The sequence below is a fragment of the Cytobacillus oceanisediminis genome, assembly GCF_022811925.1.
Lineage (GTDB): Bacteria > Bacillota > Bacilli > Bacillales > Cytobacillaceae > Cytobacillus > Cytobacillus oceanisediminis_D.
The window spans coordinates 576,714-692,056 of sequence record NZ_CP065511.1; the positions used below are offsets into that span (position 1 = coordinate 576,714).

Here is a 115,343-nt window from a genome sequence, read left to right on the forward strand (position 1 = left end):
CCCTGAAGTCAGCGGCGGACGGGTGAGTAACACGTGGGCAACCTGCCTGTAAGACTGGGATAACTCCGGGAAACCGGGGCTAATACCGGATAATTCTTTCCCTCACATGAGGGAAAGCTGAAAGATGGTTTCGGCTATCACTTACAGATGGGCCCGCGGCGCATTAGCTAGTTGGTGAGGTAACGGCTCACCAAGGCGACGATGCGTAGCCGACCTGAGAGGGTGATCGGCCACACTGGGACTGAGACACGGCCCAGACTCCTACGGGAGGCCGCAGTAGGGAATCTTCCGCAATGGACGAAAGTCTGACGGAGCAACGCGTGAGTGATGAAGGTTTTCGGATCGTAAAACTCTGTTGTTAGGGAAGAACAAGTACCGGGTAACTGCCGGTACCTTGACGGTACCTAACCAGAAAGCCACGGCTAACTACGTGCCAGCGCGGTAATACGTAGGTGGCAAGCGTTGTCCGGAATTATTGGGCGTAAAGCGCGCGCAGGCGGTTCCTTAAGTCTGATGTGAAAGCCCCGGCTCAACCGGGAGGGTCATTGGAAACTGGGAACTTGAGTGCAGAAGAGAAGAGTGGAATTCCACGTGTAGCGGTGAAATGCGTAGAGATGTGGAGGAACACCAGTGGCGAAGGCGACTCTTTGGTCTGTAACTGACGCTGAGGCGCGAAAGCGTGGGGAGCAAACAGGATTAGATACCCTGGTAGTCCACGCCGTAAACGATGAGTGCTAAGTGTTAGAGGGTTTCCGCCCTTTAGTCGCGACATTAAGCACTCCGCCTGGGAGTACGTAAGGCTGAAACTCAAAGGAATTGACGGGGCCCGCACAAGCGGTGGAGCATGTGGTTTAATTCGAAGCAACGCGAAGAACCTTACCAGGTCTTGACATCTCCTGACAACCCTAGAGATAGGGCGTTCTTCGGGGACAGGATGACAGGTGGTGCATGGTTGTCGTCAGCTCGTGTCGTGAGATGTTGGGTTAAGTCCCGCAACGAGCGCAACCCTTGATCTTAGTTGCCAGCATTCAGTTGGGCACTCTAAGGTGACTGCCGGTGACAAACCGGAGGAAGGTGGGGATGACGTCAAATCATCATGCCCCTTATGACCTGGGCTACACACGTGCTACAATGGATGGTACAAAGGGCTGCGAGACCGCGAGGTTAAGCGAATCCCATAAAACCATTCTCAGTTCGGATTGCAGGCTGCAACTCGCCTGCATGAAGCCGGAATCGCTAGTAATCGCGGATCAGCATGCCGCGGTGAATACGTTCCGGGCCTTGTACACACCGCCCGTCACACCACGAGAGTTTGTAACACCCGAAGTCGGTGGGGTAACCTTTGGAGCCAGCCTAAGGTGGGACAGATGATTGGGGTGAAGTCGTAACAAGGTAGCCGTATCGGAAGGTGCGGCTGGATCACCTCCTTTCTAAGGATATTTACATGAAACGTGACGTTCTTTGTTCGTTCAGTTTTGAGAGTTCAATCTCTCAATGAAAGATTCGTTCTTTGAAAACTAGATAATGTTAATGAAGAAGCAATAACCGAGTAATCGCCATCTTAGTTTTTTTCTCTTATTTTTGTTTTAAAACGAAGTAAGAGCACAAACCATGAGGACGATGAGCGGCAAGGAGATCAAGGAAGCGACCGAGTGAGCACCGGAGCGTACTTCAGTACGTGAGGAGCGGAGCGAGAGAGCTGACGCAGAGATCCGCAGTCGATCAGCGGCCGAAGTAGGTTAAGTTAGAAAGGGCGCACGGTGAATGCCTTGGCACTAGGAGCCGATGAAGGACGGTACTAACACCGATATGCTTCGGGGAGCTGTAAGTAAGCTTTGATCCGGAGATTTCCGAATGGGGAAACCCCCTATCCGTAATGGGATAGGATCTTTACCTGAATACATAGGGTATTGAAGGCAGACCCGGGGAACTGAAACATCTAAGTACCCGGAGGAAGAGAAAGCAAACGCGATTCCCTGAGTAGCGGCGAGCGAAACGGGATTAGCCCAAACCAGGAGGCTTGCCTCCTGGGGTTGTAGGACACTCTACACGGAGTTACAAAGGAACGAGGTAAATGAACAGGTCTGGAAAGGCCGGCCAGAGAAGGTAAAAGCCCTGTAGTTGAAACTTCGTTCCTCCAGAGTGGATCCTGAGTACGGCGGGACACGAGAAATCCTGTCGGAAGCAGGAGGACCATATCCCAAGGCTAAATACTCCCTAGTGACCGATAGTGAACCAGTACCGTGAGGGAAAGGTGAAAAGCACCCCGGAAGGGGAGTGAAAGAGATCCTGAAACCGTGTGCCTACAAGTAGTTAGAGCCCGTTAATGGGTGATAGCGTGCCTTTTGTAGAATGAACCGGCGAGTTACGATTACATGCGAGGTTAAGTTGAAGAGACGGAGCGCGCGAAAGCGAGTCTGAATAGGGCGAATGAGTATGTGGTCGTAGACCCGAAACCAGGTGATCTACCCATGTCCAGGGTGAAGTCCAGGTAACACTGGATGGAGGCCGAACCCACGCACGTTGAAAAGTGCGGGGATGAGGTGTGGGTAGCGGAGAAATTCCAATCGAACTTGGAGATAGCTGGTTCTCTCCGAAATAGCTTTAGGGCTAGCCTCATGTAGTAAGAGTCTTGGAGGTAGAGCACTGTTTGGACTAGGGGCCCCCATCGGGTTACCGAATTCAGACAAACTCCGAATGCCAAAGACTTATCCATGGGAGTCAGACTGCGAGTGATAAGATCCGTAGTCAAGAGGGAAACAGCCCAGACCACCAGCTAAGGTCCCAAAGTATACGTTAAGTGGAAAAGGATGTGGAGTTGCTTAGACAACCAGGATGTTGGCTTAGAAGCAGCCACCATTTAAAGAGTGCGTAATAGCTCACTGGTCGAGTGACTCCGCGCCGAAAATGTACCGGGGCTAAACGTATCACCGAAGCTGTGGATTGACATCTTACGATGTCAGTGGTAGGAGAGCGTTCTAAGGGCGTTGAAGCCAGACCGCAAGGACTGGTGGAGCGCTTAGAAGTGAGAATGCCGGTATGAGTAGCGAAAGATGGGTGAGAATCCCATCCACCGAATGCCTAAGGTTTCCTGAGGAAGGCTCGTCCGCTCAGGGTTAGTCGGGACCTAAGCCGAGGCTGAAAAGCGTAGGCGATGGACAACAGGTTGATATTCCTGTACCACCTCTTTACCGTTTGAGCAATGGGGGGACGCAGGAGGATAGGGTAAGCGCGCTGCTGGATTAGCGCGTCCAAGCAGTTAGGCCGGTAACGAGGCAAATCCCGTTACCACACAGGCTGAGCTGTGACGGCGAGGGAAATTTAGTACCGAAGTTCCTGATTCCACACTGCCAAGAAAAGCCTCTAGCGAGGGAAAAGGTGCCCGTACCGCAAACCGACACAGGTAGGCGAGGAGAGAATCCTAAGGTGAGCGAGAGAACTCTCGTTAAGGAACTCGGCAAAATGACCCCGTAACTTCGGGAGAAGGGGTGCTCATTAGGTGCATAGCCCTGATGAGCAGTGAATAGGCCCAGGCGACTGTTTAGCAAAACACAGGTCTCTGCGAAGCCGCAAGGCGAAGTATAGGGCTGACGCCTGCCCGGTGCTGGAAGGTTAAGAGGAGAGGTTAGCGCAAGCGAAGCTTTGAATCGAAGCCCCAGTAAACGGCCGTAACTATAACGGTCCTAAGGTAGCGAAATTCCTTGTCGGGTAAGTTCCGACCCGCACGAAAGGCGTAACGATCTGGGCACTGTCTCAACGAGAGACTCGGTGAAATTATAGTACCTGTGAAGATGCAGGTTACCCGCGACAGGACGGAAAGACCCCGTGGAGCTTTACTGTAGCCTGATATTGAATTTTGGTACAGCTTGTACAGGATAGGTAGGAGCCTGAGAAGCCGGAGCGCCAGCTTCGGTGGAGGCGTCGGTGGGATACTACCCTGGCTGTATTGAAATTCTAACCCGCGCCCCTTATCGGGGCGGGAGACAGTGTCAGGTGGGCAGTTTGACTGGGGCGGTCGCCTCCTAAAAAGTAACGGAGGCGCCCAAAGGTTCCCTCAGAATGGTTGGAAATCATTCGCAGAGTGTAAAGGCACAAGGGAGCTTGACTGCGAGACCTACAAGTCGAGCAGGGACGAAAGTCGGGCTTAGTGATCCGGTGGTTCCGCATGGAAGGGCCATCGCTCAACGGATAAAAGCTACCCCGGGGATAACAGGCTTATCTCCCCCAAGAGTCCACATCGACGGGGAGGTTTGGCACCTCGATGTCGGCTCATCGCATCCTGGGGCTGTAGTCGGTCCCAAGGGTTGGGCTGTTCGCCCATTAAAGCGGTACGCGAGCTGGGTTCAGAACGTCGTGAGACAGTTCGGTCCCTATCCGTCGTGGGCGCAGGAAATTTGAGAGGAGCTGTCCTTAGTACGAGAGGACCGGGATGGACGCACCGCTGGTGTACCAGTTGTCTTGCCAAAGGCATCGCTGGGTAGCTATGTGCGGAAGGGATAAGTGCTGAAAGCATCTAAGCATGAAGCCCCCCTCGAGATGAGATTTCCCATAGCGTCAAGCTAGTAAGATCCCTGAAAGATGATCAGGTTGATAGGTCAGAGGTGGAAGCATGGCGACATGTGGAGCTGACTGATACTAATCGATCGAGGACTTAACCAAAACAAAAAGCGGAGGCGACTGTTCAACTTCGAGAGACGTTGGAGAGCCGGCCATTCAAATCCTGGTTTTGAATTTGGAGGGGCGGATCGAAACGGCCGAGAAGTTAGGAGCCGAAGCTAGACAAGTCATTGGTGAATACGCGGTAATTCTTCTTCATGCATTATCTAGTTTTGAGGGAACGAAGTTTCTTCAACCAAATAGTCCGGTGGCGATAGCGAGAAGGTCACACCCGTTCCCATACCGAACACGGAAGTTAAGCTTCTCAGCGCCGATGGTAGTTGGGGGCTGTCCCCCTGTGAGAGTAGGACGCTGCCGGGCAAATGAAAGAGCACCTGATGGGTGCTCTTTTTTTGTATGTTTGGGTTACTTGCTCCAAAATCTTATTTGGACTCTCCTTTTTAAGGAATTATACTTATATGTGCCACTTCGGCCCACATATGCGTCACTATTTCATTTTATGCTTTACTTAGGCCCATATATACGCCACTTTCACTCATATATGTGTCAGAATTGAGTTATATGCGCCACTCCTTCGCCGTCTGTTTTAAAAGTCAAATCTGTGGATCTTCAAAACCTGCTAGATAAAAACCTTTAGAACCTCTCTCCTTCATTTAGCCTCAGCGAATTCAGGCATAATTCAGCCGTTTCATCCCATTCAAAAAAGGATAACCTATTCATAAAGAATCAATTTTTGAAAAAAGGTTATCAAACGCCAATTTCTTTTGTACAATAGGGACTTAATGGGGAGAGGGCACCCATATGCCTTTAAATTCCCCATAAAGGAGGACGCTTGCATTGCTGGAAAACAGTTTTATTATGGTCGCTATTATTTTGATCATTAATATTGTATATGTATCATTTTTTACCATCAGGATGATTCTGACGCTTAAGGGACAGAGGTACCTTGCAGCTTTTATAAGTACAATTGAAGTTGTCATTTATGTAATTGGACTGGGGCTTGTTCTGGATAACCTAAATGAAATACAAAATCTGATAGCCTATGCAGTTGGTTATGGAATCGGCGTTATTGTCGGCATGAAAATTGAAGAGAAGCTTGCTCTTGGCTATATTACGGTAAATGTAATTACAAAGGAATATGACCGGGACCTGCCTAAAGCTTTAAGGGAGAAAGGGTATGGTGTCACCAACTGGGCTGCCAACGGACTGGAAGGTGATCGGATGGCCCTGCAGATCCTGACACCGAGAAAATATGAATTAAAGCTTTATCAGACGATTAAAGAGCTGGATCCTAAGGCCTTCATCATCGCTTATGAGCCAAAAACGATTCATGGCGGCTTCTGGGTGAAATCTGTTAAGAGAGGAAAGTTATCTCAATGAGCAAAGGCAAGAACAAAATGGTGTTTGAGGTCCAGGAAAACGAAACGATTGACCAGTGCCTGGACCGGATACAAAAGGCAGGATATATACCTGTTAGAAGGACTGAGAAGCCTATTTTTAAAGAAGTTAAGACGGGTGGCAAGGTCGATTATGAACCGGCTGGCCGGCAGATTGTTTTTGAAGCTAAACTAATCGAGAATTAAAACACGAACATTAATTGTCTGACTTTTAGTATTGTTCGATTTTTCGATTGACAGAGTATCAGGTATGTTGTTAATATGGTGGTAGTTAATAAAACGTGAATAAACCCCTCGTATAATAATGGGAATAGGGCCCATAAGTTTCTACCCGGCAACCGTAAATTGCTGGACTATGAGGGAAAGCTGATATGCCCGGCATGTAGAAGGAATGGTTCCTGCCGTTTGCAGGTGTCTTCCTTACGGTTCTTTTTAGCCCGGACAGATTACTTTCTCTCATATAAGAGAAGGGTCTGTGCGGGTTTTTTATATTGGAAGATTTGGAGGAGAAGGAATGAGCGCACAAGCAGCAGTCATAATGGGAAGCAAATCTGATTGGGAGACAATGAAGCACGCTTGCGGAATTCTGGAAGAGCTTGAAATCCCTTTTGAAAAAAAGGTTGTTTCAGCTCATCGGACTCCAGATCTTATGTTTGAATATGCTGAGCAGGCAAGAGACAGAGGAATCAAGGTAATTATTGCCGGTGCAGGAGGAGCGGCACACCTGCCAGGAATGGTAGCAGCGAAAACGACACTTCCTGTCATTGGAGTACCAGTGCAATCAAAAGCTTTAAACGGCCTGGATTCATTGCTGTCCATCGTTCAGATGCCCGGCGGCGTCCCAGTTGCAACCGTTGCGATTGGAAAAGCAGGAGCCACTAACGCCGGATTGCTGGCAGCACAAATCCTTGGCGCTTTTGATACAGCCATTGCAGAACGTCTTCAGTCAAAAAGAGATAAAACAAAACAGGAAGTACTAGAAAGCAGTGATGAACTTGTCTAATAAAACAATTTTACCTGGGCAAACGGTTGGAATTATTGGCGGGGGACAGCTCGGGAGAATGATGGCCCTGGCAGCAAAGGCAAATGGCTTCAGGATTGCCGTTTTGGATCCAGCGGAAGACTCTCCTTGCGGGCAGGTTGCGGATATTAAGATCGTTGGCGAATACGGTCATTTAGATTCTATAAAAAAGTTAGCTGACGTCAGTGACGTTGTGACTTATGAATTTGAAAATATCAGTACAGAAGCTCTTGAGTGGCTATGCGCAAATGCTTTTGTTCCACAGGGGAGCGAGGTGCTGGAGATCACCCAGGACCGGACAAAGGAAAAAGCAGCCATCCAAAAAGCTGGCTGCGAGGTAGCGCCATATGAGGTCATTACTACTGAAAAAGATATTTATGATAATATAGAAAAGCTTGGCTATCCAGCAGTATTAAAGACATCCAGAGGCGGATATGACGGAAAAGGGCAAGTTGTGATAAAGAGCGGGCAGGATATTAAGAAAGCTGCACAGCTTCTTGAGAATGGCGTGTGTGTTCTTGAAAAATGGATAGCTTTCGAAAAGGAAATATCGGTTATTATCTGCCGGACTATTTCGGGAGAAAAAGCGGTATTTCCAGTCGGGGAAAATGTTCATAAAGAAAACATTCTGCACCAGACAATTGTGCCGGCCATGATCACAGCTGATGCTGAGGAAAGAGCAGTAAATGCAGCAAACCAGCTGGCAGAAGCTTTAAGCCTTGTTGGTACACTGGCAGTCGAAATGTTTCTGACAAAAGACGGACAGATTTACATTAACGAACTTGCGCCTCGTCCGCATAACTCAGGCCATTATTCGATTGAAGCTTGCGAAACCTCCCAGTTTGAACAGCACATCCGTGCGGTTTGCAATTGGCCGCTTGGCAGCACGGAGCTATTAAAACCGGCTGTTATGGTAAACATACTAGGAGAGCACCAGGAGCCTTTAATTAAGAAAATACCTGAATTGGATGACTGGAAGATTCACTTGTACGGAAAAAAGGATGCCAAATATAAACGCAAGATGGGCCATGTCACGCTTTTGCGGAACTCAGCCGAAGAGGCACTTGAAGAAGCAGAAAAAAGCGGCATTTGGACCCCTGTGAAGGAAAAGATCGGAGGATAAAACATGATTGAACGCTATACGAGACCGGAAATGGGAGCTATCTGGACAGAAGAGAACCGCTTTCAGGCTTGGCTTGAGGTAGAAATTCTTGCCTGTGAAGCTTGGGCTGAATTAGGAGATATTCCGAAAGAAGATGTTCAGAAAATCCGTGAGAATGCTTCTTTTAATATTGACCGCATTAAAGAAATCGAAGAGGAAACGCGACATGATGTTGTCGCTTTTACTCGGGCGGTATCTGAAACGCTTGGCGAGGAGCGCAAATGGGTTCATTACGGGCTTACTTCCACAGATGTGGTTGATACAGCGCTTTCATATTTAATCAAGCAGGCGAATGATATTCTTCTAAAAGATATCGAACGCTTTGTGGAAATCCTGAAAAACAAAGCACAGGAACACAAGCATACAGTGATGATGGGCCGTACGCACGGAGTGCATGCTGAGCCAACTACTTTCGGTTTAAAGCTTGCATTATGGTATGAAGAAATGAAGCGTAATCTTGACCGCTTTAAAGAAGCAGCTGCTGGTGTGGAATTCGGTAAAATCTCTGGTGCAGTTGGAACATATGCAAACATCGATCCGTTCGTTGAAAAATATGTGTGTGAAAAGCTGGGCATCCAGCCAGCGCCAATTTCAACGCAAACACTTCAGCGTGACCGTCATGCACATTATATGGGTGCGCTTGCGCTGGTAGCCACTTCAATTGAAAAATTTGCGACGGAGATCCGCGGTCTGCAAAAAAGCGAAACGCGTGAAGTGGAAGAGTTTTTCGCGAAAGGCCAAAAGGGATCTTCAGCGATGCCGCATAAACGCAATCCAATTGGTTCAGAAAATATGACGGGGATGGCAAGAGTGATCCGCGGCTATATGATGACTGCGTATGAAAATGTGGCATTATGGCATGAGCGGGATATTTCCCACTCATCAGCTGAAAGAATCATCCTGCCTGACGCAACAATTGCGTTGAACTATATGCTGAACCGCTTTGGAAATATCGTGAAGAACTTAACAGTTTTCCCTGAAAACATGAAACGCAATATGGACCGTACTTTAGGGCTGATTTACTCTCAGCGTGTTCTTCTGGCCTTGATTGACAAGGGCATGACTCGTGAAGAGGCATATGACACTGTCCAGCCGCGTGCCATGGAAGCATGGGAAAAGCAGGTGCAATTCCGCAGCCTGATTGAGCAGGACGAAACTATTTCATCAAAGCTATCCGTAGCAGAAATAGATGACTGCTTTGACTATAATTACCACATCAAGCATGTGGATACCATTTTCGACCGATTAGGTTTGTAAAAAAATAAAGAGGTAAAGAGCAGTCTTTACCTCTTTATTATCGGGAAATTTCCCAATCTTCTTAATAATGATGTCTAGCAGCTAAGTGCTATTCGAATAAGGGAGGCTCTCCGCTATGGAAAAAGGAGAATTGTTATACGAAGGCAAAGCCAAAAAGGTATATCAAACAAACGATGAAAATATTGTCTGGATTGAATATAAAGATTCTGCAACAGCCTTTAATGGTGAGAAGAAGGCAAGCATCAGCGGCAAGGGCCGTTTGAATAACGAGATTACGAGTTTGCTTTTTTCAAAGCTTCATGACCTGGGAATAGAATCTCACTTTATTGAAAAACTGTCAGAGACAGAGCAGCTTGTGAAAAAGGTGGATATCATTCCGCTCGAAACAGTGGTCCGCAATGTTGCGGCGGGGAGCTTTTCTAAGAGATTGGGAGTTGAAGAAGGGAAAGAATTATCGAGGCCGATTGTTGAGTTCTACTACAAAGATGATGAGCTCGGTGATCCGCTGCTGACAGAAGATCATATTGAAGTGCTTCAGCTGGCTGATAAGCAGGAAGTAGAGCTTTTACAGGAAAAGGCACTTCAGGTCAATGCCATTTTAAGAGATTTTTTCAAAGACCTCGGCATTAAATTAGTAGATTTCAAGCTGGAGTTTGGTAAAGATGAATCAGGACAAATTCTGCTGGCTGACGAGATTTCTCCAGATACTTGCAGGCTTTGGGATATTGAAACAAATGAAAAGCTGGATAAAGATGTTTTCCGCAGAGACCTTGGAAATTTAACAGATGCTTATGAAAATATTTTAGCGAGACTGGGAGGCCAAACAGTATGTACAAAGTAAAAGTTTTCGTCACATTAAGAGAAAGTGTTCTAGATCCTCAAGGAACAGTTGTAAAAAACTCTCTGCATTCCATGAACTACAGCGAAGTGTCTGATGTGCGCATTGGAAAATACATGGAGCTGACAGTAGAAAAAAGCGACCGTCCTGTTGAAGAAGCTGTGAAGGAAATGTGTGAGCGCTTATTGGCTAATGTAGTGATTGAAGATTACCGCTTTGAAATTGAGGAGGCTGTTGCCCAGTGAAGTTTGCTGTGATCGTATTTCCAGGGTCCAATTGTGACATCGATATGTACCATGCAGTAAAGGATGAGCTCGGAGCGGAAGCCGAATATGTCTGGCATGACGCGGAAAGCTTAGACGAATATGACGGAATTCTTCTTCCCGGCGGTTTCTCTTACGGAGATTATCTCCGTTCGGGTGCTGTTGCACGCTTCAGCAATGTCATGAGAGAAGTAGTGAAGGCGGCAGAAGCAGGCAAGCCGGTATTGGGCGTCTGCAATGGATTTCAAATCCTGCTTGAAGCTGGCCTTTTGCCTGGGGCAATGAGAAGAAATGATAGCCTGAAATTCATCTGCCGCACCGTGGAGTTAAAGGTTGAAAACAATGAAACCATGTTTTCATCTGCATATGAAAAGGATGAAGTAATCAATATTCCGATCGCCCATGGTGAAGGAAACTATTATTGTGATGAAGCTGTTTTAGCTGAATTGAAGAAAAATAACCAAATCGTTTTTACTTATAATGGAACAAATCCAAATGGCAGTCTGGAAAACATCGCAGGCATTGTCAATGAAAAAGGGAATGTACTTGGCATGATGCCGCACCCTGAAAGAGCCGTTGATGAGCTTTTAGGGGGAGCAGATGGCCTGAAACTTTTTCAATCAATCGTAAAACAATGGAGGGAAGCACATGTCGTTAATGCTTGAGCCAAGTCCGGAACAGTTAAAGGCACAGAAGGTATACAAAGAAATGGGTTTGTCTGATGACGAATTTGCGATGATTGAAAAGATTATCGGGCGTTTGCCAAATTACACAGAAATCGGTTTGTTTTCGGTTATGTGGTCAGAGCATTGCAGCTATAAAAACTCAAAGCCAGTTTTAAGCAAGTTCCCGACAACAGGAGAGAAAGTACTTCAGGGACCAGGGGAAGGAGCTGGAATTGTTGATATCGGCGACGGGCAAGCAGTTGTTTTTAAAATTGAAAGCCATAACCATCCGTCTGCAATCGAGCCTTACCAGGGGGCAGCAACAGGTGTCGGCGGGATTATCCGCGATGTATTTTCAATGGGCGCAAGACCGGTCGCACTCCTCAACTCTTTACGCTTTGGAGAATTGGATTCTCCTCGTGTACGGTACCTTTTTAAAGAAGTAGTCGCAGGCATTGCGGGCTACGGAAACTGCATCGGCATTCCAACAGTTGGGGGAGAAGTGCAGTTTGATTCTTCCTATGAAGGAAATCCGCTTGTAAACGCTATGTGTGTCGGCTTAATCGACCATAAGGATATCAAAAAAGGCCAGGCCCACGGAGTAGGCAACACAGTCATGTATGTTGGTGCAAAAACTGGCCGTGATGGTATCCATGGTGCTACTTTTGCATCTGAAGAATTAACAGACCAATCAGAATCAAAACGCCCAGCTGTCCAGGTTGGCGATCCATTCATGGAAAAGCTTCTGCTTGAAGCATGTCTTGAACTGGTCCAGTCTGACGCACTTGTAGGCATTCAGGATATGGGAGCTGCCGGTCTTACAAGCTCTTCTGCTGAAATGGCCAGCAAAGCGGGATCCGGAATTGAAATGAATCTTGACCTTGTTCCTCAAAGGGAAACAGGTATGACTGCATATGAAATGATGCTTTCCGAATCACAGGAAAGAATGCTGATTGTCGTGAAAAAAGGACGCGAGCAGGAGATCGAAGATTTATTTTCCAAATATGGCCTTGAAGCAGTTTCTATCGGAAAGGTAACCGATGATAAAATGCTACGCCTTACCCATCAAGGGGAAGTGGTGGCAGAGCTGCCGGTTGATGCGCTTGCAGAGGATGCGCCAGTTTATCAGAAGCCATCAAGCGAGCCGGAATACTTCCGCGAATTTCAGGCAATGGAAAATGAAGTTCCTGCAGTTGAAGATTATAAAGAAACATTGGTAAAGCTTCTCCAGCAGCCGACAATTGCCAGCAAAGAATGGGTTTATGACCAGTACGACTACATGGTGCGTACCAATACAGTAGTGGCACCTGGATCAGATGCCGCAGTCATCCGCATCCGCGGCACCCGCAAAGGATTGGCCATGACGACAGACTGCAATTCACGATACATGTATCTTGATCCTGAAACAGGCGGCAAAATTGCTGTGGCCGAAGCGGCAAGAAATATCATTTGCTCCGGCGGTCAGCCATTGGCGATAACAGATAATCTGAACTTCGGAAACCCGGAGAAGCCTGAAATCTTCTGGCAAATCGAAAAAGCGGCAGATGGAATCAGCGAAGCATGCCGCACATTGAATACACCAGTAATCGGCGGAAACGTCTCTTTGTATAACGAAACAAATGGAACAGCTATCTACCCAACGCCTGTCATTGGAATGGTCGGGCTTGTAGATGACATTGACCATGTGACAACACAATCATTTAAAGCAGCTGGTGATCTTATTTATCTGGTTGGCGAAACAAAGAATGAGTTCGGCGGCAGTGAGCTGCAGAAGGTAACATACGGCAAGATTTTCGGAAAAGCGCCTGAACTTGACCTCGACAAAGAAGAAAAGGCACAGGAACAAATTTTAAAAGCCATTCGTTCGGGACTTGTAGCATCTGCCCATGATGTGGCAGAAGGCGGGCTGGCTGTAGCTGCTGCGGAAAGCCTGATCGGTTCAAAAGGTCTGGGAGCGGATATCAAGGTAACAGGAAATGCGACTTCAGCTTTATTCAGTGAATCACAATCCCGTTTCTTGCTATCTGTAAAAAAAGAAAACCAGGAAGCGTTTGAAAGTTTAGTAGATGCGACACTAATCGGTGAAGTAACAGAAGCACCTATACTTTATATCTCCAATGAAGAGGGCCTATTGCTTGCCGAACAAGTTGACGTTCTAAAGCAGGCCTGGAAAGGAGCCATCCCATGCTTGCTGAAATAAGAGGACTGAATGAAGAGTGCGGTGTTTTTGGAATCTGGGGGCATCAGGATGCTTCCCAGATCACGTATTACGGACTTCATAGTCTGCAGCACCGCGGCCAGGAAGGCACAGGAATGGTTGTTACAGATGGCAAAAAGCTAAAAGGCATTAAAGGTGAAGGCCTTGTAACTGAAATTTTTACAGCAGATGCCATGAAGGAACTGGAAGGAAAAGCAGCAATCGGACATGTACGCTATGCGACTGCCGGCGGGGGCGGATATGAAAATGTCCAGCCTCTGCTATTCAACTCACAAAGCGGAAGTCTTGCGCTTTGCCATAACGGAAACCTGGTGAATGCGACTGCATTGAAGCATCAGCTTGAAGGACAGGGAAGCATTTTTCAAACGAGCTCGGATACAGAGGTGCTGGCTCACTTAATTAAGCGTGCAGGCTTCTCTTCCCTAAAGGACCGTGTCAAAAATGCTTTATCCATGATTAAAGGAGCTTATGCTTTTCTGATCATGACCGAAACAGAGCTGATGGTCGCGCTGGATCCGAACGGCATGAGGCCGCTCTCACTTGGCAAAATTGGCGATGCTTATGTGGTTGCATCTGAAACATGTGCTTTTGATGTTGTCGGTGCAGAGTATATCCGCGATATTCTGCCAGGAGAACTGCTGATTATTGACGACAATGGATTCCGTTCTGAAATGTTTGCAATGGCCTCTAATATTGCAATGTGCACAATGGAATATGTTTATTTTTCCCGTCCGGACAGTAATATCAACGGGATCAACGTTCATACAGCCCGGAAAAATCTTGGAAAGCAGCTTGCCTTTGAGGCGCCAGTTGAAGGGGACGTCGTGACGGGCGTACCTGACTCAAGTATCTCTGTCGCGATTGGCTATGCTGAGGCTACAGGCATTCCTTATGAGATGGGCTTGATAAAAAACCGCTATGTGGGCCGGACTTTTATCCAGCCATCCCAGTCGCTGCGAGAACAGGGCGTAAAAATGAAGCTGTCTCCGGTACGCGGAGTTGTAGAAGGCAAGAGAGTCATTATGGTGGATGACTCGATCGTCCGCGGAACAACAAGCAGACGGATCGTCACAATGCTGAAAGAAGCAGGAGCTACAGAAGTGCATGTGCTGATCAGTTCACCGCCGATTAAAAATCCATGCTTCTATGGAATCGATACATCGACAAAGGAAGAACTGATTGCCGGCAATCATTCTGTTGAGGAAATAAGAGAAATCATTGGTGCGGACACACTTACCTTTTTAAGTACAGAGGGTATGGTCAAAGCAATCGGCCGAAAAGACGGACAATGCCTGGCATGCTTCACAGGCCAGTACCCGACGGAGATTTATCCGAGCACTTTGCATCCTTATGAAAAGGTATAACACTAAGTTGGCCGATAAACTGCTATGTTTGGCCGATAAATATGGGGAATTGGCCGTTAAAACGTGATTTTTGGCCGTTAAAAGTACTAATTTGGCCGATAAGTTGAAGAATCGGCCTTTATATGATTAAGAAAGTACCTTTGAAATACGATAACTGTCTAGCTCCAGCGCCTACCCCCTCGAGGTCATAAGCCAATCCTCCCAGAAAGGCAAAGAACGCCTTCCCGAGAGGCTCGTCTTATGCTTGTCAGGGGTGAACAAGGCGCTTGCGCTTTTCTAATATGGGGTGAAAAAACAGATGGCAAATGCATATAAACAGGCCGGAGTAGATATTGAAGCTGGCTATGAAGCAGTTTCCCGCATGAAAAAGCATGTACAGAAGACGATTCGTCCTGGTGTGCTTGGAGGTTTGGGCGGATTTGGCGGCATGTTCGATCTATCTGAACTTAACCTGAAGGAACCGGTTTTGGTATCAGGTACAGATGGTGTCGGCACGAAGCTGATGCTCGCTTTTATGATGGATAAGCATGACACGATTGGGATTGATGCGGTCGCAATGTGTGTAAATGATATTGTCGTACAGGGAGCGGAACCTCTTTATTTCTTGGATTATATCGCCTGCGGAAAAGCGGCGCCAGAACGGATTGAGGCGATTGTTAAAGGTATTGCGGATGGATGCGAACAGGCTGGATGTGCACTCGTAGGCGGTGAAACAGCCGAAATGCCTGGCATGTACAGTGAAGAAGAATATGATCTTGCCGGATTTGCGGTCGGTGCCTGTGAAAAATCCAATCTGATTAATGGTGCGGACATCAATGCAGGAGATGTGCTGATCGGTCTTGCATCCAGCGGGATCCACAGCAATGGCTACTCACTTGTCCGAAAGCTGTTTTTCGAGAAAGCGAATTTGTCCTTAACAGATCATGTAGAAGAATTAGGCTGCACTTTAGGGGAAGAGCTGCTTCGCCCTACAAAAATTTATGTAAAGCCGCTTCTATCAGCTATGAAGCAATTCAAGCTGAAAGGCATGGCACATATTACCGGCGGCGGATTTATTGAAAATATCCCGCGCATGCTGCCTGAAGGTCTTGGCGCCCAGCTTAGTGAAAGCAATTGGGAAGTGCCGCCTGTGTTCACGGTTATGGAGAAGATCGGCGGACTGGAACGCAAAGAAATGTACAACATTTTTAATATGGGAACAGGCATGGTGATTGCAGCGGATAAAGCAAATGCTGATGAACTGATCGCCTATTTTAATGAAATTGGAGAAAAAGCCTATCTAATGGGGACAGTAACGGATCGGGAAGGAATTGAAATTCTGTAATTTGGAGGAAGTCATGAAAAAAATCGCAGTGTTTGCTTCCGGAAGCGGAACGAACTTTCAGGCCATTGCCGATGCTGTAAAAAAAGGTGATTTGCAGGCTGAGATCGTCTTGTTTGTCTGTGATCGGCCAGGTGCATACAGCACCCAGCGTGCACAAAACGAACAAGTTCCGCAGTTTGTTTTTTCAGCTAAAGACTATGCTGGCAAAGCAGAGTACGAAAGAGCGATTTTGCAAAGGCTGAAGGAGAGCGGCGCCGAGTATATTATTCTCGCAGGCTATATGAGACTGATTGGCCCGACGCTTTTGAAAGAGTTTGAAGGCAGGATTATAAATATCCATCCTTCTCTTCTTCCCGCTTTTCCAGGTAAGGATGCAATTGGCCAGGCGTTATCTGCCAATGTGAAGGTAAGCGGTGTGACGGTTCATTTTGTAGATGAAGGCATGGATACTGGGCCGATTATCGCTCAAGCGCCAGTTGATATAAATGCGGGTGAAACGCTGGAAAGCCTTCAGAAGAAGATACATGAAGTCGAGCACAAACTTTATCCGCAGGTTTTGCAAAATCTTTTCTATACTAAAATGGTAGAGAACTAAAGTTTATCATTCAACAGAGTCAGGGGGAGCGAACATGAAGAAACGTGCATTAATCAGTGTTTCCGACAAAAATGGCATAACAGAATTTGCCCAGCAGTTAAGCGAACTGGGGTTTGAAATTATCTCAACAGGCGGTACAAAAAAAGCGCTGGAAGAGAGTGGAGTTCCCGTTATCGGCGTAAGTGATGTGACAGGCTTTCCGGAAATTTTGGAAGGGCGTGTGAAAACATTAAATCCAATGATTCATGGCGGGCTGCTGGCAAAGCATGGAGAACCAGGCCACAAACAGCAGCTTGAGGAGCATGGGATTCAGCCTATCCAGGTTGTGTGCGTGAATTTGTATCCGTTCCAGCAAACTATCGCTAAGCCAGATGTGACAGTAGAGGATGCCATTGAGAATATTGATATCGGCGGTCCGGCCATGCTTCGTGCTTCCGCCAAGAATCATGACTATGTAACGGTTGTGGTGGATCCGGCCGATTATGAAACAGTTCTTTCACAGCTAAAGGAAACCGGAGAGGTTCAAAAGGAAACACGCCGCAGACTTGCTGCGAAAGTTTTCCGCCATACAGCTGCCTATGATGCGATGATCGCTGAATATATGACAGATTTGGCAAATGAAGAAACGCCTGAAAAATTAACGGTTACGTATGAACTGAAGCAAACATTGAGATACGGGGAGAATCCGCATCAAAAGGCTGCTTTTTACCGCAAGCCGCTTGGTTCTGAATTTTCGATTGCTAACGCTGAACAGCTTCACGGCAAGGAATTATCCTACAACAATATCAATGATGCGGATGCAGCTCTCCAAATCGTAAAAGAATTCTCAGAGCCTGCAGCAGTTGCTGTTAAGCATATGAATCCTTGCGGAGTGGGGACTGGGGAAAATGTATTCGAAGCTTTTTCAAAAGCTTTCGAGGCGGATCCTGTATCTATCTTTGGCGGCATTATTGCCCTGAACAGGGAAGTAGATGCTGAGTCAGCGAAAAAGCTATATGAAATTTTCCTTGAAATCATCATTGCACCTTCCTTCTCAAACGAAGCGCTTGAGATTTTAAAAGGGAAAAAGAATCTTCGTCTGCTGACAATTCCTTTTAATGGAAAAAAGAAAGCCGAGATGAGATTATCCGCAATTGAAGGCGGCTTGCTGACGCAGGAATATGATCTATTCACTCTTGAAGATGCAGAAGTAAAAGTTGCGACCAAGAGAGAGCCAACAGAAGAAGAGTGGAAAGCACTGAAGCTGGGCTGGAAAGTCGTAAAGCATGTGAAATCCAATGCGATTGTCGTAAATGATTCAAACATGACACTTGGAGTCGGTGCCGGGCAGATGAACCGTGTTGGCTCTGCCAAAATTGCACTTGAACAGGCTGGAGCAAAAGCGAACGGTGCGGTAATGGCATCCGATGCCTTTTTCCCAATGAACGATACGGTTGAAGCGGCAGCCAAAGCAGGCATCACAGCCATCATCCAGCCGGGAGGGTCCATCCGTGATGAGGATTCCATCAAAAAGGCTGATGAGTACGGCATTGCAATGGTCTTTACAGGCGTACGTCATTTTAAACATTAAACGAAAAGCGGAAGCGCCTCGATCAGGGGCCTTGCTATTATTGCTGACATTTTTACGGAGGTGGGCGTAATGAAGGTATTGGTTATAGGAAGAGGCGGCCGAGAGCATGCAATTTGCTGGAAGATGAATCAAAGCCCTTCAGTGAAACAGGTTTTTGCGGCTCCAGGAAATCCGGGAATGGAAGATTCAGCTCAGCTGGTTGCCATCCAGGAAAATGATCAGGAAAAACTTGTGCAGTTTGCTCAGGATAATCAAATCGAATTGACTGTAATCGGGCCGGAAGTGCCGCTGCTTGAGGGGCTGGCTGACCGATTTGAAGAAGCAGGGTTAAAGGTATTTGGACCAAAAAAAGCAGCAGCCGAAATTGAAGGCAGCAAGTCCTTTGCCAAAGAGCTTATGAAGAAATATGCTATCCCTACTGCCGAATATGGAGTATTCAGCAACTATGAAGACGCGAAAGCCTATATTGAAGCAAAAGGCGCCCCCATTGTGCTGAAAGCAGATGGACTTGCAGCCGGAAAAGGCGTAATAGTAGCCATGACTATGCAGGAAGCATTATCTGGGATTGAGGAATTATTATTAAATCAAAAGTTTGGCCAAGCTTCATCCACTGTTGTAATTGAAGAATTCCTAGAAGGAGAAGAATTTTCCTTAATGGCCTTTGTAAACGGAGAAACGGTAACTCCGCTTGAAATTGCCCAGGACCACAAACGGGCTTATGATGGAGACCAGGGACCGAATACAGGCGGAATGGGGGCATATTCACCGGTACCCCATATTGGAGATGAAACAGTTGCAGCTGCTGTGGAAAGAGTTTTGAAGCCGGCAGCAAAAGCAATGGTTCAGGAAGGCAGAAGTTTTACCGGAATCCTGTATGCAGGTCTGATAAAAACAACAGCAGGCCCGAAGGTAATTGAATTTAATGCCCGCTTTGGAGATCCAGAAACACAGGTGATTTTGCCCCGCATGAAGTCGGATCTGGCGGAGGTAATGCTGGCAGTCCTAAAAGGGGAACAGCCTGAAATCGAGTGGGATAAGGAAGCAATCGTCGGAGTGGTTGCTGCTTCTAAGGGCTACCCTGAAGCATATGAAAAAGGAGCTGTTCTGAATGGGCTGCAATCGCTTAAAAATGTCTCGGTCTTCCATGCCGGGACTGATAGAAACAGCGCAGGTGAGTATGTGACAAATGGAGGCCGCGTGCTGCTGGCAGGCGCTAAAGCTCCTACTCTGAAAGAAGCGCAGCAAAAGGTATATTCCGAACTTGAAAATCTTCAGTGTGAAGGTGTTTTCTACCGCAAAGATATTGCCGCTAAAGCTATCGCGCACGTCCTTTCTTAGTCTTCCGGATATACACAAACAGGAGTGCTACAATGCTTCCAATTATTGCAGCCAGGACGAATGTCATATCCATTACGTATTCCCAAAACATATTGTCAGCTCCTTTCAATTTTCCAGCCCCCATATAGGGAGCTGGATTTTTTAAAGAAATTTAAGATGGATTATACGGGAGAATTTCCTCAACAGCCTCATCATTATTGTGATTGCCTTCCTGCTTTCTCTTTTCCTGAACCATGTCCTGGCCACTTTCAAAAAGAGCTGTCAAAGGGCAAAAGCGGACAATTCCCTCTGCCACCTTCATGCCTCCCAGCATGGCCATCATGAGATAAGAGTCCCGCCAAGGCCTTTTCACAAGCTTTGAAGTGCTCCAGGCTAAGACAGTTAATCCGACTGTTATGCGTACTAAGGCATTTACAATGCCGATATTTGGTTTTACATTCATAGTTCTCACCACTTTCACAAAATTTTTACAATCTTTTACTGATTCTTTAATGCGTTAAACAGTGAAATATGTTACTATAGTAAAACAGGAGAAATGAAAGGGCTTTCTTTATTGATTTAAAGCCATTTCACTCATTGATTTTATTCTAAAATCAGAGTCTTTTATATATAGATATCAACAAGGGAGGGAGTATGGTGCTGGAACAGCGTTACCGTTGGAAAAACAGGCACTTGCGTGAACATGTTTCCGTATTGGACGGAAAACTGTCACCGACGATATTACTAAAGGACGCTCGTTATCTGAATCAGGCACTTCGCAAATGGATAACAGCAAATATATGGATTTATGGCGACCGTATTGTTTATGTGGGCGAAAAGCTGCCGGGAAAAATAGAACAGTGTGAGGTCGTTGATTGTACAGGGCTCACGCTGGTTCCTGGATATATTGAGCCGCATGCACATCCATTTCAATTATATAATCCCCATTCTCTGGCGAGCTATGCATCGCAGTTTGGTACAACAACCTTGATTAATGACAATATGGTGCTTGCTTTACAGCAGGATAAAAAGAAAGCGTTTTCTTTTTTGAAGGAAATGAGAAACATGCCTGCAACAACCTATTGGTGGTGCCGATTTGATGCCCAAACGGAAATCCAGCATGAAGAATCCGTTTTTTCGCACGGGAACGTTAAATCATGGCTTGAGCATGATGCTGTGCTTCAGGGAGGAGAGCTGACTGGCTGGCCGAAGCTATTGGATGGCGATGATATGATGCTTCATTGGATTCAGGAGACAAAGCGGATGAGGAAAAAGATTGAAGGCCATTTTCCGGGGGCATCCGAAAAAACGCTGGCAAAGCTTATGCTGCTTGGTGCTGATTGCGACCATGAGTCGATGACGGGAAAGGATGTTTATAATCGTCTTTTACAGGGATATACCGTATCTCTCAGATATTCTTCCATCCGTCCCGATCTGCCGGTTTTATTGGACGAGATGCATGAAATCGGCATTGATCAATATGATCGGATGATCTTCACAACAGATGGTTCCTTTTCCTCCTTCTATGAACAGGGAATCATTGATCATATGATTCGCATCGCCATAGATAAAGGAGTACCGGATATCGATGCTTATAATATGGCTACCATTAATGTGGCCCGTCATTATGGAATCGATTATTTGCATGGCTCCATTGCGACAGGAAGGGTGGCCAATATTAATTTCCTGTCAGATGAAAAAGAACCAACTCCATTATCTGTTATTGCAAAAGGGGAATGGGTGAAAAGAGACGGTGAAAACTTGCACGCCTATAAGCCTGTAGAATGGGAAGAATACGGCTTTGAACCGCTGGATATTGATTGGGATCTGACTGCTGATGATATGCAATTCTCGATGCCTTTCGGGATAAAACTGGAGAATGCGGTTATTACGAAGCCCTACTCCATCACGATTGACGTATCATCCGAAGAACTGGAGAAAGACCATGATGAATGTTTCTTCATGCTTGTTGACCGGAATGGACACTGGCGCATAAATACGGTACTAAAAGGTTTCTCGAAGAGCCTGGATGGAATGGCAAGTTCCTTTTCTAATACCGGTGACATTATCTTAATAGGAAAAAGCAAACAGGAAATGCTGAATGCTTTTAACCGGCTCAAAGAAATTGGCGGAGGCATTGTCATATCAGAAGGGGGAAGAATTGTCCAGGAAATGGAACTCCGCTTAAAGGGTGTGATGTCCCATAAAAATGTGGAGGAATTAATGGAGGAAGAAAAACAGCTGGTGCATTATTTGCGTGATCAAGGCTATAGACATGAAGATCCAATGTATACGCTGCTCTTTTTCTCTTCAACGCATCTGCCCTACATTAGGATTACCCAGCAGGGAATGTATGATGTAATGAATAAAACGGTACTCTTTCCAACGATAATGCGTTAAAATATAAAAGTAATGCAATATAATAGAGATAAAAACTGCTCAGTGGAGCTAACATAGAAACTGCATCATAGCAAAATACACAGGGGTGCTAAATGCTAAAAAGATGGATAGCTGTATCAGCGGCGGCAATGCTTTTAGTTTCTGGCTGCAGCAAAGAAAAAGCTGAAGAGCCTGAAAAGCAGGATACGGAAAAAGCGGAAGAAGCCACAAAAGGGGTCAGCTCTGATAAAGAACTTCCATTTCAATATCCGCTCACAGGCTTCGGATCGGAAACCGAGGTGGATGGAAGGGCTGTAGCGGTGATGATCAACAATCATCCAAAAGCCCGTCCGCAATCCGGGCTTAACCAGGCTGATGTCGTCTATGAAATGCTGGCAGAAGGGGATGTGACCCGTTTCCTTGCTATTTTTCAAAGCGAGCAGCCTGAAATGATAGGGCCGGTCAGAAGTTCAAGGGATTATTATATTGAGCTTGCTAAAGGCTATGACAGCCTCTACATTGCCCACGGCTATAGTCCGGAAGCCAAAGAATTGCTGGATCAGGGCTATATTGATAATCTGAATGGAATGCAGTATGACGGTACATTGTTTAAACGGGAAAGCTTCCGCCAGGCTCCGCATAACTCCTATATTTCATTCGAAAATGTGCTGAAGGGTGCAAAAGAAAGAAATTATGCGATGGAAGACGAACCTGAATCTCTAGATTTTCTGTCGAAAGAAGATGCAAAGGCTATTCAGGGCGAGGATGCTGACTCTGCCATGATCTCCTACTTGGACAATGAATTATTCAATGTCATCTATGAATATGATGCGGGACTGGAGAAATACAAAAGGTATTCCAATGGCGAACTTACAGCTGATTACAAATCCGGCGAACCTGTATTGCTTGATAACATCTTCATTGCAGAAGCAGAGCATAAAGTGGTTGACAGCTCGGGCCGCCGTGATATTAACTTAACTTCTGGGGGGAAAGGGTATCTCCTGCAAAAAGGGAAAGTGACAGAAGCAGAATGGAAAAATATTGACGGGCGAATTCTTCCTGTATTGAATGGAAAACAGGCTGGCCTGGTGCCAGGAAAGACCTGGATCAACATCGTTCCATCAAGCCCGGGCCTTGAGCAAACGGTTTCCTTTGAAGATAAACAATAATTATGTACAAAACTATTACAATAAAGGGGTATGCAAATATATGCAAATTGATAAGCTAAGAGGCAAAGAACTGGATCAGTTATTTAAGTCTGTTTTATCTTTAAAAGACCTGGAAGAGTGCTATCGCTTCTTTGATGACTTATGCACAGTAAATGAAATACAGTCCCTGGCTCAGCGTCTGGAAGTGGCACGCATGCTTCGTGAAGGCAAAACATATCATAAAATCGAAACAGAAACGGGCGCAAGCACGGCAACCATTTCCCGTGTGAAACGATGCCTCAACTATGGAAATGATGCTTATGAAATGGCGTTGGATAGAATAAAAGAAGAAGAAGCTGAAAAAGCGTAAATATTCCTTTTGCTTAAACCGATGGGGCTGTTCCCGCGGTTTTTTTCTTTGTCTTCCATATTAATTTTTTCCACCTCATAAAGACTTCCTGCTTTTCTTTTTTATCTAGCTTCAGCGCCTAGCCCCTCGAGGTCGCTTCTGGCCAGCTGATGAAGTCAAAAAAACGACTTCATCCACTGACCTTCCGACGTACAGGATATACTAGTGCCGACGTTGCCACAGGACGTGGCGGCATTTAGTTGACGTTCATCCCTTCCAATGGCGCTTCAGCTTTTATTTTTTATTCCCAATCTTAAATGATATAATGATGAAATGGAATGATAGAATGGAGGCAATTTTGCATGTATGATGTTCGCGAATGGAGCCACGTTTTTAAGCTCGATCCGGATAAAAATATATCAGATGAAAACCTGGAAATGATTTGTGAGTCAGGAACAGACGCGATTATTGTGGGTGGAACGGACGGAGTCACTCTGGAAAAGGTGCTGGATTTAATGGCCCGCATCCGCCGATATACAGTTCCTTGTGTGCTGGAAGTTTCAACCATTGATTCAGTTACTCCGGGCTTTGACTTATATTTTATCCCGACAGTCCTTAACAGCCGCGACGTAAAGTGGATTACAGGCCTTCATCAGGAAGCTGTAAAAGAATATGGGGATATTATGAATTGGGAAGAAATTTTGGTTCAGGGTTATTGCATCTTGAATGAAGAATGTAAAGCGGCACACGTTACCAATTCACGGACAGATCTATCATTGGATGAGGTAAGGGCATATGCCATGATGGCAGAGAAGATGTTCAGCCTTCCAATCTTCTATCTGGAATACAGTGGAAAGTACGGAGACGCTGATGTGGTCGCAGAGGTGAAAAATACGCTTGAAGAAACCGTATTATTTTACGGCGGCGGCATCGTGAATGCAGAGCAGGCAAGTGAAATGGCAGAGCATGCGGACGTAATTGTGGTCGGAAATATCATTTACGATGATCTGCAGGCTGCATTGTCCACTGTCGAAGCTGTTCGTGCTTAATTCAGTTGCTGATGATTGTAAAAAAAGATAAAATAGATTATAAGAACATATGTTTCTATGGTGGTGAAGAGAAGGAATGCAATTTTTAACAGATAAATTATTGAACGGACTAAATCCGCAGCAGCAAAATGCGGTAAAAAAAACAGACGGGCCACTTCTTATAATGGCAGGAGCGGGAAGCGGAAAGACAAGAGTGCTTACTCACAGGATTGCTTACTTAATGGTAGAAAAGGGTGTTAACCCCTACAATATTCTGGCAATCACCTTTACAAACAAAGCAGCCCGTGAAATGCGTGACCGTATTCATAACATGATGGGCGGAGCAGCAGATGAAATCTGGATTTCAACGTTCCACTCCATGTGCGTGCGGATCTTAAGAAGAGATATTGACCGTATTGGCTATAACCGCAATTTCACGATTCTGGATTCAACAGATCAGCAATCGGTGATTAAATCAATCCTAAAGGATAAAAACCTGGATCCAAAGAAATTTGATCCGCGTGCTATCCTGGGGTCCATCAGCTCGGCAAAAAATGAATTAATTACCCCTGAAGAGTATGCGAAAACAGCAGGAGATTATATTCAGCAGGTTGCAAGTGATGTATATACAGAGTACCAAAAGAGACTAAGACGCAACCAGGCGCTTGATTTTGATGATCTTATTATGATCACGATTCAGCTGTTCCAGAGAGTGCCGGAAGTGCTTGAGTATTATCAGCGCAAATTCCAGTACATTCATGTGGATGAGTACCAGGATACTAACAGAGCGCAGTACATGCTGGTAAAGCTTTTGGCAAGCCGTTTTAAGAATCTGTGTGTGGTCGGTGATTCTGATCAGTCCATCTATAAATGGCGCGGTGCGGACATAGCCAACATCCTTTCTTTTGAAAAGGATTATCCGAATGCACAGACTATTATGCTTGAACAAAATTACCGTTCAACAAAAAGGATTCTGCTGGCTGCAAACGAAGTCATCAGCAAGAACCTCAATAGAAAGCCAAAAAACCTCTGGACCGAAAACGCAGAAGGCAATAAGATTTTTTACTATCGTGCCGACAGCGAGCAGGGAGAAGCGCAGTTTGTTGCAGGCAAAATTAAAGAATACATCAGTAGCGGCAGGCGCACCTTGTCGGATATCGCAATCTTGTACCGCACAAACGCACAGTCCCGTGTAATGGAGGAAGTACTGCTTAAGTCGAACATTGAATATTCCATTGTCGGCGGCATCAAGTTCTACGACCGCAAAGAAATTAAGGATATCCTTGCTTACCTGCGTCTGATTGCAAATCCGGATGATGATATCAGCCTTCAGCGTGTTATCAATGTGCCAAAACGCGGAATCGGCTCCGGTTCGGTTGATAAAATCGCCAACTTTGCACAGCTTCACGAGATGAGCATGTTTGAAGCACTTGAGTCCATTGAACTGATTGGGCTGAGCCCGAAAATTACAAAAGGGGCCATTGAATTCAGGGATTTGGTTAAAAACTATACACAAATGCAGGAATACTTATCTGTGACAGAACTTGTAGAAGAGCTACTGGAGAAATCAGGCTACCGCGATATGCTTATTGCCGAGAAGTCCATTGAAGCACAGAGCCGTCTTGAAAACATTGATGAATTCCTGTCCGTTACGAAAAACTTTGAAGAAGCCAGCGAAGATAAATCGCTTATCGCATTTTTGACTGACCTGGCTCTTGTGGCTGACATTGATAAATTGGATGATGATGGCGAAAAAGCTGAATCAGTTGTTCTTATGACACTTCACTCAGCAAAAGGGCTTGAGTTCCCTGTTGTCTTTTTACTTGGACTTGAAGAAGGTGTATTCCCTCACAGCCGTTCTTTAATGGAAGAATCGGAAATGGAAGAGGAGCGCCGTCTTGCTTATGTGGGAATCACGCGGGCAGAAGAGGAGCTTTTCATTACGAACGCTCAAATGCGTACTTTATTTGGACGCACGAATATGAATCCGCCATCCCGATTCATCAAAGAAATTCCTGCTGATTTGCTGGATGGCCTTGAACCTGCTAAAAAGCCGTCTCCATTTGGATCATCACCGTTTGGATCTCCTTCTGCTTCAAGAGGAGCACAGCCTCAGCGGAAAGCAGTTGTGCGTCCATCTGCATCGAACACAGGCGGAGATGAAATTGACTGGAAAGTCGGCGACAAAGCACAGCACGGAAAATGGGGAACAGGTACAGTTGTCAGTGTAAAAGGCTCCGGCGAAGGAACAGAGCTGGATATTGCGTTTCCGAAACCAGTTGGCATTAAACGTCTGCTGGCCAAATTTGCACCGATTACAAAGGCGTAATCATAGAGTGCAGCCTGCCAGGCATCTTTTAAGGATTATAGAAAGGGTTGAATGTATGGACCTTCAATTGGCAGAAAAAAAGGTGAAAGATCTGCACAACCTTTTGAATCAGTATAATTATGAGTATCATGTTCTTGATCAGCCGTCTGTTCCAGATGCTGAATACGATAGGCTAATGAGGGACCTTATTGAACTTGAAGAGCAATTTCCCGAGCTGAAAACAGAAGATTCTCCAACACAGCGAGTTGGAGGGGAAATCCTTGATATGTTTGAGAAAGTGGAGCATCAGTCACAGATGCTCAGTTTGGGCAATGCCTTCAATGAACAGGACTTAAGAGATTTTGACCGCCGTGTCCGCCAGGGTGCAGGTGAAAATGTTTCTTATGTATGTGAATTAAAAATCGATGGACTGGCTGTCTCCCTGCGTTATGAGGATGGTTTATTTATTCTCGGTGCCACACGCGGTGACGGATCCATTGGTGAAAATATCACAGCAAACTTAAAAACCATCCGCTCCATTCCTCTTCGGCTGAAAGAGAACGTCAGAATGGAAGTGCGCGGTGAGGCCTTCATGCCGAGGCGTTCTTTTGAGAAATTGAATAAAGCGAAAGAAGAGAATGGGGAAGAACCTTTTGCAAATCCAAGGAATGCAGCAGCGGGTTCATTGAGACAGCTTGATCCGCGCCTGGCGGCGAAGCGTAATCTGGATATATTTGTATATGGCATTGCGAATGCAGGGGATACTGGAATCGTCTCTCATAGCGAAGGTCTGAATTATTTGGATAGCCTGGGATTCAAAACGAATAAAGAGCGCAAAAGATGTGAAAGCATCGAGGAAGTCATTGATTATGTGCAAGGATGGACTGACAAACGCCCGAATCTGTCTTATGATATTGACGGCATCGTTATTAAGGTCGATTCACTGGAATCACAGGAGCAGCTCGGTACTACGGCAAAAAGCCCACGCTGGGCCATCGCTTATAAATTCCCTGCAGAAGAGGTTGTTACCACATTAAGGGATATTGAATTAAGCGTGGGACGAACTGGCGTAGTTACGCCAACTGCGCTTCTGGAGCCTGTCCGTGTTGCCGGAACGACTGTCCAAAGGGCGTCCCTGCACAACGAAGATTTAATTCGCGAAAAAGATATTAAGATTGGCGATCAGGTCGTTGTGAAAAAAGCAGGAGATATTATCCCTGAGGTTGTAAATGTACTGGCTGACAGGAGAACGGGTGAGGAGCAGGATTTTAGCATGCCGACACATTGCCCTGAGTGCGAAAGTGAGCTGGTCCGCCTTGATGGTGAAGTGGCATTGCGATGCATTAATCCAAAGTGCCCGGCCCAGATCAGGGAAGGCCTAATTCACTTTGTTTCCCGCAACGCCATGAACATTGATGGCCTTGGTGAAAAGGTGATCAGCCAATTATTTGCCGAAAATCTGATTAAAGATGTGGCAGATATCTATAAATTAACGTATGAACAGCTCATCCAGCTTGAGAGGATGGGTGAAAAGTCAGTAAATAATCTCATTCAGGCAATTGAAAACTCCAAGGGCAACTCATTGGAAAAGCTTTTATTTGGTCTGGGAATCCGCCATGTTGGCGCAAAGGCAGCCAAAACGCTGGCCCAGGAGTTTGGCCATATGGAAGCACTTGAAAAAGCATCACGGGACGATTTAACAGCTATCAATGAAATAGGTGAAAAAATGGCTGATTCCATCGTTTCCTTCTTTGAACAGGAAGAAGCACATGAACTGATTGCCGAGCTGAAAGCAGCAGGAGTCAACATGGCTTACAATGGGCCAAAGCCTGTTTCGGTGGAAAACTCGGATAGCTTTTTTGCAGGGAAAACAGTGGTTCTGACAGGAAAGCTTGAATTGATGAGCCGGAATGAAGCAAAAGAAAAAATAGAGGCGCTTGGCGGCAAAGTTTCCGGAAGCGTCAGCAAGAAAACAGATGTTGTAATCGCCGGAGAAGACGCTGGATCCAAACTGACGAAGGCCCAGGAACTTGGAGTAGAGGTTTGGAACGAGGAGAGACTGGTTGAAGAATTAAATAAGTAAGAGGGTGTAAGCTCCGTGAAAAAACTGATGATGCTTGCTTTATCCCTAACCCTTCTGCTTGCAGGCTGTGCGCCTAATTTTAATAAGCAGGAGGAAGTTGTTCAGGAAGACAAGAACGAAAAGGATAAGGCAATCATTCCGAACTATAAAATTTCAGACAAGTATTATCGAACACTGCTGCCTTTTGAACCAAGTGAATCCAGAGGTCTTGTGGTCAATAATGTAAGCACCAAATATGATATCAATGAATTTGAGACAGGACTTATGCGAGTTGCGCAAAACACGTTTGATCCTGATAAATACTTATTCCAGGAAGGACAGTATCTAAAAAGAGGCACAGTCCAGGCCTGGCTAAACCGTAAATTCACTGACGCTCAGCTGAAGGAACGCGAGATGAAAGCAGAAGACAATATCGGCTTAAATCCAATGATCGCTGATGGCGGAGATATTGAAAAAAACAATGAAAAAAGCCCGATCTACCTTGCACATATTCTTGAACACAACTATTTGCTGAAAAATGATGATGGAAAAGTGGGGCTCGGGGGTGTTGTCATTGGCCTTGCCATGAACTCTGTCCATTATTATCAAAAGGAACAATATGGCGCCACTTTCGAAACAAAGATTGACCATGATGTCATTGAACGAGAAGGTAAAAAGCTAGCTGAAGAAGTACTGCAGAGAGTACGGCAAATCAAAGGCCTGAAAGATGTGCCGGTAACCATTGCTTTGTTTGAACAGCAAGCAAGAACTTCGGTTGTGCCAGGAAGCTTCTTTGCATACGCTACGGCAGACAAAGGAAGCACCAAGCTAGGCGGATGGGAAGACGTCAGCGAGAAATATGTCCTTTTCCCTTCAAACTCCGCTGAAAAAAACCATCGTGATGATTTAACGGCTTTTCTAAACTTTAAACAGGATGTAGAAACCTACTTCCCGAACTTCAATGGAGTTATCGGGAAAGCCTTCTACGCTCAGGACCAATTGCAGGAAGTCAATATTGATATCCCCATTCAATTCTATGGAAAAGCAGAAGCGATTGGATTTACGCAATATGTAACAGGGCTTGTTGTCAAACACTTCCCTGAATACATCTCAGTCCAGGTAAATATCTCATCCGTCAACGGCCCGGAAGCGCTAGTAGTTCGGAAAGCAGACCAAAGCGAACCTTTTGTCCATATCTATCAATAGAACCAGGGTACCCAGAAGTGCAGAGGATGCACCTTCTGGGTTTTTTAAATTTAAGGAGAGAGAATTGTGGGCATGGAGACGAAATTGGAAGCGGTTTGAGAAAAATGGTAGACATAGAGGGGGCTTAAAGACGAAAAAGGGTCTCCATAGTTCATAGCTGTAAAATGAAAAAGAAGTAAGTAAAACAGACACCATCTGCTAAGGAATAAGAATAACATTCAATACAGCACTAGAATTTTTTATATAACAGTTTTATCCAAAATCTGCTCTAAGAAGCTTCAACCCCTTATCCTTCTAAGTGAAACTGCAATTTCTCTCAATGGATGTTAATATATAACATCATCGGAGAATGTTTGAAGATAATGTTATTTTCATGTTAATATAGTGTTTGGATGAAAACGTTTTAAGAGAATAGCAGACCTTGTTCCAGCATGTTTATAGAACGGGACGGGGCGCTACGATCTGGCGTTTGATATTTGTACACACAGGAGGCGGTAAAAATGGTACAACCTTATAAGCATGAGCCATTCACGAATTTTAAAGAAGAAGAAAATCGTGAAGCATATTTAAAGGGTTTACAAACTGTAGAAAGCTATTTGGGCCAGGATTATGATCTTTTAATTGGCGGAGAGCGCATTTCTACTGAAGATAAAATTGTATCAATCAATCCTTCTAATAAAGAAGAAGTAGTTGGCCGTGTTTCAAAGGCAAACCGCGAGCTTGCGGAAAAAGCGATGCAGGCTGCTGTTGAAGCATTCAAAACATGGAGAAAAGTGAAGCCGGAAACACGCGCAGATGTTTTATTCAAAGCTGCTGCGATTATCCGCCGCCGCAAGCATGAGTTTTCTGCCCTTTTAACAAAGGAAGCAGGAAAGCCTTGGAACGAGGCAGATGCTGATACTGCGGAAGCCATTGACTTCCTTGAGTACTATGCACGCCAAATCTTAACAATCAAAGACGGTGTTCCAGTCAACAGCCGTCCGAACGAATATAACCGTTATGACTACATTCCATTGGGAGTGGGGATCATCATCTCTCCTTGGAACTTCCCGCTTGCGATCATGGCCGGCACAACTGTTGCAGCCATCGTAGCAGGAAACACCGTTCTATTAAAACCAGCTTCTACAACACCAGTTGTGGCTGCGAAATTTGTTGAAGTGATGGAAGAAGCAGGCCTTCCAAAGGGTGTACTAAACTTCGTGCCGGGCAGCGGTGCAGAAGTGGGCGACTATTTGGTTGACCATAAAGACACTCGTTTCATCTCCTTCACAGGTTCACGCGACGTTGGTCTTCGCATCAACGAGCGCGCTTCCAAGTTAAACGAAGGCCAAATCTGGCTGAAGCGTGTCATCGCTGAAATGGGCGGTAAGGACACAATCGTTGTGGACAAAGAAGCAGACCTTGAATTGGCAGCTACTTCAATCGTTGCTTCTGCTTTCGGATTCTCCGGCCAGAAGTGTTCAGCATGTTCACGTGCTGTTGTAGTAGAGGATGTATACGATCAGGTTCTTAACCGTGTGGTTGAACTGACTAACGAATTAACGCAGGGCAATCCTGAAGACCAAAGCAATTACATGGGTCCAGTGATTGACCAGGGCGCATTTGACAAGATCATGAGCTACATCGAAATCGGCAAAGAAGAAGGCAAGCTGATGACAGGCGGAGAGGGAGACAGCTCGAAAGGCTTCTTCATCAAGCCGACTGTATTCGCAGACCTTGCCCCGGATGCACGCTTAATGCAGGAAGAAATCTTTGGACCTGTCGTTGGCTTCACAAAGGCAAAGGATTTCGACCATGCCCTTGAAATCGCCAACAACACCGAGTACGGCTTAACAGGAGCTGTGATCACGCAGAACCGTGAGCACATCCAAAGAGCACGCGAAGATTTCCATGTTGGAAACTTATACTTCAACCGCGGCTGTACAGGTGCGATCGTTGGATACCAGCCATTCGGCGGATTCAACATGTCAGGAACTGACTCCAAAGCGGGCGGCCCTGACTACATTCTTCTGCACATGCAGGCGAAGACTACTTCTGAAATGTATTAATAAACCTCCGATTGGAGGCAGGAACAGCAACTTTGTTGCTGTTCCTTTTTTATTGGATATTCAGCACTTTGAAGTATATGATGAAAATAGACCTTTAGATTGGAGTGATGCAAAATGCCAAACAAAGCTTTGATTAATATCGATTACACAAATGATTTTGTAGCTGAGGACGGTACCCTGACATGCGGTAAGCCTGGACAGCTGCTGGAAAAGAAAATCTCAGAGCTCACACAAGAGTTTGTCGCAAATGGGCATTTCACTGTTTTTGCCATTGATGTTCATGATGAAGGAGACATCCATCACCCAGAAACGAATTTATTCCCGCCGCATAATATCAGGAACACGGAAGGAAGAAATCTTTATGGTTTACTGCAGCAGGTTTATGAAACGAACAAGGAAACTGAAAATGTTTATTTCATGGACAAAACAAGATATTCCGCATTTGCAGGAACCGATCTCGAGATAAAACTGAGGGAGCGCGGTATAGAGGAAGTGCACCTGGTCGGTGTATGTACGGACATTTGTGTACTTCATACGGCAGTCGATGCTTATAATAAAGGGTTTAAAATAGTGATTCATAAAGATGCTGTCGCATCATTTGACCAGGATGGCCATGAGTGGAGCTTAAGGCATTTTGCAAAGACGCTTGGAGCAGAAGTAATTTAATGATTGCCTGCTTTGTAATTAAGCAGGCAACACAAAATATTCATTGCCAGCTGAAGGCTGTAACTGTATTGGAGAAACGACTTACATACAAAAAACCCTCTCCACATAGGAAGAGGGTTTCTGCAATTAATTTTTAAGGACAGACTTATACTGATTGTACTGCTCCTGAACTTCTTTTGAAGGTGCCTTATCCAGAAGGCTGACGATGATGATCGCTAGACCTGCAAATAGAAAGCCGGGCGCCAATTCATACAAATCAAACAGTCCGCCGGTAAGCTGTGCCCAAACAATTACTGTTACGGCACCAACAATAATGCCGGCAAGGGCGCCATTCCGTGTCATGCGTTTCCAGAACAGGCTCAGGATGATAACTGGCCCGAAGGCTGCACCAAATCCGGCCCAAGCATAACTGACAAGTTCCAACACCTTGCTTTCTGGGTTATACCCTAAGAAGATGGCAATAATGGCAATACCCAGTACAGCAATTCTGCCAACAATCATTTCTTCCTTTTTGGAAGCATTTCTTCTGAAGATGGATTTATAGAAATCCTGTGCCAGTGCACTTGAAGAAACGAGCAATTGAGAGTCAACTGTGCTCATGATTGCTGAGAGAATGGCTGCTAATAAGAATCCAGCTACCCATGGATTAAATAGTACTTGTGAAAACATGATAAATACTGTTTCAGAATTGGCAAGCGGTGCATCTGCAAAATAGGCGATACCGGCAAAACCTACAAACAGAGCTCCAAATAACGAAAGAACCATCCACGTCATACCAATCAAGCGGGCTTTTGGGACGTCGTTTGTTGATTTTAATCCCATAAAGCGGACAAGGATATGCGGCTGTCCAAAGTAGCCAAGCCCCCATGCCAGCAGGGAAACAACGCCAACAAAAGTGGCTCCTGAAGCAACATCCAAATGTGTTGGATCGATTGCACTGATTTGATTTAGTGTTTCATTCCATCCGCCAAGCTCCTGAATCGCTGCAATCGGAATAATAATCAAGGCTAAGAACATTAAAATACCTTGAATAAAGTCTGTCCAGCTGGCTGCCAGGAATCCGCCAAATAATGTGTATGACAAAATGACAGCAGCTCCGACCCAAAGCGCGAGTGTATAATCCATCCCAAATGAATTTTCTAATAGAATGGCACCGCCGACTAGGCTGGAAGAAGTATAGAAAGTGAAAAAGATTAATATGACGATTGCAGAAACTACCCGAAGCAATTTAGAGGTGTCATGGAACCGGTTCTCAAAATACCCGGGAACTGTAATCGAATCGTTGGCTACTTCCGTGTAGACACGCAATGGCTTAGCTACAAACTGCCAATTCAGATAGGCGCCGACTGCCAAACCTATGGGCAGCCATATTTCACCCATACCGCCTAAGTAAACAGCGCCAGGCAGTCCCAGCATTAACCAGCCGCTCATATCAGAAGCTCCGGCACTCAAGGCTGCAACTCCAGCTCCAAGCCCTCGTCCGCCTAAAACATAATCAGATAAATCTTTAGTCATTCTGGCTGCAAGCACGCCAATCAGCAGCATGCCGACCAGATAAACAATAATGGCAATTAACGTTGGTATATTTATATCCATACTTATTTATCCTCTCCTTTCAACAAAATATGAGATGCCTGATAGTACGATCAATAATGGCATTGGAATAAGAAGCCAAAGCCACGTCGCCATAGTGAAATCCATATGTTCACCTCCATTACTCTATTAGTGTCCCCATTAATACATACGTGGAAAAAGTTCCTTTTATACAGTAACATACAGTTTTGTGTTTGTGGAAAAATCAGTTTGGGGAATGGTCCACTTTGAAAAGACGTTTATTATCATAACATAATAAAGGTTGATGGACAAAAATCTAAAAAACTATAAAGATGTAAATGTATAAAAATACGCTATTTCGCATTAATTTTCTGTTATATCACATATATCAACATATCTATTCATCCAAATTTATAAAATTAAGTTGACGAAAAGAGCAGTTTTATTCGCTGGATTAGAAAATTAGCGGTAAATTTTGAAAATTTTTTAAAAAAGGGTTCCCATTATGAATTTACTGTTATATAATACAAAACATAGATAATTAATTGTTTTATAACAACTTAGATTTATATTATAACAGTTTATATTTGTCTATCTGTTATGTTACAGAGGTGTATTACAACTGGGATTTTGCTCAATGATGATTTTCTAAATTAAAAGGAGGATTTAATCAAATGGCAGATGAAAGAGTGCGTCAGTTGCAGGAACGATGGGAAATGGATGAACGCTGGAATGGAGTGGAAAGACCGTACACGGCTGAGGAAGTCATCAAATTAAGAGGGTCAATTGATATTGAACATACATTAGCGCGCCGTGGTGCAGAGAAGCTGTGGAAGCTTGTGAATGAAGAAGCTTTCGTCAATGCATTAGGAGCGTTAACGGGAAACCAGGCTGTCCAGCAGGTTAAGGCTGGGCTGAAGGCCATATACTTAAGCGGCTGGCAGGTTGCTGCAGATGCGAACCTGTCCGGAAATATGTACCCGGACCAAAGCCTATATCCGGCCAACAGTGTTCCGAGTGTTGTAAAAAGAATTAATCAGGCTCTTCAGCGAGCTGACCAGATTCATCATATGGAAGGCGATCATTCCATTGACTGGTTCGCTCCGATTGTAGCAGATGCGGAAGCAGGATTCGGCGGCCAGCTTAATGTATTTGAACTTATGAAAGGCATGATTGAATCGGGTGCCGGCGGAGTACACTTTGAGGACCAGCTATCTTCTGAGAAGAAATGCGGACACCTTGGCGGAAAGGTTTTGCTGCCAACCCAGACTGCTGTTAAGAATTTAATTTCTGCAAGATTGGCAGCGGATGTTATGGGCGTGCCGACTGTAATTGTTGCACGGACTGATGCCAACGCTGCAGACTTAATTACCAGCGATGTGGACCCTTATGATGCACCTTTCATTACCGGAGAACGCACACCTGAAGGTTTCTTCCGTACAAAGGCTGGGCTCGACCAAGCGATCGCTCGGGGATTGGCGTATGCTCCTTATGCAGACCTGGTATGGTGTGAAACATCTGAACCGGACCTCGATGAAGCGAGACGCTTTGCTGAAGCAATCCATGAGAAATTCCCTGGCAAGCTGTTAGCGTATAATTGCTCTCCTTCATTCAATTGGAAGAAAAAGCTTGATGACGAAACGATTGCAAAATTCCAGGTTGAGCTCGGCAAAATGGGCTACAAGTTCCAGTTTGTTACTTTGGCAGGATTCCATGCGCTAAATCATAGCATGTTTGAATTGGCTCGCGGCTATAAAGACCGCGGAATGGCTGCGTACTCTGAACTTCAGCAGGCCGAGTTTGCCAGCGAAACACATGGCTATACGGCGACAAGACATCAGCGTGAAGTGGGTACCGGCTATTTTGACCAGGTTTCCATGGTCATTACTGGAGGTACTTCCTCGACAACTGCTTTGAAGGGATCCACTGAAGAAGAACAGTTCAGTGAAAAGCAGGAAGCTTAATTTTTACCGGTATGTAACTTGATTTTTTACCTGTATATTCTCCTATTTTGAACCTCTCTTCCATGGAAGGGAGGTATTTTTTTGCTTAAGAGACAAGCACAGTACCTGCTGCAAAAACATACATATTATATAGGCAAAATTTGAAATAGTGCATAATACTGAATACAATGAAAGCATTGAGGTCATATAAGGATGGAGGATGTACAATTGGCTGAAAATATAGATGATTATCTTCAACAGGGGATTCATGGACAGAAACAGACTAAGCCTGATGAGCGCCGCAAGTTTCTTGGCTCGCTTCGGGAGAGGGTGGTCATTGCCTTGAAGCAGCCGCAGATGAGGGAAGATGGAATCTATCCGCAGGTGGAAGAGGCCATTAAAGCCAACAGCAAAGCTCATCTTTATTTGAATGGAAATATGAGCTACTCCTATTTATCAAAATATATAAAACTGGCTTCCACCTATAAGGTCGAATATACAATCGTCACCAACAAAGAACATAATTCAGAGATCGGGCTGGTTCTAGCCTATGACTATGCGATTGATAAACCGGAAATCTTTGTGGAGAGGAAAACGGTCAAAGAAGAAGCAAAAAAAGAAAAAAAGGGCGGCCTATTTGCCAAACTATTCAAGCGGAAATGAGCAGCGTCTGCGGCGCTGCTCCATTTTTGGGGGAAAGCATCACAATACAGGCCGAAATGCGGAGTTTACCGGCCAAATTTAATAAAATACCGGCCGAAATGCGGGATTTACCGGCCAAATCTAAAAAATACCGGCCGATACTTCAGCATTTACCGGTCAATGCCAATTGTTCCGATTTCTATCCCAAAGGCTTCAGGTACTGATGCGGATCCAAATCAGGACCTTCAATCACAATTGCAGTCATGCCAAGGTAAGAACCTGATTCATGTTCCTCGCCTTCAGACCAATAAACAGCGGTTCCTTTTTGGACTGCAATTTGCTCACCGCCAGCAGTTTTAACCCATCCTTCGCCGTCAACGATGAGAAATAGCTGGGGACAAGCTGCCGGATGCATGCCTAAAACACTAATATCCTTAAGATGGATACACCCAACTGTAGCTGTTTTGTTCCTGATAATCGGACTGATGCTGGCATTGTGGCTGCTGAATTGAGCAATTTCCCTGCTGACATCCAAATCAAATCGGAAAAATTCCATAATCGCACCTCCTGTACTTATCATCGCATCCCCATTTATTCGGTTTCGCTTTTCATTTATCCTCTAAAAAGAGAAGCAAACACACAATTCACTCAACTCATGGTAAAATAAGCAGAAGATTGCTGAACCAGCTGGCGTGCGCGTATTGCTTTAACGCGTGAAAGTTTGGTATGATCATAATAATTGTGCATTGACAGTATTCAATTTTTGGAGGTGGCATTAATGTCGAGAATTTCAATAGATCAGGTTAAGCATGTTGCACACTTGGCGCGGCTTGCAATGACTGAGGAAGAAGCTGTAGCTTATACCGAACAGCTGGACAAGATGATTTCATTTGCCGAGCTGCTGAATGAGCTTGATACAGATAATGTTGAACCAACATCCCATGTTCTTGATATGAAGAATGTATTGAGAGAAGATAAGGCGAATAAAGGGCTTCCACAGGAAGAAGTTCTGAAAAATGCGCCGGAACATCAGGATGGCTATATAAAAGTGCCGTCTATTATTGAGTAGGGAGGGGAAAATGGTGAGTTTATTTGACCATAAGGTATCGGAACTTCATCAGCTTTTGCATAAGAAAGAAATCACGGTTACCGATCTTGTCAGCGAATCGTACAAGCGAATCGGTGAAGTGGAAGACAAAGTACAGGCTTTCTTGACACTTGATGAAGAAAGAGCCCGTGAAGTAGCTAAAAGAATGGATGGAAAAATTGGAACGGACGAAGCGAAAGGCCTATTGTTCGGTATGCCGATCGGCGTGAAGGATAACATCGTAACGAAGGGGCTGCGCACAACCAGTGCGAGTAAAATACTTGAAAACTTTGATCCGATTTATGATGCGACTGTTGCATCCAAATTACATAATGCTGAAACCATTACAATCGGTAAACTGAATATGGATGAATTTGCAATGGGATCTTCCAATGAAAACTCAGGCTTTCAAATAACCCGAAATCCCTGGAATCTTGAAAGAGTTCCCGGCGGATCTTCCGGCGGTTCTGCTGCTTCAGTTGCAGCCGGTGAAGTTTTATTTTCTCTTGGTTCCGACACAGGAGGGTCAATCAGACAGCCTGCATCATATTGCGGTGTTGTGGGGTTAAAGCCTACATATGGAAGAGTATCAAGATTCGGACTGATCGCATTTGCCTCATCTCTGGACCAAATCGGGCCGATTACACGAACGGTTGAAGATAACGCATACTTGCTTCAGGCAATTTCAGGTGTGGATCCTATGGATTCTACTTCAGCAAATGTTGAGGTCCCAAGCTATGCTGAAAGCTTGACTGGGGATGTAAAGGGGCTGAGAATTGCCGTACCGAAAGAGTATTTGGCCGAAGGTGTAAATGAAGAGGTGCGCCAGTCAGTACTGGACGCCCTGAAAGTGTTAGAAAAACTTGGGGCAACATGGGAGGAAGTTTCCCTGCCGCATTCGAAGTATGCACTCGCAACGTATTATCTGCTGTCCTCCTCTGAGGCATCGGCAAACCTGGCGCGCTTTGATGGTGTACGCTATGGCTATAGAACAGCAGATCCTGCGAGTTTAATCGATTTATACAAAAAGACCCGTGCAGAAGGCTTCGGGGATGAAGTAAAACGCCGTATTATGCTTGGAACATTTGCTTTAAGCTCTGGCTACTATGATGCTTACTACAAAAAGGCACAAAAGGTGCGCACACTGATTAAACAGGACTTTGAAAATGTTTTTGAAAAGTATGATGTCATTATTGGACCGACAGCACCAACACCAGCCTTTAAGATTGGTGAAAATACGTCTGATCCGCTGACTATGTATGCGAATGATATTCTGACCATTCCAGTAAACCTTGCCGGGGTGCCTGGAATCAGCGTTCCTTGCGGATTCGCGGATGGATTGCCGCTTGGCCTTCAGATTATCGGAAAGCATTTTGATGAAAGCACTGTTTACCGCGTAGCACATGCATTTGAACAGGCTACAGAATTCCATAAGCAAAAACCGGGACTGTAAGGGGGGAAATTCATGAAATACGAAACGGTTATCGGACTTGAAGTACATGTTGAGCTAAAAACAGATTCAAAAATATTCTCGGCAAGCCCAAACCATTTTGGGGCAGAGCCAAACTCCAACACAACAGTAGTCGATCTCGGCTACCCTGGAGTCTTGCCTGTCATTAATAAAAAAGCAGTTGAATTCGGAATGAAAGCTGCGATGGCGCTGAACTGTGAAATCGCACCTGTTACAAAATTTGACCGGAAGAATTATTTTTACCCGGATAATCCTAAAGCCTACCAGATTTCGCAATTCGACAAGCCCATTGGTGAACATGGCTGGATTGAGATCGAAGTCGACGGCTATAAGAAAAAAATCGGCATTACGCGGATTCATCTTGAAGAGGATGCAGGCAAGCTGTCTCACGCTAAAGGCTATTCCCTTGTAGACTATAACCGCCAGGGTACTCCTCTGGTCGAGATTGTATCTGAGCCGGATATCCGAACGCCGAATGAAGCATATGCATACCTGGAGAAGCTAAAGTCCATCATCCAGTATACTGGCGTTTCTGACTGTAAAATGGAGGAGGGTTCACTTCGCTGTGATGCGAATATTTCTCTTCGTCCTGTCGGCCAGGAGGAATTTGGCACAAAGACAGAGCTTAAGAACCTGAACTCGTTTAACTTTGTCCGCAAAGGACTGGAATACGAGGAGAAGAGACAGGAAGAGATTCTAAGTTCTGGCGGAACAATCCAGCAGGAAACATTGCGCTATGATGAAGCAACCAATAAGACCATTCTAATGAGGGTAAAAGAAGGTTCGGATGATTATCGTTATTTCCCGGAGCCTGATTTACTTGATATCCATATTGATGAAGAGTGGAAAGAGCGCATTCGTGCAGAGATTCCTGAGCTTCCAGACCAAAGAAAGAACCGCTATATTGAAGAACTTGGGCTGCCGGCCTATGATGCAGCAGTCCTGACAGTCACAAAAGAAACATCTGATTTCTTTGAAGCCGCTGTGAATAAAGGAGCAGACGCCAAACAGGCTTCCAACTGGGTAATGGGTGAATTGTCAGCTTACTTAAATGCTGAACAAAAAGAGCTGACCGATATTGCTTTGACACCTGAAGGACTTGCCGGCATGATTAAGCTGATTGAAAACGGCACCATCTCTTCCAAAATTGCCAAAACAGTCTTTAAAGAGCTGGTTGAAAATGGCGGAGATCCGAAAACAATCGTAAAAGAAAAGGGCCTTGTCCAAATTTCGGACGAAGGCGCACTTCTTAAGATTATCGGTGAAACGCTTGATGCGAACCCGCAATCCATCGAGGATTTCAAAAATGGAAAGCAAAAAGCAATCGGCTTCCTAGTCGGCCAGATTATGAAAGCCACAAAAGGACAGGCCAACCCGCCGCTTGTTAACAAATTATTGCAAGAAGAAATTAAAAAGAGATAAAAGGAAGCTGATGGGACCCCATCAGCTTTTTCTATATTCGACAAATTTACGGTCTATTTCCCAGGAAAAGATTTGGTTTTACAAAGTGTTACAGCAAATGCAGGAATGAAAGCTGATGACAAAGAATAAAAACTATACAGGAATCGAAAAAAGGAGTGGTTGCATGAAATTAATGGATTGGTTTGCGAAGGGACTAAGTCTACAAGATTACATAGAGGTGATGAAGGTAAATAAGGAAGAGATGAATGGTATATATAACCGTTTGTCATTATACGCTGAAGAAAAAGCAAGATTGGCAGATTTTAAGGATACAGGCATGAAAGTGATCGCACTCACTGAAGATTGGTGCGGAGATGCCATGCTGAATAACCCAATTCTACTGAAAATTGCAGAGGAAGCCGGTATGGAAGTCCGTTTTATTTTAAGGGATCAGAACCTTGAGCTGATGGATCAATATTTGACTAACGGAACATCCAGAGCAATACCCATTTATATTTTTATAGATAAAGCGGGGAAGGAAAAAGCTGTTTGGGGACCTCGTGCCAAACAGGTTCAGGAAATGGTGGATGTTGAAAGAAGCAAGCTCCCCGCACAGGATGCTGAAGACTTTAAGGACAAACAAATGAGCATGTACAGGAGATTAACTGCTTCCTATCAGGAGGATTCTAAGATCTGGCATTTTGTGGCTGATAGTATAATAGATGCTATTGTTTTGGGGAAATAAAGACGGAAGGATGTTTTATATGGGCTGGAGTCAGAATTTCATAACTGCGAAGCTGGGGATAAAATACCCTATTTTCCAGGCTCCTATGGCTGGAGGGATGACAACACCACAATTAATCAGCGAGGTATCCAATTGTGGGGGACTTGGAAATATGGGTGCAGGCTATATGAGTTCAGATGAGATAAGGAACGATATAGAACAGATTCGGAATCTGACAGATAAGCCATTTGGCGTCAATCTCTTTGTTCCGGATAGTGAGGCTTCGGCAGATGCAGAGGACATCAGCAGCATGGAGGATGTGCTCAGCGCTTACAGCAGTGAGCTTGGTATGAAGGAGAAACCTTCTCTGCCAGAAAAGGATTATGTTGTTTTATACAGAAATCAGCTTGATGTTTTGATGGAAGAAAGGGTGCCTGTTTGCAGCTTTACATTTGGCATACCTGATTCTGCCATTATTTCTGAATTAAAGAAACAGGGTACGATTATTATAGGAACCGCAACCAATGTAAATGAAGCAGTGGAATGGGAAGAGGCTGGCGCAGATGTGATTATTGCTCAGGGGGTTGAAGCCGGGGGGCACCGTGGAACTTTCCACAGCGAAGAAAGCGGGCTTATCGGTTCCATGGCTCTAATACCACAGGTAGCAGATGCGGTTAGCTGTCCTGTGGCTGCGGCAGGGGGAATAATGGATGCCCGCGGTATTGCTGCGGCTATGGTGCTTGGCGCAGCAGGTGCCCAGCTGGGAACAGCTTTTCTTACATGCAGGGAAAGCGGGGCTCACTCACTGTACAAGCATGCACTGTTAAATGCAAGGGAAGATCAAACAGCTGTGACGAAAGCATTTTCCGGAAAGCTTGCAAGAGGGATTCGCAACAGGTTCATGGTAGAGATGAAGGGTCTGCAGGCATTACCTTATCCATTGCAGAATGATATGACAGCTCCTATCCGAAAGCAGGCAGCCAAAATGGAGCGGCCGGAGTTTATGTCATTATGGGCCGGACAGGGATTGAGACTGGCTGAAGAGGTGACAGTGAAGGAGCTGATGATAAAGCTTGTTAAGGGGACAGAAGCTTTATTGGATAAGTAAAAAGCAGTGCCAAGTGCGGCACTGCTTCTGTCTTATTTGCCAGCCAATACGTTTGTAAGCGGTGGTACGATTTGCTTTTTGCGTGAAACAACGCCCTTTAATACGGCACTGTTGTTTTCAAGTGTTACATCATAAGCTTTTTCAACAGCTGCAGCTTCTTTGCCAAGAGAGATGGCAACTGAGTCGTTGTTAAGGATGTCAGTTAAAACAAAAACAAAAAGATCAAGCTCTTTGTTATTGATATTTTCAGTAATGACAGCTTCCAATTCGTCTTGGCGGCTTAATACGTCATTTAGGTCCACAGCATTAACCTGAGCGATTTCTGTTTTATAGCTTCCCATTTGGAATTCCTTTGCGTCAAGGGAGATCAACTCTTTCACGCTCTTCTTGCTTAAATCTGCTCCTGCTTTAAGCATTTCCAGCCCAAATTCTTCAGCGTTTACTCCCGCGATTTCAGCAAGCTCGCGTGCAGCTGCAACGTCCTGATCTGTGCATGTAGGAGATTTGAACAGCAAAGAATCGGAAATGATGGCCGAAAGCATTAAGCCAGCTGTTGCCTTGCTGATTTCCACTCCGTTTTCCTTGTACATTTTGTTCAGAATAGTTGCTGTGCAGCCAACCGGCTCTGCGCGGTAGTAAAGCGGATCGCTTGTTTCAAAGTTTGCGATGCGGTGGTGGTCAATAACCTCAAGGATTTTTACATCTCTGATATCATCAGCGCTTTGCTGGAATTCGTTATGGTCCACAAGAATCACTTCGCTTGCTTCTTTGGATACTGCCTCAACAAGACGGGGAGCTTCAGCCTTAAAATAATTTAGAGCATATTGTGTTTCTTCATTTACCTGGCCCAGGCGGATTGGCTCTGCATCAACGCCTAATTTGTTTTTTAATTCTGCATAAGCAAGTGCTGAGCAGATTGAGTCAGTGTCTGGGTTTTTGTGTCCGAATACAAATACTTTTGACATAAGTCCTACTCCTTCTATATGTAATGTTGGTTTTGGCATGCTGTTATTTTACCATATTTCTAATGTAATGGCGGTACAGGGAAAAATCAAATTTTGTTTTTTCCAATTGTTAGAGGAAGCTTGGATGTTTTGGAGAAATAAATTAAGGATAGTAAGGAGGAGAGACATACATGGGGAAAGTAGCTATAATTTCTGATATTCATGGAAATATCACAGCTCTGGAGGCGGTGCTGGACAATATCCGCGAACGAGGAATAGAGATTATTTTTTGCCTGGGTGATTTAATAGGAAAAGGTCCCAACTCCCGTAAAGCAGTTGAACGGATAAAAGAAACCTGTGAAGTGGTCCTCCTTGGAAATTGGGATGATTTCATGCAGAAGCCGCTGGACTTTGAAGAAGGTCAATGGCATCAGAGACAGCTGGGGGAAGAGGCGTTAGCCTATTTAGGAACACTGCCGTTCCATCACGATTTTTATATGAGCGGTAAATATGTAAGGCTCTACCATGCTTCCGCCAAAAGCATTTATCATCGGGTTGTGCCGATGCGGGATTCTTATGAAGAAAAGCTCGCTATGTTTGAGAATACAGAAAATATTAATGTCGGAGAGGAGGGACTAATTCCGGATGTTGTCGGTTACGGGGATATTCATGCTGCTTTGATTGAACCGGTTCATCCGCAAAGGACACTATTCAATACAGGAAGCGTTGGGAATTCCCTGGATATTCCTCAGGCAACCTATGCCATTTTGCATGGGGAATACGAGTCCAAAGAACCTGCACCGTTTTCTATCGAGATAGTCCGTGTCCCTTATGATATTGAAAAAGAAATCAGCATTGCCAAAGAAATGGGAATGCCGAATCTTGAGGCCTACGCGCTCGAGCTGCGTGAAGCGAGATATAGGGGGGCGCCTAAGAAAGTATAATCACGGATAAGAAAGAAATAGCCTGTACGCAAATAATTAAAATTATACGTTCATAAAACAAGGCTAAGCGCACACACATACTTATCCGCACATAAATTACTGATACAGACAGTTTTTTTACATTTAACTCAAAAAAGCTGACTTCCCGCCCAATGCGGAGTCAGCTATTTCCGTTATTAATAGATCTTCCTGCCTTTTTTGGACAGAGCATAATAAATGCCGTGCTGCAGATTGGTGAAGCAGTTAAATTTAGAAAGATTAAAATTAGTTTCCGTAATTTTTGTGCCGAGTTCCGGTGAAATGCCAACCAGGATGGTTTCTGTGCCAATCAAGTTGGCTGCTGCAGCCAGCTTACTTAAGAATTCGACTGTATAGGCACTGATGGACTGATTCAGCCCGGTCAAGTCCAGGATTAGGCAATCTGCCTGGTGCTTCGGCAGGCTGTGAAGAGTTTTATCCACGAGTTCTTCAGAGCGGAATTCATCGTATCTTCCCAAAAGCGGGACAACAACGATTCCATCCAGAACAGGAATAACCGGTGAAGAGATTTCTTTAACAAGCTGCTTTAATTCAATCGTCCGGTCTTCCACTAATTTTTCAAGCTCGCTGATCCTCTTTGATTCTTCACGTCTCGCCAAAGCGTGGATATTTTCCTCAACAGTAACGCTTGAAGGGAAATAATCAAGCTGGGTGTAATCATGGCCTGCTAACTGATCAGCCGATTTTTCATACCAAAGGCTTGTTCCGAACAAAGCAGAAAATATTCCTGCAAAGTGTCCTGGCAGAAATGTTCCAGACTCATTTTTTTCTTGTTCTTTGTTAATCTTGTATTCCCAGCTGTCCACGGTTTTGACCCTGGCTGATTTATTTTCTGGATCCAGGTCTGTGATTACGAATTTTCCCCAGCCGGCAGAAGCATATATTCTGGGGATAATAGTAGCCACTTCGACTATGGGCAAATTTAAGTCTTTGAAGAATTTCCCTACCACCATTCCCTGCCTGAAGCCGGTGGTCTCAAGTACAAGGCTGGAAGTTTCTTTTCCTGAAATCTCTTCAATCGTATCGAAGAAGCTTTTCATGGCGGATTTTATCCAAAATAGGACGGCATCATCACCTTCAAAATTAAACAGGCCTTTTTCCAGGTCCCAATTAAAATCAAAACCATCAATTTTTGTTTCAAGCACTAGGCTTTCTTCTGTCATACCATTACCCCCTGATATTGATATGTATATTTAAGCAACTTTATTTGTCTCGTAAGTAACCAATAATATATACCCTCAACTTCAAACCTTAAACCTATTCTAGAATATTATCTGCGTCTGTTTATATTCAATTTTTTCGACTTTTCATTTACATAAGCGTACATAATCTCCTTCTCATTCAAATTGTTTTGCCGCAGCTGCTCTAAAAGCCAATCTTTAGTCTGTCCCAGCAGCTGGAGATTTCGCGTCTGAATTCTGCCATCCACAATAACCGCAATAGGGAGACCCTCATCCTGTATGGAGATATTTAAATGTTCGACTGTTACGGGCGTATTGGCCACTTTAGGGATGATGCTCACTTCACCGATAGGCTCAAGAATGGCGTAATCCACATCCGCAATTTTGGGATAGCCTTTACTTCTTAAGATAGACAGCAGCTGAGTCATGGAGAGGTGGGCTTTTTCCAGATTGTCTTCTAGAATTTCCCCATTTTTAATCAGCATCGTCGGTTCCCCAAGAAAAAATCGGTTACCAATTTGGTTTAAAGTCAAATAGGAAAAGAGAATATGAAGGCCTACAAGAATGGTCAAGGCTGCTAGTGTCGGCCAGTATTCGGTGCTGATGAGAGGTTCAGAGGCAACTGTGCCAACGATTATGATGGCGACAAGATCATAAGGAGTCATCTGGATAATTGTCGATTTGCCCATCAGTCTCATAATCATGATTGTGATTAAGTAAAGACTTAATATTTTTAAGATCAAGAACATATGCAAGCTCCTTTGTCTGCACTTTTATTCAAAGGATTTGCTTAATGAACGGCTTTCATGTGAAAAACAATAAAAAAAGCCCGAATGCAGGATCCGGGCTTCGATTATGCTCGTTTTTTATGATCTCTTGGAGGGATGCGGTCATCTTTCAGGCGCTTATCATTGATTTTAGGCTCATTTTTATCAATGAAGTTATTAATGTTCGAACGGTGAAGGAAAATCAAAAATAATAGGAAAATAGAAAAGATAAGTTCATGTTCAGTGCCTTCGGTAAATAAGGAATAGAAAAGTAAAGATGCACCCACCGATAAAGAGCCAAAAAATACATACTTCGTTGCGTAAATGACTGCGACAAAAGAAATGTAGGCGATTAAAAACATCCAAATATTTGCTGCAAGCAATACACCTGCCGTGGTTGCGATGGCTTTTCCTCCGCGGAATCCTGCAAAGATCGGGAAGCAGTGGCCGGCTACTGCAACCATCCCGACCATTAACGGATCGGGCTCAGCGTTCAGGATGACAGGCAATGCTGCAGCAGCTGCTCCCTTGCCCACATCCACCAGCAGAACTGCGATAGCTGCTTTTTTGCCAAGTACCCTTAGTGTATTAGTCGCACCAGGATTATTGCTGCCATGATCACGGATGTCGATCCCAAAGGCATATTTGCCAATCAATAAGGCTGTAGGAATTGATCCTATCAGGTACGCTGCCAAGTAAATAAGAAATGTCATCGTATCCATCCTTTTTCATCAATATATTCAATAATAGTTTAGAGTTGTCCATTATTTAAAAATATTTTCACTGCCCTCCTCTATGTAGTCATCGCTTACAGTTTACCATATAATGGTTTTGTTCGAAGCGGGAAATTAATCATTATTTTATTATTAAGCGATGAAAAAATATGGAAATAAAAGCTTTTTGGTGAGATTTTTTATAAAAAAAAGTATTGAATTATTCGATTCTCTCGATTATGATTGTTTCGGCACTCAAAAAGAAAGAATGTTATCCGAATAGATATAAGGGAAGCTGATATATTCCAGGATTTATTTGATCAGCAAAATACCCAGCAGGATATTTTCATGTTCCAGATCACTCCGCTGTCAGGAACATTGGAAGGAGATGATTTTCATGGAGCACTTTTCATTGGAAGAATGGCGGAAATATGTGAAAAATGAGCTGTCAGAACCAGAGCGTGAACTCTATGAAGATCATCTCTATATATGTGATCAATGTCTGGAGGTATACCTCGAAGCAATGGACGAGGAGGAGGATTCCTTCCCGGAAATGCCGGGAGATGATGAGTTTACCAATCTTGTTATGGCTCAAATTTCAGGAGGAATTCCGGAAGAAGCTGACAAGGAACACAATGAACTTCCCAATAAAGAATCCTGGTTTGAGCGCTGCTTTCCCATTGCATTTGCCTGCTTTATGGTGATTGGGGGATTAGTAACTATGTACCGGGATAAAAACCAAATAGATCAGGATTAACTCTTAACGGACAGTTAGGAGTTTTTTTGTGTGCAAAAAGTTTGAAAATTCATTTAAAAATAATTACAATAAAAAGACTAATCAGTTTATTTTATAAGATAAGAATATGCCCTGGGGAGTGAGAAATATGGGAAGAAGGCAGGTTCCGCAGGAAATGCAAAAAAAGAGCAAGAGCATCCATCTTGAGCAATGGATCTGGGACTTGGCAGAGCAGATGCAGCCGTGCCGTTCAGCAGCTATCAGAGATTTATTTCTCGCTAAAGTAAAAGAAGACTTGGTAATGGCCGGATTGGCGGAGGAAAATACTGAAATCACAAGTGAACATGCCAGCCTATATATAGAAGAAATTCTGAAAAGAAGTGACATCAGCCAAAAGTGCTGCTGATAATATATGCGCGGGAATAACATGAAGAGAATAAACCAAATACAATGGAGGGACAGACTTGTCGCCTATCGTATCAGAGGAATATAAGCGGAAAAAAAAGAAAGAAATCCTGGCGGGCGCATTGGCCTGCTTTGCCAAAAAGGGATTTCAGGCAGCGACCATTGATGACATTGTCGCTTATTCAGGAATCAGCAAGGGAGCCATCTATAATTATTTTAAAAGCAAGGAAGAAATCTATCTGGAGCTTTTGAATGAGCAGACCGAATCAGCTAATGCAAGACTTGCAGAGAAAATTTCCATGTTCTCTTCAGCTGAAGAGAAACTGGAATATCTTTTTGATTTGTATAGGGATATGAGCCCATTCAGCCAGGAACGAAAAGATAGAATTACTGTACAGCTGGAATTTACGCTGCATTCCTCCAGAGATGAGAACTTGAATCGAATTCTGAACGAGCGGGGAAAGAAGTTCTTTTTGAAATTGATAACAGATATTATGGAAGAAGGACAGACTGCCGGGGAATTCCGTCCGGATGCAGATCCAAACCATGTAGCGGGGTTATTCTGGACTTTTATGGACGGTGCAATGCTTCATAGAGTAATTAATGAAGAATATCCATATAAAACCATTATAGATTATGTTAAGAGCCTTGTTTTGCAGAACCTAAAACAGGAATAATGCTCAACAGCATCCTGCTTAATGCTGATTTTAGATTACATGTCCAAGAAATATAACTTAATTACGATACTTTTTTGCATAATGAGGGTATAATTCATTTGTGCATCTGACCACTTGTGAAAATAGCTGGAAGTGAATAGAATAGAAACGGATGGCAGTGAATAATTGCTAAGCCGAGGACTATCCGCTATGATGTAAAAAGATGGAATAGTATATACGGATTAAGTTTAGATATTTCAATAATAGGATGATGGGCTATGAAAAGAGCAAGAATTATTTATAATCCGACTTCAGGCCGGGAAATTTTTAAAAGACATTTAGCAGAGGTTTTGCAAAAGCTGGAGAGCGCAGGATATGAAACCTCATGCCATGCCACCACAGGTGAAGGGGATGCGATTAAAGCTGCACGGGCAGCTGTTGAACGCCGCTTCGATTTAGTCATTGCAGCAGGCGGCGACGGTACAATTAACGAGGTGGTAAACGGACTCGCTGAACAGGATTACCGTCCGCGCCTCGGCATTATCCCAACGGGCACAACCAATGATTTTGCCCGTGCGCTCCATATTCCAAGAGATGTGGAAGCGGCTGCTGATATCATTGTAAAAGGAGATACCATACCTGTCGATATTGGCCGCATAAATGAAAAATATTTTATTAATATTGCTGGTGGCGGAAGGCTGACAGAGCTGACTTACGAGGTGCCAAGCAAGCTTAAAACAATGATTGGCCAGCTTGCCTATTACCTTAAGGGAATCGAAATGCTGCCTTCCTTCCGTTCAACCGAAGTAAGCATCGAGTTTGACGGGAAAATCTTTGAAGGTGAAGCCATGCTTTTCCTTGTCGGTCTGACAAATTCAGTAGGCGGGTTTGAAAAGCTAGCTCCGGATTCCTGTATAAATGACGGGCTATTTTCCTTGCTGATATTAAAGAAAACTAACCTTGCTGATTTTATCCGGATCGCGACAATGGCTGTCCGGGGCGAACATGTAAAAGATCCGAACGTCATCTATACGCAGGCAAACCGCATCAAAGTACAATCCAAAGAGAAAGTCCAGCTCAATCTTGACGGTGAATTTGGCGGGCTGCTTCCTGCTGAATTCGTAAACCTGTACAGGCATTTGGAAGTATTTGTCCCAATTGACCAGATTCGTGAAGAAGACCGCCCGACCGATTGGGAAAGTTCCCACGAATAATAGGAAGTCCGCTCTATAACAGAGCGGGCTTTTATTTTAAAATTCATGAAATTGTGAACGATGTAAATAGAATACTATTTACTGCAAATAGAAGGGTGATTCTGTAAATAGACTGGAAAATATGCTAATAAACGGTTAGATTTTGCAAATAGGTAAGCTAAAGGGTATGCAGGTTCAGAATCTGTACCATATCCATTTCGTATTTAGCCCTGTTTTGTGATACAATCTGTCTAGTCAAAATAGGTCACGGAATTAAGCTGAAAAGGAAGAAAATGATGAGCAGAACATTACCGGTGCAAAAAAATGATTATATAGATGTTACATTTGAGGATTTGACCCATGAAGGGGCAGGAGTTGCAAAGGTGGACGGTTACCCGCTATTTGTGCCGTATGGGCTTCCCGGTGAGAGAGCAAAGGTAAAAGTGATTAAGGTGAATAAGGGATATGGATTTGGGCGCCTGATCGAGACATATGAAAGCAGCCCATACCGAGTAGAAGCACCGTGCCCGATTTATAAGGAGTGCGGCGGATGTCAGCTGCAGCATCTGAGCTATGAAGGCCAGCTTCTCGCCAAGGAAAAACAGGTCAGAGATGTTCTGGAAAGAATCGGGAAGCTTGAGGGAGTCAAGGTGCATCCGGTTCTCGGCATGAAGGATCCGTGGCGCTACAGAAATAAAGCGCAGGTTCCGATTGGCGAGCAGGAAGGCGGACTGATCGGCGGATTTTACCAGCAGCGCACCCACCAGATCATTGATATGAAGGAATGCCTCATCCAGCAGGAAAAAAATGATGAGGTTGTACAAAAGGTAAAGGAAATTTGCGGCCGCTATGGTGTCCGCGCTTATGATGAAGGCAGGCATAAAGGCGAGCTCCGCCACGTGATGGCGCGCTATGGGCTTGCGACAGGCGAAGTAATGATTGTCCTTGTCACAAGGACGAACGAGCTTCCGCATAAGCAAAAGATTGTGGAAGAGATTGCATCAAGCATTGAAGGTGTTAAATCCATCGTCCATAATGTAAATTCCAGGAAGACGAATGTGATCATGGGAGATGTCACACGAGTCCTTTGGGGCGAAGAAGTGATCTATGATTTTATTGGCGATATTAAATTTGCGATTTCCGCCCGCTCCTTTTATCAGGTAAACCCGGAGCAAACGAAAGTTTTATATGATAAAGCTCTGGAATATGCGAATCTGAGCGGAGAAGAAAAGGTTATCGATGCGTACTGCGGAATTGGCACCATTTCGCTTTTCCTGGCACAGAAAGCAAAAGAGGTGTTCGGTGTTGAAATCGTGCCGGAAGCCATTGAGGATGCTAAAAGAAACGCTGACCTAAACGGTATGACAAATGCTTCATTTGCAGTGGGGAAAGCAGAAGAAGTAATTCCTGAATGGTATAAAAAGGGGAACACCGCAGATGTGCTAGTAGTTGACCCGCCGCGAAAAGGCTGTGATGAAGCTCTACTGAAAACCATTTTAAGCATGAAGCCAAAGAAAGTCGTCTATGTATCCTGCAATCCGGGAACATTGGCAAGGGATCTGCGTATTTTGGAGGACGGCGGGTACAGGACCATCGAAGTGCAGCCGGTGGATATGTTCCCTCAGACTATGCATTGTGAAGCAGTCGCGGGATTAGAATGGAGAGAGGGCAGCTGACTTATAGGGAAGCTGCTTTTTTAGGTTCTCTAAAGAATCCCCATGCTTTTTTTCTTATAATTCTGTAAAATATAGTTTATAGAGTTATTAAATGGGGTGAGCTAATTGGTCAATGATTTCCCGATACTTGGAAATGATGGTGAATCGATTTATTCCAATCCTGATGAATTGCTCGATTTGTTCCTGAACTGCACGGCAGATGGGGTTGCCATCATTGATATGGAGAACCGTTTTATAAGGGTAAATCATATGTATACGATGATTTTTGGCTATACCGAAGAGCAAGTTATTGGCAGGAAGTTTACCGATTTTCAGAACCCGGAAGATGTGAAGGATATTATAAAACTGGTCAAGCTGGGGAAAGTTTACAGCAATGTGATCACACAGCGCTATCATCAGGATGGTTCGGTTCTGGATATATCGGTTTCGTATTCTCCTTTCAGAAATTCCAAGGGTAAAATCATCGCCGTTCTGGCTATATTCCGGGATATGACAGAGTTTAAAAGCATGGAGAGGGAATTAAGAAAAACCAGGGAACTGTACGATTTGATTACTGAGAATACGACAGATATGATCAAAGTCTTCACAAAAGATCAAACGGTGATTTATGCATCTCCATCTCATGAAAAAGCTTTGGGATATTTGCCGGTGCAGCTTGTTGGGAAGACCTGCGGCACTGTCATATATTCCGAGGAGGAGAGAGAAAAGTTTAGCAAGGTATGTCAAAAGCTGCTGGAAACGGGAGAGCCTCAGATCCTTGAAATGAAGATGGATACGATTAATGGCGAAATCGTTTTCGTAGAGGCAAGCATTTCTCCAATTTTAAACGATAAAGGCGAGATTGAATTATTTGTGGCAGTAGGCAGAAACATAACAGACAGAGTAAATAATGATGCGGCTTTACGTAACTTGGACCGCCTATCCATTATCGGACAGCTCGCAGCAGGGGTTGCACATGAGATCAGGAATCCGCTGACTTCCTTAAAAGGTTTCTCAAAGCTGCTCCAATCCAGCGTTAATCAGGAAAAACAGGATGATTATTTATCCATTATTATGGAAGAGCTTGATCGAATTGATATCATTGTCAATGAGTTCATGTCCCTGGCAAAACCCCAGGCAATTGAGTTTGAGAAAGGGAGCTTAATGTCAATTCTTGAAAGTACGATTAACGTACTTCATCCGCAGGCACTGCTTCACAATGTTCAAATCCATCTCGATCATCGTGAGAATGATATCATGCTATTATGTTCACCTCCCCAGCTCAAGCAAGTGTTTGTGAACTTTTTAAAAAATGCGATTGAGGCTATGCCAAATGGCGGAAATGTATATATTAGTGCTGAAAGAATAGAGAGCAGGCGTGTAAGGATTACTTTTGCAGATGAAGGAGCAGGCATTGATGGTGAAATGCTGAAGTATCTTGGGACCCCATTTTATACGACAAAAGATAAAGGAATCGGTTTGGGGCTCACAGTCAGCAATAAGATAATTCAGGAGCATCAAGGTTTGATGGCCATCGAAAGTCTTATAGGTGAAGGCACTACGGTGATTGTGGAATTGGATTGTATATAGTGTGTACAGCTCATCTCTATAGGGGTGGGTTTTTTATTTTCAAAAATGAAACACTGCCTTGCAGCACATAGCAAGGCAGTGTTATAAATCTAAAGCATCTTTTAGAACTTCACCCTCCAAAAAGTCCGGAGCAGGTATGTCCAGCAGCTTATAGACAGTTGGGGCAATATCCAGTGTGGTAATCGAGCCAATCCAGCTGTCCTTTTTAAAAGAAGGACCGTGTGCAAAGAATACGGCCCTGAGTTCTTTCCGATCAGGATTGCCGCCGTGGCTGCCGAGTTCAATTGCCGGCATATGGGGACTTGTTAGGCTGCTTCCCATCATATAGCCCCTTGCACCAAGCAGCAAAATGTCTCCCTGGTTAGGGTGCTTATTCTCTTTATTATTTCCATAGGCAATCTGATAAGGTTTTTCTTCCTTTCTAAAAAGGTGATGGAAAAATTGCTTCGCTGTTTGATTAAAATGGCTGAATTGCCCTTGCACAATGGAATCACCTGCTGCACCAAAATAGCCTTTTAGGATTTTCGTTTGAAACTCCGGCTTGATTTTATACTCGCTAAAGAGTTTCTCTACTTGGTCTGCAGCCTTTTCCTTCTCATTTTTAGTGAGGTTTTCATTCAGATAAATTTGTGCAGCTGACCCGCTGGCTACAGCCATAGCTTTGGAGTTCTCCTCATCCACTTTTCCTTTTTTATCTGTCTTTAAAAGGCCTGCTTCTTTCAAAAGAGTGTTTGGAGCAAGGATGGTGTGGACTGGTTCCATGCCGTGGTCGGATACAACAAGAAGGTGGTCTTCTTCACTAAGGCTATCCAATGTCTGTCCAACGACTTCATCGGAAAGCTTGTATGCCCATTCAATGTATTTCTTATGTTTTTGAGAATTTTCCTCTGAATACCCAGGCTGCTGCGGATCTGTCAGCAGAAAGTGGTGTGATTCATGATCAATCTGCGGTGTATAAAACATCAGCAAATCCGGCTGGTATTCTTCTTTAATATAAAGAGACACATCAGTTGCCCAGCTGACAAAGCGTGAACTGATTTCTTCGTACTCTTCTCTAGTAATCCACTTTTTTTCAAAAGCCTTTGTATCATCCTGGACGGGGAAAAAGCCGAATTCTGAAAGCAGCTCCTCTTCAAATCCGTCGGGGCCTTCAATGAGGGCTGACGTAACGGCTGTCCGGTAAATGCTTGCTTTCTCAAGGCCAGGGTCAATTTTTAGCTTAAACCAGAATCCTGCAGATTCGCCATCAGCTTCAATAGGAATTGACCCCCATTCATTGGCATTGACAATGACATCTTTGGGGTCTGCCGAACGGTTTTCCGAAAAAATGAAGCGGTTATAGTTGGTCTTTCCATCATCTGAAGTGTCTAAAGCCAATATATAAAGTTCTTTATTCTTTGCTTTTTTTAATGGCAGCTTCAATATAGCTTCCTTTGTAGGGCTAAAGCTGCTTTCGGTGTGCTTCCAGCTCTCTGCTTTTTTGAACTGAAGCTTATCCAGAGAACTCTCTGCCCAGGTTTCGCCATAATAGACTGCGTAATCAGCCTGTGTTCCTGCATCAGGATTTGATCCGGGAAACAGCACTGTGGCAGTTGTTTTGCCGTTTTTTTTGGCTTCTGCCCAAAGCGGGCTTTTATCGAGCGGATGATGAAAGGCGCTTTCTCCATTTGCCAATTCCTTATGGGGATCCTGCCACTTATTGCTGACCATGCCGGTCTCCGACGGGGCTGCACCTGAAGCTATTGCCGCATGAGATGGGGCGGTCAGCGATGGGGTTACGGTTTCGGAATCCTTGGCGGCCACTCCATTCTTCATAAGTTTTTTAATGTGGGGAAGCTTGTCTTCCTTTACATACTCTTTTGTCAGGTCATTTCTCATTCCGTCAAAGGAAATCAGCACAACCTTGTTTTCCTGTCCAAACGGATCCTCTGTAAATCCTGAAGAAGGAAATACAATCGATCCTATTAATAAAATAACTATATAAAAATAGTGCTTATTCATTATGTTTCCTCCAAGGTGTAAGTAAATTGGTATAAGAGCTTATTCCCTGTATTTCTTATAAATAAACAAAAAATCGACTTTTTACTGGCTCTGGCCACTCAATTGCATGTATGAAGAAGGAAGATATGCAGATGCCAAATATACTGACTCCATCAGATAAGCTGATTCAATAGAATCAATAATATTTTTCCAGTCCCAAAAAGGTAGACTGGGAGTTTCTGAATCTATATTTTTAGAGTAGTCTGCAAAATTCGACAGAAATAAATTAGGGATATGGAGGAAAGTATATGGCAATTTTAAAAAGTTCATATGGAAACAGAGCTTTATTAAAAGGGACTGCTGCTGCTGCTATTTTTGCAGGAGGAATCATTTCACCATCAATTCCAGGCTTTTCAAACGAGGCAGTGGCAGAAGCGGCTTCCTATACTTACACAGTGGATGCGACCAGTCTGAATGTCCGTTCCGGTCCCGGAACAAATTATGATCGGATCGGCAGTCTGCCCCAAGGCAGCGGTGTACAGGCAATCGAACGCCTTGCCAGCGGCTGGTACAAAATTAACTATAATGGAAATACAGGCTATGTCAGCGGCCAATACGTCAAAACAAATGAAAAACTTTACCGGGTGGATGCTACATCATTAAATGTCCGAAAAGGTCCGGGATTAAATTACAGCAGTGTCGGCCTTTTAAAAAACGGATCAGTATTAAGTGTCATACATAAGGAAAGCAACGGCTGGTATAAAATTTCCTACAACGGAAGCACGGGGTATGTAAGCGGTGATTATGTGACAGCTGGTGATCCCCGTCAGGCAAGGATCAATGTACCGCTCATTGCCCAGCGGCCGGAGCTGCCAAGCGGATGTGAAGTGACTTCTCTTGCCATGGCACTGAAATTTTATGGAGTGAATGTCAGCAAAACAACACTTGCAAAAGAAATGCCATATGACTCAACCAAGCTGGTAAGAAATGCGGATGGTTCTATTAAAACCTGGGGGGATCCTGATGTCGGGTTTGTCGGGACACCTTTTGGCAACGGCCATACGATAAACCCGGGACCGCTGAAAAAGCTGCTTGATCAGTATCGTCCAGGCGGTGTAAATCTGACCGGAAAAGATTTTTCAGAAATAGAAAAGGCTGTTTCAGAGGGTAACCCTGTTTTGGCATGGTTTACAATCAGCCATGAAATGCCGAATAATAGAAGCTGGAAAACGCCTGCCGGCAAAACGATCAGCGCACCGACACCATTGCACTGCATTGTCGTAACCGGTGTGGATGCAGATTATGTTTACTTTAATGACAGTGAAGCAGTTAAGAAAGATGTGAAAATGCCAAAAGAGAAGTTCATTAAGATTTACAATGCAATGGGCAAGCGTGCATTGGCTGTAAAATAGCCAGAAAGCACCTGCGGAAATTTCCGCAGGTGCTTTTTTTGCAGATAAATATACGTCTCAGGTCTTAGCAAGGATTACTTTTGTGGTCTATGGCGGGCAATCGTGTTATTTTGTATCGTATAACTTGAGAAGTTTTTTAAAAGTGTTTTAATAGATTTAAGGATGTACGCCTTTTTTGCGGAAAGATGTCTGTGGATGAAACTTTAGGTTTATAAATAACGTATAAATAAGTAGGACTATGAGTAGGAGTCGATAAATATGAATTCCTTTTTAGCATTTGCTTTTCGTTTGCTGACGGCCGTTCCTTTGTCTGTCAGTGTTTGGCTGGCAAGTTACTTTGCTTTCGGGCAAACCTTCATTATGTCAGGGATATATGGTGCTGGAGCCGGGCTTCTTACTTATTGGGCCGGGGGAGTGATTCAGCGCCGCCGCTTTTTGAAAAAGCATGGTTTGACGAAAAGGGAATACCAATATATTAAGCGAAATCTTGATGAGGCGCGCCGCAAGATAACCCGTTTGCATAAAGCGATGTTCTCGATTCGTCACTTCCCGACGCTGAAGCAGCGCATGGAGTTCATGAGGGTGACGAGAAGGATTTACAGACTGACCAGAAGTGAGCCAAAACGCTTTTATCAGGCCGAGCAGTTTTATTTTTCCCATTTGGATTCCGCGGTGGAGCTGGCGGAAAAGTATGTCTTTCTGTCTTCCCAGCCGAGAAAATCGCGTGAACTGGATCAGTCCCTACAGGAGACCAGACGTACACTTGATGCACTTACCCATCATGTGGAGGAAGATCTTCACAGGGTTATAGCTGAAGATATTGATCAGCTTCATCTTGAAATTGATGTTGCCAAGAATTCGATTGAGAAGATAAAAGATTCAAGAATTCATGATGAAAGCAGGAGATTAAAATGACCGAAGAAAAACCGTCCCTGTTAAAAAACACTAATTTATTGGATGATCTGATGGCAGATCCTTTTGGGGAAAAGCAGGAGGAAGCTTCCTCACCCTTGCAATCGGAAAAGCGGACAAGACTGATCGATGTGATCCCGGAAGAAAACCGGGAAAAAGCCTATCAGCTTGCAAAGCAAATCGATCCTGCTAATCACCAGGCGATGATCTCATACGGAACACCGGCTCAATCAAAGCTGTTATCGTTTTCTCATACAATGCTCGAGCATGTTCAGAAAAAGGACGTTGGTGAAGTGGGAACAATCATCAATGATCTGATGAAGAAATTCAATGATGTGAATCCGGATGAGCTGAGGCCGGAGAAATCATCCTTTTTTGCGCGTATGTTTGGAAAGATATCCGGTTCTGTTCAGGAAGTCCTATCCAAATACCAAAAAACGGGTGCTCAAATCGACCGCATCAGCGTCAAACTGGAAAGGAGCAAGAATGCACTTCTTTCCGACATTGTCATGTTAGATAAGCTTTACGAAAATAATAAAGAGTATTTTCATGCTTTAAATGTATATATTGCAGCAGGTGAACTGAAGCTTGAAGAGCTTCATGAAAAGAAGATTCCCGAGCTGAAGAAGAAGGCAGAAGAGTCGAATGACCAGATGAAGTTCCAGGAAGTGAACGATATGATGCAGTTTGCCGACCGCCTGGATAAACGCCTTTATGACTTGAAGCTGAGCCGTGAAATAACGATTCAAAGCGCACCGCAGATTCGTCTGATTCAGAATACCAATCAGGCATTGGTTGAAAAAATCCAGTCTTCCATCATGACGGCCATCCCGCTTTGGAAAAACCAGGTGGCCATCGCATTGACATTGCTTCGCCAGCGCCATGCCGTCGAAGCCCAGAAGAAGGTCTCAAAAACAACTAATGATCTTCTTTTGAAAAATGCAGAAATGCTGAAAATGAATACAATTGAAACGGCACGTGAGAATGAGCGGGGCCTTGTCGACATCGAAACGTTAAAGAAAACACAGGAGAACCTGATTTCCACTCTTGAAGAAACCCTGAGAATCCAGGAGGAGGGCCGCCATAAACGCCGGCAGGCAGAACACGACCTGGCCAATATGGAAAATGATTTGAGACAGAAGCTGCTGGAGATTAAGGGAAATTAGAGGGATAAAAAAAGAGCGATGTTCAATCAAACGTTTGATTGAAATCGCTCTTTGCTTTTTAAACTGTTAATCCTGCTTCAGGGGCAGGTGTTTGTTTTTTTATAGGCAGCTTGATGACAGCTTCTGTTCCTTTCCCTTTTTCACTATTGAAATAAATGGATCCATTATGAGATTGGACAATTTTGAAGCTGACTGTAAGTCCGAGGCCGGTGCCTTTCTCCTTCGAAGAATAGAAAGGTTCACCGATCCTGTTAAGGCGTTCTTCCGACATGCCGCAGCCATCATCCTTAACCAGGATAGTCATCTGCTGGTCTTCCGCCTGCAGTGTAACCGTTACTTTACCGCCATCTCTTGATGCTTCAATGGCATTTTTTATTATATTAATAAAAAGCTGCTTTAGCTGATTCGGTTCACATTCAATCATATACACATCCGATTTTAATAGAAATTCTATCTGGACATTGTGCATGCTGGCTTCTGTTTTCAAAAGCGAAATGACATTAAAAAGGATTTTTTGAACATCCGCTTTTGTAAAACAAATATCCTGAGGCTTGGCAAGGAGCAGCAGCTCTCCAACAATATGGTTGATCCGGTCCAGCTCCTCCTGCATGATCTGATAATAGAATTGATGCTTTTCATCTTCCAGCTGCATGAGCTGCACGAAGCCTTTTAAAGATGTCAGCGGATTTCTGATTTCGTGCGCAACACTGGCAGACAGCTCGCCAACCACAGAAAGCTTTTCGGTGCGGCGCAATCTTTCTTCAGCTTGCCGAAGCTTTGTCACATCTTTTCCATAGCCGATGATTCCGGCAATTTGACCGTTCACAATGAGCGGAAGCGCGGTGCATTGAATAGTGAGCTGGCTGCCATTTTTATGATTGAATTCAAATTCACAGGTTTTCGGCTGTTTATCTTCAAGGATGCCTGTAAAGTCTTCAATGGCCTTCATTTTATAAGGAGCTGGTATGATTTCATTGATGCTTTTACCCAATGTCTCATCAGGACTGTAGCCTGTCACCGCTTTGAATTGGGGATTTACTTTAGTGATGGTGCCATGAAGGTCAGTCATAAAGACAATTTCAGTATTATATTCAAACAAGGATTTATATTGCTGCTGGCTTTCGGCAAGAAGCTTCTCCACATGCTTTCTTTCTGTAATATCCCGGCCGATAATGACCAGTCCTTTTCGGCTTCCATCGTCATGAAAGAGCGGCACTTTAATCGTATCAAAAGTTTTTTCTGTTCCGTCAGGCAAAGGAATGACTTCTTCGATGCGGGTAATTTTACCGTTTATCCAGGTTTCTTCATCTGAAGTTTCACAGTAGCGAAGTGCGTCTGCATAAAAATCAGTGTACTCGGCCAGTTCAGAGTCCTTCTTGCCTTTATAATCGGCATTTTCAAGATTGAACAACTTAAGTCCAAATTCATTAGACTCAATCCAGCGGCCCTGTCCGTCTTTAAAATTTACAAAGTCAACCATGGAATTGATTAAAGTGGAAAGGCGCTTTTCATCTTCCCTCGAGGCACTGAGCTCATCTCTTTTGCCAATAAAATAATAGAGCAGCCAGCCTGTAACGATAATGTACAGAAACTCTTTTGCTCTAAAAAGAAAACTGACAAGAGAAGAGGGCTCAAGCATATGCAAAAGGTAGTTCGTTCCGAATACCCAAATAAGGCTGATAATTACATATAAGCCCAATACCTTTTTTTTATTCATTAGCTTATATTTCTCCTGTTCTCTATCTGGCTGAAAAAAAGAGCTGGAATTCAGTCAAATAAGTATTTTTTCGCTGTATAATAAAAGAATATAAGTTGCATATACAAATTATTTACAGTTTCTATTCTATATGATTTTAGTAGAGTCTTCTAGTGCCTAGAAATTAGTAAAGCCATATTATAAGGAATTAGAAAGGGAAGAACAAGCATGTATCTTACCATTAAAGAAACCGCAGAATATTTATCTTACCCTGAGTCATATGTAGAAAGCTTGATTCAGCAAAAGAAAATACGCGCCATTTATGATGGAGAACAGTATTTAATATATAAGGAACAGTTTGATGCCCATATAAAGCAGGTGGAAAAATACAGGGAGCTGGTGGAAGAAATACTAAATGAGCCGATACCTGAGGATCGGGATATCAAAGATGAAGATTAAATAGGACAATTTTCCTTGAATCACATTATTTTACAATGATTATTAGTTTGGATAAACTATAAGTAAATAATGTGTTAAAGGAGGAAGTATGGATGTTTGATATCTTAATTGTGGGTGCAGGCCCTGCTGGTGCAAGTGCTGCGCTATTTGCTGCAAAAGCGGGCAAGAAGGTAGTGGTTGTGGATAATGATAAAAGCATGACTAAACGGGCGTGGGTTGAAAATCATTATGGCGTTATGGAAATCACTGGACCAGAACTGATCGAAACAGGCAAAAAGCAAGCTGCTAAGTTTGGGGCAGAGATCGCAGAAGGAACTGTTGATAACATTGAAAAAGCTGAAGGAAGTCTTACTGTAACAGCAGGAGAAAAATCATATTCAGCTAAGCATATAATTATAGCTGCGGGTCTTTCAACTGATTTAGCAGAAAAAGCTGGTTTAAAGACTAAAGCAGGCACCGAGCCGCGCATTAAAACGATTCTGGATGTTGATGCTGACGGCAAGACGAATGTCGATGGCATTTGGGCAGCCGGAACCGTTGCAGGAGTCAGCGTCCATACAATCATTACAGCTGGAGACGGTGCAAAAGTTGCGATTAACGTAATTAGTGAATTGAACGGCGAGCGTTATGTGGACCACGATATAATGAAATAGAAGGGAAAGAAGGCTTACCTGGGGCAGCCTTCTTTTTTTGTCTATTTTTCCTATTAGGTATTTACTAAAATTAACAATAAAACCAAAATATAGATTTTTATACCTACTGCACTCTAGTATCTTGTACCCTTATGATAGTTTTCGAAACATTATAAAATTTAATGAGCGGAATCTATTATTCTATTGGAGGTACTAGATGAGAAAACCAATTTTAAAAGTGGCATTAGCTTCAACTCTTATCTTTGGAGCTATTGGAACACAGGCAGTTTTTGCATATCCAGCAGACGTTAAACAGACTCAGCCGGTAAATGTATTCGATAAGAAGGTAGTCAATAAAATTAATGCAGAAAATATCTATAATAATATTGATTATCTTTCACAAACCCCGCGTGTAGCCGGTACAGAATCGGAGTATAACGCTGTTCAGTATATTAAAAGCCAATTCGAATCCTATGGCTATGAAACAGAGATTCAGCCATTCACGTTTTATGGATATACTCCTCCGAGCAGTATGGAAGTGACCATTGATGGCTATGAAGGAGAACTGCAGCCAAGATCCTTTACCTATTCAGTCAATGGGGATGTGAGTGGAGAGCTGGCATTTGCTGGGCTGGGCACACCGGAAGAACTGGAAGGCGTTGATCTCACAGGCAAAATTGCGCTTATCCAGCGCGGCTCCATTTCTTTTGCCGAGAAAGTTTTAAATGCAGCTGAAAAAGGGGCTGCCGGAGTGATTATTTTTAATAATGCAGAGGGTCCATTAAGCGGCACGCTTGGAGCTCATAATGAAGAATATGTTCCGGCGTTAGCCCTGTCAAAAGCAGAAGGGGAGGCAATTCTTGCATTGCTGGAGAGCGGTGAAGCTTTATCAGCTTCCCTATCCATTGAAGGTGCGGATGCAGGAGAAAAAATTTCCCACAACGTAATTGCCACAAAGAAACCAACCAACAAAAAGAAAGCAAACGACGACATTATTGTTGTTGGTTCACACCATGATTCTGTGGCAGGGGCGCCTGGGGCGAATGACGATGCTTCCGGAACAGCAATGACCTTAGAGCTAGCACGTGTGTTCAAGGATACTCCGACAGATACAGAAATCCGCTTCGTGACATTTGGAGCAGAAGAGCTGGGATTGATCGGATCTTACCATTATGTTAACAGTCTTTCTGAGGATGAAATCAGCAGAACTATTGCAAACTTTAATCTTGATATGGTGGGAAGCAAGGATGCAGGCGATTTAGTGATGATGACTTTGGATGGAAAAGAAAATCTTGTAACAGAGCTTTCACAAGCATCCAGTGAAAGGCTGAACGGTGAGCCGACACCAGTATATCAGGGCGGCAGAAGTGACCATGTGCCATTTGCTGAAGCGGGCATCTCAGCCGCGTTATTCATTCACAGTCCAACTGAGCCATGGTACCATTCTCCAGAAGATACAATTGATAAAATCAGCAAAGAAAAACTTCAGGATGTAGCGGAAATTGTGGGTGCCGCCATTTATGATAAGGCACGTTTTGATAACATGGGCCCTAGGCCGAAAAATCAGCATAAAATGAAAGCGTCACCTGAAATGGTTCACGAGTTAGATGTAAAATAAGCAGAAGAGCAGCCGTTCCTTTGATGGGAGGCTGCTCTTGCTATTATACAGTTTCTTTGCGTTTTTCACGCTTGTTCATCCACCGAAAAAACCTGGTAAGCCAATAGGCCAGCAGGAACAGGGTAATGTAAATAGAAATATATAAATATAATTAACCCATTTATATTTTTGGAATAAACCATGTGCGACAAGCAAGGGCTTGAAGCCAAATCCGAATCCCAATGCAGTTAAAAGAGCATATAGGTAATAATTTTTTTTGTTTTTTAAGGTCCATTGATACACGAGCATAATAGTGACAGGGATAATGGCAGCGTCTAATGACAAGCTGGGTATGAAAGGGAGCAGCTGATAAGGGTAGGCCCACAAACCGAAGCGGATTCCTGCTGTGTCCACATATGAAAAAAGGACATGAACAGCAAACCCAAAAAAGCCGATGTGAAAAATGAGCTTTCGGTCAATTTTAAAATATACAAGCACCAAGGGCAGGATGAGCAGACATGTGACAGTCCAAAATTGCCAGGTGCCAAGGTGGGAATATTGCTGCCAGTATTCAATCCCCTGATGGGTCAGATCTTCTTGAATTGCAACGATTTTGTTGAAGAACTTATCTTGATCGGGTGACAAAAAGATCCCTCCCTTATTTCTGCTGATGGTTATTTTGTCCATAAGGGTGTTTTTCATGCCCGACACTTTCATATTTTAAAGCTTTAAAAAGACATATTCCCATTTGAAATATGATAAAATGATACAAATTATGAACTTGGATTTTCTGGAAAGAAGGATCGATGTGAAAAACATAAAAACATACATTCTCCTCACTTCCATCATGGCTTTATGGGGATTGAATGTCAGCATTATAAAAATTCTTGTCAGTTATTTTCCTCCGGTTTCGATTACTTCTTTGCGAATACTAACTGCGGGTATAACCGTGTTTTTGATATTAAGCATAATGGGGAAAGTGAGAAAGCCGAGCTTGAGGGAAATCTCGTACATTGTATTTGGCGGCCTTTTAAGTGTTGTCAGCCACCATCTTTTTCTGGCTATAGGCCTAACGGGAACAAGTGCAGTGAATGGGGGGCTTATTCTAGGTGCCGGTCCGCTCTTGACAGCCATACTGTCTTCCATTCTGCTGCGCCATAAGCCTACAGGCATTCAGGTTATAGGTTTTCTGCTTGGCGGTGCAGGCGTGACTTTTATTGTCCTTTCAGGGAATAAAGGGATATCGAGCTTAACTCCGGGAGATTTCTTTGTGTTCCTGTCCATTCTTTCACAGGCTCTTAGCTTCATTGTAATCAGCAAGGCTTCGAAAACGCTTGATCCGCGATTGCTGACAGGCTATATGCTGATTTTTGGAGGAGTGATCCTTTTTGTAATGGCCAGCATTATGGAACCCGGCGGACTTAAGGGTATAACTGAAGCCCCAGCCTATGTTTGGGCTGCATTTGCAGCATCTGCCGTATTGGCAACAGCTGTCGGCCATATGGTTTATAACACAGCCATCCGTAATATCGGGCCTGCAGAAGCCAGTATTTTTTTGAACCTGAATACCTTTTTCTCATTGGCAGGCTCAGCGTTCATTCTTGGTGAAGTAATCACTATAAACCATATGCTCGGGCTGGTTCTTATTGTGGGAGGTGTCCTTTCAGGATCTGGAGCATTGGAGGATTTAGTATTCAGGAAGCGGAGAAAAGAAAATAGCCAGTATATGTAAAGTGGTCTCTTGACATAGAGATCACTTTTTTTTGCAAAAAGTGGAATAGGGGAAAAGGTGTATTCAAAGTCTGGTAAGGGGAATAGAGAGGCTATAGAGAGAGGAGGAGCATTGATGTATTTATCAATAACAATAAAAATGGCTGTTGGACTAGTTGCCTTGTTAGCTGTAACCCGTATTCTTGGAAAGAAGGAGCTTTCACAGGTAACTCCGTTTGATTTTGTCTATGCGGTTGTTCTTGGAGGGATTATTGAGGAAACCATTTATGATGAAAAAGTAACAACGCTTCAAGTGATCTATTCGGCTTTATTATGGGGAGCATTTATTTACATTATTGAAATTCTGGCAAAAAAGAAAAATATATTCAGGACGATTTTAAAGGGAAGGGAGTCGGTCCTTGTCAAGGATGGCAAGCTGAATGTGAAGGAGATGGAGAAAAACCATCTTGAAATGGAACAGCTGAGAACAATGCTGCGCCAAAAAGGAATATTCAGCATGAATGAAGTTAAATACGCTTACCTTGAGACCAATGGCGGATTAAGTGTAATGAAATACCAAAAAGAAGAGCCTGTCACTCCTGAAATCATGAAACTTGAGGTGAAGGAAAAGAATCCTTCAACTTTACTGATTGATGAAGGAGAAATAGTGGATGACGGCCTTAAATTACTGGGGAAAGATGGGGAGTGGCTGAGGGAGTCTATTAAAACAGAAGGCTGCCATAATATTAAAGATATCTTCTGTGCGGAGTGGTCGGAAGAAGAAGGGTTTTATATCGTAGCTTATAAAAAATGAGCCTTGCGAATGCTGCAAGGCCCTCTTTATTAATATCCCTTTTTATAATCTACTTGATTAATGCCAGGAGTACCGCTGTTTATGTACTCCTTCAAATTAGGAATGAATATATCTTCAATCACACGCTTGGTATAGTGTTCCGTCGATCCGGCAGTATGCGGAGTAATGATGACATTATCATGTTCCCATAGAGGGCTGTCTTCAGAAAGCGGTTCTTTTTCAAATACATCCAGCCCTGCACCGGCAATCTGACCGTTCTGCAGTGCGGCAATCAAATCTGTCTCTTTTACAATTTCACCCCGGCCGATATTGATGAAGAAAGCAGAATCCTTCATGCGGGTAAACTGTTCGGCTCCGAATAGCTGCCGTGTTTCCTGTGTAAGCGGAAGTGTGACCACAACATAGTCACATAGAGGCAGCACATCGTTCAGCTGACTGGAGGTATACATTTCATCTATATACTCTTCAGGTTTTCCGGAGTGCCGAACTCCAATCACCTTCATGCCGAATGCTTTGGCAATCCTGGCAGTTTCTTTCCCGATGGCTCCTGTGCCAATCATGCCGATGGTTTTATTATGAATTTCAAGCTTCATTCCAGAATGGTGCCATGCCTTAGCTTGCTGATTTTTTACATATGTATGGATTTTGCGGGTGAGCCCAAGCATTAATGCGAAAATCGTTTCTGAAATGGGGTTAGCATGTACGCCATTTGCGCTGGTAATCTGGATGCCCTGTGATTCCATTTCTGCCAGGGGCAGGGAATCGACCCCAGCACTCCAGGACTGGAACCACCGGAGGTTGCTGTTTCCCTCAAGGACCATCTCTTTTAGTTCCTTTTTCCAGCCGGCGATAACTTCGGCTTCTTTCATCTGATTGTGCCAGCTTGCTGAATCTTTTCCGGAAATGAGCTCCCAATCGGGGATGATTTCTTTAATTTTATCAATCTGTGAGGGTTCCAGATCATGTGTGACGATACAGGTTCTTTTTGACATGTGTGTGATCCTCCAATTTTTATTTTTTTGAAAAGTCTGTAAATATATCATAGTCTATAAAACTATAAATGTGAACTATTCTAATAAAATGAAAAATAGCATAGAAATCAGAAGAATAGCAATCAAATCCATAATACGATAAATAAGTTAGTTTAGGTTGAGCGATACGAAAACAAAAGAGCCCCCGGAAGCTGGAACCGGGAGCTTTACTATCTATTAAGAGGGCTGAAAACCTATTAATTTTGCTTTCTTATCAACACCGAGTGTCTGTTTATCCGGGAAGGTAATGACAGAACTGATATAATCCCAGCGGATCAGAAAATGGGTGACGCAATCTTCTTCCTTTTGCTGTTCTTCCGGGATGTCGGTACCGTCTTCCTCTTTGACCATAGTACGTTTGAAGCAAGGATTCTCAACCCATATTCCCATGCTTTCTGTCTTGATCAGTTTAACAAGGTACCATTCATCGGGCTGATAAATGCCTGTGATGGAGCCGACGAGATCATTTGGAAAGTTCTTGAATTTTATTTGAATTTTTTGTCCTGTAAAGTTTTCAAGATGCATATATGAACCTCCTGAACATTAAAATTGTTTTTTTATACTCTTCCTTTTTTTGATTGTTTTAAACATCAAAAAAGCAAGATCCACACGATTTGGTGAACCTTGCTTTTTTTCTAACGTTCTCCGTCTACATATTTTCCGTGGTCTGGGACGGCAATTTCATCAAATTCATTTACGAGCTTGGCGAGGCTTTCCCTTAATACAGCGGCAGCCATTGGAATGCCGTGGCCTGTGATGGCGACATCTGGCTGAAGGGCTTCGAGTTTCTGTACGGATGTCCGGGCAGAATCCCAATCAGTTGTCAGGTAGCGGGGCGGGCCGCTGATTTCCTGTTCCTGGGTGAGCACACTGTATAAGGACTCCTGCTTCACTGTTACGAAAGCATCACCTGCAATCAGCACGCGATCCGACTCTCTGAATAGGGAGACATGGCCGGGAGTATGACCTGGTGTGTGAATCCATTTCCATCCTTCCATATAGGGAACATTTCCGTCATCAGGTAAAGGCTGAACATGGGTTCCGAGATCAATGCCTTCATGCGGAAAAGTGGGAGATATCTTTGCGACAAGTCCGCCTTCAACACTCGCGTCAGGTTTTGGATAATCCTGCTGTCCCGTTAAGAATGGCATTTCCAGTGTGTGAGCGTATACAGGAACCTGCCAGCGCTCAACCAAATCGATAATTGCACCAACATGATCAAAGTGGCCATGTGTAAGAATAATGGCCTTCGGTCTGGCATTCTCTCCAAAGAGTTCTTCCGCCGCATCAATGATTTTCTCTGCAGATTTTGGCATGCCTGCGTCAACTAGAACCCAGTCGCCAGGCTTTTCTGATATTCGCACAAAACAAACATTCACAATCTGTACTGTCAGGCAGTAGACTCCATCCGCTTCATTAACAATCATTCCGCTCGTGGAGGAAGTCATGGGCATATAGCGTTCAGTAGATGAACTTTCCTTCAAGGATATTACCTCCTTAGTAATTTTAGAAATAACAGGGCCTTTATCTTTTTGAGTATACCCGCATGTGAACTTTGTATGCGGCATATTCAGGAGGATGAGGGAATAAATGCAAAAAGAGCTCTGCCGCATTTTGGCAGAGCTGAGGAATTTCACATATTAAGATAGGAATTCATGAGGGTTTAATCCGAGTTCCATGCAGATCTCTGTAACAGCCTGTTTTTCATTTTGATCAAAGTTCCCATCAGCATAACCGATCGCTATGCAATAACGGGCTACAAGGCGGGCAATCTCAGGCTTATTTCTTACCCGGCCAACTGCTTTGAAGGCTTCGGCCCGGCCGATGATCGGGTCCATCTCAATCCGCTGGACGAACATATTGAATTGCTGTATCACTTTTTGTGTATCGAACACTTTTAATTCCTGGCTGCTGTTTACAAACTCGACCATCTTTTGGCGTTCAGATGGATCAAGCCTGCCATCTGCCATGCCGACAAGAGCGCATGAAGCTACAACGGCGTCCAGGACATCCTGGCTCTTGAATCGTGTAAACAGCTCCTGGGCACGGCGCTTTTGGTCATTGGCCCACTGTGCGTAATCTGTCTGATTAGGCGACCATGAATTGCCGCAGGAATTACAGGTGAGCTTCAGCTGATTTTTTCCAATAAAGCCGCCAAGAAGTCCTACAGGCCCAAGGATGAGTCCTCCAATCGCCGCTTTTCCAAGGCCAAATCCTTTTTGGCCGGTGCGGATGTTAGTGGATCCGCAGCGGGTGCAGGCAATATTTCCATCAGTATAGGATTGAGCCTGGACCGGCTGCCCAAAACCTGTCTGCCCGCCAAATGAAGATGGCTGCGAAGGTGGTGTGTTATAAGAAGCCTGATTGTAGGCAGGCTGGCCAAAGGACAACGGGCTGTAGCCTGATTGAGCCTGCTGGCTAAATTCTTGCTGGTTTTGCTGTGGACTGAATCCTTGAGCTGGCTGTCCAAAATGGGCTTGCTGCTGATATTGATTCTGGCTGAATGACGGCTGCGGACTTGAATCAGGCTCATCATCTACGGAAACGCCGAAATTGCGGCAAAGGGCAGCTAATCCGCCCTGGAATCCGCTAGCAATAGCATTGAATTTCCACTCGCCATTGTGACGGTATAGCTCTGCAGCGACGATGGCTGTTTCAACAGTAAAATCGCGACCAAGGTCGAAGCGGAGAAGCTCTTCGTTTGTCATGGCATTAAAAATTCTCACATAGGCATTGGAAACTTGTCCAAAGTTCTGTCCTTTCATCTGGGCATCATGAATGGTAATAGAAAAAGCAATTCGATGGATATGCTGCGGCACCTTATTTAACTCGATGCGGATTTGCTCATCATCCCCGGCACCGGCACCAGTTCTGTTATCACTGCTGTAAAGGATCGATCCGTTTCCGCCGGATGGATTATTATAAAACACAAAGTCACTATCACTTTGCACTTTGCCGGATGCACCTGTTAAAAATGCTGAAGCGTCCAGGTCATATTGCGATTGATTATGGCTGACATCCCAGCCCAATCCTGCCACCACAACCTGCAAACCAGGATTGGTTTTGGTCAAATCTACTTTTTGTCCCTTGCTCAATCGAACTCCCACAGATTTCACTCCTATTATGTTTTTTATACTTAGGATTTATAACTTTGTACTTTGAGAACTGTCTAGCTCCACAAGGAGCGCTTCGACAGCTTAATCATCGCACGACTAAAAGCGCTGGCTTTTAGGAGGAGCGCCTACCCCCTCGAGGGTCGGGGGTGGGCAAGGCGCTTCCGCTTTTCTTTTTATACGTTCAGAGAAGAAAGAAGTTTCATAGTCTTCATTATAAGGGAATTGGCTGCGAAGTGAAACTTGAGCGGCTAATCTGAGGATGAAAAAATGGTTTTGGGGCCGGGCGTAGAATAGTTTATTAATAATGACGTTATTGTCATAGGAGGAGATAATTTGAATAAAAGAGCGAAAGTCTTTGCCCACCGCGGCGTCAGCGGACATTTTCCAGAAAACACGATGGCCGCTTTCCAGGCTGCATTGGAGGCAGGGGCAGATGGAATAGAATTGGATGTGCAGATGGCTAAGGATGGAAAGCTGGTGATCATTCATGATGAAACGGTGGACAGAACGACGGGCGGCACCGGCTATATAAAGGACATGACCTTGGAAGAAATTCTGCGGCTTGATGCAGGGAGCTGGTTTGGGGATGTTAATGCCGGCGAAACAATCCCGGATCTGGAGCAGCTTTTTCAATGGGCAGTTATGGACGGCAACAAACTGCTGATTAATATTGAATTGAAAAATGATTTGATTGAATATCCCGGGATGGAAGAAAAGGTTATTGACCTTATCCTAAAATATGGATTGGAACAGCGTGTCATTATATCATCTTTCAATGCAGAGAGTCTGAAGAGAGTCCGGGACTTGAATGCAACTTTGCAGACGGGCTATTTAATTGAAGGCATTCCTGAAAACACACTCGAAATGGCGAAAAAAATCGGGGCAAACAGCATTCATTGTGAAGAGGGGTTTGCTCTATCGGAGTTTGGAAGGAAAGCAAAAGAAGCAGGGTTTCCCCTGCGGGTATATACCATAAATGATGAAACCCGCAGCCGATTTTTAAATAAGGCCGGAGTCGAAGTAATCATGACAGATTTTCCCGAAAGGTTTTTGAAATAAAGAGTTTATTGCCTGTGTAAATTCCGTTTATCCGCGAAAAAATTCAATATAACCGCAAAATTTGGATTTATCCGCGGAAATTCGAATATAACCGCGAATTCGAAAGGCATGCTGCAGAATGGCATCAAAAAAACAAGCGCGGATTTCCAGCGCTTGTTTTTAGCTAACTCTACCAAAGCACAGGCTTGGCCACCATGAACCAGAGCATGAGCATTAAAAGAAGAAGGTATATCCAGATAGAGCGGGTAAGCTTTCTGATAAGGAAATGCTGATCTGCTCCGGGCTCATCAAATTTCCTCAGAACGGGAGTAAAGGCCCGGGCGAGAAAAAAGACTGAGCCTCCCATCACCGCCAGGGTCGCAACGATCCAGGATGTCGTCCAGTCCCAGTGGCTGTTCACGATAAGAAGGACACCCGAGCCTACAAGTACATGTCCCGCATGCTTGACAAGGCGCACGGATGTCCTGAAGATGCCTATGTATGCCTGCTGAACCCCTGGCTGAACCGATTCCAATTTATTGACGATTGGAATCAGAACAAAAAACGGCCCTACAGAAAGAATGGCACTGCTGACATGAATATACAGCAGTATTCGGTACAGAATGTCCATCTTGGCAGATTACTTCTTCACTGCGCTGAATTCATGAACCCATACACGCATTTGCGGCAGCCAAGGCATACCCGGATGCATAGAAAGGATTGATTGTTTGTAGTCTTCTAAGCTTTCAAAGCCTTCCTGGCGGGCATGCTCATCTGTTAACTCTCCTAGAGATTGGGAATAAACTTTTTCAACAGCAAAATCCTGGCCCTCAAGTGTCATGATTTCCCCGACATCAGCATAGCGGCCATTGCGGCGTGTAGCTGTTTTCTTTCCTGCAAGAACCTTTTCAATGTCCTCTTTTACTGTCACCATGCGGTCTACTGAACATGTTTTCGGCGGTAATGTATTTGGGTCATGCTGGTTTGACATGATATTATTCCTCCTTATGTAAATGTTTACTTTTAACACCTTACCATACTTTTAAGCGGGAAGGTAGTTTATGAATAAAAGTAACTTTAACGGGCAGAAAAGGCTTGAGGAAACGAATCCCTCAAGCCTATGGATTATTTTAACTTAAATGAACTCTTCAGCGATACAATCCTGTTAAACACAGGTTTTTCTGCTGTTGTGTGTTTCGGGTCGACGTTGAAATAGCCGTGACGGAAGAATTGGAATTTATCCTGGGCTTTTACATCCTTCATGTTAGGTTCAATGAAACCATGAACAATTTCAAGTGAGTTCGGGTTCACGTAGTCAAGGAACGTTTTTCCTTCAGCTTCGTTTTCAGCAGCATCATCAGTGTCTGCCTCAGCGTTCTGATCGGCATCTTTGTCAAGAATCAATGGCTCGTATAAACGGAATTCAGCCGGAATGGCACTCTTTGCATCCACCCAGTGAAGCGTACCCTTTACTTTTCGGCCGGTAAAACCTGTTCCGCTCTTCGTTTCAGGGTCATACGTGCAATGCAGCTCAACAACATTGCCATCCTCATCCTTGATGACATCGTTGCACTTGATGAAATATGCATGCTTTAAGCGTACTTCATTGCCAGGGAAGAGGCGAAAATATTTTTTCGGCGGATCTTCCATGAAATCGTCCTGCTCTACATAAATCTCCCTCGAGAAAGGAATTTGGCGCATGCCCATCTCCGGGTTTTCTGGATTGATTTCCGCATCAAGCATTTCAGTCTGATCTTCCGGGTAGTTCGTGATCACAACCTTTAATGGGCGAAGCACACCCATCGTACGAGGGGCTTTCAATTTCAGGTCTTCGCGGACATAATGCTCAAGCATGGCCTCATCCACTACACCGGAACCTTTTGAAACACCCGTTTCTTTTACGAACTCTCGGATTGCTTCTGGAGTATAGCCCTTGCGTCTTAGACCGGAAATCGTCGGCATGCGCGGGTCATCCCAGCCATCAACATAATTCTCTTCCACAAGCTGCTTCAGTTTTCTTTTGCTCATAACTGTATTAGAAATATTCAGGCGGCCAAACTCGATTTGCTGCGGTGTGCTTTCCATTTCACACTCTGCGACAACCCAGTTATATAGCGGACGCTGATCTTCAAACTCGGTTGTACATAAGGAATGGGTAACTCCTTCGATTGCATCCTCAAGCGGGTGGGCAAAAGCATACATCGGATAGATGCACCAAGTATCACCCGTATTGTGGTGAGTTGCATGTGAAACACGATAGATAACCGGATCGCGCAAGTTCAGGTTCGGTGATGACATGTCGATCTTTGCTCTGAGAACTTTTGCTCCGTTTTCAAATTCACCTTTACGCATGCGTTCAAATAAATCAAGATTCTCTTCAGCTGAACGGCTGCGGTATGGGCTTTCTTTTCCAGGCTCTGTCAGCGTTCCGCGGTATTGGCGGATCTCTTCCTGGCTTAAGTCATCCACATAAGCTTTTCCTTTCTTGATTAAAAGAACTGCACGGTTATACATTTCCTCGAAGTAATTCGAAGCAAAGTGAAGCTCCTCCCACTCATAGCCAAGCCATTTAACATCTTCTTTAATGGCATCCACAAATTCCTGATCTTCCTTAAGCGGGTTCGTATCATCAAAACGAAGGTTCGTCTTGCCGCTAAAATCATCTGCCAGGCCGAAGTTGATGACAATCGATTTGGCATGTCCGATATGAAGATAACCGTTCGGCTCAGGCGGGAAACGGGTAATGACCTCTTTACGCTTTCCCGACTCCAGATCCTCTTTAATAATCGTTCGTATAAAATTTGAATTGTTTTCCAAACCGGTATCAGCCTTTCTGTTTATGTAGTTAGTACTTATTTTAATAATATCGGGAAGGAAAATAAAGCGAAACTTCCCTTAGCTGCGCTCCTAATGCCTGCTTTTTGTTTATAGGGCAATGCTGCTTATTTCTTTATTCATTCTATCTATTATAAACAAGACGATGCTGGAAAAAAAGTTTTTCTGAAGACTGGATGCGAAGTTTTACAAAAATGTTAAATACTTTCAAATAAGGAGGGATAGAGGGATGGGAAAAGAATATCTCTTAATAGGAAATAACTTATTGAATGGAGGAAGGAACATGTCTGAGAAGTATCCTATTTTAGAAGGCGCAGAACCTTTTTATTTTGAAGGAAATGAGATTGGGATTTTGGTTTCGCATGGCTTTACCGGTTCAACTCAAAGTATGCGTCCCCTTGGGAAAGCTTATGCAAATGCAGGGTATACGGTCTGTGCTCCAAGGCTGAGGGGACATGGCACTCATTATGAAGAAATGGAAACAACCACCTATCAGGACTGGATTCATTCTGTTGAAGAAGGCTATCAGTGGCTGAAAGAGCGCTGCAGTACGATATTCGTTACAGGTCTATCGATGGGCGGCACCCTGACATTGTATATGGCCGAGAAATATCCTGAGATTAAGGGAATTATCCCGATTAATGCAGCTATAGAGATTCCTGATATGGCTGCAGCAGCCAGCCTGGAGGATGTCCGCTTCCTTGATGCAATTGGATCAGACATTAAAAACCCTGATATAAAAGAACTTGCCTATGAAAAGACACCGGTTAGATCGATTGGTGAAATTACAGAACTGATGAAGAAGGTCAAAGCCGAATTAGGGAAAGTGACATGTCCGGCACTGATTTTTGTCTCAAAAGAAGATCATGTAGTTCCTCCTTCCAACTCGCAGGAAATATACAGCAGCATTAAATCAGCTGCAAAGGAATTGGTCACCCTGGACAACAGCTATCATGTGGCAACATTGGATAACGATCAGGAAATCATTATAGAAAAAACACTGCATTTTCTGCAGCGGGTACTGGAAACAAGCAGTCTTCAGGGGTGACGAGGGGAGCTTAATCAGGCTCCTTTTTTTATGGACTTTAATAGGAGATTTTCATTGTCTCAATAAAGTTCTATCCCTTGATGTAGTGCAAATTCCCGTTCCTTTTTCCAATCAGTTATGGTAGTATTTAGTGATGCGAAATAATTAACTGATTTATTCTAGAGATAAAAGGAAAGCGGGGGATGCAGTTGATAAAGGATGTAAAAGAGACTTTGTGGACAAAGTCTTTCATTATGCTGATGGTCGGGAATTTATTTGTCTTTATGTCGTTTCAGATGCTGATTCCAACACTGCCTCCATATATAAAGTCCATAGGAGCAACTGGTCTTGAAATTGGGCTGGTTACGGCGCTGTTTTCGATTGGAGCCGTTTTGAGCAGGCCTTTCATCGGATTCATGCTTGAATATAGAGCAAGGAAGCAGCTGGTGCTGATTGGGGCAGCGGCGCTTCTGGCCATAACGGTTATTTATCCGCTGTCAAGCGTGGTGATGATTTTTCTGCTGTTCCGATTCATCCACGGGCTCGCTTGGGGATGGTCAACTACTGTGAACGGGACAGCAGCTGTAGATGTAGTGCCTAATTCCCGTCTTGGAGAGGGAATGGGTTACTATGGCCTCAGCGTTACGATCGGGATGATCATCGCTCCGAGTCTTGGAATCTATCTATATCAGATTACCTCTTTTACCAACCTTATTTATATCTCGAGTGTGCTTGGCGTAATTGCTATTGGGCTCCTATCCATTGTTCGCTACGAAACGCCTGCAGCTGTTCTGGAAACAAGGAAAGAGGATCTGAAATTTTCTTACTTAGGCTCTTTAATCGAAAAATCCAGCTGGTTTCCTGCCTTTATTACGATTATTGTGACATTTGGGTATGGTTCCATCGTAACGTTCATCGTTATTTTTGGAGAAGAGCGCGGCATTGATCAGATTTTCCTTTTCTACCTGTTCAATGCGATCATGGCATCGCTATCGAGGCCGATTGCCGGGAAGTGGTTTGACCAGCGGGGGCCAAAGGGACTTGTACTGCTTTGCACGTTCTTGACCTTTATCGGCATGTGGGTACTTTCTTTCGCTCATTCGAATTTGTTTATTATCATAAGCGGAATTTTGTTCGGAATTGGCTTTGGATCATTGATTCCTACTCTGCAGTCATGGACGCTGTCGATGACACCACCCAACCGCCGGGGTGTGGCAAATGGAATGTTCTTCTCATCCATAGACCTTGGCATTGGACTAAGCGGCCTTGTGTTTGGGGTGCTTGCACAGTTTGTGGAAACGGCAGCACTATTCCAAATATCAAGTGTGTTCCTGATTCTTGGCATGGCTGTTACAATCCTCTATGGCAGACGGCGCTCAGCCGCCCGCCCGCAGCAAGCCTCTTAATGAAGAATGAAAACTGGCAGGCAGGAATATATATTTCTGTCAGCCAGTTTTTATTTTGATTTGGGGTGGTATTAATAAATAGAAGCTGGTTCCAACTATTAAGAATATTACACAGGAATACAGTAATGTTTCAAAAATGATAGAGAAATGAAATTTTTTGCAGAAAAATTTTTGCTACAATATAAGGATAAAGGATGAAAATTGGCGCATTATGCGTTTTTTTATAAAAGCATGCTGAGAAAGCCCTATGAAATTAGGAAATCAGCAGGCTGTTCAATAAAATTCTTTTAAAAGCCGGCGCCTTTGGCGCACTTTTAAAAATAGCACTGCGGGGGATCAAGATGACTTTAGAGAAGCAGCTAATCAGCAAAACCTTTTATGAGACCTTCATGGAATCTAATGAAAATGTACATCCGATCAGGGTTTTGGGTGAACTGTATGTGGCTGAGCAGCAGAACGAAGTGCCCGATTTAACCAATATCCGTTTCGCCCAGGGTGAGGTGTATTTCCTTAACAAAGATTATGAAGCGGCCATTTTTAAATGGGAGAGCATTCCGAATGAATTGGCGCCATGGGCACAGAAAAATATGGCTGATGCCTATTTTGAATTGGATTTGCTTTCAAATGCAGAGGACTTTTACAAATCCATTGAAACAGATTCAGAGGTGCTAAAAACCGAAGTGCTCCTTCAGCTGTTTTCACTTTACATACAGCGCGGCAAGCTTGAACTGGCTGTTGAATCCATTAAAGATGCGGTCCGATTAAATCCGGATTATCCGGATGTGACCGATCTGGCACGCGGATTCTTTGAAGAACACAGCGATTGGGGAAATGCGGTGGAACTGGCTGTCAATGAAGCAATCAGGACGGAATCCCTATCCTGGTTTGAAGTTCTTCACTCGTATGTGGCACAGGGGCGTACAGCTAAAATGGAGCCAAACTATTTCAGTGAGGCGCTTTCGGTGTTGTACCGTGTGGACGAGGCTCATTTTGAAAGTTTATCAGCGGCTCTGTGGAATAGCTACAAGAAAACAGATCTGTATTTCTCATGGCTGAAAGAATATAACCATCTTCTCCTGAATATGGAGCCAGGGCGCTCACATACATGGAGCCTGCTTTCCGAGCTTTACAAGGATACTTATTTTGAACTAATCAGCGGTAAGCATCTAATCCGGGACTTATCACACCTGATACCGAATCATATAACTAACTGGGTGAAAATAGCTGCACCTTCGCATTCCCTTGTTTCAGCCTCGGCAGTGCTGGCGTGGAGCGAAATTTTCCCGTCCAATATTGATTCTTCAGCTGTCAGCGAGGCAGAAGGCCTTGTGAATCGCTCTGTCCGCTATCAGGATGGCCTTGAGGAAAGCTTCAAGCTATTTGAAAATGTCATGAAATGGGCGAAGGAAAAGGGCGTGCTGATGGGTGAACGCTTTGAATGGATGGTCCGTGAGCTCCTTGATTTGGATGCCGGGCATTTGCTGATTGCCGGTGCGGCTTCAAATGGAAAATCCTCGTTTGTGAATACTCTTCTCGGTGAAGAGCTGATGGGAGATTCCACTTCTGCTTCAGTGCTCTTCAAGGATAGTGATGAAGCGGAAATTCATGCCGTTACGGACGAGGAAGTGCGGAGTATTTCTGACCTTGAGGACTTTAGGCAAAGCGCAGAAAAAAGCCAGCAGACGCTTATCCGCTGCAGAATGCCTCTCGCCTTTTTACAGAATAATAGACTTGCTGTCATAGATACGCCAGGTCTTGCGGGGCAGAGTAAGTTCAGGAATGGTGTGTTCCAATATCTCCATTTTGCAGACAGCATGCTGTTTGTCCTGAATGCGGATTCGCCTCTGACAGATAAAGAGCTGGATCTTGCTGTGAGAATGAGAGAACAGGCTCCGGAATTGCCTATTCATTTCCTTCTCAGTAAAATGGACCGGATTCCAGACAGCCAGGATGCCATGGATCTTCTTGATGAAACCCAGTCCCGTGTTCATACCTATTTTCCAAAAGCAAAGGTGTTTGCTTTCTCCGCCTATTATGAAAGCGAAAGCCAGCTGAATGATTTAGCAGTCTTTATCAAGTCGATGATGGATGGACGGAACCGGAAAGAAGAGCGTACAGCAAAGGTTCTTTACTATATTAAAAAATCGATCAAATTCCTTCTTGAAAAACGCGTTGAGATGGAAAACAGCTTGATTGATACTATTAAATGGAACGAAGAAATGGTAACAAAGCTTAAGGGTGCCAACAATCAGCTGAGTGATATGGAAGAAGAGAAGATCCGGACGATTAAAAAGTCCTACAGCCAAATTAAAGATGAAATGAGACAGGATCTTGAGAAAAAGATTCCGGAACTGCTTCGGAATTGTTCAGAAATGGTGACTGAAGACAGTGATTTTGGAAAAATCCACACTGAGCTCAATGACGAAATGAATAATCGGGTACATGAATACATTGAAGAGACGGTTTTGCCGGATTTCCATGTGTCCATTCAGGAGTGGATTGCTGAAAGTGAAGGAGAGTTCAGAAGCAGCCAGGCATATCTGGATGAAATGAGCGAAAGCTTCAATGAGCTATATGGCGAGGAGAAAATCTCGCTGGACTGTGACTTCAGGGTTCTGGATGACTGGCGCCGCGACGCGGATCGAATGACGCGGGGAAGTGTTCAGCTGGAAAAGGCCAACATTCTAAACCGCTTTTCGCCATCGCAGTTCCTGCTGAAGAGTGCAGGCAAGCTGCTTGGTGCGATTCAGCAGAATAAAACCATGCTCCATAATAAATATAAACAGTTCATTGAACATGAAGACTATAGCGAGATCGCAGAATTCATCACCAATAAATTCATGCAGCAGTTCGAACTTTTCGAGAAATCGCTTGAACGGGATATTAAAATGTTCTTCAGAAATCCGTTCGATGTATTAAATCATACGGTTGAAGAGACCTATACGGACATAGCAGAAAATAAAGAAGCTTTAAGCGATATGCGCAAAAATCCTGAGATTTACCAGGATCCTCTGACACTATTTGACCTGAAGCTCCGCCAGTTTGAATGGATGACTTCAGCAGGGGAAAGAGTTAAGGAATATCGTTAAACATTAGGAAGGAGTTTTCCTTCCTTTTTTTTATGAAAAAAAATAGAAAAACAGGTTTGGTTTATAACGAATAAGGGTAAAGAAGCTAGTCTATTAAAATCTTAAACTCATAAACGTGAACATGAAATTGATAACGGAAACAAAGATAAAGAAAAATTGGGGGAAAGAAGGAGAGAACAGGTGAGCTTTAAGAGAAAGCAAATAATGGGTTTGGGCCTAACCGTATTTTTTATGTTTATTCTGATGTTTGTCATTCTGTCTATGGTGAATGGAATGAAGGCAAACATGCTGGAAATAGTGGAGGATCGCTATTATAAGGTAAACCAGGCTACAGAGATCAGACAGCTTTTTTACCAGACAGATCAGCAGCTGCTGAGTGTGCTCACCGACATAGAATCGGCCGATCCAGCCATGACGGCTGAATTGATTGAGGCAAACCATGAAGGGATACAAACCCGGATTCTGAAATTGGAAAATGAATTAAATAGACAGAAATCCAGCCTGCTATTAAAGGAAGTAGAACAGGCTTATGAATCATATGCCCAAATGCAAAACAGCTTTATTGGATTAATGGGAAGCGGAGATGTGAATTCCCTGGAAGATCTGTACAGGGATGAAAGGGAAAACCGAAACTCTCTTCTAGTAAAGCTGGCTGAATTTAAAGAGTATCAGGAATCGATCATGGCTGATTCGCTGGAAAGTGCAAATGAAACGTATAGCCAGTTAGTATCGACTTTGGTTGCTGCGGTTGCAATAGCCATTATTTTAATCGTCGGAGTGACGGTTTGGGTGATCAGAAGCACAGGCAGAAGCATCAGCTTAATTACAAAAGGGATTAAGGATATTGATTATCAAGACCTTTCTTCCATTTCAAGGCTGAATATCGAAACAAAAGATGAGATCGGTGAAATCGCGAAAGCCTTCAACTCTATGGCTGATTCACTCGAGAACTATTACGAGAAAGAACAGCGCTATTCGGCTGAAATCAGTGAGCAGAACTGGATTCAAAGCCAGGCTGCTGCGTTAGTAAGCATCTATAGCCAGCATGTGGCCATAGCGAATTTGGCAGATGATTTTATTTCCAGGCTGGCACCTGCCTCCGGAGCCAATCTCGGAGTCATTTATGTGAAAGATGACAGCGGAAGCAAACCTGTATTTAAAAAACAAGCTGCTTATGCAGATGGGGCGGAAGATGCAGGAAGAGACTTTTTCTTTGCCGGGGAAGGAATAGCAGGGCAAACAGTCAGGGATAAGAAAACGATATTCCTCCAAGATGTTCCTGAGGATTACAAGGTCCTATCAACTGGTTTGGGAGATGTCAGGCCGAAAAGCATCATGATGGCACCCGTCATGCTCAAAGACGAGGTCGTGGCAGTTGTGGAATTGGCAAGTTTGAGGCCATTCACTGATGCACAGATCAAGCTCCTGGAAAAAGTAATTGAAACATTAGGAATAGCCATTACGAATATTTCAGGAAGAATGGAGATCGAACGCTTATTGGCAGAATCTCAGGCACAGACAGAGGAACTGCAGGCACAGGCTGAAGAGCTGCAGTCCCAGTCGGAGGAGCTGCAGGCGCAATCTGAAGAAATGCAGAGTCAATCCGAAGAGCTGCGTATGATTAATGAACAGCTTGAAGAGCGCTCCAGAGATGCGGAAATGAAATCCGAAGAACTTCAGGCTGCCAAGGAAGAGCTGGAGGAAAAAGCAAAACAGCTGAGTTTAAGCTCAAAATATAAGTCAGAATTCCTGGCAAATATGTCTCATGAGCTGCGCACGCCGCTTAACAGCATATTGCTTTTATCAGAGATGCTGGCAGAAGACCCGGATGAAATCCTCACTGAGGAGCAGAAGGAGTTTTCCAAGGTTATTCATACATCAGGACAGGATTTGCTTACCCTGATCAATGATATTCTGGATCTTTCAAAAGTAGAAGTAGGAAAACTGGAGATCAGCTTTGAGGAAGTCAATATGTACGAAATCTCGCAGCGTATGAAGCAGCATTTTACACAAGTGGCAAAGCATAAAAACCTTGAGTTTACTGTAAGCTCTTCGGAAGAAGTGCCGCCTGTATTCAATACCGATGAGCAGCGGCTGCAGCAAATTGTGAAAAATCTCCTGTCAAATGCATTTAAATTTACGGAAGAAGGTTCAGTAGCAGTCACTTTTGAAAAAGCCGCACAGAGCGATTTCTTTGGTTTGCCGTTATCCACCTATACAGACGATTGGCTTAAAATAACAGTGCTGGATACAGGCATTGGCATTCCAGCAGAAAAGCAGCAGCTGATTTTTGAAGCCTTCCAGCAGGCTGATGGAGCTACGATGAGAAGATATGGCGGAACGGGCCTGGGATTGTCCATCTCCAAGGAATTTGCCCAGCTGCTCGGCGGCATTTGCAAAGTGGAGAGTGAAGAAGGAAAAGGAAGCCGTTTTACACTGATCATTCCGAATCTGCCAAACGGCATGCCTGAAATAGAGGCAGGTTCGCTGGCTTTTGAAGAAGCTGCTGTAACCGCTGAACCTATGGAGGAAGTGTCTGAGGCAGCAGAACCTCCAGCTGCTGAAGGGACTAGTGAAGCAGAGCATCAGCATACAGGTACCGAGCTTAAAGATAAAACAGTCATTGTCGTAGATGATGATCACAGAAATATTTATGCGCTGAAAAATGCTTTGAATAAAGAAGGCATGAATGTCCTTACAGCAGAAAACGGCATGCAGTGCCTGGATTTAATAATGGGTACAGAAAAGGTTGATATTGTGCTGATGGATATTATGATGCCGGTTATGGATGGTTATGAAACCATGAAGAGGCTTCGCGGACTGGACAGGCATCAGGATGTTCCAATCATTGCCCTTACTGCCAAGGCAATGAAAGGCGATAGGGAAAAGTGCATGGAAGCTGGTGCAACAGATTATATCAGCAAGCCATTAAAACTGGACCAGCTGCTGTCCGTTATGAGGGTGTGGCTTTCATAGATGGAACCTGGGGGGCACCAGTCCTGACATACTGACACTGTCACCATAATTTTATTCTCGAAAGTTGAGGAATGAATAGAATTGAAAAAGGAAGAATTAGAGATAGATTTGCTTTTAAAGGCCATTTACGGTTTATCCGGGTATGATTTCCGGCAATATATGCGCTCTTCTATTGCGAGGAGGATCCAAAATCGCCTTAGCAGGGATCGGCTGCCCAATATTACAAGTCTTACGGAGAAGGTAATACATGAAGATGGGTATCTGCAAAAGGTACTGAGCGATTTTTCAATCAATGTTACGGAAATGTTCCGGGACCCTTCGTTTTTTAAAGCTTTTCGAAATGAGGTTGTTCCGATGCTCAGAGAATTGCCTGAGATCAGAATTTGGCATGCTGGCTGTTCGACTGGAGAGGAAGCCTATTCCATGTCTATTTTGCTGGAAGAAGAAGGTCTGGGGGAACGAACTAAAATTTATGCCACAGACATCAATGAAAAAGTGCTAAAAAAGGCAGAGAGCGGAATGATTCCTCTGCAAAAAATGCAGCTCTATACAAAGAATTACATTATGGCAGGCGGAAGTAAATCATTTTCCGAATACTACACAACCGATTGTGAAGCAGCTTATTTGAATTCATCCCTGCTTGATCGAATGGTTTTTGCGCAGCATAATCTGGTGACCGATGGTTCTTTTAATGAATTTCATGTGATTATATGCCGTAATGTCATGATTTATTTTAATATTGATCTGCAAAGCCATGTTTTTAATCTTTTTAATGAAAGCCTCAGCATGGGAGGGTTTCTGGGACTTGGAAGCAAGGAAGCGCTGAGGATGGAAGTGCCTGTATTTGAAGAAATCAACCTGCAGGAAAAGATTTTCAGGAAGATCGCTCCTGCATAAGAAAAGCGGAAGCGCCTTGCCCACAAAGGAACGCAGACTAAGAACGCCACGTCCTGTGGCAACGTTTGTATGACCCCGAGTCCCTAGGAGCCGCAGCTAGACAGCTTGTGACCTCGAGGGGGTAGGCGCTGGAGCTAGACAATACTCGAAGTTCAAAAAATTCACATTCTTATCTTTATATAAAAACAGAGTGCAGACCCTATTTGAGGGACTGCACTCTGTTTTTTTTGCGAAAATATTATGTATACACCCTAATCTGCCTGAACCAGAACAACACACATATCATCATCAGCGCTTGCCTGCTGCTGTTTAGTCAGAATCATATCGATTGGTTCCGCTGTTCTGGCAGCATTCCAATGGAAGGATGCGAAGCGCTGAAGATATTCACAAGGGTTAAGATTATTCTGCTCCACTGCTTCTTCCACTCCGTCCGTAAACAAGAGCAGCTGGATGGAGTCTATATAGGGAATTGTTTCTTTTTGTATCGTAATATCTTCAAAAAAGCCTACTGCACACATATTGCTGGATAAGCTGACCATTTCCTTTTTATCTGTGAGTGCATATCCGGCTGGATGTCCAGCATTTACATACTCGACTGTTTTGTCTTTTTTATTAAGGACGAGATAAATGGCTGTAAAATAATATGGAATCCGCTGATTGCGCTGATTAAGGGAGTTCATCCACCGGTTTAGCTCCTTCATGACGTATTCAGGATCGCTGCATGTTCTGATGGCATCCCTTAGAACAGAAGAGATAAACATGCATACAAGGGATGCTGAAATTCCGTGGCCCATCATGTCTAGCTGAATGGCTGCAAAGCGGTGTTCATCTATTTGGTGCCAGTAATACATATCCCCTGCAAGTTTGTTGGCTGGGAGGTAGGACGCTTTTAACAGTGTATGTTCATGATAAATCGGCTCGCTCAGCATGCTGGTCTGAACCTGCATGGATAAATCCAATTCATTCTTGATTTTATTTTCCTGCTCCTTATGCCAGTCCTTTTCATATTTAAGTCTTAAAGCAGCGCGAATCCGGGCAAGCAGTTCCGTTTTATTTATGGGCTTCATAACATAATCAGTTCCGCCCGCATCAAGAGCTTCTGCTACCTTATTTGAATCTTCCAGTGCAGTTACAAAAATCACCGGTATATCCTTTAAATGTGGAATCTGTTGAAGCCGCCGGCATGCTTCAATTCCATCCATCTCCGGCATCATAATATCCATTAAGATAATGTCTGCCTTTATATCAGCTGAAAAAGGTGAATATCCCTGAAGATGCTGAAACATATCCTTTGCAGAAGAAAACGTTAAATGGTCTTTATACCCGGCGCGTTTTAATATATGCTGAATAACAAACAAATTGGCTTGATTATCGTCCACAACTAGGATTCCCATAGACTTTTTCCCTTCCCGTGTTTTTACGATTTAATTCTTTATATAAATATCCTTAACATATACCCCGTTTTGGAAAGGGGAAAACCATAATATTAATAGTTTTTTGCTTTGGGTAATCCGGCAGACCGGCATAAAATAATCTTAATATTGTAAGCGTTTTCTTTTGGTTTTCTGAAATAACATTATAAAGCGATATAATCACACAAATTAATCATATTTAATATACTTATATACCTTTGTGTATTTTTATGGTGAACATATGTGTTTTTCAGATAGAATTTTCTCTTGATTTCTTTGCGGATAAGAGTAAAATAAAGATTAAATTTTCAGAGATTAGGAGATGTCAGGATGAAAGTCGTGAAGTTCGGAGGATCTTCTTTAGCATCCGGAAAGCAAATCGAAAAAGTTTTCAATATTGTAAATGCTGATCCAGAGCGGAAGATAATAGTCGTCTCGGCTCCTGGAAAGCGATTTTCAGCAGATAATAAGGTTACTGATTTATTAATCGCATGTGCAGAGAAACGGATTCAGGGGGAAGCAGCAGATGACTTGGCTGAAGCTGTATTGGATCGGTATGGCCAAATCGCTGATGAATTGGAGCTGGGTCTGGACATTAAAGATATAATCAGGGAGGATCTTTTTACAAGGCTCTCCAGCGATACAGATGATCCTGAAGTTTTTATGGATCTGATCAAGGCGAGCGGCGAGGATAATAACGCAAAGCTTGTTGCAGCTTATTTTCAGCAGCAGGGAGTGGAAGCAAGGTATGTGAACCCGAAAGAAGCGGGATTGCTTGTAAGCCCGGAGCCCGGAAATGCACAGGTTCTTCCTGAGGCATATGTGAATCTATATTCCTTAAGGGAAGAGGACGGGATTATCATTTTTCCAGGTTTCTTTGGATATAGCAGGGATGGGCAGGTGTTCACATTTTCAAGAAGCGGATCGGATGTGACTGGTTCCATTTTGGCTGGGGCAGCCAAAGCGGACTTGTATGAAAACTTTACAGATGTGGATGCTGTATATTCGGTCAATCCATTTATTGTGGAAAGGCCTAAAGAAATCAAAGAACTGACATACCGCGAAATGCGGGAGCTTTCCTATGCAGGCTTTACAGTCCTGCATGATGAAGCGCTTGTGCCGGCATTCAGGGCTGGAATTCCTGTGCAGATTAAAAATACGAATAATCCATCTGCTCCTGGCACCAGGATTGTGAACGAGCGCGATAATACAAACGGACCTGTGATCGGGATTGCCAGTGATCAGGGATTCTGCAGCATATACGTCGGCAAATACTTAATGAACAGGGAAGTCGGCTTCGGGAGGAAGCTGCTGACCATTTTGGAAGAGTATGGCCTCAGCTATGAGCATACGCCGTCAGGAATTGATGACATCTCCATTATTCTGCGGGAAAACCAATTTACTGATGGTATGGAGGAAGAAATACTGAGCCGCATTCAACATGAACTTCACGCGGATGAGGTGAAAATCCAGCACAGCCTGTCGCTTATCATGGTGGTTGGTGAGGGGATGCGCCAAAACATCGGAACAATGGCGCGCGCCTCCAAAGCCCTCGCTAAAGCGAAAGTAAATATGGAAATGATCAATCAGGGCTCATCTGAAGTGAGCATGATGTTTGGCGTACAGGCAGTGGATGAAAAACGCGCGGTACAGGCGCTTTACAATGAGTTCTTTGCTGCGGCAGCAGTGGTGTGATAATTATACAATATCCGAAAGTAAATATGCTTTATATGCAAATAAGTACAATAAAATTCCTATTACAGCAAGATAAGGTAAATAAATCAAACGTTTGATTGAAAAGCTGGAGGCATAAACCTCGAGCTTTATTTTTTTGAATGAAAAATCTTAAGATAATCAAAATAAGAAGGAAACTTTTTCAATATGGAAGGAGAAAAGGATATGAAGAAATTACTGATCTTATTAATAATGCTGCTGATGCCGCTGAATATGCTGGCAGCCCCGGGCAATGCAGCTGCACAGAAACCGTGTATCACCCAATCAGAGGTTAAGTTTGAAAATGAATTCCGCAGATTATGGATCGACCATGTATTATGGACAAGCAATTATATTACAAGTGCTACAACAGCCGGGGCAGAGGATCAGAAGCAGGTTCTGGCAAGGCTCTTGAAAAAACAGGAGGACATCGGCAATTCGATAAAGCCCTATTATGGAGATGCTGCAGGAAATAAGCTTACAGAGCTGCTTAAGGAGCATATCGTTATTGCAGGAGATATTGTTGAAGCTGCCAAGAGCGGGCAAGGCGCCAAAGTGAATCAGCTGAACAAAGAATGGTATCGCAATGCCGATGATATCGCTGCTTTTCTAAGCGAAGCCAATCCTAATTTAAAAAATGAAGATGTAAAAAAATTGCTATACACGCATCTTGAATTAGTGACGGATGATTTAACAGCAAGCCTGGTTAAGGATTGGGATGCAAGAATTGTTTCGATTGATGATGGAATAACGCATATTATCATGATGGCAGATGCCATTTCTGATGCGGTTGTGAAGCAATTCCCGGACAAATTTAAAGGGTAAATACAAGGGGCTTCAGCACATGCTGGAGCTTCTCTTTTTTTTCCTTTGACAAAGCAGCCCGTCTCATTATAAGCTATTTAGCGTGCCGAAAAAAATAATGTAAATTTTTCACATATAGAAGGAGGGGTATCCGCTATGTCAGGGGATCAAAAGAAAAAGATGATCATATTGATGATCAATATGTTTATTGCGATCGGAAGCTTTGGGATTATCATTCCGATTTTGCCGGCTTATTTGGAATCCATTAATCAGGGGGGAACGGCAGCAGGCCTGATGATTGCCATTTTTGCGGGTGCCCAGCTGATTTTTTCTCCCATTGCGGGGAAATGGGCTGACCAGTACGGACGCAGAAAGATGATTATTTACGGGTTAGCTGGTCTGACTTTATCCATGCTTGTCTTTTATGCAGTAGATTCCATTTGGCTGCTTTACTTTTCACGTGTCATTGGAGGCATTGGGGCAGCCTTGCTGATTCCAGCTATTTTTGCTTACATTGCAGATATTACTACCATGGAGCAGCGTGCAAAAGGAAATGGCCTTGTCTCAGCTGCGATGTCACTTGGAATTGTTGTTGGACCTGGAATTGGCGGATTTTTGGCAGACTTCGGCTTGAAAATGCCATTTCTGATTTCAGCACTTGTATCTCTAGTGGCTGTTATTTTTTCAATTGTGCTCCTCAAAGAAAGCAGCACATTGCAGACCGTGCCAGGAGAGATGCCTGAAGAGGAACCAATGGTCAAGAAGCTGGCAATGTCTGTTAAGAAGCCTTATTTTATTCCGCTTGTCATTACATTGGTGATGAGCTTTGGGCTAATGGCGTATGAATCTGTGCTGGGGCTGTACCTTGATAATGAGTTTGCTGCTACTCCCCAGGAAATTGCCATTATGGTGACTTCAACGGGGGTCATTAGTGTAATTGTTCAGTTATTTGTAGTTGATCGGGTGGTTAATAAATTCGGAGAAGGAAAGGTATTGAATATCTTTTTAGCTGTTGCAGCGTCAGGATTCCTTGTCTCGCTGTTTGCAGGCAGCTATGCGCTTTTCTTCGTTATTTCGCTGATCATTTTCCTTGCTACTTCCATCCTGCGTCCGGTTTTAACCACGCTAATCTCAAAAATGGCCGGCAATGAGCAGGGATTTGCGATGGGTATGAACAATGCTTATATGAGTATTGGAAACGTGCTTGGGCCAACGATTGCCGGTGTACTTTACGATGTGCGGATTACCTATCCGTTTGTTCTCGGTCTGGCCTTATTGATCGTTACATTGTTTATCACGATTGCTTGGCAAAAAAAGGAGCCGAAACCGAAAGCGGCTGTATAGAAAACGGCTTGGAGACATTGTCTTCAGGCTTTTTTTTTCCGCCCTTTATTCAAAAGCAAATTATTAATCGGAATTTAAAGAAAATAGTTGGTTATAATTGTGGCAATTTTGTGAAAGAAACGCAGTTCGATTGACACGGTTTAAATAATGTATTATTCTGAAAATAACAAAAATATTGAGCGAATGACGGCTGCGGGAGAGAGCATTCAATAGCCACCGAAGGAGCAAGCTTCAAAAATACCCTTGAAGCCAATCTCTCAGGTAGACAGACCGCAGTCAGACGCATCTCTGGAGAGCGCGCAGGAATCTTGCGACACCAAAGGGGTCAAACTCTCAGGTAAAAGGACAGAGAAGGGGGATGAAGAAGCCGCCTTTTTCTGTCCTTTTTATATGGATGGCAGCTTCGGGAAATGCAGATGGAGGAATCTATATGAATACAAATATCAACGCAAACCGGGCGACATTGCTGATATCCTGTCCTGAGAGGCCAGGCATTATCTCCACAGTCTCCAATTTCCTGCTGGAGCATAAGGCTAACATTGTCCATTTTGACCAGCACACAACCGATCCGCTGGCAGGCATCTTCTTTATGCGGATTGAATTCGATATGAATCATTTTGATGAGTCCTTTTCAAAACTGAAAGAGGATCTGCCTGAAATGGCCAGGGAATACTCAATGGAGTGGAAGCTGAGCGGCAAAGGCGAGCGCAAGCGGATGGCCATATTTGTTTCTAAGATGGATCACTGTCTGCTGGAGCTGCTATGGCGCTGGAAGTCGAAGGAGCTTGAAGTGGATATTCCCTTGGTGATCAGCAATCATCCCGACATGAGGGAAGTGGTGGAGGGTTTTGGAATACCTTATCATCATGTTCCGATTACACCTGACACTAAAGCTGAAGCCGAGCAAAAGTCGGTGGAGCTGCTGGATGGAAAAGTGGATTTCATTGTACTGGCGAGATATATGCAGATTCTTTCGCCGAGCTTTATTTCCAAATATCCAAATAGGATTATCAATATCCATCATAGCTTTCTGCCAGCCTTCGTGGGAGCCAATCCTTATGCACGGGCGTTTAACCGCGGAGTCAAGCTGATTGGGGCAACAGCTCATTATGTAACGAATGATTTGGATGAAGGCCCGATCATTGAGCAGGATGTCCAGCGGGTTAATCACCGCCACACTGCACAGGATCTCAAAATTGCAGGACGTCATGTGGAAAGACAGGTTCTAGCCCAGGCAGTCGCCTGGCATGTGGAAGACAAAGTTATTGTGCATGGAAATAAGACGATTGTATTTTAGGTGACAGACAACATGCTCTGTCAAAAAAAAAGATCCAGCATCCAAGAGTTTACGAACATCGTGAGAGAAGGTGAGCAGAAATGAAAAAGAAAAAATTATCAATGATTGAAATGATTAAGGCAAATAAAGAAGAGCTTTTAAAAGATAGCCGTGAGCTTGAAAAGATCGAAAAGAAGATAGACGATAAATATGCAAAAGCACATTAAGAATGAACACCCAGCCTGGGAATAAAACAGGCCGGGTGTTTTTTTATGAGCTGAGTTAAAAAGTGAAAATGGCGGGAGATGTATTGAGGATTAGTGCCTGCGGGAAGAGCAGGGAATGAACGAAGGGAGCTAATGAGGGGACGAAGGGAACTAATGCAGATAAGTAGTTCCTGTTGATAGAAAAAACTAAAAACACCCAGGGAGTCCCTGGGCGCCAACTTCTTATTTTTGTCTAAAGAAATCTGTGAAAGCATGATACATTTCCATTCCCTGATAAAAGAACAGGCTGGAAGCTGTTAATGAAAATAACCCAATCATTAAGAATCGAATCCACATTATTCGTTTCCTCCTTTAATTGTTTTGTTGGACAATTAAGGAGTGTGGATTACATAATTCGCCTCGTAGAAGATGGGAGTATAGAATATCCTTTTCCTGCGGGCGATGATGTGCAGGGCACTGTATATAAAAAGGATAATGGTTAGGATTGTGATGGCTAAAGAAATCATATCCTGTGTAAAGATATGTTTTTTAGGATCATCTTTTAATAGGAAACTCTCGGTAAAGTCCGAAACAGTTACCGCTTTGCTTTGGTCCATTGGAATATCATTAAAATGGACACCAGGGTACTGGGTGATGAGGAAGGTTAAAAATACAGACAGCATTAAAAATGGCATTAACTTCATTTTTTTCATTCCCTCACCCCTTTTCAAGATTATAACTATCATCATAACCACTATTTATAGATTAGTAAACTAAAAGATTTTGACAGGATTCGTTAATATTCTATGTATATATTGTAAAAATAGTTGGGACAAATGATACAGGGGTACAAAGGCATTTTGGCTGCAAGTCTGGATTATAGGTTGAATGAATAACCAAATCCTTACAAAAGTCCTGATAAAATAGGCAGAGGTATTGTCATTCTCCTTTACACATCTTCATATTGCTTTAAAAAAAGCCTCTTATAATCAAATGTGAATCCAGATTGAATTAAGAGGTGAAGAAAATGAACAATGAGAGGTCAATTGATGATTTAATCAGGAAGTTTAATGAAGAGAACTTGAAGAGGGACATTGACCGCCGGAGCTTTCTATCTGGTGCAGGGAAAATTGCCGGTTTTTCGCTTGCCCTGGCTATGGCGCAATCATTAGGTATGGGCAATCTAAAGGTTGATGCTGCTCCTAAGTTCAGCAAGTATCCTTTTACGCTCGGTGTTGCATCAGGAGATCCTCTTTCGGACAGTGTGGTTTTATGGACAAGGCTTGCACCAGATCCGCTTAATGGAGGCGGGATGCCTAATCATGCTGTGCCAGTCAAATGGGAACTTGCTGAAGATGAACACTTCCGTAAAGTTGTTAATCGCGGAACAGAAATTGCAGTGCCGGATTTGGCACATTCTGTGCATGTGGAGGCAGAAGGCTTAATGCCGAACACTGTCTATTATTATCGTTTTAAATGTGGAAATGAACTAAGCCCCATCGGCAAAACAAAGACGCTTCCGGCTGCAGGTGCCAAAGTATCAGGTCTATCATTTGCATTTGCTTCATGCCAGCAGTATGAACATGGATTTTTTACAGCCTATCAGCATATGGCAAAGGAAAATCTGGATTTTGTCATTCACCTTGGCGACTACATATATGAATATGGGCCAAATGAATATATTTCACCAACAGGAAATGTTCGCCACCATAGCGGACCGGAAATTATCTCTATTGAAGATTATAGGAACCGCCATGCTCAGTACAAATCTGACCCACATCTGAGAGAAGCTCATGCTGCTTTCCCTTGGGTGGTAACTTGGGATGACCACGAAGTGGAAAATAACTATGCAGCAGGGATTCCGGAAAAAGGCCAGTCAGCTGAAGCATTTATTAAACGCCGTGCTGCCGCTTATCAGGCATACTATGAGCACATGCCGCTCCGGCTATCTTCCATGCCAAATGGTGATGGTATGCAGCTGTATAGGGAATTCAGCTATGGCAGCCTAGCGTCATTCCTTGTGCTTGATTCCCGGCAATATCGGGATGATCAGGCAAATGGTGATGGCAGCAAGCCACATACGCCGGAGTCGCTTGATCCAAACCGCACTCTTCTTGGCAATGAACAGGAACAATGGGTTGAAAGCAATCTTGCCAGCTCCAAAGCGCATTGGAATGTACTTGCACAGCAGGTGTTCTTTGCCCAGAGAAATTTCGGGACAATTGCCTCGCCGAAGTTGAGCATGGATGCATGGGATGGTTACCCTGCTGCCCGGCAGCGTTTGGCTGATTTTGCTGCTTCAAACAATATGGGAAACCTAATTGTTCTGACTGGGGATGTTCATGCAAGCTGGGCTTCCAATATTCTAACAGACTATAATGATCCAAATGCAAAGCTGATTGGGGCCGAATTTGTCGGAACCTCTATCACATCAGGTGGAAACGGATCAGATGTGAGAGCGGATACGGAAAAGACACTTGCAGAAAATCCGCATATTAAGTTCTTTAATAATTATAGAGGCTATGTCCGCTGCCAGGTAACACCAGAGCAATGGCGTGCAGATTATCGGGTTCTTCCTTTCGTAACAGAGCCTGGGGCGGATATTTCAACGAGAGCATCCTTTGTTTTTGAAAAAGATCAGGCTGGCTTGAAACAGGTTTCGGCTTCAGCTGTACCTCAGGGAGTTCGAATATCTGCTGAGGTGGAGGAAGACCGCCATCGCGCCCATACCCGGGCACATGAAAAGCAGCTTAAGAAAAAGCGTGAAAAAGTATTACATTAAAGGGACGGTGAGAAGATGATATCGAACATTGGCATTCCAGGCTTAATTCTCGTTCTTGTCATTGCATTGATCATATTTGGGCCATCCAAGCTTCCCGAAATCGGGAGGGCATTTGGGCGGACCTTAACGGAGTTTAAAAGTGCCGCAAAAGATTTAGTGTCAGATGAGGTAAAGAATGAAGAGAAAAAACCAGTGCTTTCGGCTTTAAAAAAAGATAATTAAGAAGGTGAAGACAGGCGATGCGTATTCGCCTGTTTTTAATCTTAATTATGTGAAACATTTCACATAATGTTCATTTTTGAATAATCCACAGTATAGGGAGGTATATTATATTAATACTGTACTTATATTGTTTATATAATTTTTAACTGCAGTTCAAGGAGGCGCGATCATCATGAAAAAAATATTTCAGCTTTTATTAATATCAGGATTAGTCATGACGCCTTTTTTTACGAGTGCTCATGTGAAATGGTTCACGAATGTGACACCTCAAAAGGAAACGATTGAAAATATATTATCGCCTTTATTTATGGGACTGGCACTGACAGCTGCGATTGTACTTGCGATGCTGACATTGATTATCCCAAGGACAGCGCAATGGGGCAAAGTTAAAAAGCTTGATGACTGGCTCTCAGGATTCCGCAAATACAGCAGGTATATCCTTAAGTATGGTACAGCAGCTGCTTTAATAATCCAGGTGACGAATGGAACATTATTTGCGCCTGAATTTCATTTAACCAATACGATTGCAATGATTCTAACTTGGGCAGCGATTGGCTTTCTGCTTATTCCGCATCATATCTCTACAAAGGCCGGAGCCATTATTTTACTAGGACTATTTATGTACGTTACCCTTCAGAATGGTATCTTCCATATGCTTGATTATGGATATTATGTTGCCATTATTGGTGTCTTGCTGGTCGGCAGCACGAAGCTTGAGAAGGTTGGATTTCCATTCCTGTATTTAGGCACAGGTTTATCTTTATGCTGGGTGGCTGTCGAAAAATGGGTATATCCAAGCATGTCTCTCGATATTGTAGCCAATCACGGAGTTCCCACATTCGGCTTTGCACCGGCTGCATTCGTTGTTATGGCTGCATTCATTGAGTTTGTTGTCGGTTACCTTCTAGTGGTAGGGATCCTTAACCGAGTAGTTGGCTTCGTCGTGACGGTTATTTTTATCACAACCACGATGCTGTTTGGAATGACAGAAGTAATCGGTCATTTTATGATCCATATTGTGCTGATTATCTTCATCATTGAAGGGGTGTCTTTCTATAACCCGCCTATTAAGCTGCATAAAACCAAGGCTGATCAATTTGTGTTTGTATTCCTGAACTTTATTTTCGTCCTTGCGACATTCATTCTGATTTATTACCGATTTGCATAAGGGTTGACGACTTAAGAAAAATAGAATATGATTAACGTATAGTTGAATAGTTTCTCCTAAAGGGGAGTAGCTTTTACAGCAGAGTCGTCATTTCGGAGTTAAGAGCTCCCGGCTTTGTTGGCAACCTTAACGTTGTTAGCAAGACCTTTGCCTGTTTCGGGTAAAGGTCTTTTTGTTTTTTTGAAACCTTTACCGCTTGCTGGTAGAGGTTTTTTTATTGCCCGATATAGCTTGGCAATGGAAATCCTCAATCGACATAACTGCAGGGAAACAGTGCGAAGCTTTCAATACTTAAAAAATAGAAGGAAAGGAGACCAAGATGAAAAAAGCTAAAGTATCATTTGCAGAATTAATTAAAAAAAACAAAGAAGAGCTGCTGAGAGATCAAGAATTGCTGGCTAAAATTGAAAAACGTTTAGACGAAAAATACACAAAGGTGAAATAAGGGAGGGTGTTTAGATGGAATTATCACTAATACTTGAATATGGATGGGTATTGCTGCTGCTTGTGGCGCTGGAGGGTTTATTGGCTGCTGATAACGCGCTGGTGCTGGCGATTATGGTTAAGCACCTTCCGGAGGAGCAGAGGAAGAAAGCTTTATTTTACGGGTTGGCTGGAGCGTTTGTTTTCCGCTTTGGATCGTTATTTGCGATTTCATATTTAGTAGATGTATGGCAGGTTCAAGCCATTGGAGCGCTATACCTTCTGTTTATCGCGGCTAATCACATATTAAGAAAATTTCTTGTGAAAAAAGGCGAGGAAGAAGCAGAAGTAACGAAAGAAAAGAAACAATCTGGTTTTTGGCTGACAGTATTTAAAGTTGAGCTAGCTGATATAGCATTCGCTGTAGATTCCATTCTGGCAGCGGTCGCTCTGGCCGTGGCTCTTCCGGATTCAGGACTTGGCCATATAGGTGGACTTGACGGCGGAAAGTTCTTTGTCATCTTTGCCGGCGGTATGATCGGATTGATCATTATGCGTTTTGCTGCAAACCTCTTTGTAGATCTGCTTCACAGGAGACCTGGACTTGAGGTTGCAGCATTTGGTATTGTCGGCTGGGTTGGTGTCAAATTGGCTGTCTATACAATGTCCCATCCGGCGCTGGCGATCCTGCCTGAAGGATTTGCCAAGTCGACCGAATGGAAAGTTACTTTTTATGTAGTCTTAATTGGAATAGCATTAGCTGGATGGTTCCTTTCCAAGGAAAAACAGGAAGTGCCAGCTGAAGAAAAAGCAAGCTAAATCAAGCAGGGCGGAGTATATCTGCCCTGTTTTTTTATGTAGAGGATAATTCAATCAAACGTTTGATTGAATACCCCTTAGCCCGGCGCTGGCCTGCCATTCAGCTTTCAGGATGCTCATTTCTATCAAGTTCCAATAATCATTTCTAACTTTATTGGTCTGCCTGAGAAGTCCTTCTTTTTGGAAACCTGCCTGCTCGTAAATCTTAATAGCAGGCAGATTAAAATCGAAAACCCCGAGACTGATTCTATTTAATTTCAGCTCTTGGAACGCTAAGTTCAGGATTTGATGAATCATTTCTGAAGCATACCCTTTCCCCCGTGCTGCGGGGCAGATGAAAACCTTGCCAATCCTCGCAGTTTCGTTGACACGGTCAACCCTGCCAAGGGAAATATGACCGACGATTTCATCGTTTGCCATAACTTTGTAGATGTATTCCGAGCTGGTTTCCAGATTCGCAGAGCTAACATACTTAGCAAGCTGCTCATGATTAAGCGGGAATTTGAAATGGGCACCGCTCCACTGAACCATTAATTCCGGTGTGCTGATCCAGCTGATGAGCAAATCGAAATCTTTTTCTGTAAAAGGTTCTAATTTTACCATGGGAATCTCCTTCTTATTAATTAAACGTATGATTGAAATGCTTGGTTTAAAAATGATAGTCGGGATGGGCTGCCAGCTTTATTTTTGCCTTTTCTTTTTCCAAGGACGCAAGACGGATATCGCAAAAATGAAAAGGGTGACTGCAATTTGAAAGTAGACGGCATACTGTCGAACAGTATGATTATCTATGAAAACAGGATTTGTCAGCGCCTTGCTGCCTTCTGCTTCAAGCAGGGCCAGATTTTCCACCATTAATTCATCGACAATTGTAATGCCGACAATAGTTTGGATAATAAATAAAATCCACTTAATTGTTACCCATCTGTGCTTGAAAAACCCCCAATTTGTAAAACAGCCATAAATAATGCCCACCAGTAATGTGCCGACAGCACCAGTCCGCACAATATAGTCGCTGATAGCCACCACGTTTTGGTACATATCCAATGTTTGATCATAAGCAGCTAACTTCATGTTGAAATTCAAAACGAGTGAGCTCATGATCCCTCCGAAAAATAAGGAAACCAGAACGATATGAAGAATTTTTAGCCATCTGGCTGCTTTTGTTCCCATCTTTTTCAACCTTTTTCCCTCCTTGTTAAATCACTTTATAAGTGTAGCAAGGGAAAAAGGCTGTCCCTATCAGCCTGAGCAGTAAATTGAGATAGGGCTTGGGGCTTAGTTTCCTTATCAACCTTTATGAATCACGTTGCATGCACTCAGCAGTTTTCCATTGGGATCCAATCTTCCGTTTTGTGGTATATCAACATATTAATCCTTCCTTTCAATTGCTATTTTACCTATTTTACAAAGGGCCGGAAAAATCCTTCTATATATGCGTGAAATGCAAGTAATGGTACATATTAATTTAGAGAACCATAAGGAAGGAGCAAATGAATTGACCAGAAGAGATGAGCAAAATAAACAACAGGCTCAAGGCCCAAAAGAGGAGAGGGAGCTTGTCAATGAGTTTGGAAAACATGAAGGAAATCAGCCTGTTCCGCAGCCTAAGGATTATGATGAGATAGAGTATTAGAAAAAGCAGGATATGCCCTGCTTTTTTAATATAAGTCTCTGGCCTTAGATTATTTTAATGCCAAGGGAGCTTAATCCTCCTTGTATTCTTTTCTAAACTATAGTTAAGAAAAGCAAGAAGGGGAAAATGTATGAATGGAAAAATTGAAGTTAGTTTGCATGGGCTTATCATTTTATTAGCGTTGTATATATTGTTTAATTTAATGCCGACACTTTTGCCGGCTTATAAATGGGTTATCATTACAGGCATGGCTGCCATATTAGTGTTGGATTTTTACTTTTTTGCTGCAGGCAAGTGGTCTCGATTAAAATACAGCAGACTGGCACTGATGTTTATGTTCAGTCTGCTGTTAATTGTTTTTATTACCTTTTATTTAACAAAGATACTCGTTCTGACTGATGCCTATGGGCTCGAGAGTATGCTGAGGGAATATGAGGCGGAAGGGAAGCTCATCTTTTTCTTGGTTTGCTTTTTACAGCCCATTCTTTTGCCGCTTCCCGAAGCCGTAACACTGCCTGCCGGAAGTGCCGTTTTCGGTCCCGCTGCCGCTGCCTTTCTTGGATTTACAGGAACAATTTCCGGGATTATTGTTATGTTCTGGACTGCAAGGATAGGAGGGTTAAAGCTTGTATCGAGGTTTATAAAGGAACGGCATCTGATAAAATACCAAAAATACATGGAAAAAAATGAGAACACTATACTAATGCTGCTGTTTGTTATTCCGATATTGCCAGATGAAATCATTTGTGTTGGAGCAGGAATGGGTGGGGTTTCATTTAAAAAGTTCCTGGGAATTGCCTCTATTTCCAAAATGGCAACTTCCTTGCTGCTGGCTTACTCTCTTTCTTTGGCCCATGCATTATCCTTATCTGCCTCACAGCTTTTATTAGTCGTTTCGGTTGTGATAGGGGTATTTTACAGTGTATCTCACTTTTATAAAAAGAAGAAGAAAAGAAACTATGAGGATTGTCCGTAGTCTTAAAATGGTTCCTCCTATCGCTGTCAGCGAAACTATTCAGGCAACGATAGGATCAATCACTCTAGATAGATGCGAAGATTCCCGATGCTTTGGCAACCAGCTGATCCTGGTCGTTATAAATCAGGCAGTCTGTATGGTTGAGGGTGCGCCCTCTTTTCACAAGGTAAGCATTAGCGATAAGAAATTCACCTGTCGCCCCCTTTAGGAAAGTGACCTTTAAATCAGCCGTCACCACGGATTGCATCTGGTTTTCATCCGGCTCGAATATATTCCCCATCGCTACATCCGCAAGAGTGGAAATAATGCCTCCATGAACCAGCCCCGCGCTGTTAATAAAGAGCGGCTGGATTGGCAAAGTGACTTTCATATTGCTTTCACTGACTCTTTCGTAATGGAATTTCAGAAATTCATCAAAAGGCTGTTTAATTAGCATTTTGTACACTCCAATTTCATTAAGGTTAAAATGTTTATTCCCGATTTTTTGTGAAATCCCTGCCTATCGCGGCTAATTTGTATAGGAAAGGCTGCATTATTGCGAATTTATGATTTTATTACATGGTTTCATAAAATCTAAAAAAGTGTTATTATTTTCAATAAATTCAAAAAAAGGCAGGGCTGAATATGGCAAAAGTAGAGAATATTAGTTTCGCAGAAAACTTTCCTATTTCATTTAAGGAACTGGAAGAAGAAGCAGAGAAAGTGATGGGAGCTGGCGGATTTGGCTATGTCCAATCAGGAGCCGGAGGAGAAGAAACGCTGAAAAAGAATATTGAATCCTTTGCAAAATACTCAATTGTACCGAGAATGCTGAGAGGTGTTTCAGTGCCGGATATAAGTGTGAATTTATTTGGAAAAACGTATCCTTATCCAGTTTTCCTGGCACCTATTGGAATGCAGCGCCTTGAACACAGTGAGGGAGAGCTTGCATCTGCACGGGCAGCAGCTTCGTTTGGAATACCTTTTATCCAGAGCACGGTATCCAGTTATTCCATTGAAGAAATCTCTAATGCAACAGGCGCGAGCCCAAAATGGTTCCAATTATATTGGTCCAATTATGAAGATGCTGCGTTCAGTATGGTGCGCCGAGCGCAGGAATCAGGATATGAAGCCATTGTGTTAACAGTTGATACAGTGATGATGGGATGGAGGGAAGCGGATCTAAGAAACAATTTTTCCCCGTTAAAGCTTGGCTATGGAAAAGCAAATTATGAGAGCGATTCTGTCTTTATGGCCTCTCTCCATGACGATGATGTAGTTCAGGGAATCCTTGATAATATCCATCATCCAACATTGAGCTGGGAGCATATTGCAAGGTTAAAAGAGAAAACAAGTCTGCCGATACTATTAAAGGGTATTCTCCATCCGGAAGATGCCAGGCAGGCCGTTGAAAAAGGGATAGACGGAATCATAGTATCTAATCATGGCGGCAGGCAGCTTGATGGGGTAATTGCGGCGATTGATGCGCTGGGACCGATCGTGAAGGAAGTCAAAGGACGAATTCCAGTATTGTTTGACAGTGGCATTCGCCGCGGTTCAGATGTTGTCAAAGCTCTGGCATTAGGAGCCGACGCAGTTTGCCTAGGACGGCCGTATGTGTACGGTTTGGCCATTGGCGGGCAGGCTGGGGTTGAAAAAGTGCTTGCCAACTTTATTGAAGAAACGAAAGTGTCGCTGTCTCTGGCAGGGGTGGGGAGCCTAAAAGAGCTGGCAGGTCTGCAGCTAATTCGATAGTTTTTCATCTTTTTAAAAAAAGCCTGGTCAGTTGACAGTTCAGACTGTGTTTACTAATATACCTATAGGGGTACATGATTAATATGCCGACATTAAAGGAGATGCAGTCATGTTCGATTACACAGTTGAAACCGAAAAATCGATTGAAGAAGCAATATCCTCACTTGAGGGAAGTCTGAAGGAAGAAAAGTTCGGAGTTTTATGGCAGTTTAACGTTCAGGAGAAGCTGCAGGAAAAAGGATTGGAATATAACGAGGCCTTCCATGTTTTAGAGGTATGTAATCCAAATGAAGCACATCGCGTTTTAACACAGAATAAAATGGCCGGCTACTTCCTGCCTTGTAAAATTGTTGTGTATGAAGATGAAGGCAAAACAAAAATTGGCATGCCCAAGCCGACAAGCATGATTGAACTAATCAAAAACGAATCTGTTCAAAGCTTCGCAGCAGAAATTGAAGAGCGCTTAATCGATTGCATCAAGAAAAGTATTTAAGCAAAAAGATTGATGACAGTGCCGGAATAGTTTGTTATGCTTGAGATAGCTTATCAAACTAAATATCTATTCAACTACTAGGGGTGCCCCGAATGTGCGGGCTGAGAGGAAAGCGCGTTATAGCTTTCTGACTCTTATGGACCTGATCTGGTTAATGCCAGCGGAGGGAAGTAGGATTTGACTATATGTCGATTCATATACTAAACCAAGCCAGGTCCTTATGGGAATCTGGCTTTTTTGTATACATACTTCTCATCCTGATAAGCAATCAGGCGCCCCTTTAGAAAGGAGGTTTAGATGAACAGAACCCGATTGTTAACTACGATGGCTTTATTTGTGGCAATTGGGACACTGGGATCCCATTTGATCTGGTTTCCGGCAGGTGTAGCCAAGGCCTATCCGGTCCAGCATGCGGTAAATGTATTGGCAGCGGTGACGCTTGGACCCCTGCCTGCAGCAGCCGTGGCTTTTATGATTGGCCTGCTTCGTAATTTGCTTGGATTCGGGACGCTGCTTGCGTTTCCAGGCGGCATGATGGGTGCGTTTTTGGCAGGTGTGCTTTATTTGAAGTTCGGCCGGAAAATATGGGCTGCTGTTGGTGAGGTGGTAGGTACCGGCATAATCGGTGCATTGTTTGCAGTCCCATACGCAAAGGTTCTCATGGGGAGCGCAGCTGGCGCATTCTTCTTTGTACCGCCATTCCTGGTCAGCAGCATTGCCGGTGCGGCCATAGGCTGGATGGTTTTGGCGAAGGTTAAAGAGAAGAATTTGGTTCAGAATATGTGATGATTTTGGGCTGGCGAAGCTAGTTGAGTAAGCAGATAAGCGGAGTGCAGCATAGCAATCTGACTTTATGAGCGATTTTCAAGAGTTATGGGCGAAATCCAAAAATTTATGAGCGATTTTCAAGAGTTATGGGCGAAATCCAAAAATTTATGAGCGATTTTCAAGAGTTATGGACGAAATCCAAAATTTATGAGTGAAAAACGACAAGTTAGACAATCGGTAAAAAAATTAAAAAATGTTAGAAAACTGCTAGGGGCGCTACGGCTGAGATAAGGAGCTTTTCCTTTGTCCCTTGGAACCTGATCTGGATAATGCCAGCGCAGGGAAGCGGTGAGGACCTCGTTATATATCCTCATGCTTTTTCCCCGGCAGCTTCTGAATTTAATAAGGAGGCTATTTTTTATGACTTTTTCAGAGATTCTGCGCAAGGAAAATGAAGATTTGTTTCAGCTGATATTTGAACATCCATTTGTTCAGGGTATCGGGAGAGGGGATGTGCCGAAAGAGGCGCTGGCCCATTACATTAAAGCGGACTTTGAGTATTTGAATGCGTTCATGCATATTTATGGGATTGCCATTTCAAAGTCAGCAGAGCGTAAGGATATTGCTTATTTTAATCAGCAAATAGAATTTGTATTGAACAGCGAAGTACATCCCCACCATAATTTTTGCCAGCAGATTGGCGTGGATTACGAAGCATTGCAGGGTTATCCGCTCCCGCCAACAGCTGATCATTATGTTAAGCATATGATGTATCATGCCCACACAGGCGGCATGGGTGAAATCCTTTCTGCATTATTGCCTTGTCCATGGACTTATTGGGAGATTGGGCTTGAGCTCATGAAGCAATATGAGCCTGATGAGAACCATCCGTTTTATCCATGGATCTCTTTTTATGCAAATTTAAGGGTCGAGGCTGTGACCATGAATATGAGAAACCGTTTGGATGAGCTTGCTGATGCGGCATCACCGGAAGAAAGGCAGCGAATGAAGGACGCTTTCCGAAAAAGCTGCCAGCTGGAGCTTGGCTTCTGGGAGATGGCTTATACCTGCGAAGAGTGGCCGGCGGGCAATCCGGCAGCAGTAAGATAAGAAAAGCGCAAGCGCCTCGCTCAAAAAGGAACGCAGACTAAGAACGCCACGTCCTGTGGCAACGTCTGCATGACCCACATCCTCCCAAAAGCTGTCGCTTTTGGTCGTGCGATGTTTTTATACTTTCTTATTTAATAAGAAAAACGCCTGCATCTGCTTTATGGCAGCGCAGGCGTTTTTTCAAAATCCCATCTGTAATGAGCGGTAATAGGAGTCTTAAAAGAAGATAGTTTTACTTCTGCTGCAAATGGTGTGGAGTTATGTATGACGTATGGAATGCCATCTTTCGTCCGTTTGTCAGATATAATTGCAACATGGTCGAATTTAGGAGAAAGGAAAACCAAGATGTCACCCGGCTGCCATTGCTGAAGGTTCTTAACATCTCCTGGAATCAGCTCTGTTGTTAATGACTTTGCAAAGCGGCTAAAAAAGACATTCTGGTTTGGCACCCTCCTGAAATCAATGTTCGGATCCGGCTTGCCCTTTACTCTTGAATACAAGTCGGTATTCTCGGCGATATCCTGATCAATAAGATCCTTTATGGTTACCTCAGCCCCCTGGAATCCCCTCCAAATCACATCTGTACAGACACCTTCGCCATCAGGCGGATAGCCTCCCACATAGTAGGCACTTTTATATGGCGTGCGCTGGTCCACTTCTTTTCTGGCTGTCAGAACCATATCAAGTGGATCGGCAATGCCGTTTTGATTTGAATCGGCCTGTGAATAATCAGAAGGCACTGCCATTTTCTTTGCCAAAGGATTTTCAAAATGAATGCTGATGGAATCCAGAATGATTCCACTTCGGAAAAAAAGAATGAATAATAACAGTACTCCGATTATGGAAGCCAACACTTTTTTAATCATAAAAGTCACCTCATGTATTTTAATGATTAGACGGTATTATTTTCCAATAAGTTGCATGGAGGTATGATAAGATTGTTATAAGAATACATAAGAGAGGGGATATCATGGCTCATCATATAGGGATATCGGGAAGTGTCATTTTGTCAGACAGCAAGCTGTTTCATGAACTTTTTAAAAGTCATTTGCCGCATATTGAGATAGGTGAATTTCAAGATGAGGAATCCTTTCATTACTTTATTGAAATGCTGGGCAAAACAAACAAAAGCTTTGGTCTTCATTCGCCTCTTTTCCGGGGACAAAGCAAATACGATCTGCTGGAAAAGATCAGTATGAATCCGGAGGAAGCCTGGTTTCAGTTTGAGGCGGAAGTGGAAAGGATGTCCCTGCTTGGAGCTGAATACATTTTGGTGCATTTCCCTTACTTTAAAAAAGAAACCAGTGGGAATCCGGCAGAGATCATTGAGGAGGGACTCAAGAAACTTAGTGCTCTTCAGAGAAAATATGGGATTATGATTGTGTGTGAACCTAAATTGGGATTTAAGCAATCGCCAGCAGGAATTCAATATCTTGACCGTTTTCCTGTAGAGGCATGGAGGAAATACGGACTCCGCCTTTGTGTTGATATCGGGGATTATATATTAGCCGCAGGGGAGAAGGCCATAAATTATATAGAAAAATGGTCCGAGTTTGTGAGAGTCGTTCATTTACATAATGTTGAATACCAGGGCGATAAATATATTTGGGTGCCTGTGCATCCATCTCATGAGAATGATGGCAGTCATCATAAAATTAAGAAGCTGATGGATTTTTTAGCAAAGGAATGTGAGGAAGTATTTTTTGTCATGGAGTACACTCCACACACGAACCCTCGGGAAGAGATGGTTGAGGAGGGGATCGGGTGGGTAAGAGCGCTGATTGAAGAAGGGCATGTACGTTAAGCAAAAGTTCTTATCTACTTCCTATACCTTAAGAGTAAATAATTAAATCAAACGTTTGATTGAAATGGAAAACAGCCTGGAGATTCCAGGCTGTAAATTATTTATCGGGGTCTTACTGCCACTAAAGCCCCGCTGATCGAAGTATCACTTTATAGTTGGGATGGCTCTTATGGAATGAACGGTTTCAGGCGTTTTTCTGCCGGTGCTTTTAATTGAAATGAAAATGGCATATTCCAATGGGCAAGTGACTTTTGCCAGATAGGCATCAATGTGTTTTCTTAGACTAAGTATAGCTTCTTCATTATTAAGCTGTTCAACAATTTGTTTGTTATTAATGACAGTCACCAGATTTTTGTCAAGCAAATAGTCCAAATTGATTTCCTCTTGCCCGGGGAGTGAGGTATGGACCAGAATCGGAAGTTTCTTTTGCAGTGCTTCGCTAATTGTAACTCCTCCTGGTTTGGTCAAAATAGCATCCGCTTTATTATATAGCTGGTTCATTTCATAAGGGTCATCAATATATCCAATGGGCTCGATCTGCTTTGAATCAAGTGCTTGGAGTGAGCTATATAATTCGTCATTATTTCCGCAAAGAATCAGAAATCGAATATGGGGAACCTTTTGCATAGCTTCAAGAAAATCACAGTTTACTAAGCCGCTGTTTCCTCCTGCAACCAGGATATGGCGTATCCGGTTATCTTTCTTAAATGGAACCGGGAGGTGATAGGCAGAATGAACCGGAATCCCTGTTACAAAAATTTGCTCATCAGGAATATGGTGCTTTCTGATAAGCTTTTCCTTCGCCTCGGGATGAGGAACGAAATGAAAATCAATTCCCCGTTTTCCCCATATATCATTTATAAAAAAATCCGTGTAAACATTCACCGCAGTAATGTCCCGGTATCGTCCCTTTTGCTTTAGTGAACTGATGATTCCAGATGGAAAAGAATGAGTGCAAAATATTAAATCCGGATTTTCTTCATCAAGGAACTTCTGCATTTTTCTTTCAAAATAATAGGATAGAACCTGTAAATCAGGCTGCAATTTAAAAGGATGCTGCTTATACATAATGGTGTAATATAATGCCCTGTAAAGGAAAGGGGCTTCCAGGAAACCTTTTAAATATATACCTGAGACCAGCTTTTCAAGGTTATCACTGCAATAGGAAAGAAAGTCGATTATTTTGATTTCCGCATCAGGATATTGGCTTTGAATATGGTCCTGAAGTGTTTTGGCAACTTTTGAATGTCCCGTGGGGAATTGAAATAATGGGAGCAGGAGAACTTTCATAATACCCTCCTTTCTTTTACTTGAATTTATTTTTTGCGTATTTAAAGAGCATGTAGATTACGAATACAACTAATAACACAATCCCTAGATATGGCACATATTCAGGATTTATATCAAATAAGCTTCCTGCAAAGTATCCCGCAGCAATTATAGGAAGCACCCAGCTAAGAGAGCCTGCTGCAGAATATAGAAGGTACTGATGAAAAGGGACTTTTGAAATGCCGGCAAAGTAAGGGCTTATCTGACGTATTCCCGGCATATAAAAACCTGCAAAGATCATGAAACGATGATTTTCCATGTATTTTTTCTGGGCGGTATTCCATCTCTTTTCCGTGATCCCAATATATCTGCCATATTTTTTGAGAAAGGGCGTACCTGCTTTTTTTCCGATCCAATAGGCTGAAAGCATTCCAAGCAGCACACCTGCTTCTGCACAGACAGCAGATTCGGCAAAGCTTAATTTGTGATTTCCAATTAACACGCCAATCAGGAATAATAGCGATTCTTCCGGAGCAGGAATGCCGACAATCCCGAAAAATAAAAATAAAAAGATGATCCAGTAACCGTAGGACGAAATAAATTCAATAATTGTTTCAGTACTCATATGCGATGCCCCTGATATCCATCTTTTAAAGAAACAAAATGGATCCCTTTTAGTGCTGCCTGCTGCAAATACTGGTCCAGATGGCCAATCATATATTCAGGTGCACTGGAGTCAGCGCCAAGAGTTTCACCGCTGTCGTGGAGAAGAAAAATCCGGCCAGGTACGGTTTCTCTTGCTAACGACTCTGTAAGGGTGTCCCTGATTTGTTTGATCTTCCAATCCTTGAAAATGCCCGACCACATAATAATCTTATACTTCCTTGCCATCCAGAGGGTAAATAAATTGAAGTGGCCCCATGGCGGACGATAGAAATAGACTTCTTCATTAATCGTTTCTTCAATAACTTGTTTTGTTTGCTCCAGCTGTTTTTTTAAAGATCCCGGTGAAAGGATCCAGCTTGAGATATGCCGATAATGATGGATGCCAATTGTATGCCCTTCTGCCTGCATCCTTTTAAGCAGCAATGGATGTTTGGCTGCTTTTTCCCCGACAATGAAAAAGGCTGCCTTAGCTTCATGCTTTTTTAAGACATCCAGAAGCCTTGCGGTATACTGGGGATCAGGACCATCATCAAAGGTTAAAGCAATGGAATGTGGTTCCGTTATTTCTTTTACAATTCCCCAATTCAGCGAACGTATGAGTAAAGTGGGAAGAACTGCATAAATGATAAATATAATAATCACTGCGGTAAAAAAATAGATCATGCAAACTAAGTCCTTTCGAGCGGGTGAATCACTTATTTTCATTCCCCTTTTATAGTGAGGATAACCTTAATGTTCAGAGTGAATGTAAGGATAATAAAATTTAGATTTATAAACATCCAAAATTAAAACTGAGATTACTTTATCATATAAAAAACTTGAAGGAAGTCAATGCAGAGGGTGGATATAAAAGAGGAAAACGATGTCCAGTTCAATCAAACGTTTGATTGAACTAACAAAACAAGCTGATGCTTCAGCCTGTTTTGTTAAATCTATTGTTAATCCATCGGCAATGTATTATGAAGGCTTGGAGGTGCAGGCTTGAGCATAGGCTTGTCTCCTTCAGGCTTCGGATTGCTTACATATTTGTATTCTCCCTGGCCATCAAGAGCAGGGCCCTGCGCCCATCTGCCTGTGCTGCTTTCTTCGCCTGCTGAAAGGTTGTAGAGTGTGTAAGAGATATCTGTGCGTTCTTTTTCACGAGGGAAGGTGCTAGGGACAAGCAGGCCTTCTTTTTCTTCAAGCTCTGCAATCGCAGCAGCCCATTGGTTTTGATGGTAGGCGTCTCTGGCAATCAGAACTGAAAGCAGATCTTTAATACCCTTATCATCAGTCATTTCATAGAGACGTGCAGCCTGCAGCCGGCCCTGCGACTCTGCATTTAAGTTTGAGCGGAAATCTGCTAATAAGTTTCCGCTGGCTGTAATATAAGTACCCATCCAAGGGTTCCCTACACTGTCAGTCGGACGTGCACCCAATCCGGAGACGATGGCATGCTGCGGGTTCATTTCGCCCATAATCGATCCTACCACTGGATCCTTTGCTGCTTCTTCCTGCTGATTAACAGGGGCGTCGTCCATTAGTCTGGCAACCATTGTTGCGAGCATTTCCACATGTCCAATTTCTTCAGTCCCAATATCCAGCAGAAGGTCGCGATACTTTTCATTTCCACGAGTTGCCCAGCCCTGAAACATGTACTGCATGGCAACCGTCATTTCACCATATTGGCCGCCAATCAATTCCTGAAGCTTTTTGGCAAAAACGGGATCCGGTCGTTCCGGCTTTGCTTCAAATTGCAATTCTTTTACATGAAAAAACATCTAAATTCCTCCTATGCTATAGTTTTCCAAATATACATTGTTTCTATTGCCCTGAAAAAAGTATGAAGAAACATGGCTTTGAGAAATTAGTATATTAATATTACATTTCAAAAAGAAAAAAAGACGTGCGAACACACGTCTTTTGAATCGGCTACTTTTTTAACAGTAAATACATGAAATATGGAGCACCGATCAGCGCAACCATTATGCCGGCTGGCAGGCCGTCCGGATCTACGAGGTTCCGGCCAAGCGTGTCGGCGAATAAGAGAAGCCATCCTCCTAAAAGAATAGCGATTGGAATGAAAAGCTGATTCCGCGGTCCAACAAGCGCTTTAGCCATGTGCGGTGCAATTAAGCCGATAAAGGCGATTCCGCCGGTTACAGACACAGCTGAAGCGGCCAATGCAACGGCTGTAAGGAGAAGGGTGATCCGTTCTTTTTCAATGGATACCCCTATTCCAATGGCGACAGGCTCGCTTAGGCTTAATAGATTTAAGCGATTTGCTTTATATAAAGTAAATGGAATAAGCAGAAGAAGCCAGGGGAGGAGTGCCCAGATGAACGGCCAATCCGTTCCCCAGATATTCCCTGATAGCCATTTAGCTATGAAATCGACTTTCTCTCTTTCCGCTGAAGAAATCAGGACAATCATGACACCGGAAAGCGCCATGGAAAATCCGACCCCAATCAGCACCATCTTTACAGGCTGAAGCCCCTCGCTTTTTTTATAGGAAAAAGCATAGATGAGGATTGCAGTAAGTAAAGCGCCGAAAAATGCGCATAAAGGCAGCATGTATATGAATGTGCCAGCTTCAATCGGGAAGAACAGAAAGAATACCGCTATAGCAACCCCGGCACCGGAGTTTATGCCAATGATGCCTGGATCCGCCAGGTCATTGCGTGTAATCCCTTGTAAAATGGCACCGGATAATGCAAGTGCCATGCCGGCCAAGACGGTGATAAATACCCGCGGCAGGCGAATAGAAAATAACACAAATTCTTCTTTAAATGTGCCCTGTCCCATAATAGTCGGGATCAATCGGTCATATGAAAGGGAGGCATAGCCTAATCCCATTCCAATCACAATGGTAACAATAATAAGTGCTGATAAAACGGCCATTAAAATTCGCTGTTTTTTTACTAACTCTGGCTGAATCATGAGAACGCCTTACCTCCTTTATGAACAATAAACAGGAAGAAAGGAAGCCCCATAACGGCGATAATGGCCGCTGCCGGTGTTTCGTAAGGAGCGTTGATGGTTCTCCCGAGTGTATCGGCCAGAAGCATAAAAGCAGCTCCTGTGAGTGCGGACATGGGAAGAATAAAACGGTAGTCGGTACCTACAATAGCACGGACAATATGAGGCACCATCAGCCCTAGAAAAGCCATATTGCCGACCAGTGCAACCGATGCGCCAGCAAGCAGGGTCACTAAGATGAAAAGGATGGTCTTAACCTGAGTTGTATTTTGCCCCAGACCCACAGCTACTTCCTCATTTAGGCTTAAAATAGTCAGCTGCTTGGACAGAAAAAGCGAAACAAGAATACCGATGGAAATAACCGGGACAATCACTTGCAGCTGGCTCCAGGATGTGCCGATGATTCCGCCTGCAGTCCACATGCTGACTTCTTTTGAAATTTTAAAGTAGATGCCAACTCCTTCGGCTATTGCGAAAAGGAAGGCAGAAACCGCGGCTCCGGCCAATACGATCCGAATAGGAGAAAAACCTCCTTTTTTCATGGCGCCTATGCCGAAAACCAGCCCTGCTCCGACAGCTGCACCGATAAAACAGGCGAACAGAATCCCTATGTAATTAGCTGAGGGAATGAGCACAAGAGTTAATGCAAGTGAGGCATTTGCTCCGGCCGTTAATCCGAGCAGGCCTGGATCGGCGAGAGGGTTTCTTGTCATTCCCTGCATAATGGCCCCGGAAATGCTAAGCGCAGCTCCAACGAAGATCGCAGCAATTTCACGCGGCAGACGGATTTCACGAATAATTGAAATTTTTTCTCCGGAAGCATTGGAAGTAAGCGCCAGCCAAACATCTCTGACCGTGACATCCGCAGCTCCAAACACACACGCAGCCACAAACATGCCGGAAAAGATAACAAAGCCTGCAGCGAGTTTATAGATAAATGGAATGAAGGGTTGAGCATCTTTTGTCATTGTACTCTCATCTTTCTTTATGGGATCGGAATCAGAACTGCCTTAAACTTCGAAAACTGCCTAGCTCCAGCTGACATGCGGGAGCCTTCCGCTTCTAAAAGTAACAGAATTTATTCAATTCGTGGGCAAGGCGCTTCCGCATTTCTAAATAGGAAAGAGGAATTCTTAATTTTAAGAATCCCTCCTGCGGTATTACTTTCCTAAAAATGATTCTTTAAAGAATTCCAGCTGTGCATCAAGTGTAATTGGATCACTAAAGGAAGCACCATTGCCTTCCATTTCAAAGACTCGATCATTTTTTACAGCAGGGATATTTTTGTACGTATCAGTTTCCTGGAACGAATGGTCAGCTTCAGCGTATTTGCTCAATACAATGTAATCTCCGGCATACTCTGGAAGGACTTCTGTAGAAATAGCGTAATAGCCATCTTTTAGAGCCATTTCCTTAACTTTTTCAGGCATTTTTAAGTCCATTGCCTGGTACAGGATTTCTGTTCCGCGAGCCCAGTTATCGCCAAACACATAAAGCTGTTTATCAAAGATTTCAAATACAGAAACGGTTGCATCTTCTCCAATTTTTGCACGGATGTCTTCACCAGCTGTTTCGGCACGCTGTTTGAAGTCGGCCACCCATTTCTTTGCTTCTTCTTCTTTATTAAGAAGCTTGCCGATTTCTTCATGCTGTGACAGATAATCTAATTTGCCCCATGTATAAGTTACAGTTGGTGCAATTTCCTTAAGTTTATCGTAGTTTTTTACAGTAGATAATGCAATAATCAAGTCTGGTTCTAATTCAATTATTTTTTCAAGGTTATCTTCAGATACTTCTTCAGCATCTTTCAATTCTTCTTCAAAACGAGGGTTATTCTTGGACCATGTGTCCACACCGACGATATTTACGCCTAATTGCATTACATTTCCTGTAAAGCCGGAAAGGAGGACAACTCTCTTAGGATCAGCTGGGACTTCAACCGGTCCAGTTTCAGATTCATAAGTAAAGGTGCCTGATTTTTTGTCTTCTTTTGGTTCTGCTTCTTTGGATTCTCCTTGCTCTGTATTGCCGCAGGCGCTAATAAGCAGAAGCAGCAAGATCGTAAACGGGATCAATAGTTTCTTCATGTTGATTTTCTCCTTTTAATAAATTATAAGTAATACACATTGGCTTGTTAGTGCGGGGGTCGCGTCCGATGACTGCATCAATATTGAACACTTTCCTTAAGACATCCTGTGTAATGACTTCCTCATAGCTTCCTGATTTAACAATTTCACCATCTTTTAATGCAACGATATGGTCAGCAAAACGGGCTGCCTGGTTTAAATCATGAAGGACCATCACAATGGTGCGCTCCTGTTCCTGGTTCAGCTTTTGGAGAAGTTCAAGAACTTCAAGCTGATGGGCCATATCCAAGTAAGTGGTCGGTTCATCAAGGAAAATGATGTCTGTTTCCTGTGCAAGAGCCATTGCGATCCAGACTCTCTGGCGCTGGCCGCCGGAAAGGGCGTCAACCGGGCGAAATTTGAAATCCATTGTTCCAGTAACATCAAGAGCCCAATCAATAACTTCATAGTCCTTTTTCGTTAATCTGCCAAAGCCTTTCTGATAAGGAAAGCGTCCGTATGAGACCAGTTCGCCAACTGTTAAACCGCTTGCACTTTCGGGTGTTTGCGGCAAAATCGCCATTTTCTTAGCTAGGATCTTTGTATTTTCCTTTGAAATGTTTTCGCCATCCAAAATGACAGTGCCTGATTGATGAGAAATTATTCGTGTAATCGCTTTTAAAAGGGTTGATTTTCCGCAGCCATTCGGGCCGATTATGGTAGTGATCTTTTTATCGGGAATCTGGACACTAAGGTCTTTCACAATCAAGCGTTCACTATATCCAATGTTCAAGCCATCTGTATATAGGCGGACCATTATGTAACCTCCGTTTAGTTGAGAATATATTCTAGTGATAATGATTATCAGTATCGGTTCTTTTTTACTATAAGTCTATCTGATTTTTATGTCAATAGTATTTAAAGGAAAGTATTCAGAAAAAAATTTCATTGTCAAAGGAGAAGAAAGGTCGTATAGTTGAAGTGAGAATGATAATCAATAGTAATTGGTTATAGGAGTGAACGGTAAATGAAAAATGCTGAAGTGTTTGATGTGACGGTCATTGGAGGCGGACCTGCGGGTCTTTATTCCACTTTCTACAGCGGATTAAGGAAAATGAAAACAAAGCTGATTGAGTTTCAGCCGATGCTGGGTGGTAAAATTCATGTATATCCGGAGAAAATGATCTGGGATGTGGGCGGCCTGACTCCGACTCCGGGAGCTAAGCTGATCGAACAGCTGGTGGAGCAGGGACTAACGTTTAATCCAACAGTTGTTCTTAATGAAAAAGTAGAATCCATTGCCAAAAATGATGATGGTCTATTTGTCTTAAAAGGCTCTTCTGGAGAAGAGCACTATTCAAAAACCGTCATTGTCGCAGTTGGCAGCGGAATTCTAAAGCCGCAGAAACTGAAGATAGAAGGGGCAGAGCGTTTTGAAGTTTCCAATCTGAATTATACAGTCAAATCGCTTAAACATTTTAAGGATAAGACTGTAATTGTTTCCGGCGGAGGAAACTCTGCAGTAGACTGGGCAAATGAATTGGAGCCAGTTGCCAAGCAGGTATACATTACTTGCAGGAGAGATGCTTTGACTGGACATGAAGCTCAGGTTTCACAGCTGATGAATAGCTCGGTTATCTGCATTAACCATACGTCCATCACAAAATTAATTGCCGGCGGAAATCACGAGGAAATTGAACAGGTGGAATTGACCAATAATGAAACGGGCGAAGTTTCTTATCTGCAGATTGATGAAGTAGTAATTAATCATGGATATGAACAGGATACGGAACTCTTAAAAAATAGCAATCTGAATATTGAAATGCTCGAAGACTTCTATATTGCAGGCAATGCAAACAGCGAAACGTCAGTTGAAGGGCTATATGCTGCAGGGGATATCCTAAAGCATGACGGCAAACTTCACTTAATTGCCGGGGCATTCCAGGATGCTGCCAATGCAGTAAACAAAGCGAAGCAGTACATTGAACCGGATGCTGCCGCAGCTGCGATGGTTTCTTCTCATAATGATGTCTTTAAAAAACGGAATCGGGAATTGGTGAAGCAGCTGGTGCACTAGGGTAAAATGGCTAAGCGCACATAAATTTTTTTATGCGCACATAAAATTGGGTTATGCGCACAGAAAAAATTTTATCCGCATATAAAACAAGGCTATCCGCACAAAAACTGAAAAAACGCCTGGAATTAAGGCGAAATAGCAGCGAAAAACCGGCCCACACGATGTGGACCGGTTTTCTTACGTACTGATCTTTTCTTTTACCTGAACCTCTGTCCTTATTTGCTTGAATTTAGCAAAGAATGCTGCCGTCATGATCAGCGACAGTATTCCAAAGATCACGACCATTATCTGAAGGCCGACTGCATCCAGCAGGAATCCTGTCAGAAGCAGGACAATCTGAAAAGTCACACGGTCAAGCATGTTTCGGAAGGAGAAGAATCTTCCGTGAAATTCCTTTGGCACTCTTGTTTGAAAAATGGTGGCGGCAGTCGGGAAGAAACAGCCGACGGCAAACCCAAAAATGAAGAAAGCCAAGATAGATAGAACAGGCACATCCGCAAAGTACAGAAGCAGCTGTGATAGGCCGATGATGAAGGAGAAGAAAAACAGGATCGCATAAGGAGAACGTTTTTGGCTGATTCGTTTGACAATAAACGCGCCAAGCATGAAACCGAGTCCTTCTGCCGTATAGATCAAGCCTTTAATGGATGAGCTGTCCTGAAGCTCACTGATATTAATGACCATTAAGTTAAATCCGCCAAGGAACAGAAGCGGAACCAAGGTTAGGATCAATGTCATAAACACAATGGGCAGACCTTGAATAATCGGGAATACTTCCTTGAATCCTCCGCTGCCTCTGCTTGAGTTTCTTCCTGTGCTTTCCTTTGAGAAGGATTCTTCAAAATCCATAAAAAAGGTGATTATAAAGAGAATCAGATAAGCGACAAGCGAAGCGATGTAAAGCATTGATAATGGCAAGATAACTAACAAAACGCCAGCTAAAGCAGTACCTAATATTCTCGAAAGGGTGGACACATTCATATGGACTCCATTCAGCTGCAGCAGGTCCTTATCTTCCACAACCAGCGGAATGGCAGCCTGCAGAGCTGGAAAATAGAAGGCTGCCGAAATTTGCAGGAATACCAGAAAAATAACCATCCACCAGACTGACCCGGTTTGTATGGCTATTAACATAAAAACAACGCTCAATGCCCGGGCGAAGCCAGATGCCAGCATGACCGTCTTCTTGCTGATTTGGTCAGTTATTCTTCCTGCCCATGGTCCAACAGCAATTCCAGCCAGCAATCCGCCTGCCAAAATAAGCGACTTTAGAAAATCTGAAGGAACCTTTTCCTGCATAAATTCGAGATTCCCTATTATACCGAGCCACAAGCCCAGCCCTGCTATAAACTCCCCAGTTAATAAAATCCATACATTTTTATTTTTCCACATAATTGAGCCTCATTTTCTGATTAGTTCGATAATCTAAACATACTATAAATTAATAAAATAATGAATCTATTTTTTAAAATAGTTGAAAATGAAAATCGTTATCAATTATAATAACAGAAAAGAAGCAGGGGAGGAACAGGTATGTTTATTCAATTAAAAACGATTACGGTGAAAGAAGGCCATTCCAATAATTTAGTCGAGCGCTTTGCAGGGGAAGGAATAATCGAAGAACAGCCTGGATTCATTGATTTGAATGTTTTAAAGAAGAAACAGCGCAGCGGGGATGAAGAAGTGGCAGTCATGATTCGCTGGGAATCGGAAGAAGCCTGGAAGGTGTGGGAAACAAGTGATGTACATATTGCTGGGCACAAGGCAAACCGCGGCAAACCGAAGCCGGAATATATTATTGATAGCCGTCAGGATGTCTATCATTCATTGGGCCGGAAGCAATACCGTGAGCCAGCAGAAATTAAATAATTGCAATGCCCATTCATAAAGGGATTTTTGAATGGGCATTTTTTATGTGATTGATATCTATTAAGCTTTCAATCCCGTTCCTTTCCGGGTGAGAAGCATGAAAATCAGATAGGGAGCTCCAATGACTGAGATGACGATACCAACCGGTATATCAGCAGGCGCAAGCAGATTTTTCCCTATCATATCTGCAATGAGAACAAGCGCTGCGCCTATTAGTGCAGATAAAGGCAAATTGCTGAAGTAGTTGGGGCCGCAAAGGCGTCGTGCCAGATGTGGCGCCAGGAGTCCAATGAAAGCAATTCCGCCGCCAGCTGCTACACATGCTCCGGCAAGAGCCGCTGAAAGACAGAGAAGCAGCCGGCGTTCGGATTCGACTTTTAAGCCGAGTGCAACAGAAACT

At 43.6% G+C, this 115,343-nt stretch carries 104 protein-coding genes, 3 rRNA genes and 4 riboswitches (2 of these 111 cut by a window edge); of the genes, 73 read left to right on the forward strand and 34 right to left on the reverse strand.

The window, feature by feature from the left end; translation table 11 throughout:
• The 17 genes from IRB79_RS03000 to purD all read left to right on the forward strand — a co-directional run.
• A 16S ribosomal RNA gene (locus IRB79_RS03000) occupies positions 1-1,430 on the forward strand (it extends 86 nt beyond the left edge of the window).
• Between the two features lie 307 nt (positions 1,431-1,737).
• A 23S ribosomal RNA gene (locus IRB79_RS03005) occupies positions 1,738-4,659 on the forward strand.
• A 201-nt stretch (positions 4,660-4,860) separates the two neighbouring features.
• A 5S ribosomal RNA gene (gene rrf / locus IRB79_RS03010) occupies positions 4,861-4,977 on the forward strand.
• The 16S, 23S and 5S rRNA genes sit together here, the layout of an rRNA operon.
• Before the next feature lie 477 nt (positions 4,978-5,454).
• Complete coding sequence (locus IRB79_RS03015) at positions 5,455-5,997, forward strand: DUF2179 domain-containing protein (RefSeq protein WP_035333237.1); 543 nt, start codon at positions 5,455-5,457, stop codon at positions 5,995-5,997.
• Entirely contained in the window at positions 5,994-6,200 is a 207-nt protein-coding gene (locus IRB79_RS03020) for an NETI motif-containing protein (RefSeq protein ID WP_243506651.1), read from the forward strand. Before IRB79_RS03015 ends, IRB79_RS03020 begins: the two co-directional genes overlap by 4 nt.
• A gap of 88 nt (positions 6,201-6,288) precedes the next feature.
• Positions 6,289-6,390, forward strand: a riboswitch (purine riboswitch).
• A 138-nt stretch (positions 6,391-6,528) separates the two neighbouring features.
• Entirely contained in the window at positions 6,529-7,017 is a 489-nt protein-coding gene (gene purE, locus IRB79_RS03025; protein WP_113885613.1) for a 5-(carboxyamino)imidazole ribonucleotide mutase, read from the forward strand.
• Positions 7,004-8,158, forward strand: coding sequence for a 5-(carboxyamino)imidazole ribonucleotide synthase (purK, locus tag IRB79_RS03030; RefSeq protein ID WP_243509179.1), 1,155 nt, complete (start codon positions 7,004-7,006; stop codon positions 8,156-8,158). Before purE ends, purK begins: the two co-directional genes overlap by 14 nt.
• A gap of 3 nt (positions 8,159-8,161) precedes the next feature.
• Positions 8,162-9,454 carry an adenylosuccinate lyase gene (purB, locus tag IRB79_RS03035; RefSeq protein WP_243506653.1) on the forward strand — a complete coding sequence of 431 codons (1,293 nt, stop codon included), beginning with the start codon at positions 8,162-8,164 and terminating at the stop codon, positions 9,452-9,454.
• A 115-nt stretch (positions 9,455-9,569) separates the two neighbouring features.
• Complete coding sequence (gene purC / locus IRB79_RS03040) at positions 9,570-10,295, forward strand: phosphoribosylaminoimidazolesuccinocarboxamide synthase (protein ID WP_243506655.1); 726 nt, start codon at positions 9,570-9,572, stop codon at positions 10,293-10,295.
• Positions 10,283-10,537 (forward strand): phosphoribosylformylglycinamidine synthase subunit PurS, encoded by a 255-nt coding sequence (gene purS, locus IRB79_RS03045; protein ID WP_009336741.1) that lies wholly within the window; start codon positions 10,283-10,285, stop codon positions 10,535-10,537. Before purC ends, purS begins: the two co-directional genes overlap by 13 nt.
• Entirely contained in the window at positions 10,534-11,220 is a 687-nt protein-coding gene (gene purQ, locus IRB79_RS03050; protein ID WP_221880445.1) for a phosphoribosylformylglycinamidine synthase subunit PurQ, read from the forward strand. The genes purS and purQ overlap by 4 nt, the downstream gene beginning before the upstream one ends.
• Positions 11,204-13,420: a phosphoribosylformylglycinamidine synthase subunit PurL gene (gene purL, locus IRB79_RS03055; protein WP_243506656.1), complete on the forward strand. Its 2,217-nt coding sequence runs from the start codon at positions 11,204-11,206 to the stop codon at positions 13,418-13,420. Before purQ ends, purL begins: the two co-directional genes overlap by 17 nt.
• Positions 13,405-14,802: an amidophosphoribosyltransferase gene (gene purF, locus IRB79_RS03060; protein WP_243506657.1), complete on the forward strand. Its 1,398-nt coding sequence runs from the start codon at positions 13,405-13,407 to the stop codon at positions 14,800-14,802. Before purL ends, purF begins: the two co-directional genes overlap by 16 nt.
• A 298-nt stretch (positions 14,803-15,100) precedes the next feature.
• A complete protein-coding gene (purM, locus tag IRB79_RS03065; protein WP_243506658.1) occupies positions 15,101-16,126 on the forward strand; it encodes a phosphoribosylformylglycinamidine cyclo-ligase in 1,026 nt (341 codons plus the stop codon).
• Positions 16,127-16,139: 13 nt separating this feature from the next.
• Entirely contained in the window at positions 16,140-16,721 is a 582-nt protein-coding gene (purN, locus tag IRB79_RS03070; RefSeq protein ID WP_243506659.1) for a phosphoribosylglycinamide formyltransferase, read from the forward strand.
• A 34-nt stretch (positions 16,722-16,755) separates the two neighbouring features.
• Positions 16,756-18,291 carry a bifunctional phosphoribosylaminoimidazolecarboxamide formyltransferase/IMP cyclohydrolase gene (gene purH, locus IRB79_RS03075; RefSeq protein WP_243506660.1) on the forward strand — a complete coding sequence of 512 codons (1,536 nt, stop codon included), beginning with the start codon at positions 16,756-16,758 and terminating at the stop codon, positions 18,289-18,291.
• Between the two features lie 69 nt (positions 18,292-18,360).
• Entirely contained in the window at positions 18,361-19,629 is a 1,269-nt protein-coding gene (purD, locus tag IRB79_RS03080) for a phosphoribosylamine--glycine ligase (protein ID WP_243506661.1), read from the forward strand.
• Here the strand turns inward: purD and IRB79_RS28130 are convergent.
• Together IRB79_RS28130 and IRB79_RS03085 are read right to left on the reverse strand one after the other, a co-directional pair.
• Complete coding sequence (locus IRB79_RS28130; RefSeq protein ID WP_335582802.1) at positions 19,607-19,720, reverse strand: EYxxD motif small membrane protein; 114 nt, start codon at positions 19,718-19,720, stop codon at positions 19,607-19,609. The two genes, purD and IRB79_RS28130, sit on opposite strands and share 23 nt — an antisense overlap.
• A gap of 60 nt (positions 19,721-19,780) precedes the next feature.
• Positions 19,781-20,071: a YgaP family membrane protein gene (locus IRB79_RS03085; RefSeq protein WP_243506662.1), complete on the reverse strand. Its 291-nt coding sequence runs from the start codon at positions 20,069-20,071 to the stop codon at positions 19,781-19,783.
• A 194-nt stretch (positions 20,072-20,265) separates the two neighbouring features.
• On the opposite strand from IRB79_RS03085, the gene IRB79_RS03090 reads away from it, so the two are divergent.
• The 9 genes from IRB79_RS03090 (at position 20,266) to IRB79_RS03130 (ending at position 32,802) form a co-directional block, all read left to right on the forward strand.
• The gene (locus IRB79_RS03090) at positions 20,266-22,008 is read left to right on the forward strand and encodes an adenine deaminase C-terminal domain-containing protein (protein WP_243509184.1); all 1,743 of its coding nucleotides are present in this window, start codon (positions 20,266-20,268) and stop codon (positions 22,006-22,008) included.
• 92 nt (positions 22,009-22,100) lie between these two features.
• Positions 22,101-23,156: a DUF3048 domain-containing protein gene (locus tag IRB79_RS03095; protein WP_243506663.1), complete on the forward strand. Its 1,056-nt coding sequence runs from the start codon at positions 22,101-22,103 to the stop codon at positions 23,154-23,156.
• A 40-nt stretch (positions 23,157-23,196) separates the two neighbouring features.
• Entirely contained in the window at positions 23,197-23,505 is a 309-nt protein-coding gene (locus tag IRB79_RS03100; RefSeq protein ID WP_243506664.1) for a YerC/YecD family TrpR-related protein, read from the forward strand.
• A 341-nt stretch (positions 23,506-23,846) separates the two neighbouring features.
• On the forward strand, positions 23,847-24,533 hold the full coding sequence (locus tag IRB79_RS03105) for a heptaprenylglyceryl phosphate synthase (protein ID WP_243506665.1): 687 nt from the start codon (positions 23,847-23,849) through the stop codon (positions 24,531-24,533).
• A 76-nt stretch (positions 24,534-24,609) separates the two neighbouring features.
• Entirely contained in the window at positions 24,610-26,841 is a 2,232-nt protein-coding gene (gene pcrA, locus IRB79_RS03110) for a DNA helicase PcrA (protein WP_243506667.1), read from the forward strand.
• Positions 26,842-26,896: 55 nt separating this feature from the next.
• Entirely contained in the window at positions 26,897-28,903 is a 2,007-nt protein-coding gene (ligA, locus tag IRB79_RS03115; protein ID WP_243506668.1) for an NAD-dependent DNA ligase LigA, read from the forward strand.
• 15 nt (positions 28,904-28,918) lie between these two features.
• Entirely contained in the window at positions 28,919-30,088 is a 1,170-nt protein-coding gene (locus IRB79_RS03120) for a CamS family sex pheromone protein (protein ID WP_243506669.1), read from the forward strand.
• Positions 30,089-30,588: 500 nt separating this feature from the next.
• The gene (pruA, locus tag IRB79_RS03125; protein WP_243506670.1) at positions 30,589-32,136 is read left to right on the forward strand and encodes an L-glutamate gamma-semialdehyde dehydrogenase; all 1,548 of its coding nucleotides are present in this window, start codon (positions 30,589-30,591) and stop codon (positions 32,134-32,136) included.
• A gap of 114 nt (positions 32,137-32,250) precedes the next feature.
• Complete coding sequence (locus IRB79_RS03130; protein ID WP_243506671.1) at positions 32,251-32,802, forward strand: cysteine hydrolase family protein; 552 nt, start codon at positions 32,251-32,253, stop codon at positions 32,800-32,802.
• Between the two features lie 126 nt (positions 32,803-32,928).
• On the opposite strand, the gene putP is transcribed toward IRB79_RS03130, so the two are convergent.
• Positions 32,929-34,398 carry a sodium/proline symporter PutP gene (gene putP / locus IRB79_RS03135; protein ID WP_275721265.1) on the reverse strand — a complete coding sequence of 490 codons (1,470 nt, stop codon included), beginning with the start codon at positions 34,396-34,398 and terminating at the stop codon, positions 32,929-32,931.
• A 632-nt stretch (positions 34,399-35,030) separates the two neighbouring features.
• Between putP and aceA the strand changes: the two genes are divergently transcribed.
• Together aceA and IRB79_RS03145 are read left to right on the forward strand one after the other, a co-directional pair.
• Positions 35,031-36,320 (forward strand): isocitrate lyase, encoded by a 1,290-nt coding sequence (gene aceA, locus IRB79_RS03140; RefSeq protein ID WP_243506672.1) that lies wholly within the window; start codon positions 35,031-35,033, stop codon positions 36,318-36,320.
• A 207-nt stretch (positions 36,321-36,527) separates the two neighbouring features.
• Positions 36,528-36,962: a YueI family protein gene (locus IRB79_RS03145; RefSeq protein ID WP_243506673.1), complete on the forward strand. Its 435-nt coding sequence runs from the start codon at positions 36,528-36,530 to the stop codon at positions 36,960-36,962.
• Positions 36,963-37,140: 178 nt separating this feature from the next.
• On the opposite strand, the gene IRB79_RS03150 is transcribed toward IRB79_RS03145, so the two are convergent.
• Positions 37,141-37,497, reverse strand: a complete 357-nt coding sequence (locus IRB79_RS03150; protein WP_243506674.1) for a cupin domain-containing protein — start codon at positions 37,495-37,497, stop codon at positions 37,141-37,143.
• 222 nt (positions 37,498-37,719) lie between these two features.
• Here IRB79_RS03150 and gatC point away from each other — a divergent pair, with 222 nt between their 5' ends.
• The 5 genes from gatC (at position 37,720) to IRB79_RS03175 (ending at position 42,732) form a co-directional block, all read left to right on the forward strand.
• Positions 37,720-38,010, forward strand: coding sequence for an Asp-tRNA(Asn)/Glu-tRNA(Gln) amidotransferase subunit GatC (gatC, locus tag IRB79_RS03155; RefSeq protein WP_243506675.1), 291 nt, complete (start codon positions 37,720-37,722; stop codon positions 38,008-38,010).
• 13 nt (positions 38,011-38,023) lie between these two features.
• On the forward strand, positions 38,024-39,481 hold the full coding sequence (gene gatA, locus IRB79_RS03160; protein WP_243509191.1) for an Asp-tRNA(Asn)/Glu-tRNA(Gln) amidotransferase subunit GatA: 1,458 nt from the start codon (positions 38,024-38,026) through the stop codon (positions 39,479-39,481).
• Positions 39,482-39,493: 12 nt separating this feature from the next.
• A complete protein-coding gene (gene gatB, locus IRB79_RS03165; RefSeq protein ID WP_243506676.1) occupies positions 39,494-40,921 on the forward strand; it encodes an Asp-tRNA(Asn)/Glu-tRNA(Gln) amidotransferase subunit GatB in 1,428 nt (475 codons plus the stop codon).
• A gap of 163 nt (positions 40,922-41,084) precedes the next feature.
• Positions 41,085-41,645: a thioredoxin family protein gene (locus tag IRB79_RS03170; protein ID WP_243506678.1), complete on the forward strand. Its 561-nt coding sequence runs from the start codon at positions 41,085-41,087 to the stop codon at positions 41,643-41,645.
• 19 nt (positions 41,646-41,664) lie between these two features.
• The gene (locus tag IRB79_RS03175) at positions 41,665-42,732 is read left to right on the forward strand and encodes an NAD(P)H-dependent flavin oxidoreductase (RefSeq protein WP_243506680.1); all 1,068 of its coding nucleotides are present in this window, start codon (positions 41,665-41,667) and stop codon (positions 42,730-42,732) included.
• Between the two features lie 32 nt (positions 42,733-42,764).
• Here IRB79_RS03175 and IRB79_RS03180 read toward each other — a convergent pair whose 3' ends face one another.
• The gene (locus tag IRB79_RS03180) at positions 42,765-43,697 is read right to left on the reverse strand and encodes a manganese-dependent inorganic pyrophosphatase (RefSeq protein WP_243506682.1); all 933 of its coding nucleotides are present in this window, start codon (positions 43,695-43,697) and stop codon (positions 42,765-42,767) included.
• Positions 43,698-43,867: 170 nt separating this feature from the next.
• Between IRB79_RS03180 and IRB79_RS03185 the strand changes: the two genes are divergently transcribed.
• On the forward strand, positions 43,868-44,620 hold the full coding sequence (locus IRB79_RS03185; RefSeq protein ID WP_243506684.1) for a metallophosphoesterase family protein: 753 nt from the start codon (positions 43,868-43,870) through the stop codon (positions 44,618-44,620).
• A gap of 176 nt (positions 44,621-44,796) precedes the next feature.
• Here IRB79_RS03185 and IRB79_RS03190 read toward each other — a convergent pair whose 3' ends face one another.
• From IRB79_RS03190 to plsY, 3 genes are all read right to left on the reverse strand, one after another.
• On the reverse strand, positions 44,797-45,822 hold the full coding sequence (locus tag IRB79_RS03190; RefSeq protein ID WP_243506685.1) for an STAS domain-containing protein: 1,026 nt from the start codon (positions 45,820-45,822) through the stop codon (positions 44,797-44,799).
• A 107-nt stretch (positions 45,823-45,929) separates the two neighbouring features.
• Positions 45,930-46,589 carry a DUF421 domain-containing protein gene (locus IRB79_RS03195; RefSeq protein ID WP_243506686.1) on the reverse strand — a complete coding sequence of 220 codons (660 nt, stop codon included), beginning with the start codon at positions 46,587-46,589 and terminating at the stop codon, positions 45,930-45,932.
• A gap of 104 nt (positions 46,590-46,693) precedes the next feature.
• A complete protein-coding gene (gene plsY / locus IRB79_RS03200; protein ID WP_243506687.1) occupies positions 46,694-47,320 on the reverse strand; it encodes a glycerol-3-phosphate 1-O-acyltransferase PlsY in 627 nt (208 codons plus the stop codon).
• Between the two features lie 397 nt (positions 47,321-47,717).
• Here plsY and IRB79_RS03205 point away from each other — a divergent pair, with 397 nt between their 5' ends.
• The 6 genes from IRB79_RS03205 (at position 47,718) to IRB79_RS03230 (ending at position 53,555) form a co-directional block, all read left to right on the forward strand.
• Complete coding sequence (locus IRB79_RS03205; protein WP_243506688.1) at positions 47,718-48,077, forward strand: anti-sigma factor; 360 nt, start codon at positions 47,718-47,720, stop codon at positions 48,075-48,077.
• Between the two features lie 127 nt (positions 48,078-48,204).
• Positions 48,205-48,462 carry a hypothetical protein gene (locus tag IRB79_RS03210; protein WP_243506689.1) on the forward strand — a complete coding sequence of 86 codons (258 nt, stop codon included), beginning with the start codon at positions 48,205-48,207 and terminating at the stop codon, positions 48,460-48,462.
• Between the two features lie 58 nt (positions 48,463-48,520).
• On the forward strand, positions 48,521-49,138 hold the full coding sequence (locus IRB79_RS03215) for a TetR/AcrR family transcriptional regulator (protein WP_243506690.1): 618 nt from the start codon (positions 48,521-48,523) through the stop codon (positions 49,136-49,138).
• A gap of 257 nt (positions 49,139-49,395) precedes the next feature.
• Positions 49,396-50,331: a diacylglycerol kinase gene (locus IRB79_RS03220; protein WP_243506691.1), complete on the forward strand. Its 936-nt coding sequence runs from the start codon at positions 49,396-49,398 to the stop codon at positions 50,329-50,331.
• 275 nt (positions 50,332-50,606) lie between these two features.
• On the forward strand, positions 50,607-51,986 hold the full coding sequence (rlmD, locus tag IRB79_RS03225; protein ID WP_243506693.1) for a 23S rRNA (uracil(1939)-C(5))-methyltransferase RlmD: 1,380 nt from the start codon (positions 50,607-50,609) through the stop codon (positions 51,984-51,986).
• A gap of 105 nt (positions 51,987-52,091) precedes the next feature.
• On the forward strand, positions 52,092-53,555 hold the full coding sequence (locus tag IRB79_RS03230) for a PAS domain-containing sensor histidine kinase (RefSeq protein ID WP_243506694.1): 1,464 nt from the start codon (positions 52,092-52,094) through the stop codon (positions 53,553-53,555).
• Between the two features lie 81 nt (positions 53,556-53,636).
• Here IRB79_RS03230 and IRB79_RS03235 read toward each other — a convergent pair whose 3' ends face one another.
• The gene (locus tag IRB79_RS03235; protein WP_243506695.1) at positions 53,637-55,556 is read right to left on the reverse strand and encodes an alkaline phosphatase family protein; all 1,920 of its coding nucleotides are present in this window, start codon (positions 55,554-55,556) and stop codon (positions 53,637-53,639) included.
• A 287-nt stretch (positions 55,557-55,843) separates the two neighbouring features.
• Between IRB79_RS03235 and IRB79_RS03240 the strand changes: the two genes are divergently transcribed.
• The 3 genes from IRB79_RS03240 to IRB79_RS03250 all read left to right on the forward strand — a co-directional run bounded on the left by IRB79_RS03240 (position 55,844) and on the right by IRB79_RS03250 (position 59,025).
• Entirely contained in the window at positions 55,844-56,947 is a 1,104-nt protein-coding gene (locus IRB79_RS03240) for a C39 family peptidase (RefSeq protein WP_243506696.1), read from the forward strand.
• A 258-nt stretch (positions 56,948-57,205) separates the two neighbouring features.
• Positions 57,206-57,862 carry a 5-bromo-4-chloroindolyl phosphate hydrolysis family protein gene (locus tag IRB79_RS03245; RefSeq protein ID WP_243506697.1) on the forward strand — a complete coding sequence of 219 codons (657 nt, stop codon included), beginning with the start codon at positions 57,206-57,208 and terminating at the stop codon, positions 57,860-57,862.
• Positions 57,859-59,025 carry a toxic anion resistance protein gene (locus IRB79_RS03250; RefSeq protein WP_243506698.1) on the forward strand — a complete coding sequence of 389 codons (1,167 nt, stop codon included), beginning with the start codon at positions 57,859-57,861 and terminating at the stop codon, positions 59,023-59,025. Before IRB79_RS03245 ends, IRB79_RS03250 begins: the two co-directional genes overlap by 4 nt.
• 58 nt (positions 59,026-59,083) lie before the next feature.
• Here IRB79_RS03250 and IRB79_RS03255 read toward each other — a convergent pair whose 3' ends face one another.
• Positions 59,084-60,742 carry a PAS domain-containing sensor histidine kinase gene (locus tag IRB79_RS03255; RefSeq protein WP_243506699.1) on the reverse strand — a complete coding sequence of 553 codons (1,659 nt, stop codon included), beginning with the start codon at positions 60,740-60,742 and terminating at the stop codon, positions 59,084-59,086.
• Between the two features lie 207 nt (positions 60,743-60,949).
• Here IRB79_RS03255 and IRB79_RS03260 point away from each other — a divergent pair, with 207 nt between their 5' ends.
• The 3 genes from IRB79_RS03260 (at position 60,950) to IRB79_RS03270 (ending at position 63,430) form a co-directional block, all read left to right on the forward strand.
• On the forward strand, positions 60,950-61,180 hold the full coding sequence (locus tag IRB79_RS03260) for an excisionase family DNA-binding protein (protein WP_243506700.1): 231 nt from the start codon (positions 60,950-60,952) through the stop codon (positions 61,178-61,180).
• A gap of 92 nt (positions 61,181-61,272) precedes the next feature.
• Positions 61,273-61,833 (forward strand): FAD-dependent oxidoreductase, encoded by a 561-nt coding sequence (locus tag IRB79_RS03265; RefSeq protein WP_243506702.1) that lies wholly within the window; start codon positions 61,273-61,275, stop codon positions 61,831-61,833.
• Between the two features lie 196 nt (positions 61,834-62,029).
• On the forward strand, positions 62,030-63,430 hold the full coding sequence (locus IRB79_RS03270; RefSeq protein ID WP_243506703.1) for a M28 family peptidase: 1,401 nt from the start codon (positions 62,030-62,032) through the stop codon (positions 63,428-63,430).
• A 75-nt stretch (positions 63,431-63,505) separates the two neighbouring features.
• Here the strand turns inward: IRB79_RS03270 and IRB79_RS03275 are convergent, their stop codons facing one another.
• Entirely contained in the window at positions 63,506-64,054 is a 549-nt protein-coding gene (locus IRB79_RS03275) for a CBO0543 family protein (protein WP_243506704.1), read from the reverse strand.
• 118 nt (positions 64,055-64,172) lie between these two features.
• On the opposite strand from IRB79_RS03275, the gene IRB79_RS03280 reads away from it, so the two are divergent.
• Both IRB79_RS03280 and IRB79_RS03285 read left to right on the forward strand, forming a co-directional pair.
• The gene (locus tag IRB79_RS03280; protein ID WP_243509193.1) at positions 64,173-65,141 is read left to right on the forward strand and encodes a DMT family transporter; all 969 of its coding nucleotides are present in this window, start codon (positions 64,173-64,175) and stop codon (positions 65,139-65,141) included.
• Positions 65,142-65,255: 114 nt separating this feature from the next.
• Positions 65,256-65,933, forward strand: a complete 678-nt coding sequence (locus IRB79_RS03285; RefSeq protein ID WP_243506705.1) for a DUF421 domain-containing protein — start codon at positions 65,256-65,258, stop codon at positions 65,931-65,933.
• Positions 65,934-65,962: 29 nt separating this feature from the next.
• Here IRB79_RS03285 and IRB79_RS03290 read toward each other — a convergent pair whose 3' ends face one another.
• The 4 genes from IRB79_RS03290 to IRB79_RS03305 form a co-directional block, all read right to left on the reverse strand.
• A complete protein-coding gene (locus tag IRB79_RS03290; protein ID WP_243506706.1) occupies positions 65,963-66,925 on the reverse strand; it encodes a D-2-hydroxyacid dehydrogenase in 963 nt (320 codons plus the stop codon).
• 216 nt (positions 66,926-67,141) lie between these two features.
• Positions 67,142-67,489, reverse strand: coding sequence for a hypothetical protein (locus tag IRB79_RS03295; RefSeq protein ID WP_009335932.1), 348 nt, complete (start codon positions 67,487-67,489; stop codon positions 67,142-67,144).
• Positions 67,490-67,599: 110 nt separating this feature from the next.
• Positions 67,600-68,418, reverse strand: coding sequence for an MBL fold metallo-hydrolase (locus IRB79_RS03300; RefSeq protein WP_243509196.1), 819 nt, complete (start codon positions 68,416-68,418; stop codon positions 67,600-67,602).
• Positions 68,419-68,604: 186 nt separating this feature from the next.
• Positions 68,605-70,071 carry a TerD family protein gene (locus IRB79_RS03305; protein WP_243506707.1) on the reverse strand — a complete coding sequence of 489 codons (1,467 nt, stop codon included), beginning with the start codon at positions 70,069-70,071 and terminating at the stop codon, positions 68,605-68,607.
• Between the two features lie 342 nt (positions 70,072-70,413).
• Between IRB79_RS03305 and IRB79_RS03310 the strand changes: the two genes are divergently transcribed.
• Entirely contained in the window at positions 70,414-71,139 is a 726-nt protein-coding gene (locus tag IRB79_RS03310) for a glycerophosphodiester phosphodiesterase (protein ID WP_243506708.1), read from the forward strand.
• A gap of 169 nt (positions 71,140-71,308) precedes the next feature.
• On the opposite strand, the gene IRB79_RS03315 is transcribed toward IRB79_RS03310, so the two are convergent.
• From IRB79_RS03315 to IRB79_RS03325, 3 genes are all read right to left on the reverse strand, one after another.
• On the reverse strand, positions 71,309-71,749 hold the full coding sequence (locus IRB79_RS03315; protein WP_243506709.1) for a hypothetical protein: 441 nt from the start codon (positions 71,747-71,749) through the stop codon (positions 71,309-71,311).
• Positions 71,750-71,758: 9 nt separating this feature from the next.
• Positions 71,759-72,109 (reverse strand): ASCH domain-containing protein, encoded by a 351-nt coding sequence (locus tag IRB79_RS03320; RefSeq protein WP_221880495.1) that lies wholly within the window; start codon positions 72,107-72,109, stop codon positions 71,759-71,761.
• Positions 72,110-72,243: 134 nt separating this feature from the next.
• Positions 72,244-73,935: a glutamine--tRNA ligase/YqeY domain fusion protein gene (locus IRB79_RS03325; protein WP_243506711.1), complete on the reverse strand. Its 1,692-nt coding sequence runs from the start codon at positions 73,933-73,935 to the stop codon at positions 72,244-72,246.
• A 301-nt stretch (positions 73,936-74,236) separates the two neighbouring features.
• On the opposite strand from IRB79_RS03325, the gene IRB79_RS03330 reads away from it, so the two are divergent.
• The 5 genes from IRB79_RS03330 to IRB79_RS03350 all read left to right on the forward strand — a co-directional run bounded on the left by IRB79_RS03330 (position 74,237) and on the right by IRB79_RS03350 (position 83,348).
• Positions 74,237-75,001: an alpha/beta hydrolase gene (locus IRB79_RS03330; protein WP_243506712.1), complete on the forward strand. Its 765-nt coding sequence runs from the start codon at positions 74,237-74,239 to the stop codon at positions 74,999-75,001.
• A 182-nt stretch (positions 75,002-75,183) separates the two neighbouring features.
• Entirely contained in the window at positions 75,184-76,386 is a 1,203-nt protein-coding gene (locus IRB79_RS03335; protein ID WP_243506713.1) for an MFS transporter, read from the forward strand.
• A gap of 341 nt (positions 76,387-76,727) precedes the next feature.
• Positions 76,728-79,475 carry a dynamin family protein gene (locus IRB79_RS03340; RefSeq protein WP_243506714.1) on the forward strand — a complete coding sequence of 916 codons (2,748 nt, stop codon included), beginning with the start codon at positions 76,728-76,730 and terminating at the stop codon, positions 79,473-79,475.
• A gap of 180 nt (positions 79,476-79,655) precedes the next feature.
• On the forward strand, positions 79,656-82,451 hold the full coding sequence (locus IRB79_RS03345; RefSeq protein ID WP_243506715.1) for a sensor histidine kinase: 2,796 nt from the start codon (positions 79,656-79,658) through the stop codon (positions 82,449-82,451).
• Between the two features lie 81 nt (positions 82,452-82,532).
• A complete protein-coding gene (locus tag IRB79_RS03350) occupies positions 82,533-83,348 on the forward strand; it encodes a CheR family methyltransferase (RefSeq protein WP_243506717.1) in 816 nt (271 codons plus the stop codon).
• 251 nt (positions 83,349-83,599) lie between these two features.
• Here IRB79_RS03350 and IRB79_RS03355 read toward each other — a convergent pair whose 3' ends face one another.
• Complete coding sequence (locus tag IRB79_RS03355) at positions 83,600-84,742, reverse strand: SpoIIE family protein phosphatase (RefSeq protein ID WP_243506718.1); 1,143 nt, start codon at positions 84,740-84,742, stop codon at positions 83,600-83,602.
• Positions 84,743-85,090: 348 nt separating this feature from the next.
• Between IRB79_RS03355 and IRB79_RS03360 the strand changes: the two genes are divergently transcribed.
• The 5 genes from IRB79_RS03360 (at position 85,091) to IRB79_RS03380 (ending at position 90,124) form a co-directional block, all read left to right on the forward strand.
• A complete protein-coding gene (locus IRB79_RS03360; protein WP_243506720.1) occupies positions 85,091-86,455 on the forward strand; it encodes an aspartate kinase in 1,365 nt (454 codons plus the stop codon).
• A gap of 204 nt (positions 86,456-86,659) precedes the next feature.
• Entirely contained in the window at positions 86,660-87,298 is a 639-nt protein-coding gene (locus tag IRB79_RS03365; protein ID WP_243506722.1) for a glycosyltransferase, read from the forward strand.
• A gap of 135 nt (positions 87,299-87,433) precedes the next feature.
• Positions 87,434-88,621 carry an MFS transporter gene (locus IRB79_RS03370; RefSeq protein ID WP_243506723.1) on the forward strand — a complete coding sequence of 396 codons (1,188 nt, stop codon included), beginning with the start codon at positions 87,434-87,436 and terminating at the stop codon, positions 88,619-88,621.
• Between the two features lie 183 nt (positions 88,622-88,804).
• Positions 88,805-88,904: riboswitch (glycine riboswitch) on the forward strand.
• 147 nt (positions 88,905-89,051) lie between these two features.
• Entirely contained in the window at positions 89,052-89,918 is an 867-nt protein-coding gene (gene purU, locus IRB79_RS03375) for a formyltetrahydrofolate deformylase (protein ID WP_243506724.1), read from the forward strand.
• Between the two features lie 80 nt (positions 89,919-89,998).
• The gene (locus IRB79_RS03380) at positions 89,999-90,124 is read left to right on the forward strand and encodes an FbpB family small basic protein (protein ID WP_243506725.1); all 126 of its coding nucleotides are present in this window, start codon (positions 89,999-90,001) and stop codon (positions 90,122-90,124) included.
• A gap of 371 nt (positions 90,125-90,495) precedes the next feature.
• Here the strand turns inward: IRB79_RS03380 and IRB79_RS03385 are convergent, their stop codons facing one another.
• Positions 90,496-90,816, reverse strand: coding sequence for a hypothetical protein (locus IRB79_RS03385; RefSeq protein WP_243506726.1), 321 nt, complete (start codon positions 90,814-90,816; stop codon positions 90,496-90,498).
• A 314-nt stretch (positions 90,817-91,130) separates the two neighbouring features.
• Between IRB79_RS03385 and IRB79_RS03390 the strand changes: the two genes are divergently transcribed.
• From IRB79_RS03390 to IRB79_RS03410, 5 genes are all read left to right on the forward strand, one after another.
• The gene (locus tag IRB79_RS03390; protein ID WP_243506727.1) at positions 91,131-92,885 is read left to right on the forward strand and encodes an alkaline phosphatase D family protein; all 1,755 of its coding nucleotides are present in this window, start codon (positions 91,131-91,133) and stop codon (positions 92,883-92,885) included.
• Between the two features lie 15 nt (positions 92,886-92,900).
• Positions 92,901-93,107, forward strand: coding sequence for a twin-arginine translocase TatA/TatE family subunit (locus IRB79_RS03395; RefSeq protein ID WP_243506728.1), 207 nt, complete (start codon positions 92,901-92,903; stop codon positions 93,105-93,107).
• Positions 93,108-93,279: 172 nt separating this feature from the next.
• Positions 93,280-94,275: a hypothetical protein gene (locus IRB79_RS03400; RefSeq protein WP_243506730.1), complete on the forward strand. Its 996-nt coding sequence runs from the start codon at positions 93,280-93,282 to the stop codon at positions 94,273-94,275.
• A 319-nt stretch (positions 94,276-94,594) separates the two neighbouring features.
• Positions 94,595-94,720, forward strand: a complete 126-nt coding sequence (locus IRB79_RS03405) for an FbpB family small basic protein (RefSeq protein WP_197204417.1) — start codon at positions 94,595-94,597, stop codon at positions 94,718-94,720.
• Between the two features lie 14 nt (positions 94,721-94,734).
• Positions 94,735-95,517: a TerC family protein gene (locus IRB79_RS03410; protein WP_243506731.1), complete on the forward strand. Its 783-nt coding sequence runs from the start codon at positions 94,735-94,737 to the stop codon at positions 95,515-95,517.
• A 54-nt stretch (positions 95,518-95,571) separates the two neighbouring features.
• Here IRB79_RS03410 and IRB79_RS03415 read toward each other — a convergent pair whose 3' ends face one another.
• Together IRB79_RS03415 and IRB79_RS03420 are read right to left on the reverse strand one after the other, a co-directional pair.
• The gene (locus IRB79_RS03415) at positions 95,572-96,120 is read right to left on the reverse strand and encodes a GNAT family N-acetyltransferase (protein ID WP_243506732.1); all 549 of its coding nucleotides are present in this window, start codon (positions 96,118-96,120) and stop codon (positions 95,572-95,574) included.
• 78 nt (positions 96,121-96,198) lie between these two features.
• Positions 96,199-96,690, reverse strand: coding sequence for a DUF2269 family protein (locus tag IRB79_RS03420; RefSeq protein ID WP_243509198.1), 492 nt, complete (start codon positions 96,688-96,690; stop codon positions 96,199-96,201).
• A gap of 325 nt (positions 96,691-97,015) precedes the next feature.
• On the opposite strand from IRB79_RS03420, the gene IRB79_RS03425 reads away from it, so the two are divergent.
• Positions 97,016-97,153 (forward strand): hypothetical protein, encoded by a 138-nt coding sequence (locus IRB79_RS03425; RefSeq protein WP_221880513.1) that lies wholly within the window; start codon positions 97,016-97,018, stop codon positions 97,151-97,153.
• A gap of 130 nt (positions 97,154-97,283) precedes the next feature.
• Positions 97,284-98,129 carry a TVP38/TMEM64 family protein gene (locus tag IRB79_RS03430; protein ID WP_243506733.1) on the forward strand — a complete coding sequence of 282 codons (846 nt, stop codon included), beginning with the start codon at positions 97,284-97,286 and terminating at the stop codon, positions 98,127-98,129.
• A gap of 64 nt (positions 98,130-98,193) precedes the next feature.
• Here the strand turns inward: IRB79_RS03430 and IRB79_RS03435 are convergent, their stop codons facing one another.
• Positions 98,194-98,565: a PaaI family thioesterase gene (locus tag IRB79_RS03435; RefSeq protein WP_243506735.1), complete on the reverse strand. Its 372-nt coding sequence runs from the start codon at positions 98,563-98,565 to the stop codon at positions 98,194-98,196.
• A 188-nt stretch (positions 98,566-98,753) separates the two neighbouring features.
• Between IRB79_RS03435 and IRB79_RS03440 the strand changes: the two genes are divergently transcribed.
• From IRB79_RS03440 to tenA, 4 genes are all read left to right on the forward strand, one after another.
• Positions 98,754-99,863, forward strand: coding sequence for an alpha-hydroxy-acid oxidizing protein (locus IRB79_RS03440; RefSeq protein WP_243506736.1), 1,110 nt, complete (start codon positions 98,754-98,756; stop codon positions 99,861-99,863).
• A gap of 109 nt (positions 99,864-99,972) precedes the next feature.
• Complete coding sequence (locus IRB79_RS03445; protein WP_243506738.1) at positions 99,973-100,356, forward strand: DUF302 domain-containing protein; 384 nt, start codon at positions 99,973-99,975, stop codon at positions 100,354-100,356.
• A gap of 69 nt (positions 100,357-100,425) precedes the next feature.
• Positions 100,426-100,542: riboswitch (TPP riboswitch) on the forward strand.
• 111 nt (positions 100,543-100,653) lie between these two features.
• Positions 100,654-101,142: an energy coupling factor transporter S component ThiW gene (thiW, locus tag IRB79_RS03450; protein WP_243506739.1), complete on the forward strand. Its 489-nt coding sequence runs from the start codon at positions 100,654-100,656 to the stop codon at positions 101,140-101,142.
• A gap of 241 nt (positions 101,143-101,383) precedes the next feature.
• A riboswitch (TPP riboswitch) is annotated at positions 101,384-101,485 on the forward strand.
• A gap of 59 nt (positions 101,486-101,544) precedes the next feature.
• On the forward strand, positions 101,545-102,234 hold the full coding sequence (gene tenA, locus IRB79_RS03455; RefSeq protein ID WP_174751049.1) for a thiaminase II: 690 nt from the start codon (positions 101,545-101,547) through the stop codon (positions 102,232-102,234).
• A gap of 158 nt (positions 102,235-102,392) precedes the next feature.
• Here tenA and IRB79_RS03460 read toward each other — a convergent pair whose 3' ends face one another.
• On the reverse strand, positions 102,393-103,100 hold the full coding sequence (locus tag IRB79_RS03460) for a DUF1287 domain-containing protein (protein ID WP_243506740.1): 708 nt from the start codon (positions 103,098-103,100) through the stop codon (positions 102,393-102,395).
• Between the two features lie 104 nt (positions 103,101-103,204).
• Here IRB79_RS03460 and IRB79_RS03465 point away from each other — a divergent pair, with 104 nt between their 5' ends.
• Complete coding sequence (locus IRB79_RS03465; RefSeq protein ID WP_243506742.1) at positions 103,205-104,038, forward strand: TIM barrel protein; 834 nt, start codon at positions 103,205-103,207, stop codon at positions 104,036-104,038.
• A 144-nt stretch (positions 104,039-104,182) separates the two neighbouring features.
• Here IRB79_RS03465 and IRB79_RS03470 read toward each other — a convergent pair whose 3' ends face one another.
• The 8 genes from IRB79_RS03470 to IRB79_RS03505 form a co-directional block, all read right to left on the reverse strand.
• Positions 104,183-105,328 carry an MGDG synthase family glycosyltransferase gene (locus IRB79_RS03470; RefSeq protein ID WP_243506743.1) on the reverse strand — a complete coding sequence of 382 codons (1,146 nt, stop codon included), beginning with the start codon at positions 105,326-105,328 and terminating at the stop codon, positions 104,183-104,185.
• 16 nt (positions 105,329-105,344) lie between these two features.
• Positions 105,345-105,932: a DedA family protein gene (locus IRB79_RS03475; protein WP_243506744.1), complete on the reverse strand. Its 588-nt coding sequence runs from the start codon at positions 105,930-105,932 to the stop codon at positions 105,345-105,347.
• Positions 105,929-106,636, reverse strand: coding sequence for a polysaccharide deacetylase family protein (locus IRB79_RS03480; protein WP_243506745.1), 708 nt, complete (start codon positions 106,634-106,636; stop codon positions 105,929-105,931). Before IRB79_RS03480 ends, IRB79_RS03475 begins: the two co-directional genes overlap by 4 nt.
• 275 nt (positions 106,637-106,911) lie before the next feature.
• Complete coding sequence (locus IRB79_RS03485) at positions 106,912-107,733, reverse strand: manganese catalase (protein ID WP_243506746.1); 822 nt, start codon at positions 107,731-107,733, stop codon at positions 106,912-106,914.
• A gap of 151 nt (positions 107,734-107,884) precedes the next feature.
• The gene (locus tag IRB79_RS03490; RefSeq protein ID WP_243506748.1) at positions 107,885-108,892 is read right to left on the reverse strand and encodes a FecCD family ABC transporter permease; all 1,008 of its coding nucleotides are present in this window, start codon (positions 108,890-108,892) and stop codon (positions 107,885-107,887) included.
• The gene (locus IRB79_RS03495; protein ID WP_243506749.1) at positions 108,889-109,899 is read right to left on the reverse strand and encodes a FecCD family ABC transporter permease; all 1,011 of its coding nucleotides are present in this window, start codon (positions 109,897-109,899) and stop codon (positions 108,889-108,891) included. Before IRB79_RS03495 ends, IRB79_RS03490 begins: the two co-directional genes overlap by 4 nt.
• 192 nt (positions 109,900-110,091) lie before the next feature.
• Positions 110,092-111,018: an iron-hydroxamate ABC transporter substrate-binding protein gene (locus IRB79_RS03500; RefSeq protein ID WP_243506751.1), complete on the reverse strand. Its 927-nt coding sequence runs from the start codon at positions 111,016-111,018 to the stop codon at positions 110,092-110,094.
• Complete coding sequence (locus IRB79_RS03505) at positions 110,969-111,814, reverse strand: ABC transporter ATP-binding protein (protein WP_243506752.1); 846 nt, start codon at positions 111,812-111,814, stop codon at positions 110,969-110,971. The genes IRB79_RS03500 and IRB79_RS03505 overlap by 50 nt, the downstream gene beginning before the upstream one ends.
• Positions 111,815-112,024: 210 nt before the next feature.
• On the opposite strand from IRB79_RS03505, the gene IRB79_RS03510 reads away from it, so the two are divergent.
• Positions 112,025-113,074 (forward strand): NAD(P)/FAD-dependent oxidoreductase, encoded by a 1,050-nt coding sequence (locus tag IRB79_RS03510; RefSeq protein ID WP_243506753.1) that lies wholly within the window; start codon positions 112,025-112,027, stop codon positions 113,072-113,074.
• A 177-nt stretch (positions 113,075-113,251) separates the two neighbouring features.
• Here the strand turns inward: IRB79_RS03510 and IRB79_RS03515 are convergent, their stop codons facing one another.
• Positions 113,252-114,466 carry an MFS transporter gene (locus tag IRB79_RS03515; RefSeq protein WP_243506754.1) on the reverse strand — a complete coding sequence of 405 codons (1,215 nt, stop codon included), beginning with the start codon at positions 114,464-114,466 and terminating at the stop codon, positions 113,252-113,254.
• 141 nt (positions 114,467-114,607) lie between these two features.
• On the opposite strand from IRB79_RS03515, the gene IRB79_RS03520 reads away from it, so the two are divergent.
• Positions 114,608-114,943, forward strand: coding sequence for an antibiotic biosynthesis monooxygenase family protein (locus IRB79_RS03520; protein ID WP_243506755.1), 336 nt, complete (start codon positions 114,608-114,610; stop codon positions 114,941-114,943).
• A 60-nt stretch (positions 114,944-115,003) separates the two neighbouring features.
• Here the strand turns inward: IRB79_RS03520 and IRB79_RS03525 are convergent, their stop codons facing one another.
• Positions 115,004-115,343, reverse strand: the 3' end of a protein-coding gene (locus tag IRB79_RS03525) for a FecCD family ABC transporter permease (protein WP_243506758.1). The gene runs 692 nt beyond the window's last position; 340 of the gene's 1,032 nt are visible here — the last part of the coding sequence; the start codon falls outside the window, past its right edge; the stop codon is at positions 115,004-115,006.

Coding starts and splice junctions, on each gene's coding strand:
- IRB79_RS03235 (WP_243506695.1), bottom strand. CDS start 55,556: ATGAATAAGCACTATTTTTATATAGTTATTTTATTAATAGGATCGATT.
- IRB79_RS03330 (WP_243506712.1), top strand. CDS start 74,237: ATGTCTGAGAAGTATCCTATTTTAGAAGGCGCAGAACCTTTTTATTTT.
- IRB79_RS03295 (WP_009335932.1), bottom strand. CDS start 67,489: ATGCATCTTGAAAACTTTACAGGACAAAAAATTCAAATAAAATTCAAG.
- IRB79_RS03400 (WP_243506730.1), top strand. CDS start 93,280: ATGAAAAAAATATTTCAGCTTTTATTAATATCAGGATTAGTCATGACG.
- purH (WP_243506660.1), top strand. CDS start 16,756: ATGAAGAAACGTGCATTAATCAGTGTTTCCGACAAAAATGGCATAACA.
- IRB79_RS03100 (WP_243506664.1), top strand. CDS start 23,197: ATGCAAATTGATAAGCTAAGAGGCAAAGAACTGGATCAGTTATTTAAG.
- IRB79_RS03465 (WP_243506742.1), top strand. CDS start 103,205: ATGGCTCATCATATAGGGATATCGGGAAGTGTCATTTTGTCAGACAGC.
- IRB79_RS03270 (WP_243506703.1), top strand. CDS start 62,030: ATGAGAAAACCAATTTTAAAAGTGGCATTAGCTTCAACTCTTATCTTT.
- IRB79_RS03420 (WP_243509198.1), bottom strand. CDS start 96,690: ATGGGAACAAAAGCAGCCAGATGGCTAAAAATTCTTCATATCGTTCTG.
- IRB79_RS03175 (WP_243506680.1), top strand. CDS start 41,665: ATGGGCTGGAGTCAGAATTTCATAACTGCGAAGCTGGGGATAAAATAC.
- IRB79_RS03220 (WP_243506691.1), top strand. CDS start 49,396: ATGAAAAGAGCAAGAATTATTTATAATCCGACTTCAGGCCGGGAAATT.
- IRB79_RS03240 (WP_243506696.1), top strand. CDS start 55,844: ATGGCAATTTTAAAAAGTTCATATGGAAACAGAGCTTTATTAAAAGGG.
- IRB79_RS03290 (WP_243506706.1), bottom strand. CDS start 66,925: ATGTCAAAAAGAACCTGTATCGTCACACATGATCTGGAACCCTCACAG.
- IRB79_RS03405 (WP_197204417.1), top strand. CDS start 94,595: ATGAAAAAAGCTAAAGTATCATTTGCAGAATTAATTAAAAAAAACAAA.
- IRB79_RS03380 (WP_243506725.1), top strand. CDS start 89,999: ATGAAAAAGAAAAAATTATCAATGATTGAAATGATTAAGGCAAATAAA.
- purE (WP_113885613.1), top strand. CDS start 6,529: ATGAGCGCACAAGCAGCAGTCATAATGGGAAGCAAATCTGATTGGGAG.
- purK (WP_243509179.1), top strand. CDS start 7,004: ATGAACTTGTCTAATAAAACAATTTTACCTGGGCAAACGGTTGGAATT.
- IRB79_RS03185 (WP_243506684.1), top strand. CDS start 43,868: ATGGGGAAAGTAGCTATAATTTCTGATATTCATGGAAATATCACAGCT.
- IRB79_RS03265 (WP_243506702.1), top strand. CDS start 61,273: ATGTTTGATATCTTAATTGTGGGTGCAGGCCCTGCTGGTGCAAGTGCT.
- purM (WP_243506658.1), top strand. CDS start 15,101: ATGGCAAATGCATATAAACAGGCCGGAGTAGATATTGAAGCTGGCTAT.
- IRB79_RS03180 (WP_243506682.1), bottom strand. CDS start 43,697: ATGTCAAAAGTATTTGTATTCGGACACAAAAACCCAGACACTGACTCA.
- IRB79_RS03300 (WP_243509196.1), bottom strand. CDS start 68,418: ATGCCCATGACTTCCTCCACGAGCGGAATGATTGTTAATGAAGCGGAT.
- IRB79_RS03475 (WP_243506744.1), bottom strand. CDS start 105,932: ATGAGTACTGAAACAATTATTGAATTTATTTCGTCCTACGGTTACTGG.
- IRB79_RS03435 (WP_243506735.1), bottom strand. CDS start 98,565: ATGCTAATTAAACAGCCTTTTGATGAATTTCTGAAATTCCATTACGAA.
- purL (WP_243506656.1), top strand. CDS start 11,204: ATGTCGTTAATGCTTGAGCCAAGTCCGGAACAGTTAAAGGCACAGAAG.
- IRB79_RS03470 (WP_243506743.1), bottom strand. CDS start 105,328: ATGAAAGTTCTCCTGCTCCCATTATTTCAATTCCCCACGGGACATTCA.
- IRB79_RS03150 (WP_243506674.1), bottom strand. CDS start 37,497: ATGGAATTTTTCCGATTTGATTTGGATGTCAGCAGGGAAATTGCTCAA.
- IRB79_RS03500 (WP_243506751.1), bottom strand. CDS start 111,018: ATGAAGAAACTATTGATCCCGTTTACGATCTTGCTGCTTCTGCTTATT.
- IRB79_RS03445 (WP_243506738.1), top strand. CDS start 99,973: ATGTTCGATTACACAGTTGAAACCGAAAAATCGATTGAAGAAGCAATA.
- IRB79_RS28130 (WP_335582802.1), bottom strand. CDS start 19,720: ATGTTTTGGGAATACGTAATGGATATGACATTCGTCCTGGCTGCAATA.
- IRB79_RS03390 (WP_243506727.1), top strand. CDS start 91,131: ATGAACAATGAGAGGTCAATTGATGATTTAATCAGGAAGTTTAATGAA.
- purC (WP_243506655.1), top strand. CDS start 9,570: ATGGAAAAAGGAGAATTGTTATACGAAGGCAAAGCCAAAAAGGTATAT.
- IRB79_RS03415 (WP_243506732.1), bottom strand. CDS start 96,120: ATGGTAAAATTAGAACCTTTTACAGAAAAAGATTTCGATTTGCTCATC.
- IRB79_RS03320 (WP_221880495.1), bottom strand. CDS start 72,109: ATGTCAAACCAGCATGACCCAAATACATTACCGCCGAAAACATGTTCA.
- purF (WP_243506657.1), top strand. CDS start 13,405: ATGCTTGCTGAAATAAGAGGACTGAATGAAGAGTGCGGTGTTTTTGGA.
- IRB79_RS03495 (WP_243506749.1), bottom strand. CDS start 109,899: ATGACAAAAGATGCTCAACCCTTCATTCCATTTATCTATAAACTCGCT.
- IRB79_RS03105 (WP_243506665.1), top strand. CDS start 23,847: ATGTATGATGTTCGCGAATGGAGCCACGTTTTTAAGCTCGATCCGGAT.
- IRB79_RS03510 (WP_243506753.1), top strand. CDS start 112,025: ATGAAAAATGCTGAAGTGTTTGATGTGACGGTCATTGGAGGCGGACCT.
- IRB79_RS03385 (WP_243506726.1), bottom strand. CDS start 90,816: ATGAAAAAAATGAAGTTAATGCCATTTTTAATGCTGTCTGTATTTTTA.
- tenA (WP_174751049.1), top strand. CDS start 101,545: ATGACTTTTTCAGAGATTCTGCGCAAGGAAAATGAAGATTTGTTTCAG.
- IRB79_RS03245 (WP_243506697.1), top strand. CDS start 57,206: ATGAATTCCTTTTTAGCATTTGCTTTTCGTTTGCTGACGGCCGTTCCT.
- gatB (WP_243506676.1), top strand. CDS start 39,494: ATGAAATACGAAACGGTTATCGGACTTGAAGTACATGTTGAGCTAAAA.
- aceA (WP_243506672.1), top strand. CDS start 35,031: ATGGCAGATGAAAGAGTGCGTCAGTTGCAGGAACGATGGGAAATGGAT.
- pcrA (WP_243506667.1), top strand. CDS start 24,610: ATGCAATTTTTAACAGATAAATTATTGAACGGACTAAATCCGCAGCAG.
- IRB79_RS03395 (WP_243506728.1), top strand. CDS start 92,901: ATGATATCGAACATTGGCATTCCAGGCTTAATTCTCGTTCTTGTCATT.
- IRB79_RS03260 (WP_243506700.1), top strand. CDS start 60,950: ATGTATCTTACCATTAAAGAAACCGCAGAATATTTATCTTACCCTGAG.
- IRB79_RS03190 (WP_243506685.1), bottom strand. CDS start 45,822: ATGACAGAAGAAAGCCTAGTGCTTGAAACAAAAATTGATGGTTTTGAT.
- purN (WP_243506659.1), top strand. CDS start 16,140: ATGAAAAAAATCGCAGTGTTTGCTTCCGGAAGCGGAACGAACTTTCAG.
- IRB79_RS03335 (WP_243506713.1), top strand. CDS start 75,184: ATGCAGTTGATAAAGGATGTAAAAGAGACTTTGTGGACAAAGTCTTTC.
- IRB79_RS03520 (WP_243506755.1), top strand. CDS start 114,608: ATGTTTATTCAATTAAAAACGATTACGGTGAAAGAAGGCCATTCCAAT.
- rlmD (WP_243506693.1), top strand. CDS start 50,607: ATGAGCAGAACATTACCGGTGCAAAAAAATGATTATATAGATGTTACA.
- IRB79_RS03255 (WP_243506699.1), bottom strand. CDS start 60,742: ATGAATAAAAAAAAGGTATTGGGCTTATATGTAATTATCAGCCTTATT.
- IRB79_RS03210 (WP_243506689.1), top strand. CDS start 48,205: ATGGGAAGAAGGCAGGTTCCGCAGGAAATGCAAAAAAAGAGCAAGAGC.
- IRB79_RS03460 (WP_243506740.1), bottom strand. CDS start 103,100: ATGATTAAAAAAGTGTTGGCTTCCATAATCGGAGTACTGTTATTATTC.
- IRB79_RS03205 (WP_243506688.1), top strand. CDS start 47,718: ATGGAGCACTTTTCATTGGAAGAATGGCGGAAATATGTGAAAAATGAG.
- IRB79_RS03440 (WP_243506736.1), top strand. CDS start 98,754: ATGGCAAAAGTAGAGAATATTAGTTTCGCAGAAAACTTTCCTATTTCA.
- IRB79_RS03170 (WP_243506678.1), top strand. CDS start 41,085: ATGAAATTAATGGATTGGTTTGCGAAGGGACTAAGTCTACAAGATTAC.
- IRB79_RS03020 (WP_243506651.1), top strand. CDS start 5,994: ATGAGCAAAGGCAAGAACAAAATGGTGTTTGAGGTCCAGGAAAACGAA.
- purU (WP_243506724.1), top strand. CDS start 89,052: ATGAATACAAATATCAACGCAAACCGGGCGACATTGCTGATATCCTGT.
- IRB79_RS03250 (WP_243506698.1), top strand. CDS start 57,859: ATGACCGAAGAAAAACCGTCCCTGTTAAAAAACACTAATTTATTGGAT.
- IRB79_RS03285 (WP_243506705.1), top strand. CDS start 65,256: ATGTATTTATCAATAACAATAAAAATGGCTGTTGGACTAGTTGCCTTG.
- IRB79_RS03355 (WP_243506718.1), bottom strand. CDS start 84,742: ATGGGAATCCTAGTTGTGGACGATAATCAAGCCAATTTGTTTGTTATT.
- plsY (WP_243506687.1), bottom strand. CDS start 47,320: ATGACATTTCTTATTTACTTGGCAGCGTACCTGATAGGATCAATTCCT.
- IRB79_RS03085 (WP_243506662.1), bottom strand. CDS start 20,071: ATGAATGTAAAACCAAATATCGGCATTGTAAATGCCTTAGTACGCATA.
- IRB79_RS03485 (WP_243506746.1), bottom strand. CDS start 107,733: ATGTTTTTTCATGTAAAAGAATTGCAATTTGAAGCAAAGCCGGAACGA.
- IRB79_RS03515 (WP_243506754.1), bottom strand. CDS start 114,466: ATGTGGAAAAATAAAAATGTATGGATTTTATTAACTGGGGAGTTTATA.
- purD (WP_243506661.1), top strand. CDS start 18,361: ATGAAGGTATTGGTTATAGGAAGAGGCGGCCGAGAGCATGCAATTTGC.
- gatC (WP_243506675.1), top strand. CDS start 37,720: ATGTCGAGAATTTCAATAGATCAGGTTAAGCATGTTGCACACTTGGCG.
- IRB79_RS03095 (WP_243506663.1), top strand. CDS start 22,101: ATGCTAAAAAGATGGATAGCTGTATCAGCGGCGGCAATGCTTTTAGTT.
- purB (WP_243506653.1), top strand. CDS start 8,162: ATGATTGAACGCTATACGAGACCGGAAATGGGAGCTATCTGGACAGAA.
- IRB79_RS03505 (WP_243506752.1), bottom strand. CDS start 111,814: ATGGTCCGCCTATATACAGATGGCTTGAACATTGGATATAGTGAACGC.
- IRB79_RS03360 (WP_243506720.1), top strand. CDS start 85,091: ATGAAAGTCGTGAAGTTCGGAGGATCTTCTTTAGCATCCGGAAAGCAA.
- IRB79_RS03130 (WP_243506671.1), top strand. CDS start 32,251: ATGCCAAACAAAGCTTTGATTAATATCGATTACACAAATGATTTTGTA.
- ligA (WP_243506668.1), top strand. CDS start 26,897: ATGGACCTTCAATTGGCAGAAAAAAAGGTGAAAGATCTGCACAACCTT.
- IRB79_RS03480 (WP_243506745.1), bottom strand. CDS start 106,636: ATGATCTATTTTTTTACCGCAGTGATTATTATATTTATCATTTATGCA.
- IRB79_RS03410 (WP_243506731.1), top strand. CDS start 94,735: ATGGAATTATCACTAATACTTGAATATGGATGGGTATTGCTGCTGCTT.
- IRB79_RS03370 (WP_243506723.1), top strand. CDS start 87,434: ATGTCAGGGGATCAAAAGAAAAAGATGATCATATTGATGATCAATATG.
- thiW (WP_243506739.1), top strand. CDS start 100,654: ATGAACAGAACCCGATTGTTAACTACGATGGCTTTATTTGTGGCAATT.
- IRB79_RS03340 (WP_243506714.1), top strand. CDS start 76,728: ATGACTTTAGAGAAGCAGCTAATCAGCAAAACCTTTTATGAGACCTTC.
- pruA (WP_243506670.1), top strand. CDS start 30,589: ATGGTACAACCTTATAAGCATGAGCCATTCACGAATTTTAAAGAAGAA.
- purS (WP_009336741.1), top strand. CDS start 10,283: ATGTACAAAGTAAAAGTTTTCGTCACATTAAGAGAAAGTGTTCTAGAT.
- IRB79_RS03365 (WP_243506722.1), top strand. CDS start 86,660: ATGAAGAAATTACTGATCTTATTAATAATGCTGCTGATGCCGCTGAAT.
- IRB79_RS03315 (WP_243506709.1), bottom strand. CDS start 71,749: ATGGACATTCTGTACCGAATACTGCTGTATATTCATGTCAGCAGTGCC.
- IRB79_RS03280 (WP_243509193.1), top strand. CDS start 64,173: ATGATACAAATTATGAACTTGGATTTTCTGGAAAGAAGGATCGATGTG.
- IRB79_RS03490 (WP_243506748.1), bottom strand. CDS start 108,892: ATGATTCAGCCAGAGTTAGTAAAAAAACAGCGAATTTTAATGGCCGTT.
- IRB79_RS03430 (WP_243506733.1), top strand. CDS start 97,284: ATGAATGGAAAAATTGAAGTTAGTTTGCATGGGCTTATCATTTTATTA.
- IRB79_RS03195 (WP_243506686.1), bottom strand. CDS start 46,589: ATGTTCTTGATCTTAAAAATATTAAGTCTTTACTTAATCACAATCATG.
- putP (WP_275721265.1), bottom strand. CDS start 34,398: ATGGATATAAATATACCAACGTTAATTGCCATTATTGTTTATCTGGTC.